We start from the raw sequence: 115343 nt of genomic DNA on the forward strand, positions 1-115343 counted from the left end.
CAGCTTGCGTTCCATTACTTCAAAACGCTGATGGCTGACCGTGTCATCGCTCATGGCGTGGTAAACATAAAGCCGCGGCAGGTAAAACAGCGCTGCAAACCAGCACACCACGGCAATAATATGTAATGCTTTTACCCAGAGGAAAGCATCAGAAGGAGCATCCATCAAGTCACCCTAAAATGGGCGGCTTAGCCTTCCCATTTTTTGAAAATGAGGCAGGCGTTTACGCCGCCAAAACCGAAACTGTTACTCATCACAGTATTCAGTTTTGCGTCGCGTTTTTCAAGTACGATGTCAAAGCCTTTCGCGCCTTCATCCAGCTCGGTCACGTTGATGTTCGGCGCAATAAAGTCATTCTGCATCATCAGAACCGAATAGATGGCTTCCTGCACGCCGGCGGCGCCTAAGCTGTGGCCTGTCATTGACTTGGTTGAGCTGAGCGGCGGCACTTGGCCTTCGCCGAAAGCGCGCTCCATGGCTTTCAGTTCTGTCACGTCGCCCGCAGGGGTCGATGTGCCGTGGGTATTCACATAGTCAATGGTGTCTGCGCCATGCTGCTTGGCTTCTTCCAAAGCCATCAGGATGCAGCGTGTCGCACCTTCGCCCGATGGCGCAACCATGTCCGCGCCGTCAGAGTTGGCTGCGTAGCCCACTACTTCAGCTAAGATGTTCGCGCCGCGCGCCTGCGCATGCTCCAGAGACTCCAGCACCACAAAGCCGCCGCCGCCGGCGATCACAAAGCCGTCGCGGTCAGCAGAGTAAGGGCGTGACGCAGTTTCCGGCGTGTCATTGTATTTAGAGCACAGTGCGCCCATGGCATCAAACAGCAGGCTTTGCGACCAGTGGTCTTCTTCGCCGCCGCCGGCCAGCATTAAGTCCTGCTTGCCCAATTGAATCAGGTTGTAGGCATAGCCGATTGCATCTGCAGACGTTGCGCAGGCGCTGGTGATGGTGTGCGCAATGCCCTGCATTTTAAAGGCAACGCCGACGTTGGCGGTAATGGTGTTGGACATGTTGCGCGGCACAAAAAACGGGCCGACTTTGCGCGCGCCTTTGGTGTCCAGCAGTTCTTTCATTTCCACCACAGAGGCGGTAGAGCCGCCGCCTGAACCGCCGGCAATGCCGTAGCGCGGGTTGCCGCCAATCTGTTCAGCGGTTAAGCCGGCATGCTCAACGGCGGCCAAGGCTGCGTTATAGGCATACATGGCGCATACGCCCATAAAGCGCTTCAGGCGGCGGTCAATGCCGTCAAAGTCCTGTTCAGCGGCTGCGCTGACATGGCTTTTAAAATTCATTTCCGCATAAATGGGGTTAAAACGTGTTCCTGAAATCCCGTTTTGCAAAGAGTGAGTGACATCTTCCAATGTATTACCAATGCATGAGTTAATGCCCATGCCAGTGATTACAACACGTTTCATCTACAGATCCCTTTTATGGCGTGGCTGAGCCGCCCCTGAACATGGTTGCCATGGACAGGCGGCGTGTGGCTCAAGTTTTTGAATTGAGTTCATGATAGCAGAAAGATTTTTGAATTCTTATGGCAAATCCTATGCCTATTTAGGCTGGCGCGCACGGCGGCGCCTCCTGCGCGCGGGTTAACTAAAAGATACACAAAAATATTGAGATAAACGCAGACAGCACCTAGTATTTATCAATAATTTCAAGAATTGGAACAGCGGGGGAAAGAATGGCGGATTCTAATAATAAGCATGCAGCGGGTTTCCTGTCAGATGCCTTTGGAGTGGCTAAAAAGCTCAGCACGGCAGGCGTGTCGCTGCTGAATCACGCTGCGCCGGATTCGGTCAGCAGGATTGCGCCCTCTGCAAATTATGCGCAGGCCATAGAAGGCGCTGCGCAGCCCCAGCGCATTTTTGCATCAAAAAGCTATGAGCACCCGCAGCAGCTCCTGCGCGAGCATCTGCCGAATGTTTCGCGCCAGCTGCTGGGGCGCCACTACAGCAGGGTCAATAATGTGGCGCATTTTGTGTCGCCGCAGCTGTCAGAAAAAATTTCAGATTATTTATTCGAGCAGCTGAATCAGTTCAGCTCCAGCCTCAGCTCGGTGGATGACGTGCTGGATCAGGCCGGCGTGCGCGATCTGGAAGAGCTCACGCAGGATGCCGGCCGCTCCCGGCGCCTCAGCCAGGCTTTGGCGGAACAGAATAAATGGATTGCTTCGCTGCAGGGCGCGCTGACCGGGGCCACCGGCGCAGTGGGGGCGGCCATAGACATTCCGGCCTCGCTGGTCATGGCGCTGCGGGTGATCTATCAGGTTGGGCGCTCTTACGGCTTTGACCTGAGCAAGGAAAGCGATCAGGACATCGTGCAGCATATTTTCAAACAGATTGATTTGGGCCTGATTGCGGAAAAGCAGGCGGTGCTGATGGCTCTGAAAACCCTTTCCAGCACCATTCAGAGCAGCGATCTCAGCCAGCTGCAGCAGATGCTGGGTTCAGGCAATGACACCGAAATGCTGAAAAAGTACTTAATGGATGAAAACGGGCAGTATAAATGGCCGTGGCTGAATCAGCTGCCGAAAGTTTCTGTGCTGGACAAGCTGGCCAAGCTGACGCCGTTCGCCAGCGCAGGTGTAGGCGCTGTGTACAGCTGGCGCCTGGTGGATGAAGCCAATCAGAAGGCGCAGCAGGTGTTTTCGCATGCGCGCGAATATTTAATTCAGCATGCGGATCTGCAGCTGCCGCCGCTGGCTGCCTATGAAAAGTCTTTAGAGCTGCTGGCGCAGGCTGGGCCGAAGCTGCTGGAATCCATCAAGTCCATTGAAAGCAGCCTGAAAGAGCCGGTGCTGGATCAGCCGATTGAAATTTCCGGCAATCAGAATATCAGCCAGGTCAAAGTGCTGAAGAAATCTCATGCGGCTCCGGCCAGCACGGAAGAAAAAACCGCGCAAGTCGCTGATGAGCTGAATGCCTTGGCGAAAAAGGAAGTCGCGCCCAGCGCTGCCGTGCCGCCGCAGCAGCCCGCTTTAGCGGCGGCTGAAGATGGCTTTCCCGATAATGATTTTCTCGAGGAAGGCTTTTCCGATGGCAGTTTTGCCGGCAGCGGGCTTGCGGCGGGTGAGCTTGCAGGCAATGATGCGGCAGCGCTGAATGACGCGCCAGCCGCAGCTGCCGAAGCGGGGCAGGCCGCTGAGCCGCCTAAAAAGCCGGCTAGGAAAAGAGTTACAAAAAAACCGGCGAATGATGCGCAGAAATAAGCTGCTTATTCATGAGAAAAACTCCGGTTAAAACTTGATCCGCTCAAGATTTGGCGCTGTGCTGAATCTTGACCATTTTTGCATCCTGAATTACAATTGCATGCCCTCAAAAAGCAGTATGTTTTTGGGGCTTTTTATTAACGGGAGAATTGCCAAATGGCAACAACAAATCAGTTGATCCGCAAGGGTCGTACGACTTTAGTTGAAAAATCTAAAGTTCCTGCGTTGAAGGCTTGTCCGCAGCGTCGTGGTGTTTGTACACGTGTTTACACAACTACACCTAAAAAACCTAACTCAGCAATGCGTAAAGTTTGCCGTGTGCGCTTAACTTCAGGTTTTGAAGTTTCCAGCTACATCGGCGGTGAAGGCCATAACCTGCAAGAGCACAGTGTTGTTCTTATCCGCGGCGGCCGTGTTAAAGACTTACCGGGTGTACGTTACCACACCGTTCGCGGTTCTTTAGACTGTGCTGGCGTTAAAGACCGTAACCAGTCACGTTCTAAATACGGTACTAAGCGTCCTAAGAAGTAATTTTTAAGAAATAGCTTCTTAAGACTGCATACCGCAATCCTTTATCGTCTCGCTTGTCTGATTTCTGCATTAATTTTGTGAAATTCAAGCGACGTGTAGTAAGGCCAGCGAAAGCGCACGACACTTTGCGCTACTGCTGGATTAACCTGAAGTGTCATATATATAGGTAGTTTAAAATGCCAAGACGTCGCGTAGTTGCTGCTCGTGAAATCCTTCCGGATCCTAAGTTCAGCAGCCAAACAATCGCTAAATTCATGAACCACGTAATGCAAGATGGTAAAAAATCTATTGCTGAAAGTATCGTTTACGGTGCTTTAGACCGCGTTCAAGAAAAAAACAAAGTAGACCCGGTTGAATTTTTTGAAGCTACGCTTGAAAAAGTTCGCCCTATGGTTGAAGTAAAAGCACGCCGTGTCGGCGGTGCTACTTATCAAGTACCTATGGAAGTGCGCCCATCCCGTCGTACTGCCTTAGCTATGCGTTGGTTGGTAGACTCTGCTGCTAAGCGTTCTGAAAAAACTATGGCTTTACGTCTTGCTGGCGAGCTGCTTGATGCAGCTGAAGGCAAAGGCGCAGCGATCAAAAAACGTGAAGACGTGCACCGTATGGCTGAAGCCAACAAAGCCTTCTCTCACTACCGTTTCTAAGCGGATAAAACAGGCCCTATCAGGAGGGTGGCAGTTGGCTTCACTAAACTGTCATCAAAGCGCTTTAAGCTGCCCAGCGGCTTAAAGCGTCCTGTTTTAAACAACAAAATTTAGGAATGCAAGAAATCATGGCTCGTCAAACCCCAATTTCTCGTTATCGTAACATTGGTATTTCTGCGCACATTGATGCTGGTAAAACCACAACTACAGAACGTATTTTGTTCTACACAGGTGTATCTCACAAAATTGGTGAAGTGCATGATGGTGCAGCAACAATGGACTGGATGGAGCAAGAGCAGGAACGTGGTATTACCATTACTTCTGCTGCTACGACTACATTCTGGTCAGGTATGTCTAAACAGTTCCCTGAACACCGTATCAACGTAATTGATACACCGGGACACGTTGACTTCACAATTGAAGTTGAACGTTCTATGCGTGTTCTTGATGGTGCGTGTATGGTTTACTGTGCTGTAGGCGGTGTTCAGCCTCAGTCTGAAACTGTATGGCGTCAAGCGAACAAATACCAAGTGCCTCGTTTAGCATTCGTGAACAAGATGGACCGTACTGGCGCCAACTTCTTCCGTGTTGTTGAACAAATGAAGACACGTTTAGGTGCAGCTCCTGTACCTGTAGTAATCCCTGTTGGCGCTGAAGAAAACTTCCAAGGCGTAATCGACTTGATCGAAATGAAAGCGATCATTTGGGATGAAGCTTCACAAGGCATGCAGTTCGAATACGGTGAAATCCCGGCTGAACTTCAAGCTACTGCTGAAGAATGGCGCACCAACATGGTTGAAGCTGCTGCTGAAGCTTCTGAAGAGCTAATGGACAAATACCTAGAAGAAGGCGAACTATCTAAAGAAGATATCGTTGCTGGTCTACGTGTTCAAACTTTGGCTTGTCAAATTCAACCAATGCTTTGCGGTACAGCGTTCAAAAACAAAGGTGTTCAACGTATGTTGGACGCAGTAATTGAATTCTTACCGTCGCCTACAGAAGTTAAAGCGATTGAAGGTGTTCTTGACGACAAAGCTGAAACTAAAGCGATTCGTGAAGCATCTGACGAAGCTCCGTTCTCTGCGCTTGCGTTCAAAATCATGAACGACAAATTCGTAGGTAACTTAACTTTCGTACGTGTTTACTCTGGTGTTCTTAAGCAAGGTGATTCTGTTTATAACCCAGTTAAATCTAAACGTGAACGTATCGGCCGTATCGTGCAAATGCACGCGAACGATCGTCAAGACGTTGAAGAAATCCGCGCGGGCGACATCGCTGCGTGTGTAGGCCTGAAAGACGTAACTACAGGCGACACGCTGTGTGATGAGAAAAACATCATTACACTTGAGCGTATGGAATTCCCAGAGCCAGTAATTGCATTGGCTGTTGAACCAAAAACTAAAGCTGACCAAGAAAAAATGTCAATTGCTTTAGGCCGTTTGGCTAAGGAAGATCCATCATTCCGCGTTCGTACTGACGAAGAGTCAGGTCAAACAATTATTGCTGGTATGGGTGAACTTCACCTTGACATCATTGTTGACCGTATGAAGCGTGAATTCGGTGTTGAAGCAAACATTGGTAAACCAATGGTTTCTTACCGCGAAACGATTAAAAAATCGGTTGAGCAGGAAGGCAAATTCGTACGTCAAACTGGTGGTAAAGGTAAATTTGGTCACGTATACGTACGTTTAGAGCCAATGGATCCTGAATCAGAAAAAGATTACGAATTCGTTGAAGAAGTTGTTGGCGGTGTAGTTCCTAAGGAATTCTTCGGTGCTGTGGATAAAGGTATCCAAGAGCGTATGAAGAATGGTGTCCTTGCTGGTTACCCAGTTGTTGGCATTAAAGCTACATTGTTTGACGGTTCTTACCACGATGTCGATTCGGACGAATTATCGTTCAAAATGGCAGGTTCTTACGCCTTCCGTGACGGTTTTATGAAAGCAGATCCTATCTTGCTTGAACCGATCATGAAAGTTGAAGTAGAAACTCCAGAAGACTACATGGGCGATATCATGGGTGACTTAAACCGTCGCCGCGGTATGGTTCAAGGTATGGATGACTTGCCTGGCGGTACTAAAGCAATTAAAGCTGAAGTTCCACTTGCAGAGATGTTTGGTTACGCGACTCAAATGCGTTCTATGTCTCAAGGCCGTGCAACATACTCTATGGAATTTGCTAAATATGCTGAAACACCGCGTAACGTGGCTGAAGGCATCATTTCTAAGTTCCAGTCTGGCGGTAAAAAAGGTGACGACGAGTAATCTTTCGATTACTATAATCCCCAACTAATTTATAGTTAAAAACCAAGTGCTCATGCAGCGTTCCTGCATGGGCAGTTTAAAAAGGAAGATCTCATGGCTAAGGCTAAGTTTGAACGTAATAAGCCACACGTTAACGTGGGCACAATCGGTCACGTTGACCATGGTAAAACAACTTTAACAGCTGCTATTGCAACTGTATGTGCTAAAACTTTTGGCGGCGAAGCGAAAGACTACGCTGCAATTGACTCTGCACCTGAAGAAAAAGCGCGCGGTATTACAATTAATACTTCTCACGTAGAATACGATTCTTCAATCCGCCACTACGCTCACGTAGACTGCCCGGGCCACGCCGATTATGTTAAAAACATGATTACTGGTGCTGCTCAGATGGACGGCGCGATCCTTGTATGTGCTGCGACTGACGGTCCTATGCCGCAAACTCGTGAACACATCCTTCTGTCTCGCCAAGTAGGCGTTCCATACATCGTTGTATTCTTAAACAAATGCGACCTTGTAGACGACGAAGAACTGCTTGAACTGGTAGAAATGGAAGTTCGTGAACTTCTTTCTACTTATGATTTCCCAGGCGACGACACTCCAGTAATTCGCGGTTCAGCGCTTCTTGCGCTTAACGGTGACCAAGGTCAATACGGCGAGCCAGCTGTAGTTGCTCTTGTTGAAGCGCTTGATTCTTACATTCCAGAGCCAGAGCGCGCTATCGACAAAGCATTCCTGATGCCAATCGAAGACGTATTCTCTATTTCTGGCCGCGGTACAGTAGTAACTGGCCGTGTTGAATCAGGTATCGTGAAAGTAGGCGAAGAAGTTGAAATCGTTGGTATCAAAGATACAGTTAAAACAACTGTAACTGGCGTAGAAATGTTCCGTAAGCTTCTTGACGAAGGCCGTGCGGGCGAGAACTGTGGTGTTCTTCTTCGCGGTACTAAGCGTGAAGACGTTCAGCGCGGTCAAGTATTGGCTAAGCCGGGCGCAATCAAGCCGCACACTAAATTCGATGCGGAAGTATACGTACTTTCTAAAGAAGAAGGCGGCCGTCACACTCCATTCCTTAACGGCTACCGTCCACAGTTCTACTTCCGTACAACTGACGTAACTGGCGCGATCAAGCTGCAAGACGGCGTTGAAATGGTTATGCCTGGCGACAACGTTGAAATGTCAGTAGAACTGATCCACCCGATCGCAATGGACGCTGGCTTACGCTTCGCGATCCGTGAAGGCGGCCGTACAGTTGGTGCTGGTGTTGTTGCGAAAGTAATTGCATAATCACGAATTGTGTGAAAAAAGCGTCCCTTAGGGGCGCTTTTTTTATGCCTGAATTTTCTTGCGGGAAATTGTCAGACAATATTTCTGCAAGCTGTCCCCGGCTGATAATTTACTGGCCTTAACTGCGCTTAAAGAAAAACGATAAAAACGTAAGATAAAAACATGAAAATAACTATAAGTTTTTAAGTGAATGCTTCACTTGAAAGGAGTAATCGTATGAATGCAAAAGTAAAGATCAGCCGCCGCGCCGGCGCAAGCTTTCCCGTCCGGCGCATGAGCTTCGATTTTGACCGTGTTCCGGAATACTGGATGAACGGCTCTGCAGGGCTGACCCATTTTATGACGGCGCTGTCCGCATTATTTCCGGCAGGCGAAAAATTCTTTATAGACAGTGTGCGGGCAGTGCGCCAGCACCCGCAAATTCAAGGCAATCCAGCGCTGCAGAAGGAAATCAGCGCCTTTATTGGCCAGGAAGCCATGCATACGCAGGAGCACGCAGGCTTTAATGCATCTGCGCAAAAGTACGGCCATGATGTAGAGCGCCTGGACAGAATGACTGAGCGCGTCATTCAAGGCATGCGCAAGGCCTTTGCATTTGCCGGCAGGCCTGCAGGCATTACGCAGGAAATGGTGGATCTGACGGCGACAACGGCGCTGGAGCATTTTACCGCCACAATCGCATCGCAGCTGCTGACGAATCCGCATATCCAGCAGCTCATGGCCGATGAAACCATGAAAACCATGTGGCTGTGGCATGCGGTTGAAGAAAATGAGCACAAAGCGGTGGCTTATGATGTTTTTGAAGCGGTGTTCGGCAAAGGCTTCAAGGCTTATGCGCTGCGCACAGGCTCTTTGGTGACCGCCATGCTGGCGCTGTTTGCCGTGCAGAGTTACTTTGTCCTGCGCCTGCTGCAGGATGACCGGCAGCTGAATTTAGCGGCGCTGAAAGATATTTATACCTACGGCTACAGCCCGTCTAAAGGCATTATTGCCGGCATGGGCAGGGAAATGCTGGCGTATTTCCGCCCGGGCTTTCATCCAAATGATCTGGATACAGCAGGCCTGCTGGATGCATGGAGGGAAAAGCTGGGATTCTAATGTCAGGCTGCCGCTGCATCTGACGCTTTGAGTGGCGTAAGCCGCTCTTTTTTTTGCTCGATTTTTTTCATAAAGTTTTTATAATTCGCTATTCCTGTAACTGAAAAAAGATGAACGGACATGATTCGCTTGATGAATGCCTCCGATGCAGCCGATGCAGCGGAAATTGAAAGCCTGGTGCAGAGCCATCCGTGGACAAAAAAGCAGTTTGAGGAATCTGCGGCTGCGCATCAAAGCACGGTGATTGAACTGCAGGGCAAGGTGGCGGGCTTCTGCATTCTGCAGCCGGTGCTGGATGAGGCCAATCTGCTGCTGATGGCGGTGCATCCAAGCCAGCAAGGCAAAGGGCTGGGCTATCAGCTGCTGGAGCAGTCCATTGCGATGCTGAAAAACAATCCTGTGCAAATTTTTCTGGAAGTGCGGGAAAGCAATAAGCCGGCAATTCAGCTTTACGAAAAATCCGGCTTTCACCAGATTGACCTGCGCAAAAACTATTATCCTAAGGCGGACGGAACGCGCGAGCATGCCATTATTATGGTCAAGGCCTGCAGCGATGACTTTTCCAAACTGTTCAGGTAGCGCGCCTATTTGATGATGGAGTTGTTCCAGCCGGAGGGCAGGGTTGTCATTAAGGAATCGCCCAATTGCGTGATTTCTTCAGCAGTCAGCGTGCGGTTCAGCCTGCGCCATTGCCCGTCCAGCAGAAGCTCCAGCGGAATGTATTCCGATTTGTAATTCATCTTATCGGAATGCGGTACCCAGTAGCCTAAGTAGATATAGTCCAGATTCAGCTTTTTTGCATATTCGATCTGCTTTAAGATCGCGAAAACGCCCAGCGAGCGCCGGTTTTCATCCGGGTCAAAAAACGTATATACCGCAGAAAGCCCGTCATCCAGAGGGTCGCAGGTCGAAACGCTGATCAGGCGGCTGCCCTGCCACAGCTCTAGAAAGAAGCTGTCGGTGCAGCTGTGAATCAGGAATTTTTCAAACTGGTCATGGCTGGGCGGAAACATGTCGCCGTCGGCATGCCGTTCAATAATATAGCGCTCATACAGGGCGTAGTGGATTTCAGAGGCATCCTGCGGGCGGGTTATCTTCAGGCTAAGATCCTGATTGCGCTTCCAGGCTTTTTTCTGCTTGCTGTTCATGGCAAAGTCGCGCACAGGAACGCGCGAGGACAGGCACTGGCGGCAGAGGTGGCATTCCGGCCGGTAGACAAAATCGCCGCTGCGCCTGAAGCCCATGCGGGACAGCTCGGACAGCGTAACTACGTCAATGCGGTGCACTGGATCTAAAAACACCATGCGCGCAGATTTTTTTGCCAGATAGCTGCAGTCATGCGGCGGCGTGATGTAATACTGCAATTCATTCAACAGGGATTTTGGGTGATAAGAGTTCATGTCAAATATCCCTCTCTATTCTTGTGATCTGGCCAGCTGCTAGTCAATCAGCCGGGCATTTTGCGCTATTGTTTTACTTGAAAATACACTGTCCTGATACTTTTTCCAATCGACAGGGGGGTGTTTTATCACATCTTGTAACGAATTAAGGTATGCGTGGCGAGAAAGTGTACAGGCGCCTAAGCTCAGCAGGTGGTCATTCACCAGCTGGCAATCCACCCACGGCAGGCGGTTTTCCAGCCCCAGCAGCATCAGCGCATAAAATGCCATTTTTGAGGCGTCGGTTTGCGTGCTGAACATCGATTCGCCGAAACAGCCATGGCCGATGCAGATGCCGTACAGGCCGCCAACTACCCGGTCATTGTCCCAGACTTCCACGCTGTAGCCATAGCCGGCTGCAAACATTTGGCAGTAGCCCTGAATAATCTCTTCGCTGATCCAGGTTTCGTCGGCATAGCTGCGCGGCAGCGAGCAGGCGCGGATGACGCTTTCAAAGGCATGATTGACTGTAATTTTATAGTCCATTTTTTTCATGCTGCGGACCAGGGATTTGCTGGGATGATAGTCCTGCGGGCGGATGATGCAGCGCGGCTCTGGACTCCACCAGCAAATCGGCTCGCCTTCGGAAAACCATGGAAACAGGCCATGCGTATAGGCTTCAAGCAGGGTGGAAGGGGAGAGGTCGGCGCCAATGCAAATCAGCCCTTGGCCTTCGGGATCCGCTTCAGCCGGATCGGGAAAGATATATTCTGAAGCGGGCAGGGTTTGCATCATCATTGAGTCACTGGCAATAAAATCATGAATCATCATACATAAAAAAACCGCCCTGAGCGGGCGGCCTTTTTAAATGCCGGAGATTACTGGCCCAAAGCATCCAGATATTTTTCTGCATCCAGCGCCGCCATGCAGCCTGAACCGGCAGAGGTGATCGCTTGGCGGTAAACGCTGTCAGCGATGTCGCCGGCTGCAAATACGCCCGGAATTGAGGTTTGAGTGGCGTTGCCGGCCGTGCCGCTCTGCACTTGGATATAGCCGTCACGCAGGTTTAGCTGGCCTTCAAACATGCCGCTGTTCGGCTTATGGCCAATTGCGACAAATAAGCCGGTAACTTCAACATCTTGCTTAGAACTGTCTTGGGTAGACTGCAGGCGGACTGAGGTGACGCCGGACTTGCTGTCGCCCAGGACTTCATCGACCTGATGATTCCAGATGATGCTGATTTTGCCTTCTTTCTCTTTTTCAAAAAGATGGTCCTGCAGGATCTTCTCAGAGCGCAGCGTGTCGCGGCGGTGCACTAGAGTCACATGCGATGCAATATTGGAAAGGTACAGCGCTTCTTCAACAGCGGTATTGCCGCCGCCCACCACCATGACTTTCTGGCCCTTATAGAAGAAGCCGTCACAGGTTGCGCAGGCGCTGACGCCTTGGCCCATAAAGGCTGCTTCTGATTCAAGGCCTAAATACTGCGCGGTTGCGCCTGTGCAGATAATCAGCGCATCGCAGGTGAATTCGTCCATGTCGCCTTTCAGCACAAATGGGCGGACGCTTAAATCCACTTCATTGATATGGTCATAGACAATTTCAGTGCCGAAGCGTTCCGCATGCGCCTGCATGCGCTCCATCAGCGCAGGGCCGGTTAAGCCTTCCGGATCGCCCGGCCAGTTGTCCACGTCAGTGGTGGTGGTGAGCTGGCCGCCCAGCTGCAGGCCAGCAATCAGTGTCGGCTTTAAGTTGGCGCGGGCAGCATAGACTGCTGCGCTGTAGCCGGCAGGGCCTGAACCGAGAATAATCAAACGTGAGTGGCGAGCGCTCATCTGAGGCATCCTTTTTTATATGAAAATTTTCCGAATTATACGTGAAAGATGCCGGCTGTTGTGCGGGATTAAGGCCGATATTACTGATCATGCAAATCGATTTGAGCTATATAGGCTGCAGTTAACAACTTACATCAATAATCATGCATCTTTTTTGTTGCAACAGGTGCATAATAATGAGCTATTGCAACGCTTTTTGAAGCATAACAGCAAACAAAAACATTCATGAAGAATTGGCTACAGGACAGTATATGACAGCGGTGTCGGGTGCTTATGCACAGCGCTTAGTAATGACATTATTTTTAGTCTCGTTTGGGATTTATCTGTTTCTTGCAACAGTAACGTATACGCCATTTGACCCGGGCTGGATGCACATTTCCAGCGATACCCAGCAGGTATCCAATGCCAGCGGCGTTGCCGGCGCCTGGATTGCGGATTTGCTGTTCGGCTTTCTCGGTTGGGCAAGCCTGCTGATTCCTGTCTATTTCTTTGCTGAGGCCGTGCAGGTATGGTGGCCGCACAGTTTCCTCAACCGGCCATTCCGCTATGCGGCGCAGTTTTTTATCCTGCTGGCCAGCGCCAGCCTGCTGTTCCTGTTCTGGCAAGTGCCGGCGGATACGCTGGATAACGCCTCCGGCGGCATTATCGGCTATGAGCTGGGCGGCAGCCTGGAAAGCCTGCTGACCGTGTATGGCGCGGTGCCGCTTTTGCTGGCGTTCTGGATTCTGCTGTTTACTTTGGCTTTCGGCGTCAAGTGGAACCGCACTTGGGCGACCCTGAAAGCCGCGCCGGCTTATCTGCAGGATTTATTTTACCGCAATGTGCCGGAGTCTGAGTCGGCATTTGACCGCACTGCGCCGCCGGCGAAAAAGCCGGCCGCTGCTGCGCCTGCCAAAGCGCCTGCAGACATTGCGCCGGCGCCGGAGCATCGGCCGGTTGAGGTTGACCCGGTGGTGCGCGACCGCGCCGCCGAGCGCCTGTTTGAAGATATTGCGCATAAAGAGTGGTCTTCTGCGCAGGAGCAGGCGCAGCAGCAAGAAGCGGAAGAGCCGGAAGATGCGGAAGAGCCGGAAGATGCGGATCTGGAGCGCACTCTGGAAAAGGCGCACCGCCTAGAGCAGGACAGCCAGCGCGTTGTCGCGACCGGAGAAGTCTGGCGCGCGCTGCATTCCGCTGAAGACCAGCGCCATAAGCAGGATATTGACGCCTTGCTGAAAGCGGCTGAAGAACAGCAGCCTCACAGTCCGGCGGGGCATTTCCAGCAGGTGGTGCATCCGTCAGCGCCCGCTGAAGCGCCGGATCGGGCCAAGCAGCCCAATGTGGACTGGGATGATGACGAAATTTTTGATGAGCTGCTGGCGGCCGTGCCGAACAGTAAAACCGCTACAGATGTGCATACGCCGTTTAATCAGCCTGAAGCTGCGGCGCCACTGCACCTGGTGGATGATGCAGCTTCAACAATTTCAATAGCTCAAGAGATTTCAACAGCTACATCAGCTTCAGCAGTTCCAGAGGTTTCAGCAGTTCCAGAGGTTTCAGCAGCTTCAATTGTTTCGATGGCTGCAGCGGCTTCCGTTGCTCCGCCTGCGCCTCAGTCCGGATTAGACACGGAGCTGGATGATCTGGACGGCTTGCTGGTGAATGATTTGGAGCCGTCGCAGGCGCTGCGCGCTACCAGCAGCTATGCGCAGTCTTCGCCTCTGGTCAGAGCTGAAATTCAAACCAGTTTCAATCCGCCGGCGCAGCAGTCCTATGTTTCAGAAGATGAAAAAGCGCTGATTGCTTCCAGCAAGGACGCCTTCCGCGATGTTTGGCAAGATACGGCAGGCAAGCCGGCCGAGCCTGATTTTGACGAAGAAGACGACTTTGATTTTGATGCGCCGCTGACCGACGCTTCAGGCCGCCCAATGTCGCGCGCCATGCAGGTTGCGCAAAAGCGCCGCGACCTGCCGCCGCTGCCGGGCCTGGACTTACTGGATGATGTCGATCCGGATAAAAAAGTGAACTTCACCGCGGAGCAGCTGGCGCGCCTGTCTGAGCTGCTGGAAATCAAGCTGCAGGAATTCAATGTCAAAGCGCAGGTGGTGGAAGCCCAGCCGGGCCCTGTCGTTACGCGGTTTGAGCTGGATCTGGCGCCGGGGGTCAAAGCCTCTAAAGTCACCAATATTTCCCGCGACTTGGCGCGCTCCATGTCCATGGCCTCTGTGCGTGTGGTGGAAGTCATTCCGGGCAAACCGTATATCGGCATTGAAGTGCCGAACAGCGCGCGCGAAATGGTCCGCTTGATTGAATTGTTGACCATTCCGGCGTTTACTGACCCAAACAGCATACTCTCCATGGCGATGGGCAAGGATATTTCCGGCAATCCGGTGATTGCCGATTTGGGCAAAGCGCCGCATATGCTGGTCGCGGGCACTACAGGTTCAGGCAAATCGGTTGCGGTAAACTCGATGATCCTGTCGATGCTGCTGAAATACACTCCGGATCAGCTGCGCCTGATTCTGATTGACCCGAAACAGCTGGAGCTGGCCAACTATAACGATATTCCGCATTTGCTGACGCCTGTTGTGACCGACATGAAAGATGCGGTCAGCGCATTGAACTGGTGCGTAAATGAAATGGAGCGGCGCTACAAGCTGATGTCGTTCCTGAAAATCCGCAAGCTCAGCGACTATAACCGCAAAGTGGAAGAGGCGATTGCCAGCGGCGAAGACCTGATTGACCCGACATGGAAAGCCAGCGACTCCGTTGCCGGCGAGCGCGCGCCGCGCCTGCAGCCGCTGCCGTCAATTGTGATTGTGGCGGATGAATTCGCCGACATGATTATGCAGGTCGGCAAGAAAGCCGAAGAAATGATTACCCGCCTGGCGCAGAAATCGCGCGCCGCGGGCATTCATTTGCTGCTGGCGACACAGCGCCCGTCGGTGGATGTGATTACCGGCCTGATTAAAGCCAATATTCCAACCCGCGTGGCGCTGCGCGTCAACAGCAAGATTGACTCGCGCACCATTCTGGATGCGGGCGGGGCGGAAGACCTGCTTGGCCACGGCGACATGCTGTTCCTTGGGCCGGGCAAAATTGAGCCGGAACGCGTGCATGGCGCATTCATTGCCGATGATGAAGTCAACCGGATTTGCGACGCCTGGCGCGAGCGCGGTGAGCCGGATTATGTGGATGAAATTTTAACCCCATATGATGAAGAGCCTGCATCGCGCGGCTTTGAAGAGGGCGACGGCGGCTCTGACCGCGATGCCCTGTATGACCAGTGCGTTTCATTTGTGCTGGAAACCCGCAAAGCATCAACCTCTTCGCTGCAGCGAAAATTCAGCCTCGGCTATAACCGCGCAGCGCGGATTATTGATCAGATGGAAGAAAACGGCATTGTCGGCTCCATGGGCGCGAACGGCAAGCGCGATATTCTGGTCTGAACCGGCAGCTGCAGTGAGCCGGACTCACTGCAGCTGATCTGAAAGTATAAAGGCAGCGAAAAGCAGCAGCCAGAAAATAGCGCCGATGATAATTAAAAGGATCTGCGGAATACTGAAGCTCCGCGCTTCAATGATGTTCAGCTCATGGGTATTGCGCTTGGCATGGTTCAGCGCCTGAAATGCCGGAATCAGGAAGATAAAGGCAAACACTGAAACCAGCCAATACGGGTCAGGCAGCCTGGCCAGCAGTGAGAGGATAAGGAAGCCTCCATACAGGAATCCTGTGGAAAAATCACACGCCGCGCCGCGCTGTTCAGCATAATCTTTAATTTCATCCAGCAGGCGGTACAGGAAAATCAGCGCAAATACGGCCCGGGCCGCGGGCATAATATCCAGCCGGTCTTTCTGCATGAAAAAGCGCCAGGCTTCAAACATCCACCAGATCGGATAAAGTCCGAAAGAAATCACCGATAAAAATATGAATTTATTCAGGCTGATGATTTTTTGCGCTTGCATTGCAGCATTCTGTACAGCTGTTTCTTCTAAAGTGCGGCCTGCATCTGGCATAGCAATCTTTTCTTATATAATTCAATAGACTGCAAATATAGAAATAATCTGTTGTGAGATCAAGAGTTTATTAAAAGTTTGCCCTGCATGCAATGATAGAATCTGAATGGCTGGGGAGCAGCTGGAGCAGATGAGGCATGACTGTTTTTGCACAGGCCGGCTTTTTATGCATCGAAATAAAACATCTCCTGCGCCAGCTGAATAAACGCTCTGGCCGCCGGGCTGGCAGACTGGGTATCCTTCACCGCAAGGCCAATTTGGCGCTGGGTGTTGGGCGTCAGCGGGCGCTTCACCACATTGGGATGCAGCTGCAGCAGCTCAGGCGTCATCGACATATCCGCGACAATCGCCACGCCTTCCTGCAGATTCACCATATTTAAAATGGTCAGCAGCTGCGACATCTGATACTGGATTTTCGGCTGCACGCCATGCCGGCGCAGGAGCTGTTCAACATGGGTCTGGCTGCCGGCTTTAGTCAGAATAAAGGGATAATGGGCCAGCTCCTGAATATTCAGCTGCGCGTGCCGGGCAATCGGGTAGGACGCCGGTATCAGCGCAATGAAAATATCCTGCAGCAGCGGAAAAGTGTCCAAATGCGGGCGGGGCAGCACGGCAAAGCCGACATCGACCTGGCGCTGCTGAATCCACTGCGCTACTTCATGATCCGTGCCTTCTTCAACATAAATTTCAATATGCGGATAGCGCTGCCGGTAAGCTTTCAGCAGTTCCGGCAGCAGGTGTATGGACGCCGATGCGCCGAATGAGCCGATGCGCAGCGTGCCTTGCTGAATGCCGAGCGAGGCGCTGACCTCCTGCTGCATGATTTGCGCGGTATTCAGCAGTTCTTTGGCGTGCTGCAGCAGCTGCCGGCCAATATGCGTCAGTTCAATCTGATTCTGCTCGCGGGTCATCAGGCGGACATTCCAATGCTTCTCCAGCGACTTTAAGGCATGGGAAACTGCAGACTGGGTAATGTTCAGCTGCCTGGCTGCTAAAGTAAAACTCTGATATTCCGCAACTAAAACAAAAATTTCCAGCTGGGTAAAGGTCATAGGCATATGAGCATCCGCTCATTTTGGCATGAGGATGAATGAGGATTATATTGTGGGCTGATTAAAAGTGAAAGCGCGCCGCGGGCGCATATGGATGCAGCGATGAACCTGATCATGGCTTTATTTCCGCTGGCAGTTCTGATTGCCATGGGATATCTGCTGAAACGGACGCAGTTTGTGCAGGATGAATTCTGGGGCAATTCCGAAAAGCTGAATTATTTTATTCTGTTTCCCATTCTGCTGTTCAGCAATCTGGCTGATGTGCAGCTGGATTTGAATGCAGTTTTCAGCATGCTGGCAGCGTTAAGCGCGGTGATTTTCAGCATCAGCGCGGTGTTCTGGCTGCTGAAGAAGCTGTACCGCATTCCGCCTGCCCGTTTCGGCGTCTATCTGCAAAGCCATGTGCGCTTTAACACTTATATTGGCCTGTCGCTGATGGGTACGCTGTATGGCGCGCAGGGCATGCAGCTGTTCGCCATGCTGATTGCAGTAGCCATTCCCGCGGTGAATGTGCTGTCTGTGATGTCCTTTGCGCAAGGCCGGCAGGGCCAGTTTGGCAAAACCCTGCTGTCCATTGTTAAAAATCCGCTGATTTTAGGCTGCGCGGCGGGCGTGCTGTTCAACCTTTCAGGCTTCAGCCTGTTTTCCGGCCTGCAGTCCCTGCTGAAAATTTTAGCCGCCGCGAGCCTGCCTTTGGGGCTGCTGTCCGTCGGCGCTGCCTTGCAGTTTAAGCAATTGCGCCATGATTTATTGGCTCTGTCGTGGAATACCGCAGGGCGGCTGATTGCAATGCCGTGCTTTGCCTATGCGGTTTGTCATTGGATTGGGCTGAATTCGCTGGAAAGCGCCATTGTGGTGACCTTCTTTGCGCTGCCGACAGCTTCGGCGGCTTATATTTTAACGCGCTATTTCCGCGGCGACAGCCAGCTGATGGCGGGTGTGATCAGCATGCAGACGCTGTGTTTCGCCGCCAGTTTTCAGCTGCTGGCGCAGCTGCTGTTCTGACTTTTCTTATGCTGTAAAAAAGCCTGCAGATGCATGATGCTGATCAGTTAAGCGTAATTTTATTATTACGGATTGATAAATCTCCCCTAACCCCTCTTTAAAAAAGAGGGGAACATCCTTGAATTCAATACCGTATTGAATTCCGAAACGCTCCCTCCTTTGAAAAAGGTGAGTAGCACTGCTACGCAAGGGGAGGATTAAAAGTGCTTAACTGACGGGCATTGCTGCAGATGCAGGCTTTAATCCGGCTAAGCCGCTTAAGCAAACTTGGCTAAAACGTCCAGAAAGCCTGCGCTTTGGCGCGGATACTGCGCAATCACCTCATGAATGCGCTGGCCTTCAGGGTTCAGCGCATTGACATCGCGGCCGTCAGCAGTGAATTGCGTCAGCAGGCGTTCATAGTCCGCCGGGCGCATATGCTTGAAAGCATGGTAAAGCACGTGAAAGTCGCCGTTTACGCCTTCAGGAGGCAGCTGATTCAGATAGGCAAATACGCGCTCGTCAGACCATTCTTCGTTAAACGTTGCAGGCTGAGACAATGCCATCGCAATCTCCTTGGTATTTTTTTGAAAATAAAAAAAGGCAAAATAACTTGCGGCATGAAACTGGGTAAAGCTGCGCTTTATTCATCCAGTCTCATGCCGCATATTCTGCCTTGATTCAATTTGCTTGACTAATCAGAAATCAGATTATCGCTCTTCAGGCAAATTGATATTCATTTCGAGCATTTCAAGATTCGCTTCAGAGCGCACAGACATTTGAATATGCTGCTCATCTACGCCGCGCACATAGCGGTTCACGACCTGCATGATTTCAGTTTTCATTTGGTCAATTTTTTCCTGGCTTAGGCGCTTGCCCAGGCCCTGTTCAGACGCAACAATGACTTTCAGGCGGTCTTTTGCGGTTTGCGCGCTAGACGGTTTGTCGTCACTGCTGAAAAGTTTGCTCCAGAATCCTGCCATGTTACGCTCCAAATAATCGTGCTAGCCAGCCTTTAGGTTTTACAGTGATATGCCGGTAAGGTCGCTCCTCGCCAAGGAAGCGGGCGACCAGGTCATCATAGGCCTGGCCTGCAGACTCTTCTGTGAACAGAATGACGGGCTTGCCTTCGTTGGACGCCTGCAGCACGCTCTTGCATTCAGGAATCACGCCTAAAGTCGGAACACGCAGAATATCCTTGGAAATGTCATCAATCGTCAGCATTTCCTGCTTGTCGGCGCGTTCAGGGTTGAAGCGCGTAATGCACAGATGCTTGCGGATGCGGCCTTCATTCTGTTCAACTTTTTTGGTTTTGCTGTCCAGCATGCCGATAATGCGGTCAGAGTCGCGCACTGAAGAAATTTCAGGGTTGGTGACAATAATCGCTTCATCCGCATGGTACATGGCCAGAATCGCGCCACGCTCAATGCCTGCAGGCGAGTCGCAGATGATGTAGTCAAATTCTTGCGCAAGCTCATCCATTACGCGCGCCACGCCTTCATCGCTGAGGGCATCTTTGTCGCGGGTTTGCGAAGCCGGCAAAATATACAGGTTTTCTATGTCTTTATCGCGAATCAGCGCTTGCTGCAGCCGGGCTTCGTTATTCAGCACGTTTACAAAATCATAAACCACGCGGCGCTCACAGCCCATGATCAAATCCAGGTTGCGCAAGCCCACGTCAAAGTCGATCACAACAGTTTTGTGGCCGCGCTGGGCTAAACCTGTTGCAAAAGATGCACTTGTTGTAGTTTTACCTACGCCGCCCTTGCCTGATGTTACGACAACAATTTTCGCCACCGAATCCACTCCTGTTATGGTAAATCCCCCTGTATAAACGGGGTTTTTGGTGTTTATTTATACATTAAAACTGCAAAGCTTCAAATACCAGCTCGTGCTGGTCATTTAAATAAATATGCACAGGCTGCTTTGCGACATGCTGCGGGATGTCATCCGCCACGCAATAGGTTCCCGCAATAGACACCAATTCTGCTTCCAGTGAGTGGCAGAAAATGCGCGCTGCGGTGTTGCCTCCAGCACCGGCAATGACTCTACCACGGGCGCTGCCGTAAATATGTATATTTCCTGAAGCAATTGCTTCTGAGCCGCTGTTCATGCCGGCAGTGCTGATAATGTCGCCATGATCCTGTACTAGGCATTGGCCGGTGCGCAGGATTTCATTGTGATAAGATGTGATATGGCGCGCTGCCGGCGCTTCTTCAGCGGCGTCCTGTTCAGCCTTCTGCTCAGCCGGCGCAGGCGCGGCTTCTGCAGCCAGCTCTTTGGTGGCTTTCACCTGCTGCAGCTGGCGGTCAGCCGGAATCACCGGGAACTGGATGGTGCGCGCCTGATCCGCCAGCAGCCCTTCAGTCACAGCCATCGGCTGCAGGTTCAGGCTGATCAGCAATTGAATCAGTTCAATCAGCTCCTGTTCAGCGCTGCTTTCAATCACAGCCAAAGCGCCGGCCGGAAAGCCTTTCTGAAGCATTGGCGTGAGCTGCTGGCGGATCGCATCATGATCATTTGTATCGAGGCTAATGCGAATCGCATTGACCATTCTGCCTTTTATCCGTATGTCAGCCATAATTATTCCTTAGTACTTCTGAGCTATTGGTTTTATGCCGAAGTGATGCCGTAAATACAGCAAATGCTAGAGCAAAACGGCGCAATTCTCTAGCGCGAAAGACAAATATTTTGCCCCGCTGCTTAATCTTTGGCTTGATCCTGCTCCTGCATGATCTGCTGCCACTGCTTGACCTTGACCTGCTTGCGCACCGCATGCAGGCTTTCAAAAACCGCGGAACGCACCAGCGCATCCAGCTGCGCGTTGTTTTCAACCTCTATCTGGCTGATCCGCTTGGAAATATCAGCATAAAGGTTTGGGCTGTCGGCGGTGGATGCCGCTGGGTCCGCGAAAGGGTCGATCAGGCCCTGGGTAATATTTTCCCCCAGGCGCTGCCCGATGCTTTGAATCTGCTGTTCAATGCGCCCGCCGACAATCGGAATCAGCCTGAGCAGCTGGGTCAGTTCCGGCGTGTCTTCTATGGCCCGGTTGACAATCTGCCCGACGTTTTTGGCAATGCGCTCGCGGTCAGCGCGCAGCTCCCTGCTGAGGTTTTCCTGCAGCATTTCGGCCAGCACCTGCGCAAACATCTCGCGGTGGTGCTGCACCAGGCTGCTGATCAGATCCTTATGCGTGGTGCTGGTGCTCAGCTCGTGCTTCAGGCCATCCAGCACGGTTATCACGATGCGGTCAGACAGCTCTTCCATCACCACGCGGTAATAAAACAGGCCTTTTTTCTGCAAAGAGGCGGGGAAAATCTGATAGCCCATTTCATACAGGCGGTAGGCGATGCTGCCGGCGCGGAACAGCCGTAAAAAGCGCAGGTGCGGAATCACCGCCAGCACTTCATACCAGTGAATAAAAGGAAAGAAAAACCAGCGCTGATGGTGCCGGTTAATAATGGCAATACCCCAGCGCACCAGCAGTTCCGCAATCAGGAAAATAATGAACCAGGCTTCGGTGCTGATTACCCATGGGTGCAGATGCTCTCGGTAAAATTCCAGCACGCTGGACAGATGAATGGTGCTGAAGAACCAGCCGCCAATATTGCTCATCAGGAAGAAGTTCATGCCCAGGCAGAACAAATTAAAAATAATGATGAACACCATAAAGATGTCATAGGCCAAATACAGCTTGAAGGGCCAGCTGTCCGGATCTAGATGGTGGTATTTGGATTTTTTAACTGCATCATTCTGCGGCATATGCGTTCACTTCAACCTTATTCGGCAGCAGCGGTATATTCTGCTGTCATCTTTTCAATCAGCTGGTCTTTTTCAGTCCAGAGCTGGTCAAGCCAGTTCTGGAATTTTTCCCGGAATTCGGCATCATCTTCATAGCTGCCGGCCAGCACCCAGGCTGGAATGTCAATTTTACGCAAATTTACCGCAATGCGCGGCACTTCGCCCAGCCAAAATTCGCCGTAGCCCGGCGCGCCATCCGGGTAGACAATGGTCATGTCCACCAAGGCGTCAACCTTGTCGCCTAAAATATCCAAGGCCAGCGCGAGGCCGCCGGCTTTCGGCTTAAGCAGGTGCCGGTACGGCGAGCCTTGGCGCGCTTTTTTCTCCGGGCTGAAGCGCGTGCCTTCCAGATAGTTCAGCAGGGTGAAAGGCTGGCTCAGCAGCTGCTCGCAGGATTTGCGCGCTTCCTCAATATCGCGGTATTTCAGCTCAGGATTGGCGGCGATCTGCTCCTTGCTGTGGCGCCTCATCATCGGGAAGCCAAGGATTTTAAAGGCTTGGCCGACAAAAGGGATAAAAATAAGCTCCCATTTGGTGAAAAACCGCGTCAGCGGCATGCGGCTCAGGCCAAAATACTGATTGACCGTGGTGTCGACCCAGCTTTGGTGGTTGCAGGTCATCAGGTAGCGCCCCTGTAGCTTCAAATCCAGCTGTTCATCTACAGTAATGTCCCACCGGGTATGCGGTAGAATATGGTCAATCAGCCAGTTGTTGACGCCCAGCCAGCTGTTGGTGATTTTGATATTGGTTTCATCCACCTTGCGCGACTGCCGGAACAGCTTGGTCAGGCCCAGCGCCAACACTGGCGGGCCATGAAAAAAAGTGCTGGCTGTAATGACGCAGCCGACTGCAAGCCCGCGTATGATTTTTTTTAATGCTGGTTGCTTCTTAGTTTTAGATGGCATATAAAAAAGTCCTGGGATCAAATTGTTAAAATTTGCCGATTGCCACAAATATAGCTGCAGTTTTGAAAATAAAAAAGCCTTGAAATCCAACTGTGAAGAAATTGTGACGGACTTAACGGAATTTTCTCTGCCAAGTATTACAATATGTAACTAAAGGTTTTATTATTAACAAAAATTCAATGGTCGGGCTATTTTTTTTAATCCATCATTTCAACCATGCAGCAAAACATTCAAAGAAGGAGGCATGCAATGCGTGCACTAGCAATTTCAGCAGCGGCAGCAGGGGCATTGGTATTATCTGGCTGTCAAACAGCCGGCGGTACAGGCGGTATGGAATATGACAAAGCCGCAATTGGGGCATTAGTTGGCGCAGCGGCGGGCTATGGCCTGTCTAAAGGCAATGCCAACACCAGCGCGCAGAATAACCGCGCTGCAGCGATTGGCGCAGTATTGGGCGGCGCGACAGGGGTTTATTTAGACAGCAAAGAGAAAAAGCTGCGTGAACAGATGGCGGGCACTGGCGTTGAAGTTAACCGCAATCCAGACGGTTCTGTCGGCCTGATTATGCCGGGCAGCATCACATTTGATACCAACAAGTCAAACATCAAGCCTAACTTCTATTCTACTTTGAATAAAGTTGCGAAGACGCTGACTGAAGACAACAAGAGCGGCATTCTGGTGACTGGCTATACTGACAGCACCGGCACTGACTCGATCAACATTCCATTGTCTCAGGCGCGCGCGCAGTCTGTAGCCAGCTATTTAGCGGCTCAGGGTGTTTCAACCACACGCATCAATGCGCAGGGCCAAGGTTCAGCCAACCCAATCGCGTCAAACGCAACGCCGGCGGGCCGTGAGCAGAACCGCCGCGTGGAAATCAGCATTTACGCAATTCAGTAATTCAGCTGCTGAATCAGGGAAACCGCCTCCGGGCGGTTTTTTTTATGCGGGTAAAATCATCTTTTAGATTATGCAATGCCGGCGGAGATGACTATAATCGAGGCCGGATCAGGAAAAGGAAACACTATGTCGCTCGCAAGTCAGTTAAACGACAAGCAACTTGAAGCCATGAAATATACTCAAGGGCCCTTGTTGGTGCTTGCAGGCGCAGGTTCAGGCAAGACATCGGTCATTACCCGGAAAATTGCCTATCTAGTCAAGCACTGCGGCATTCCGGCGCACCGCATTACCGCCATGACCTTTACCAATAAGGCGGCGCGGGAAATGAAGGAGCGCGTGACCAAGCTGATGTCGCGCGAAGAAGCCAAAGGCCTTTCTGTTTCAACCTTCCATACCTTCGGGCTGAATTTGCTGCGCCTGGAGCTGAAAAATACCCCTTTAAAGGCCAATTTTTCCATTCTGGATGCCGATGACTGCAAGCGCATCCTGATGGACCTGATGCACCGCGACAACTTATCCGGCGCGGAAAGCAAAGAGCTGATCGCCAAAGCCATGAAGATGATTTCTGACTGGAAAAACGACCTGATTCCGCCGGAGCAGGCGCATACTACCTGCGAAACGCCTGAAGATGTGCAGATGGCGCATTTGTATCAGCTGTATGAGCGCAACCTGCGCGCCTATAATGCGGTGGATTTTGACGACCTGATTGTGATGCCGACCCGCCTGCTGCAGGAAAATCCTGAGGTGCGCGAGCGCTGGCAGAACCGCATCCGCTATCTGCTGGTCGATGAGTATCAGGACACCAACACCGCGCAATATATTCTGGTGAAGCTGCTGGTTGGGGTGATGGGGCAGTTTACCGCGGTAGGCGATGATGACCAGTCGATCTATGCATGGCGCGGCGCGAAGCCTGAAAATATGGCCTTGCTGCAGGAAGATTTCCGCAATTTAAAAGTCATCAAGCTGGAGCAGAATTACCGCTCTACCAGCCGCATCCTGAAAGCCGCCAATACCGTGATTGGTAACAACCCGCATATTTTTGACAAGAAGCTCTGGTCAGACAAGGGCCACGGCGAAGTGATCCGCGTGATTACCTGCCGCAATGACGATGATGAAGCGGAACGCGTGGTGAAGGACCTGATTACGCATAAGCTGATGAACGGCAAAAACTGGAAGGATTACGCAATCCTGTACCGCGGCAACTTTCAGGCCCGCGTGCTGGAAACCCAGCTGCGCCAGATGCAGATTCCCTACAAGCTGTCCGGCGGCCAGTCATTCTTTGCGCGCTCCGAAATCAAAGACATGATGAGCTATCTGCGCCTGATCATTAACCCTGAAGATGACAGCGCCTTCCTGCGCATCATCAATACGCCGAAGCGCGCGATTGGCCCGGTGACGCTGGAAAAGCTCGGGCTGTTTGCGCAGGAGCAGCGCTTATCCCTGCTGGCGGCCGCCGGCGATCAGCGCCTGACCATGGCGATTCCGAAAAAGGCCACCACGCAGCTGGCGGAATTTTCAGATTTTATTGCGCGCTTTACCCGCAATCTGCTGGAAGATGATGAGCCGGTGCCGATCATCCGCCAGATGATGCTGGAAGCAGGCTATATTGACTATGTCAAGGAAACCGCGGCCACGCCGGCGCAGGAAAAAACCAAGCTGGACAATATAGAAGTGCTGTACAGCAGCATTCAGAGCCTGATTAACCGCGCGGAAAATGTCGATGAAAAGAACATTGAAAGCGTGATCCGCAAAATGGTGCTGCTGGACATGCTGGAGCAGCAGCAGGAAGAGGAAGACACCGACAAGGTCAATCTGCTAACCCTGCATGCCTCCAAAGGCCTGGAATTCCCTTATGTCTATCTGATTGGACTGGAAGAAGAGCTGCTGCCGCATAAAAACTCAATCGCCGCCGAAACCGTGGAAGAAGAGCGCCGCCTGATGTATGTAGGCATCACCCGCGCGCGCCAAGGCCTGACCATTACCCTGGCGGAGCAGCGCAAGGCCGGCGGGCAGATGAAGCAGCAGACGCCAAGCCGCTTTTTGGATGAGCTGCCGGAAGACGAGCTGGAATGGCTGGGCCGTAAGAAAAAGCTGGCCGGCAATATCGATCCGAAGCAGCAGGCGCAGCATTATTTAGAAAATTTACGCGCGCTGATCAAGCGCTAATCTCTCCCCATTAGCTGAATAAAACAGGAATGAAGCAATGAAAGTTCAGGTCAAAGTACTCGACGCGCGCCTAGGCGCGGAATGGCCTATGCCGGCCTATGCAACGTCCGGCTCTGCAGGTTTGGATCTGCGCGCCTGCGTAGAGCAGACCACGGTAATTGAGCCGGGCCAAACGGTCTTGGTGAAAACCGGCTTAGCTATTTATATTGAAGATGTGAACTTTGCCGGCATGATTCTGCCGCGCTCTGGCTTGGGCCATAAGCACGGCATTGTATTGGGCAATCTGGTCGGCCTGATTGACTCTGACTATCAGGGCGAGCTGATGGTTTCAGTCTGGAACCGCAGCCAAACTGCATTCAGCCTGGAGCCGGGCGAGCGTCTGGCGCAGTATGTGCTGGTGCCGGTTGTGCAGGCTGAATTTGATCTGGTCGATGAGTTCGCAGCCACCGAACGCGGCGCCGGCGGTTTTGGCCATACCGGCAAAAACTGAGCAGGCCGCTGCTGAAAAGGCAGGCTGCAATATTGAAAGCGGATTGCATGATTATTCAGCAATCCGCTTTTTTATTATAAGCAGGCGGTTTTGAATACTTTATTTTTAAACAATGGATTAAGGATAAGCAGCCGGCGCAGGGTTTGCAGCATTTCAAGTTTCCTGAAGATTCCGGCCCGCGCGTATAATTGCAGGCATTTGCGGATCAGCTTTTGCCTTTATATAACTTAATGGATTTGCAGAAGTTGCTTATTTAAAAAGCGTGAATTGAATAATGATCTGTCACGCAAGTTAATATGCAGCTAATTCTGTATTTTTTTATTTTAAATGCGGAGCGCGTCAGCTTTTTCGGCATTAATGGAGCCATTATCCGGGCAAGGCGCAGGGCGGATTCAGGCTGTCCGGAAAGCCTGCAATGATTGCATTCAGGTTGAATAATAGGCGCTGAAAGTGGATTTTAAACCTTCGCGATTCAAATGGTTAATTTTTTTTAATTGATTATTAAAGGCAAATGATATAAAAAAGATACGCTTTTTAAGGGTGAATATAATTTAATTAATATGATTGGCGGCTGGAAATTATATACCGGCCTCTGCAGGGTTAATGATTAGAAGAACGTATTATGGGGTCACTGTATAATAATTTTCCGATGCATATTTTCCGCGCCTATGATATCCGCGGCAAAGTGTCGCTGCTGAATGCGGAAATGGTGCGCGCAATTGCGCACGGCTTAGCGCAGCAGTATATCCGCGCCGGCCAGCAGCGTCTGGTGATCGGCTATGATGCCCGCCTGAGCAGCCCCGGCTATGCCGGCATTATTCAGGAAGTCTGCGCACAGCATCAATTAAGCGCGCTCATTATCGGCTGCTGTTCCAGCCCAATGCTGTACTGCATAGCGCGCCAGTACGGCGGCAACGGCATTATGGTAACAGCCAGCCATAACCCTAAAACCGACAACGGCATTAAGTGGATTGTGCAGGGGGAGCCGCCGTGCCCTGAAATGATCCAGCAGGTTGCCCATGTGTCAAAAGAATATTTTGTGCCGGAGCATGCGCTGGAACTGGCGCCGGCTCAGGCGGAGCATCAGGTTTTTCCTGAGTACTGCTTGCAGTATCAGCAGTCCCTGCTGGATGACATTCAGCTGAAGCATCCGGTGAAAGCGGTTCTGGATGGGCTGAACGGCTCTGCAGGGCGCTGCGCAGCCTTGGTGCTGAAAAAGCTCGGCTGCGCCGTGACGGCGCTGCGCTGTGAGGCGGACGGCAATTTCCCGGACCATGCGCCGGACCCGTCGCAGGAAATCCATTTGCGCAAGCTGCGTCAGGCGGTGCTTGAGCAGCAGGCGGATATCGGCATTGCCCTGGATGGCGATGGCGACCGGCTGGTGCTGATTGATGAGTGCGGCCAGGTCATTTCAGCAGACCGCCTGCTGTGCCTTTTTGCGGAAATTTGCCTGGCGCAGCATCCAGGGCGGGAGATTGTCTATGACGTGAAATGCTCAACCCTGGTGAAAAATACCGTGCAGGCATTGGGAGGCCAGCCGGTGATGATCCGTACCGGCAGCTCCTTCCTGCGCAAGTATCTGGCTAAATCTCAAGGCCATGCGGTGTTCGGCGGCGAATACGCCGGGCATTATGTGTTCAATGACGGCCGCGGCGGCGGCTATGATGACGGTCTGTATGCGGCGCTGCGCGTCATTGAGCATATGCAGCAGAAAGGCCTGAGCCTGTCGCAGGCGATGCAGGTCTATCCGGAGCGCAGCGGCACGGAAGACCTTTACATCAGCACCTATCAGGCCATCCCGCAAACGGTTTTAAATGCGGTAGAGCAGCAGTCCCAGTATATTGATGCGGAAATCAGCAAAATTGACGGCATACGGCTTGATTTTGATGATGGATTTGGCATCATTCGGGCATCGAATACAGGTGAGTACTTCACGGTACGCTTTGATGCGGACAATGCCGCGCGCTTAGATGAAATACGCACCCTGTTCAGTTCCATGTTATTGGAGCAGTATCCGCATATTGCTCAAGACATTTTAGACGCTCAATAAGGAGAGGCGAATGCCACATCAGCAGACTGGCATCGGCAAAGCGCAAATTTTGACAGAAGCTTTGCCGTATATTCAAAGATTTTCGGGTAAAACGCTGGTTGTGAAGTATGGCGGCAACGCGATGACCGATCCTGAGCTGGAAAGCTCTTTTGCACGCGACATCGTGCTGCTGAAAACTGTGGGCTTAAACCCGATTGTGGTGCATGGCGGCGGGCCGCAGGTTGATTCGTTCCTGAAGCAGCTGGGCCGCGAGTCGGACCGCATTGACGGCATGCGCGTGACGGACCCTGCCACGATGGAAGTGGTGGAAATGGTCCTGGGCGGCAGCGTCAATAAATCCATTGTCAACCTGATTAACCAGCATGGCGGGCGTGCCATCGGCCTTACCGGCAAAGACGGCAATTTGCTCCGCGCGCAAAAGCTGCTGATGCGCAAAACTGCTGAAGACGGCACGGTGGCGGAAATTGACCTTGGCCTGGTCGGCGAAGTGGTGGGCGTCAAAACCGATGTGCTGGAAATGTTTACTCAAGGGGACTTCATTCCGGTGATTGCGCCTTTAGGCGTCGATGATGAGGGCAATACCTACAACATCAATGCCGATCTGGTTGCCGGCAAAGTGGCGGAAGCGCTGGGCGCGGAAAAACTGATTCTGCTGACCAATATCAGCGGCGTGCTGGATGAAAACAAGAACCTGCTGACGGGCCTGACCACGCAGGAAGTTGACCGCCTGATTGAAACCGGCGTGATTTACGGCGGCATGATTCCGAAAGTCGGCTGCGCGCTGGATGCAGTCAAAGGCGGCGTGGTCAGCGCGCATATTGTCGATGGCCGCGTGCCGCATGCCACGCTGCTGGAAATCTTCACCGACCATGGCGTGGGTACGCTGATTACCAACCGCAGCAGCCTGAAAAAAGCCTGATTTGGGATTGAAGCGGAAGCCTCATTGCAATTAATGCCAGTCAGTTAAGAAATTGACTGGCATTTTCTTTTTAAATTCTAGACTTTATTTGATACGCGGAAGCGTCATCCGCAACCTGCCAGGCCTTTGAAAGGGACTGTTTTTGCAACAAAATTATTTAAGTGCAGAAAGTGAACAGGTTTCGCGGATGACAAATGCTTTTGGTTCTTTTGGCGAAACAAAAGAACAAAACGAGCTCCAAAAATCCGATTTAAAAACGGTAAGACTCCGCCGTGCATGGCCCAAAAGTTAAGGAGCTTATTGTAGAACTCCTTAACTGATCAGCATTACTCATTGCAATGAGGCTTTTTTATTGCCTGTTTGCGGCCTGTGCGTCATCAAAATGTCATCGGCATTGCCTAGTGTAGAAAAAAACCCAAGGGCGCATCAGATGTTGGACAAGCTAAATCAGTACCGTCAAAACTTTGCATTTCCATTTCAGAAAAAAGCCGCCGGCGCTGCCTATAAATTTGAATGGATTGAGGATTTGCAGGGGCTGCAGGAGGCGCAGCGTTTCCGGACTGCGCAGTTTTCGCAGCAGTTCGGCATTCAGTTTGAGGCCGGGCTGGATCAGGACCTGTACGATTTCAGCTGCCAGCATGCGGTGCTGCGCGACAAATGGAGCAATGAAATTGTCGCCTATACGCGCTTGAAGCTTTTTCAGGGCCATGAGCTGTACCAGAGCTACAGCCATCAGGAATTTAAAATTGCCGATGAGCTGGGCCATCTGGAAAATATTGTTGAAATCGGCCGCACCTGCGTGCATCCGCGCTGCCGCTCAGGCAAGGCGCTGTCGGTGCTGTGGCTGAACCTGCTGCCGAAAGTCATTTTGGAAATGCGCGCCAAGCATTTGATCGGCTGCGTCAGCATCCGGCTGCAGGGCAATGAAGCGCGGGCCTACTATACCCATCAGCGCATGCAGGCGCTGCCTGAACATGCCCGCTGCGGCATCCAGGCGCAGCAGGCTTTTGAGCCGCCGTATCCGCAGTACAGCCTGCAGCAGGATGAGCGCATTCCTAAGCTTTTTGATGTTTACCTGAAAATGCAGGCGCAGCTGTCGCAGCAGGCCTTTTATGATGAAGCATTCAACTGCCTGGATTATTTTGTCTACCTTGAGGTTGGCCAGCTGGCGAAAAACTTCATTCTGCAGAAAAAAATGATGGCGAATGCGTAAAAATTCATAAAAAATGCGGATTTTCCCGTTTGAAATGGCATAAGGAGTGATGCAGAATAGCTGTGTGGTGGATTAAACAGATGATGAAGGCTTATGTGCCAGCTGCTTGGAATGAATTGCGCGACACCGACGGATATTACCTTTTCTTTCCGGGGCTTCTCGCAGCGCGCGGGAATCACCTCTGACCACTGTGACGGCTTCGGCATCGCTTTTTTTGAAGACAAGGCCTGCCGGCTGTTTGCCGACAACCAGTCTGCCGTCGAATCGCCGATTGCGGAATTCATCCGCAACTATCCGATTAAATCGCGCAATGTGATTGCGCATATCCGCAAGGCGACGCAGGGCAAAATCAATCTGGAAAACTCCCATCCGTTCAGCCGCGAGCTGTGGGGCCGGCAGTGGATTTTTGCCCATAACGGCGATTTGCATGATTTCAAGCCGGAACTGGCGGGGCGCTTTACCCCAGTTGGCAATACCGACAGCGAGCTGGCTTTCTGCTATCTGCTGGAGCAGCTGGTGAAGCGCTTTGGCTATGCCGAACCGTCTTTAGAGCAGATCTTTGATGCGCTGCTGGAAATTGCGCCGGGAATTGCGGAGCATGGCACCTTTAATTTCTGCCTGTCCAACGGCCAGGCGCTGTTTGCCTACGCCATTACCAAGCTGCACTGGCTGGTGCGCGAATATCCGTTCAAGCCGGCGCAGCTGATTGATTTGGATGTTGAGGTGGATTTCAGTGAAGTCACCACGCCGGAAGACCGGGTCGCGGTCATCACCACGGAACCGCTGACGCAGAATGAAGTCTGGACCGCGTTTGCGCCGGGCGAAATGATTTTATTCCGGGACGGGCGTCCGGTGCGCCATGGCCAGACCCGGGTTGCCCGCCTGGAGCGCGAGCTGCTGGACCCGTCTCTTAAGCGCCTGACCAAAGCAGATCAATATTAATTCAAAAAACGTGCTGCAGTGTGCAGATTTTTTAGGCGGATTGGGGCTTTTCAGGAAAATTATTTAGAAATACCTCAATATATAAACTATTGAATTGGTTAAAAAATATCTTAGCTTTATGGTCGGGATTATCCGGTAAATTTCATGTAAAACAGCAGCATGCAAAGAAAATGTGGACTTCCCCTTAAACCCGAGTAATTCACTGCATTTTTATTTGTCCTGTTTAGCGATATCATGAAATTTATGTGATATGTCCTTGATATTATTAGGCGGCCGTAATGAGAATGAAATGGATACCAGAATATAATACTGGCATCGATGTGATTGATGATCAGCACAAACGGATTCTTGACTACATTAATGAAATTGATGGCATTAATGCAAATACAGACCGTGACCGCGTAAAGCAGATTCTTGAAAATATTATTGATTACACGCAGTCGCATTTTACTTTTGAAGAATCCCTTCAGGAAGAAGCCGGCTATAAATACCGCGTGCCGCACAAGCGCGTGCATGATTTATTCATTAAGAAAATTGAATCTTACCGCGACCGCTTTGAAATGGGGCAGGCGATTGAGTCTGAACTGCATGAAGTGCTTTCAAAATGGCTGATTAATCATATTCAGCACGATGACGCGGATTATGTCGGCGCCGTGAAAGAAAATATGATGGGCATTATTAAAGAGAAAGAAAAGAAAAAAGGCAAAAACTGGTTCGCTCGTTTCTTCTCATAAAAAAGAGTAAGCGGGAAAACAAGAATTAAAAGCTCAGCATCAATTAGCGCAGCAAATCACTGTTATGGTGGTTTGCTTTTTGTTTTTGATTTTCAGCTGTGAGCAGGGCAAAATAGCGCTAGATTTTAACAAGGAACGCATCATGCAGGACAATGCGATGTCAAAATGGTTACCGCCGCTGATGGCGTTTTGCCTATCGTTTATTATTATTGCGACGCTCGCGCCAATAACCGGTATTCAGGCTGACCGCCAGCTGGACTTTTGGCTGCTGTGGCTGGCGGCCATGCTGATTGCTGCGCTGCCGCTCTGCTATTTGGAAATTGCGCTGGCGAAGCGCTCAAAAACCACGGCATTGCAGGCCTTGTCCAGCCTAACCCGCGATGCGGATGCATCTTCAAAATGGCGCCTTGCCGGCTGGCTGGCTGCGGTTTTTATTCCATTTCTGGCCGGCGGCATGCTGTCCAATGCTGCGCAGGCTACGCATCAGCTGGCCAATGCGCCGGCTTCAGCCAGCATTTTTTATGCCGGCTTGGCGCTGGCCGCTTTTGCCTTGTCGCTGGCGGCGCGCCCGATTCTGGTAGCGTTAACTGCGGCCGGCGTGCTGGCCTCGCTGATTTTAGCCAATGTGTTTGGAACCGGTTTGCCTGCATGGCATATCACGCCGGTTGAATTCGGCGAATGGGGCAGCGCAGCTGTTTTGGCCTTAGTGGCCAGCGGCTTGGGCATGGGGCTGTACTGGCAGTCCAGCCTGAGCGCGGTGCAGCAGCAGGATAGCGCCAGCAAAATGGCGCTGCCGGTCTGGCTTGCGCAGCTGCTGGCCGTGGCTGCCTTCGGCTTTTTCGCCGTTCAGGCGCAACTGCCTGCCTATGCGCTGGTGTTCGGCGCGGTCATGGCGGCGGCGCTGCTCCTGCAGATGGCGCGCGAGCAGCTGCAGCAGCGCCAGCTGGCGGCGGCTGCGCAGTGGGGAATTCCGCTGGCGGCGGTGGCCGTCTGGGCTATTCCTGAAATCAGCGGGGTATTCAATATTCTGCTGATGCTGTGGGGGCTGACGGTCTGCTTAATCTATGCGCTGTTTGCCGGCTGGATCATGAAAATCAGCCACCTGCGCAAAGCGATGAATTTCAGCAATGAGGCCTTTTATAACATCTGGCGCATTGCGGTGCGCATAGCGCTGCCTATCGCGATTATTGCAGCCATGGCCGCTGTGCTGGGCAAATTATTCTGATGGCTGCGCCAGCGCAGGTTTGGGTGGCCTATGCGGCTGCCGGGCAGCAGTTTCATCTTGCCGTGCCGTTTGCGCCGGGCATGACAGCCTGGGATGCCATTGAGCAAAGCGGCATCCGCCAGCTGGCGGATTTGCCGGAAGCGCTGCAGCTGGGCATTTTCGGCGCGCGCCTGCAGGACCCGCAGCAGCCGCTGGCAGCGGGCGACCGGGTGGAGATATACCGCGCCTTAACGGTCAACCCGAAAGAGATCCGGCGCAAGCGGGCGCAGAATAATCCCGTCGGGCGCTTTAGCAAGGGCAACCGCGCGAAATAATTCAAGCTTTAAGCAAAACCGCAGCGGGAAATGCCGGCCAGTTAAGAATTGGCCGGCATTTCTTTTTTCATTTCCAGCCGGGCTTGATGCGCAAGGCAAAGCGCTAAACTTACATTGCTTGATCTGCAGCGCAAGATAAAAGAATGATATTTGTAATATATTGTTTTTAAATTAAAAATTACTAAGGATAGAAAGCGGGCAGGCCTTGCTGCGCAAGGAATAGGCGGATTGCGGATGCCTGCTTTAAAGCGGCGGGATGCATCATGAATGGCCAAAAAAGTTAAGGAGTTTCATGCAAAACTCCTTAACTGATCAGCATTGCCTCATTGGGGGCTTTCTTTTTATTTTAAACTGACTATAGTGGAGGCGCGTTTAGAATTGCTTCTTTCGAACCCGGCAAGCCTGGCTGAGATTCAGGGATGGTGTCCAAGCCCTCAACTTTTTCCACAATGCCGTTCTGATTGAAGTAGATTTTTAAATGCTGGCCGTGGGCTGCAGGGATCTTGGCTTTTTTAGCATAGGTTCCTGGGGTATACTGGTAAATGTAGTCCCAGCGCAATGGATTCATTGGATCTGCCACCGTTGGGCTGCCGAGCAGGAAGCGGACTTGCTGGTGACTCATGCCAGCCTGGATTTGAGATGCCTGCGCCTTTGTTAAGGGTGTTCCTTGCGGAATATCAACTTTATAAACGCCCAAAGTTGAACAGCCTACGAGCAATGAAGTGACGAATAACGTCAGCATGAGTTTTTGCATTTTGCTACACTATCCCAAATTAATTATGATGCATTTGATCCAGGGATAGATCATACTGCATCTGAAGTTTGTTGCATATTCCAACTTTAATTTTGTTGAGAGACCTTTTTTCATGCCGATATCAAACCAAGATTTACGCAAAGCTGGACTTAAAGTTACACTTCCACGAATTAAAATATTGGAATTACTAGAAAATTCAAAGCAGCACCATTTAAGCGCGGAAGATATTTATAAGACTTTACTGGAACAGGGTGAAGATGTGGGTTTAGCAACTGTGTACCGTGTGTTAACGCAGTTTGAAGCAGCCGGCATTATTCAGCGCCATCATTTTGAAAACAATCATTCTGTTTTTGAGATTATGCAGGAAGATCACCACGACCATATCGTCTGCCAGAACTGCAATAAAGTCGTTGAATTCACCAATGACGTGATTGAGCATGAACAGCATGAGGTTGCGAAAAAATACGGTTTTGCGCTGACAGGCCATTCACTGAATTTATACGGCTACTGCGATACGCCTGAATGCCAGGACGCTTACCGCAAGAAATAAGCTGCGGAAAAATATCCGGCTTCAATCATCAGCTGGATAAAAAAACAGGCTTCATTTGAAGCCTGTTTTTTTTGCCTAAGCATTTATTGGCCGCGGCCTTAAGACTGCCCATCAAAGGTGATATTCGCGCTGGCATGCAGCAGGCGGTCGCCGCCTTCTTCTGACAGTTTAATCTGCAGGCGCAGGTCATTCGGCGAATCGGCATGCTTCAGCGCATCTTTATAGCTGATCTGCTTAGCTTTGTACAAGTCAAATAAGGCCTGGTCAAAGGTCTGCATGCCCAGTTCACGCGAGCGCTTCATCAAGTCTTTAATTTCATGCACTTCGCCTTTGCGGATCAGGTCAGAAATTAAAGGCGAGTTGATCAGGATTTCAATGGCGGCGCGCCGTGAATTGCCGTCAATGGTTGGAATCAGCTGCTGCGCCACCATGGCTTTCAAGTTCAGCGACAAATCCATGAACAGCTGGCTGTGGCGGTCCGCTTCAAAGAAGTGGATGATCCGGTCAATCGCCTGGTTGGCGTTGTTAGCGTGCAGCGTGGCGAAAACCAGATGGCCGGTTTCGGCAAAGGCAATGGCGTAATCCATGGTTTCGCGGGAACGGATCTCGCCAATCAGGATCACATCCGGCGCCTGGCGCAGGGTATTTTTCAGCGCAATTTCAAAGGAGTCTGTATCAATGCCCACTTCGCGCTGGGTAATGATGCAGCCTTTGTGCTCATGAATAAATTCAATCGGGTCTTCAATGGTGATGATATGGCCATGCGAATTTTCATTGCGGAAGCCGATAATTGATGCCAAAGAGGTGGATTTACCGGTGCCGGTTGCGCCGACAAAAATGATGATGCCGCGCTTGGTCATCGCCAGTTCTTTTAAAATCGGCGGCAGCTTCAGCTCGTCCATGGTCGGAATGATGGTTTCAATGCGGCGCAGCACCATGCCCGGCTGGTCGCGCTGCTGAAATGCGCTGACCCGGAAGCGTGAAGACTTGTCTCTGTTGGTAATCGCGAAGTTGCATTCGCGCGTTTCAGCAAATTCCTTGCGCTGCTTGTCCGACATGATGGAATTCAGCAGCTGCCCGACAGTGGCGCCGGGAAGCTTGGTTGAGCCGATCGGCATGATGGTGCCGTTAATTTTAATCGACGGTTCTACATCAGCAGTAATAAATAAGTCAGACGCTTTTTTCTCAACCATGTAGTCGAGCAGGCCGTTAAAGTCCATATATTTTCCCCAGAAGCCGGATTATTTTTTTATAGGAAAGATTCAGGCTGCTTCGCTGCGGTGCGGGCGGCTTGAGGGCTGATAATGCCTTTGGACACTAAGGTTTTCAGGCTTTGATCCAGCGTGGTCATGCCGTAGTTTGCGCCGGTTTGAATCGCGGAATACATCTGCGCGACTTTGTTTTCACGGATCAGGTTGCGGATGGCCGGAATGCCGATCATGATTTCATGGGCAGCTACACGGCCGCCGCCATTTTTCTTCAATAGGGTTTGTGAAATAACCGCCTGCAGGGATTCAGACAGCATGGCGCGCACCATGTCTTTTTCTTCGGCAGGGAATACGTCAATCACACGGTCAATGGTTTTAGCCGCTGAAGTTGTATGCAGCGTGCCGAAGACCAGGTGGCCGGTTTCGGCAGCGGTCAGCGCTAAGCGGATGGTTTCCAGGTCACGCATCTCGCCGACCAGAATGATATCCGGGTCTTCACGCAGCGCGGAACGCAGGGCTTCATTAAAGCCGTGGGTGTCGCGGTGCACTTCACGCTGGTTGATCAGGCATTTTTTAGAAGTATGCACAAATTCAATCGGGTCTTCGACGGTCAGAATATGGTCATAGCGGTTGTCGTTAATGTAGTCCATCATGGCGGCTAAGGTTGTTGATTTACCAGAACCTGTCGGACCGGTGACCAGCACAATGCCGCGCGGATATTCACAGATATCTTTAAAAATCTGCCCCATGCCCAAGTCTTCCATGGACAGCACTTTGGATGGAATGGTACGGAATACTGCGCCAGCGCCGCGGTTCTGGTTGAATGCGTTGACACGGAAACGCGCCACGCCCGGCACTTCAAATGAAAAGTCTGTTTCCAGCTTTTCTTCAAAGTCGCGGCGCTGCTTGTCGTTCATAATGTCATACACCAGCTTGTGCACTTCTTTATGCTCTAAGGCCGGCAAGTTGATGCGGCGCACTTCGCCATCCACACGGATCATCGGCGGCATGCCCGCAGACAGGTGCAGGTCTGATGCGCCGTTTTTAGCGGAAAATGCCAGTAATTCTGTAATGTCCATAATATCCCCGGGAACGTCTAAATCTTAATTATTTTGCTAGAATGATAAGGCTTTCCCTCAGCTTAACCAACTGTTAGTTGCAGGGCAAAGCAAAAAAAGATGAATGAAATGAGAACCCGGTCAATGAATACACTTCAACACGCCAGAGCGCAGGTATTGCGCCAGATTGAGCAGGCCTGCCTGCAGGCAGGGCGCGATGCGCAATCCGTGCAGCTATTGGCGGTGTCAAAAACGCATCCCGGCGAAATGCTGCGCGCGCTGCATGCTGCCGGCCAGCGCGCATTCGGCGAAAATTACCTGCAGGAAGCGCTGGATAAAATTGAAGCGCTGTCTGACCTGGAGATTGAATGGCATTTCATTGGCCATGTGCAGCGCAATAAAACCAAGCATTTGGCTGAAAAATTTGCATGGGTGCACGGGGTTGACCGGCTGATTGTTGCAGAGCGCTTATCCAGCCAGCGCGCCGCTTCGCAAGCGCCTTTGAATATTTGCCTGCAGGTCAATATTGATGGGCAGGAGAGCAAGGACGGCTGCCCGCCTGCCGACGTTCCGGCGCTGGTGCAGCAGATCAGCCGGCTGCCGAATTTACAGCTGCGCGGCCTGATGGTGATTCCTGCGCCGCATAATGTGCAGGCCTTTGCCGACGCCAGAAAGCTGTTTGATCAGGTGAAAGCGCAGCATGCGCATCCTGAACAGTGGGATACCTTAAGCATGGGCATGTCCGGCGATATGGCCGAAGCTGTGGCCGCCGGTTCCACGCTGGTGCGTGTCGGCACCGCCTTATTCGGCGCGCGGGATTATTCCCAGTAGCTGCTGTTCAAGGTTTCGGCGCATTTGCGGGCCGCAGGCCGGCAGAAAACTGAACCATGCGGTTCAGTTTTTGCATTAGCAGTTGAACTTTCCACTAAAGTTGAGTACAAAAAACACACGATATATTGTTAATTCTTATAGCGAAGTGACTCAATTTACGCAAGAAGCAGGAAAGCTCATGACCGCATATTACCAACTGATTCACCGCGAAACGGATGCTGCAGGCGCCATCACCGCGCATTACCGTTCAACGCAATTGGCGCAGGGCGCATGGAATGAGAACGAGCAGCATATGGCGCCGGCGACGGGCATCATCTGTGCCGAGCTGGACCGCTTTGCGCCGCGCAGCGATATGCGCATCGGCCGTATCAGCCTGGATATTCTGGGCCTGATTCCTGCTGGAGAATTCAGCATCAGCACCAAAGTCATCCGGCCCGGCAGAACTATTGAACTGATTGAGTCGGAAATGAAAGCGCAGGGCAAGGCCTGCATTGCTGCCCGCACTTGGCGCATGGCGACGCAAAACAGCCAGCCGGTAAAAGGCCTTGAAGATCCTGCGGTTTTTGGCCCGGAAGATGCGCCGCTGTGGGAAGGCATCCGCCAGTGGCCGGGCGGCTATATTCAGTCGGTTGAAGCCAGAAGCCATCAGCGCCGCGCAGGCAAGGGCATTGTCTGGCTCAGCACAAAGCATGCGATGGTTGCAGGCGAAGGCAGTTCTGATTTTGTGCGCCTGATGGGCTTGGTGGACACTGCAAACGGCATTGCGCCGCGCCAGCCGTGGCCGTTTACATGGGGCTTTCCGAATCTGGATTTGCAGATTCACCTGCACCGCATGCCGCAGGGCAAGTGGCTGGGCTTGGAAACGGTGCAGCAGTATGGCGATGACGGCATAGGCCTGACCAGTTCGGTGCTGCATGATATTTACGGGCCTTTCGGCCGCAGCGAGCAGATTCTGACTTTAAGGCCGGTCAGCTAACGAATGCTGATCAGTTAAGAAGTTTTGTAATAAACTTCTTAACTATCTAGGTCAGTTCACAGCGGAGTCTTACCGGTTTAAATTAGATGTTCGGAGCTCGTTTTGTTCTTTTGTTTCGCCAAAATAACCAAAAGCATTTGTCATCCGCAAAACCTGTTAATTTTCTGCACTTAAACAACAATTTTGCAAAAACAATCCATTTAAAAGACCACGCAGGCTACGGATGACGCTTCCGCGTATCAAATAAAGTCTAGGATTTAAATAAAGAAAAAGCCAGTCAATTGCTTAACTGACTGGCATTCAGCAGCGTTTTTTTGATGCTCGAAACTGGCCCAAAAAGGGAGGTTGGCCTGAATTTCCGTGCTTTGTGGCAGTTATAATAAGTCAACAAATTTTCCCTGCACGGCTGCAGCGACTCTTTTATACTGCCTGTAAAACATTCTAATAATAGGGCACGCAGATGGCGCGATTATATGCAGTTGTATGGACTTTTTTATCAATTCTGGCTGGCAGCCTGCTGGCGGCCTGCAGTTCGACCGCAGTGCAGCAGCCTGAATCCTCAGCGCAGCAGATGGCAGCGGAAGCCGCCGATGCGCAAGCCTCCGCTTCAGGGCAGGCGAAGGCCATCGCGGCTCCAGCGCCGTCACTGAACAGCCGCATCAGTTCAGGAGAACGCCTGGGCACCAAATGGGGCGATGAAATCAGTTCGCATGTCACCGAGGTGGACTTAAAGCGCCTATCCTCTGCGCCGCTGTCAGAAGTACAGGTCCGCTATGCCGGAAAGCAGTTCTCCGGACGCAGCATCAGCAGCATTTCCCTGGCTTCCGGCAAAGTCAGCTTTGCCGTGACCGATGACCGCGGGCGCGCGCTGCCGCTGTACCGTGACGGGCAGAATTATTACCTTTCCGCCAATGACGGGCAAAGCTATCAGCTGAAATACAGCAACAGCAGCGCGCAGACCTTTGAAATTGTCGCCAGCGTAGATGGGCTGGATGTATTGAATGGCCAGAAGGCTTCGCGCTACAGCAGCGGCTATGTGCTGCGCCCTTACAGTTCTTTTGCCATTGAAGGCTTTAGGAAGAGCAATGCAGCCGTGGCGTCCTTTACTTTCAGCAAGCCTAAAGACTCCTATGCAGCCAATTCCGCCCACGGTTCCATTCAGAATACCGGGGTAATTGGAACGGCGGTATATGAGCTGAACGTTCCGCGCGCTGCCAAGCAGCCGGAAGGCAAATATGCGCCTGCGCCGAATGCTTTCCCTGCCGACCGCAATTGACAGCGGCCTGAAACAGCCCGCCGCACCTTGATGCCTTAATGCCTAGGACAGGCTTGACGGCGCTTCAGCACACCACTTCAATCGTGCTGGCGCCGGCGCCCAAAGGCTGCACCTGAATCTGCACAGGAATGCGCTCATGCATTTCCTGTATATGCGAGATCAGCACCACCTTGCGCCCTTGGTTCTGCAGCTGATCCAAGGCATTCATCACCATATGCAGGGAAGATGCATCCAGCGTGCCGAAGCCTTCATCAATAAACAGCGATTCAATTTTCATTGAGCCGGAGGCCATATTGGCAATCGCCAGCGACAGGGCGAGGGCGGTCAGGAAGGATTCGCCGCCGGAAAGCGAAGCGACGGAACGGGTTTCGCCGTCCATGTCGTGGTCAATAATGGCCAGGCTGAGGGAATTCTCCAAACGCTTTAAGGTATAGCGCTGCGACAGCATCGCCAGCTGCTGATTGGCATGCTGTAGCAGAATATCCAGATTATACTGCTGCGCATAATCGCGGAAGTCTTTGCCTTTGGAGTCGCCAATGAGGCCGGAAATTTTTTCCCAGCGGTGTTCCTGCTGCTGCACTTGCTGAATCTGCTCGGCGAACTGCTTCTGTTTGGCTGCATTCTGCTGATGCAGCTCCAGCTTTAGCCTGAGCTGATCCCGGTGCTCAAACTGGGTTTTCAGCGCTTCCGCATTCTGCACAATCAATAACTGCAGCTGCGCCGAATCAATCTCCGGCTGATGCGCCGCATGTTCAGCCAATTGCTCCTGCATGGTTTTGAGTGCAGAGCGCGCTTCACTCAATAGCCGTTCTGCATTTTGCAGCTGCTGCCTGATTTGCTGCTCTTGCGCCGGGCTGACCTGCGCTAAATGCGCTAAATCCTGCAGCTGGAAGTCTGTGTGCTGCGCAAGCCATTGCTGAATATCCTGCTTCACCAGATTTGCGCTGTGCCGGTTTTGCTGCAGCTGCGCTTTCAGCTGCTCCAGCACGCTCTTTTCCTGTTCAAATTGATGATGGCTCAGGTCAAAGCTTTGCTTGAGCTGCTGATAATGCTGCTGGGTCTGCTGGCGCTGTGCATCGTGCTGCATCAGCCATTCATTCGGCTTGGCATCGCTTAGGCCGGTCATCTGCAGAATCAGCTGATTTGCAGTTTCCGTATTCTGCTGCCCGCTGAGCTTAATTTCATTCAGGCTGTGCGCCGAATCCTCAATCTGCTTGGCGGTATTTTCAAGATTCAGTTTGAGGGAGCTGAATTCCTGATGCTTCAGATCCAGCTGCTTATTCAGCTGCTCAAGCTGTTCCAGCTGCTGGGCGCGGCTGTTTAAGCGGCTGTAAGCCTGCTGCGCCGCGGCAGCGCTCTGCTGCTGCCATAGCATTTTTTCGCTTTTAGATAGGCAGTCTGCAATATGCTGCACTTGGCTCTGCTGATGCTTTGCCGTTTGCAGCAGATGTTCAGCCTGCTGAATCTTTTGCATCAGCTGCTGCTGCGCTTTAATGCTCTGAGCCCAAAGGCTGGATTGAGCTTCAAGCTGCTGAATATTCAGAGTAAAGCTTTGCTGGATATGCTCGGCCTGCGCCGCGGCTTCAGGCTGCGCCAGAGTTAAATCAAGCTGAATATCGGCTGTCCGGCACTGTTCGGCTAAAGCCTTTTCAGCGGTGGCGGTTTTGTCCGATGTATTCTGCACCGACACTTTAAGCTGCGCCAATTCAGCATGCAGCTGAGTCAGCTGCTGCTGCGCCCGCTGCCAGGCTTTAAGGGCATCCTGTTCTGTTTGCGCAGCCTGCTGTTCCTGCAGCTGCTGCAGTTCAAACAGCGCTTTGGACACGGCTGCATCATCGGCTTTATAAGGATGCGATGCGCTTCCGCAAACCAAGCAGGGCTCGCCGTCTTTTAATTCGGCGCGCAGATATTCAACGTTTTCCGCATGCAGCAGGCGCTGCTGCTGCAGAATCTCCTGCAGTTTTAAGCGCGCATCTTTGGCGGCCTGAAAATCCTGTTCAGCGCTGAATGCGCTTTGCTCAAGCGGCAGCAGCTGCGCTGAAGACGCCTGCAGCTGCTCTTGCAAGCGCCGCAATTCAGCCTGCCATTCAAAAAACTGCGCCAGCTTCTGCTGAATAGCATCCAGCTGATTGCGCTGACTGATTTTGATGTCGCGCTGCTGGCGCGCCTGTTCAATTTTCGCTTCAAGCTGTTCAATGCCGCCGGCTTGATCCGCAGACTGCTGCAGCTGCGCTTTTTGTTCAATCAGCTGGTATTCCGCCTGAGCAATATTTCCTAATTGATCTTCAATGCTTTGATATTGCTGCATGAATTGGCTCAGCTGCTGCAGATGCGCCGTGATGCCTTTATCCAGAACAGCAAACTGCCGGGTTTCAGCAAGCTGCTGGCTGAACAGCGCCTGCTGCTCAGCCATCCACTGCATCTGCTGCTGCATCTGCTGCTGCTGATCCGCCAAGGGCGCTTTGGCCTGCTCCAAACCGGTCAGTTTCGCCTGGATTTTCTTGAATTCTGCGCCAATGCGGTCACGCTCGGCATTGCAGTGCCGAACCTGATTGATTGCTGCGAAATGCTTGTTTTCAAAATTCTGCAGTTCAGTTAAAGCGTTTTCTGCCCGGCGGAATTGGTCTTTTTCCGCCTCAAACTGCGCAAGGGCTGCATCAAACTGCAGCTGCTGTTTTTGCAGCTGCGGCGCCAGCTGCTGTTCAGCCTTGAGCAATTGCTGCTGCTGGAACACGCTTGGGCGGATTCCTGAAAATATTTCCAAACGCTTTAAGCGCTCACGCTCAGGCATTAAATCCTGCTGCGCCTTGAGCTGAATCTCCGCCAGCTGCTGTTTCAGGACAATCTCGCTGTCCAGTTTCTGCTTCTGCTCAAACCAGCGCTGCTGCTTTTCCAGCTGGGCTTTTTCCGCCTCCAGTTTTCTGCAGCCGGCATTGGCCTGCTGAAATGCAGCGGCTAATTCCGCTGCTTCCTCATCGGATAAAATTTCAATATGGCCCAAAACATTTTCCAGCGCTTTGCGCTGGATGGCGGCCTGCCGGGTTTTTTCAAAGGCCAGCTGGCCAATTTTCCCAAAGATTGATGAATTGGTCAGATATTCCAGAAGCTCGCCGCGCTCATTGTCGCGGGCTTTTAAAAAGGCCGTGACTTCTGACTGCGCCAGCAGCACCGCGCGGGTAAACTGCTCAAAGCTGAGCTGGGTGACTTTCAAAATGCCAGCATCCACCGCCTTGGCTTTGTCGGCAACCACTACGCCGTCGCTCAGGCAGGTTAAATAGCGCTGCACGCCTTGCAGCCGGCCGTCGGCTTTTTCGCGCGCGCGCTTTAATTCCCAGCGCGCCAAATAGCGCTTTTGATCCTGCGCCACAAAGCACAGTTCGGCAAAGCCGTGCGCCGCGCCGCGCCGCAGCACCGTCAGCGGGGAATTGGTCAGCAGCTCTGAGCCGTCGGCATCAGTGAGTTTGCCGTCGCTGTCTTTCAAGCGCGGAATGCGGTTGAACAGCGCGAGGCACATGGCGTCTAAAATGGTGGATTTGCCGGCGCCGGTTTTGCCGACAATCGCAATCAGGCCGGCATTGGCCAAAGGCTCCGCTTCAAAATCAATGAAATGCTCGCCGGAAATTGACGCCAGATTTTTCATGCGGATGGATAGAATTTTCATGGCGCGTCCTTAATGCTGCGGTTCAGATTCAAGCGATTTCTGCGCGTCATGCACCAGGCTCATAAAATCGCTCAGCACCTCATTATCGGCAGCATAGCCCTGCTTTTCCCAAATCTGCTGGAACAGCTTTTCCGGCGTCGGCGGCTCCAAATGCACGGCATCAGCTGCAGCGCCGCTATTTTCAGGCGTCAAATACTGCCGGGTAATCCGCACCAGCCGGTAGCGCCGGGGCGGCAGGGCATCTTCCAGCTGCTGCCTTAAATTCGGCGGCGGCGGCACATCGGTATGGTATTCAATATCGACATATTCGCGCTGGTCAATATTGCAGATTTCACCGCCCGGCAAGGCTTTTAACTGGGTAAAAACTTCATCCAGCCCGCCTTTGATTTTATGCAGCTGCACGCTGCGCGGAATGGCCAGCGCCTGCAGCTGCAGGCGAGATTCCGCGTTTTGCGCCGGATCAATCGTAACTTCAACGACTTGATGCTTATATTTAATTTCACTGAAGGATAAAGGAATCGGCGAGCCGCTGTAGCGGATATGCTCCTGCCCGACTTTCTGCGGCTTATGCAGGTGCCCGAGCGCCACATAATCAATCACTTCATCAAATAAAGCGGTTGAAAGCGCTTCTTCATTGCCGATGATAATCGGGCGTTCCGAGTCGGAAGTTTCCGCGCCCTGCATATGCGCATGCGACATCAGGATCAGCGCCTGACCGGCGGTTTTTCTTTTTTTCGCTTCGGCAATCAGCTGCTGGTGCAGATAGGCGATTGCGCTTTGGCTGCTGGCGGTATGCTCATTGATGCCGGTGATTTCCGCAGGGCGCAGAAAGGGCAGGGTCAGGCACCACGCCGTGATATTTTTATCCGCATCGTAAATAGGCACCAGCAGGCGCTCTAAATCCAGCTGGCCATGCGCATCTTTATGAATTACACCCACGGTTTTGGCATGGTATTTTTCCAGCAGCGGTTCAACCTGCTCAATGCGGTAGCCGGAGTCGTGATTGCCGGCAATCATCAGGGTCTGCATCTGCGGCGCAAGGCTATGGGCATCGGCTAAAAACTGGTACAGCTGCTTTTGCGCGCTGGATGCGGGATTGATCACATCAAAAATATCGCCGGCGATCAGCAGGGCATCCGGCTGTCTGGCTTGGATCTGTTCAAGCAGCCAGGCTAAAAACTGTTCATGTTCATACTGGCGCGAATGGTTGTAAAAGAATTGCCCTAAATGCCAGTCGGAAGTATGAAAAAAGCGTACAGTCATGTGAACCTGAATATTGGAAATGCCCTGCACAACTTAGCATATTTTGCTGCCGTGAATAAGCAGCCTGTTTAGAAGGCGTGTCCGGCCGTTCAGCGCTCTTTATTTATTTTGCATTTTCATCTATTTGCACCAAGCCAAAGGTGTTGTGGTCGGCATCGGTGAAATAGCCTTGCCAGCATTTGCCCGGAATGGCGAATTTCGGCATTGCGGTTTGCCCGCCTAAGGCCAGAATTTTCTCCGCCGCCGCATCAAAATCTGCCACTTCAATGGAGCAGGTAAAGGCATTGGTGCCGCAGTGTGCTTCTGGAGTAGGCGCAGGCCTTTGCAGCAGGCCGCCATGCATATTGGCGCTTTCAATGTACCAATACTCAACTGGCAAGCCTGCGGCCTTGCTGAACTTCCAGCCGAAAATCTCCTGATAGAATTTAATTTCGCGTTCGGGGTTTGAGGACTGGATTTCAAAATAGATGATGCCGTTCATTGCTGTTCCTGGGCTGCTGTTCAGCCAGCTTTTATTTTTTATTATGCTGGCGCTAAATTAAAAGCGCCTGCTGCAGTCCTGTCCCGCATTTTTTACCTGCATTCCAATCGTATGATTTTTAAATAGTTATTGAAAATAGTTATGCAGATTTTATTTTGGTGCAAAAAGACAGCCGATGTATGCGCTCTTAGGTTTTAGCAGTTTGCACTGCCGCATTTTTTCGTTAAACCTTGAAACGCCTTTGCGTAGGCAAGGCTCTACTTTGGAAAGACCCAAAGATACCGTCTCAGAGGTCAAGAGGATTATTGAGAATTGGCGCAATAATTCTCCTGATAAGGCCGCTGGTGCTTGAGTACGCCATAACAAAGATGAATCAGCTTCCTCATTGCAGCGCCAACCGCCATCATCTTGGTTTTGCCATTGGCCAGCAGCCTGTCATTCATCCCCTTTATGTGGGGATTATGCCGGGTTGCGACAATCGCCGCCATATATAAGCCGGCCCGTATTTTCGACGGGCCGGCTTTGGATAGGCGGCTCCTGCCGTGAATGGAGCTGCCCGACTGCCTTTGAATGGGCACCAGGCCGGCAAAGGCCGCCGCCTGGCTCGCCCTTTCAAAAGCATGGCTGCGCAAGAAGCTGAGCATTAATAAACTGGTCCGGTCTGCAATGGCCGGAATGCTGCTGAGCAGCGCCTTGTCATTTTTTAAATCAGGATGCTGATCAATGTGGTCATCAATCTGCCGGTCGAGATCCTGAATATGCCTGCTTAACTGCTTAATATTCTTATGGATCGACTGAAGTACCGGTTCTATCGTGAAGGTAGACTCCGCTTTTTCCAAACGGTTTTCTTCACGCTGCAGATCTTCACCAAGCACAGCCCTTCGATCCAGCAAAGCATTCAGCAGTTGAATATGTCCAGGCAGAGGCTGCCAAAAATGCAGATCCGCAGTCATCGCAAACCGGGCCAGAACTTCACTGTCAGCCTTGTCTGTCTTATTCAGCCTGGACATGCTCTGAGCAAAATACCGGGCTCTGGCGGGATTCGCCACACAGACTTGAAAGCCTGCATCAAATAAATATCCAGCTAGGCGTTCATGATAGACAGAAGTGGCTTCCATTAAGGCAATGGCCTGCGCAGGGCCTGCAGCATGATGATTCAGCCAGGCCTGAAGCTGTTCAAAGCCTTTGGGCGTATTCGGAAAGGTTTTGGTTTTCTTTTTGCCTGCAGAATCTTCTAAAATCAGACAGCAGTCAATTTTAGCTTTTGCAATATCAATACCGAGATAAAACATAATCTTACCTGCCTTATTTATTCAATTATTTTTTTCAGCATAACCGCCGTCTTTTCTTGCGAATCCAGCATCGAGGTGCTTAGTTACCGTCCAGAGTTGTGCAGGCAGTCAGGGCAAACAGCAGGTTTTATCTTTGGGCCAAACTTTAAGTTTTAGTAAACAACCAAACTCTGCTGTTTGCGTATAGTGAGAGCTAATCACTATGTGAATTAAGATACAAGTAGACAAAAGTCTTTCGTTGCCCATACACGGCGTCCTTGCCGTGATGGGCAACGTGCGGCATCCCTGCCGCACTCGCGTATCTGAATTTTATTTTACTCAACTATGGGACAGCAATGGCGCCTGCTGCGTTTTTATGTAAATCATTTTTTTAGGCGGTTTTTGAGGCCGCGCGGTTTCAGTTTTGCATGGCTTTTAAAAGCCGCCGGATTTGCAATACAGGCGCTGTTAAGAATTTTTGCTGCGTGATGCATTGGAGGGGGGATGAAAATGAATTGGCCGGCTTGCCGGGCCATCCGGTCAAGCCGGATATTCTATTGCTTAAAAAAACAGCTTAGAATGGATATTAGAAAATAAAAGACCGGCGATTCGAGTGATGATAAATCGCCGGTCAAAAAATCTATTCCAAGTTGAGGTTTTGGCTGCTGTTCAAAACCTAAGCTTGAAATGAAGCTTATTGCTTTAAGAAAAGGTCACCGAAACATTGCGGATGCCAGTACAAATCATCGGTTGCTACAGACCTTGTACCCTATATAACGCAGCGCGTTTCAGATTGGTTGACAATAAAATGAAAAAAAACTCATTTTTTTTTATACTGGCTGCATTCTTTTTTTCCGGTCATCGTGCTGATGTCTCTAAAGCGCTATTTTATAATATTTTTTCTGATCTGCTTTGCCATAACTTGCCTGTGCGGCGTACTGGCGGCTTTTCTGCCTTTAGGCGTCGGCGGCGTGCTGACGGCTGTGCCGTATATTGCAGCCATGATCTGGGTGCTGTTTATCTTCCTGAAGCGCAACCGGCGCGCGCCGGCGCAGGCTGAGCGCAAAAAGCTCACCCTGGGCTTCAGCCTGATTTTCTGGGGCTACAATATCGCCTTTCAGATTCTGGGCATTGCGGTTTTTGCCTATAAAGACCCTGAAATCTGGCAGAATTTCCTGCTGTACCTGCAGCAGCCGCAATTTCTCAGCATTGTGCTGATTATGGCCTTGCTGATCGCCATTCCGCTGTATCTGCTGACCTACTGGTTCTACGGCCCGCAAGCGCGCCGCATGGCGCAGAAAATGTTCGGCGCAGAATAAGGCTTGAACAAAAGCTGATCTTATTCTATAGATAACTGCAGCCAGCCAGTTTAAAAATGAGAGCGCTTTATGCATAAAGAACGGGTGTTGATTACAGGGGCCAGCGGCTTTATCGGTTCGCATTTAATTAAATACTTGCTGTCCAAGGATTATGCCGTCATCGGCCTAAGCCGGCAAAGCGGCAGAACCTCAAGCCATCCTGACCTGACGTGGGTGCAGCAGCTGGATGAGCTGAAAACCGATCAGATTGACTATGTGATTAATTTGGCCGGCGAAAGCATTGGCAAAGGGCGCTGGACAGCGCAGCGCAAGCAGCAGCTGATTCAGAGCCGGGTGCAGACTACGCAGAATCTTTACCGCTATCTGGAACGGCGCCGGATTGCGCCGAAGTGCATCATCTCCGGTTCCGCTATGGGCTATTACGGCATAGACCCGGAGGAAAAATGGCAGCAGCCCTGCACTGAGGATTCGCCGCCGCAGCCGATCTTTCAGTCCGAACTGTGCCAGCAGTGGGAGCAGGCGGCGCGGCAGTTTCCGCAGCAGAACACGAAAATCATCCGCCTGGGCATCGTGTTTGCGGCTAAAGGCGGCATTTTGCCGCAGATGCTGATGCCGATCCGCATGAATTTAATCGGCAGGATCGGCCATGGCCGGCAGCCTGTGGTTTGGGTGCATATCCGCGACGTGCTGCGGGGCATTGAATTTCTAATGACCCGGCCGATGCAGGCGAAGGTTTTCAATCTGACCGCGCCGGGAAGCGTTCCTCAGGCGCAGTTTGCTGAACTGGCTGCGCGCCAGCTGAAAAAGCATCCTCTGCTGTGCATGCCGGCATTTGTTTTCAAGTGCCTGCTGGGCGAACAGTCGCAGCTGCTGCTGAACGGGCAGTATGTCAAGCCGCAGGCGCTGACTGAGGAGGGATTCAGCTTTGAATTTCCGACAGTCAAAGAAGCGCTGGCGGATGTGCTGGGCTGATTAGGGTATTTCAGGCATCTTCCATTTGGAGGATTCAGGCGCTTGAAGATTGAACACTGCGCCATTTCTGGCGCAGTGTTCAGCCCGCGCATTCTCAGCATGTCAGCGGATGGCAGAATGCGCTTGAGCCGGTTACACCGCTTGCGCGCCTGCTCCGGCATGCAGCTGCGCCGGGTCATAGGCGTCCGGGCAGGCCAGCAGCGGCTGCTGCAGCATCAGCTGGCGCAGCAGCTGCGCAGAGGCCGGCCCCATGCACAAGCCATTGCGGTAATGGCCGAAATTGGCCCAGAGGTTTTCCAGATCCGGCATTTTTCCGATATAAGGCACGCCCGCCGGTGAGCCGGGCCTTAAGCCCGCCCACTGCTGCACAATCGGAAATTGTTCCAGCTCAGGCACCATTTCAAAACAGGCCTGCAGAATGCTGCGCTGCACGGCAGCATCCGGCGCGGTGTTAAAGCCGGCCTGCAAGGTGCTGGAGCCGCAGACAATATGGCCGTCTTCGCGCGGAATCAAGTACATGACTTTATTCATGCACATGGTCGGCAGCCAGTGCGCCGGGGCCTTGAACAGCACCATCTGGCCCTGAATCGGCTGAACCGGAATATCCAGCTGCAGCTGCGCCGCCCAATGCGCCGACCATGCGCCGGTGGCCAGCACATACTGATCTGCGCTGTGCTGGGCGCCGTCCGCAGTTTGAATCGACTGAATGCGCCGATGCTGAATCTGCAGCTGCGCAACCGGGCAATGCTCAATAAACTGCACCAGCGGATGCTGCTTTAAATAGGCGGTAAGCGACTGCAGCAGGCGGGGGTTGCGCACATTGGCAATCTGCGGAAAATAAATGGCGTGCCGGAACTGCGCAGCAATCTGCGGATTGACCTGCTCCAGCTGTTCCCGCTGCAGGTATTCGCACTGCTGCATCGGCTCCTGATGCCGGGATGCGTAGTTCAGGCCGGTTTCAAAATCATCTTCATCAAAAATCAGCATGCCGCTTTCATGAATTTCAAAGTCAATGCCGCTGACTGGCCTTAATTTTTCATTCCAGGCCTGATACAGCGCTTTGCCGTGCTGGGCGAGCTCATTGACGGCCTGAGGATAGCGCCAGGGATACATGGGCGAGAGGATGCCGCCGCCGGCCCATGAAGCGGCTTTGCCGGCCTGCTGCTGATCAAAAATCGTGACGGAACAGCCCTGTTCAATCAGTTCGAGCGCAGACAGCAAGCCGCTGATGCCTGCGCCAATAATGGCAACTTTCATTTTTAAATGGCTAAAGTCCGTTTATTTCATGTCTTTGAGTTTCAGCGCCGCTTCTTCAGCAAAATAAGTCCAGATGCCGTCAGCGCCGGCGCGGCGGCAGCTCATCAGGGATTCAATAATCACGCTGTCAGACAGCCAGCCGTTCTGAATCGCGCCGGCCAGCATGGCGTATTCGCCGCTGACCTGATACACGAAGGTCGGCACGCCAAAGGTGTCTTTCGCTTCGCGCACAATGTCCAGATAGGGCATGCCCGGCTTGACAATCACCATGTCTGCGCCTTCCTGAATGTCCAGCGCAATTTCATGCAGCGCTTCTGCGCGGTTGCCGACATCCATCTGGTAATTGTATTTGTTGCCGCCTTTCAGGTTGCCGGATGAGCCGACCGCATCGCGGAAGGGGCCGTAGAAGCTGGAAGCGTACTTTGCCGAATAGGCCATGATGCTGGTGTAAATATGGCCATTGGCTTCCAAAGCCTGGCGGATGGCGCCGATGCGCCCGTCCATCATGTCGCTGGGCGCGACCACGTCAGCGCCGGCTTCGGCATGGCTTAAAGCCTGCTTGATCAGGCATTCAACCGTTTCATCATTCAGCACATAGCCGGTGTCATCAATAATGCCGTCTTGGCCGTGCGTGGTATAGGGGTCGAGCGCGCCGTCGGTAATCAGCACCATTTCCGGCAGCTCTTTTTTCAGCAGGCGCACGGTGCTTTGCACCAAGCCGTCTTCACGCCAGGCGGCTTCTGCAGTCAGGCTTTTGTCTTGCTGCGGGGTAACCGGGAACAGCGCCAGCTTTGACACGCCCAATTCAAGCAGGCGCTCTGATTTTTTCAGCAGCAGATCTGCCGACAGGCGCTGAATGCCAGGCATGCTGGGAATATCCTGCGTCTGGTTCTGGCCCGGCAGGACAAATACTGGATAAATGAGATGATCGGCCGTCAGCTGGGTTTCACGCACCATGGCGCGGAGCTGGTCATTTTTGCGGATGCGGCGCATGCGGGTGGCAGGAAATGCCGGGCGATTGAACGTATAAGTCATAACAATCCCATTGATCAGTATTAAACTGGCGCTATTGTAGCCCCAGAATCCGTTTTTGGGGCATAAGTTAAGTGCTATTTCTCAAATTAAGGTATCCGGGCAGATGACGAGCGATTCAGATAAAAAGTGGACAGGGAGTATTCATTTGGGCTCAAAAGTGGATATAGATGTTGTCCTCAAGCAGCTGTGTCATGCATTTAACAGCTCTCCTTACTTTAAGCATAACGATATGCTAATGCGCGTTGCCGATGGGCAAATTGAAGCCTACATTGAAATGCAGCCTTTCATGATCGGCAATGTGGCCTTTCAGATTCTGCATGGCGGCGTGGCTGCGACTATTCTGGACAGCATCGGCGGCATTGCGGCGATGGGAGAGCTGTATAAAAAGGCGGAAGCCGATGAGCTTCCCGATACGATTAAAAAGGTGACCCGCCTGGCGACAGTTGATATGCGGGTGGACTATCTGGCGCCGGGCCGCGGCAAGTACTTTATTGCGCGCGCTGAAACCCTGCGCTTAGGCCGCAAGGGCTGCACCATGCGCATGACGCTGGTCAATGATGAAGACAAGCCGATTGCGACGGCTATCGCCTCGTATGCCTACTGAGTTCGGCTTAAGCTAAATCAATAATAATTAACTATAATTTGAAGCGCCAGATGAAAATCTGGCGCTTCAGGATGAAAAAAGACTGATCAGTTACATTTTATATTCTCAAAATATGATTATTTCGCTTTAAAATGCGTCAAATTTAAAAAATGACTTTTTCATCGACAGCATTTGGGACAAAAATGTCCGCATCCTGAATGAAGCGCAGGGATGATGCCGCGTGACCAAGTCTGCTGGATTTAGGAAAAATCGATGACAGATGCTCAAAATACCCTGCCGGAGTCGCCCGCAGCGGATCAGCCCAGCGATCAGCAGCTTAAAGCCAAGCGCAGGAAAGCTTTAGGCCTGGTCGGCATTATTTTAGTTCTTGCGCTGGCGCTGTACCTGGTTTGGAAAGCTTTTTTCAACAGCTCCGTCAGCACTGACAATGCCTATGTCGGCGCGGAAACCGCGTCGGTGACTTCCATGGTGACCGGCCAAGTGGCGCAGGTGCTGGTCAGCGATACCCGGCAAGTGAAAAAGGGCGATGTGCTGGTGCAGATTGATCCGCGCGATGCTGAAATTGCGCTGGCGCAGGCGCAGGCCGAACTGATGAAGGCGCAGCGCCAGTACAGGCAGACTCAGGCCAACAGCAGCGCGCTGAATTCGCAGGTCTTTGTCAGCGATGACGGCATTCACAGCGCAGAAGCGCAAGTGGCGAAGGCCAAAGCCGAGCTGGACAAGGCAAAGGACGAGTTCAGCCGGCGCCGGCAGCTGAGCGCTTCGGGGGCAATTTCCAAAGAAGAGCTGAGTTCAGCGCAAAGCGCATTGAATAACGCGCAGGCCGGCTATGACTTGGCGCAAGCCGGTCTGGCGCAGGCCAAATCCAGCCAGAAGGCTGCCCAAAGCACTTTGGCTGCCAATGAGGCATTGATCCGCGGCAGCAATGAAAACTCGGCGCCGGATGTGCTGATTGCGCAGGCGCGCCTGAAACAGGCTATTCTGGATTTAGAGCGCACGGAAATTAAAGCGCCGTTTGACGGCGTGGTGACGCGGCGCAGTATTCAGGCCGGCCAGCGGGTGGCGCCGGGCGCGGTGCTGATGATGCTGGTTCCTGTATCGCAGCTGTATGTCGATGCCAACTTCAAGGAAAGCCAGCTGGAAAAAGTCCGCCCGGGTCAAAAGGCGGTGCTGACCTCAGACCTGTACGGTGACGCCGTGGAATATCACGGCACGGTAGCCGGCTTTTCCGGCGGCACAGGCGCAGCCTTTGCCTTGATTCCTGCGCAAAATGCCACAGGCAACTGGATTAAAGTGGTGCAGCGCCTGCCGGTGCGCATTCAGCTGGATCCGAAGCAGCTGGCTGAGCATCCGCTGCGCGTCGGCTTATCAATGGAAGCGAAAATCGACCTGTCATCGAAGTAAGCGCCTATGAATAACTATGTACCCTATGGCGACCTGAAAGGCGGGCGGCTGATGCTGGCGGCCTTTGTTCTGGCGCTGGCCAACTTTATGGTCGTGCTGGACATGACCATCGCCAATGTTTCTGTGCCGCACATTACCGGCAGCCTTGCGGTTTCCAGCTCGCAGGGCACTTGGGTCATTACCTCCTATGCGGTTGCCGAAGCGATCTGCGTGCCGCTGACCGGCTGGCTGGCCGGGCGCTTTGGCGGGGTGAGGGTTTTTATCATCAGCCTGATCGGCTTTACGGTTTTTTCGGTCTTATGCGGCTTATCTTCCAGCCTGGAGATGCTGGTATTCTGCCGGATTGGCCAGGGCCTGTTCGGCGGCCCGATTATGCCGCTGAGCCAAATGCTGCTGATGCGGATTTTTCCGCCGGAAAAGCAGTCGCAGGCGATGGGCATGTGGGCCATGACTACCGTGGTGGGGCCAATTTTAGGGCCGATTCTAGGCGGAACAATCAGCGACAACCTGTCCTGGCACTGGATTTTCTTCATCAATATTCCTGTCGGCATTGCCTGCGCGCTGGCGGCCATGCGTTTATTGAAACCGGCTGAAACCGCAACCGCGCAGCTGAAAATTGATAAAGGCGGCCTGCTGCTGCTGGTGCTGTGGATTGGCGCGCTGCAGCTGATGCTGGATTTGGGCCATGAGCGCGACTGGTTCAGCAGCCCGTCTATTGTGATTTTGGCGCTGACTGCGCTTGTCGGCCTGATTGTTTTCACCATTTGGGAGCTGACAGAGCGCCATCCAATCGTCAATATTCAGATTTTCAGGTACCGCGGCTTTACGGTTTCAGTGCTGGCGCTGGCCTTTGGCTTTGGCGCATTCTTCGGCAGCATTGTGCTGATTCCGCAGTGGCTGCAGATTAATCTGGGCTATACCGCAACATGGGCCGGTTACCTCACGGCAACCATGGGCTTTGGCAGCCTGACCATGTCGCCGGTGGTCGCCAAGCTGGCCACCAAATATGACCAGCGCGCCTTGGCCAGCTTCGGCCTGAGCATTTTAGGCGGGGTGACGTTGATGCGGGCTTTCTGGACGACGGATGCCGACTTTATGGCTTTGGCCTTGCCGCAGATGCTGCAGGGTTTCGCCGTGCCGTTTTTCTTTATTCCGCTGTCGAATATGGCCTTGGCCTCGGTGCTGCCGCAGGAAATGGCTTCGGCGGCCGGCCTAATGAACTTTTTGCGCACCATGGCGGGCGCAATTGGCGCATCGCTGGCAGTCACTATTTGGGATGACCACACCAAAGTGGCCAGAAGCGAGATGGCGGGCGCGCTGCATGCGGATGAAGTAAAAAACACTTTAATGCAGAGCGGCATGAGTTCAGAGCGCGCATTAGGCTATATTTCCAGCCTGGTGGATAAAGAGGCGCTGACGCTGTCGGCGAATCATGTGTTTTTAATTTTGGCGATGGTGTTCATCTTCGCGGCCCTGATCATTTGGCTGTGCCCGAAGCCGAAAGCGGGCGCCAGCGGCGGCGGGCACGCGCATTAAAGCGGCATAAGCCATGCCGATGGAAAACCGCGTTTTGCAATAAAGCCGGCCAGCTGGAAAATTGGCTGGCTTTATTTATTTTCCGGAGCGGTTTTTTTGGATGCTTCCTAAGCCCTCAGCTTTTAAAAAAAGCCGGGGCAGGGCAGGCTGAAATCCTCAGCCCATCCGCGCGGGATGAGCAAAGCTATTTAAAAGGATGATGCTTTTATAAATCAGACTTGGCGCGCTTCAGCGCAGACTGCCACAGATCCAGATGATAGCCGCGCTGGTCTGCATTCATCTTCGGTTCAAAAGCGCGCTCCAGCTGCCAAGAGGCGGCGATTTCATCTAGGCTGGAAAACACCCCGGATTTGAGGCCGGCCATGGCGGCCGCGCCCCATGCGGTAGACTCCAAAAGCTTAGGGCGCAGCACCGGCACATTTAAAATGTCGGCTTGGAACTGCATCAGCATGTCATTGCTGCTGGCGCCGCCGTCAACCCGCAATTCCTTCAGCGGACTGGAAATATCGGACTGCATGGCGGTCAGGACATCGGAAACCTGAAAAGCGATGGATTCCAGCGCGGCCCGGGCAATATGCGCTTTATTGGTTCCGCGCGACATGCCGCAGAGCAGGGCGCGCGCTTCGCTGTCCCAGTGCGGCGCGCCAAGCCCGGTAAATGCCGGAACGAGAACCACGCCATCGGTATGCTGGACTTGGCAGGCCAGCTTTTCCACTTCGCTGCTTTTTTGAATGATGCCAAGGCCGTCGCGCAGCCACTGCACAATCGCGCCGGCCATAAATACGCTGCCTTCAAGCGCGTAAACGGTTTGCTCCTGCGCCTGCCAAGCCAGCGTAGACAGCAGCTCATTGGCGCTGAACTGCACCTGATTACCTGTGTTGAACAGCAGAAAGCAGCCGGTGCCGTAGGTATTTTTGGCTGTGCCGGCTTCGAAGCAGGACTGGCCAAACAGGGCAGACTGCTGGTCGCCTAAAATTCCGGCAATGGGGATATTCGCGCCCAGCAGGCCGGTTGCCGTATCCGCTACATAGCTGTCTGAACTGATGATTTTGGGCAGCATCGCCGGCGGAATATTGAACAGCTTCAGCAGCTCTTCATCCCACTGCTGCGCCTGCAGGTTCATCAGCATGGTGCGGGAAGCATTGCTGGCCTCTATGACGTGCTCAGCGCCTTGGGTCAGATTCCAGATCAGCCAGCTGTCAATAGTGCCGAATGCGGCATGGCCTTGCAGCGCCAGTTCCCGCAGGCCTGCGGTATTTTCCAGCAGCCAGACCAGCTTGCCTGCGCTGAAATAAGGGTCGATGCGCAGGCCGGTTTTTTTATGGATGCTGCTGTGCAGGCCCTGCTGTATCAGCTGATTGCACCAGTCGGCGGCGCGGCGGTCTTGCCAGATAATGGCCGGCGCCAGCGGCTTGCCCGTGCGCTTGTCCCAAACCACGGTGGTTTCCCGCTGGTTGGTCAGGCCAATCGCTTTGATGTCTTTGGCGAGAATCCGCGCTGTGGCCAAAGCCTGCTGCACCACGGCAATCTGCGAGCTCCAGATTTCCTGAGCATCCTGCTCCACCCAGCCGGAATGCGGGGTTTTGATATAGGTTTCACGCTGAGCCGCTGCCTGAACCTGTCCGTGTTCATTGAAAATAATTGCGCGGCTGGATGTCGTTCCCTGATCGAGTGCCAATAAATAGCTCATATTTTTTCTGTATGTGGGCTTGAAAAACAAAATATTAGCGCAATTATGTAATTAAGCGCATCTGATTGTGCAAATGTTTAAAAAAAACACCGCGTGTTTAGACATTTGTGCTATGATTGCGCTGTACTTTGGGGGTGTTTCTGGCTTCGACGCTGGTGATGAAACTCATAGATGCATGCCGAGAGCGCATTTTCTCTCGTAAATCAAATTTGCATTTTATAGTCGCAAACGACGAAACTTACGCTCTAGCTGCCTAAGGGCAGCTTGTCCGCCTCTCCGAATACTTGTGGTTAGAGAGTCCGACTGAAGCGCACGCACACAAGTCCGTATAAAGCCAAGCCTCGGGGCTTTGTACTAAACTTAGAGGATCGCGATTTGCGCCCTGTTCGTCGGGCCGCAAAGAGTTAAAATAGTAGACGATATCTAAGCATGTAGTATTCTCGAGCGTAGTGCTGGCGGACGCGGGTTCAACTCCCGCCACCTCCACCAAAATTCTTTCCGAAGTAATCCATCGGAATCTAAAAAAGCCTTTAAACTCAATGTTTAAGGGCTTTTTTATTGGCTGTATTGTCCGATGCTGTCCTAAGCGATTTGACCCTATTTTTGCTTTGTGTGGGTAAAAATTGGCAAAATTTACCCAGAAATTAACACAACAAATTCTGGTTAAAGATATGTCACTCACAGATGCAGAATGTAGAAAAGCCCAACCGAAAGACAAGCAATATCGTCTATCAGATTCGCATGGTTTATCGCTGATTATTACGACTAAAGGTCAGAAGTATTGGAATGTTCGCTATACCGTTCATGGGCAGCGTCAATCTGAGTCACTAGGACCATACCCAGAACTTAGTTTGAAAAAAGCAAGAGAAATGGCTTATGAACTTAAATATAGACATTCAAAGTCAATACTTCATGAGGATATAAAGCCTTTCTTTAAAGAAGTAGCTGAAGATTGGTTTGATAATCAGAAGGAAACGTGGTCGCCAAAACACATTAGTAATGTACGAGCCTCTTTAGATGAACTTTATATTGCTCTAGGCAATAAACGCATCAATCAAATTCAGGCGCCCGAAATATTGCAAATTATTAAAAAGATAGAGGCTAGAGGATCGCTTGAAGTGGCAAAACGGACTTTATCCCGCTGTGGTATGGTCATGAAGTACGCTATTGCACACGGCTATCGCTACGATAATCCTGCAGGCGATTTGGTCTATGCATTAAAAAATAAGCGTGTGAAAAATTTAGCATCATTACCTGCTTCAGATATGCCCGAATTTCTAAGAAAAGTTAGAGCTTATCCAAGTGATGCTCAGACACATCATGCCATCATTTTAATTATGCTGACTGGTGTCCGGATCAATGAGTTACTACAAGCACGTTGGGATGAATTTGATTTGCAAGGGCGTAAGTGGGATATCCCTGAAGAACGTATGAAGAATCGTCTTCCGCATCGTGTACCCTTAACAGACATGATGATCGATGAGCTTCAGGCACTACGCTTGACACATAACCAAGACTTGCTATTTCCACATCGTTTAAATAACAAAGAGCCTATGCGTAGTGAATCGATCTTAGCAGTGATTAAGCGGTCAGGCTATGCAGGTCGAATGACGACACATGGTTTTAGATCGCTATTCAGTACAGTCGTGAATGAATCAAATCTGTTTAATCCTGATGCTATTGAACGTCAGCTTGCCCATGTACCACAAAACCGTATTCGATCAGCTTATAACCGAGCTCAATACTGGGGTGAGCGTGTAAAAATCATGGAGTGGTATGGGGAGCAGGTGAGGACATGGATGGAATTTTAAAATTATTAGCAAAAGTTTGAATAGACCGAAATCCCCCTTAAACCAATATGGTTTAAGGGGGATTTTTTTATTTAAGTGTCATTAAACTGTTGGAATAGATGTACTTGTCCAAAGTGTTGTAAATAGTTAAAACGACAGTTGTAATTTATAAAATTTGCTGTTGTATTAATTAAAAAATGCAGTAGTAAAAGTTAAAATTTGCTGTAGTAAAAAATTAGTAAATGAGTCATTATAAATGTATAAAACAATAGCTTACGTTGATGTTGTATGTCTAATACTACCTATTTTCCCAATGCTGCTTTGGTACAAAGTGGTGATTTATTTAAAATAATGGAACTGCGTTATTCGCATTCAATTTATGATGAAGATGGTTGCTACAACATAAAACGGCCAGTTTCTAATTCTTTGGAATTGATTCGGTGGTATCGAAATTGTGAGGATTTTTTTTACCAATTGTCCGTCGAAGGTACACCTCCTTCTGAAAATGATTTTGAGTCATTTCAAGCGGAGTTGGACAAGTTAATAGTCAAAGATGAAGTGCTTGGGAATTTTGGAATAGCAGAATATTCCCAAGATTGTAGGCAGCTATACTCTGATTTGAGGCTACGTGAATATCGAAATTTGGTACTAAAAAAATATGGTGACAATGAGCTGACTAATTGGTTAAAAGAAGTTTACCCTGTCCGAGAACAGCTAAAATTATTAGCAAAACATGAAGCACGATTTGATTTAGATGTTGAGTACCAATCGCAAATTGAAGGCTTACAGCTATTGTTAAAAAATACAGAGGCTGCATATTTTTTAGCATTTGATATTGAAATTGAAGCGGATCAGTTCAAAGGGGATATGATTGCAAATTGGCGAGAAAATGCTGTTTTGCTAAAACCTATATTGGAAAATGCACTGAATGATATTTTGAAAGAACAATCGGATACTTTACGCATTTGTGTGAAGTTTGAAGATGATGGTATCTATGGCTTTCGATTTCATATAGTCATTTTCTTGCAATTTTTGACCTTAACTGAATCAGCGTGGCTAGCAGAGTTTAATGAAAAATTGCAACATAGATTGTCTGATAAAGTATTGTTAAGTGAGTGGTTGAAGCCACTTTACACAAAAAAAATAAACGTATGGCGTAATCATAGGGATTTAAATGAATTAGCTCATTCCAAGGAAAATTTGGATAAAGCTGAGCAAAGTATCTATTCAAATTTTCAAGACTATCAGCACGATATTACCTTTAAAATTATCAATTGGAATGAGCAGTTAAGAAAGCTGCAACCTGTATTAAAGTTTGAAATAGATGATTCTTTTAGTAATGAAGACAGGCAAAAATTAGAGTATTGGGGGATTAAATACCTATTCATTTCTAGTAAGTATATATATCTCCAGCAACATCATGAGGATTTACATCCATCTATAGTAAGTTTTGTTTATCGATCCCCAACCCCAAAACAAAAAATTGTCTCTAAATTAGCAGCACCTGAAATACAGGAAAAAGATAGTCGTCCTAGGGGTGAGCAGAAGACAGAAAATCCAAATCAGTCAAGAAGAAAAAAAAATCAAGTGAATGAAAAGCCTGTAACACAGCAAAGAAGGACTGATGTAAACCAAACTTCTTTCTACAATGAAAAACTCGATTTTACCAAAAATATGCCTTTGGCTGATGTTGCTGAATCAAAAGCCAAACCAAAATTTCAAAGCAAAACAATTACCAAAATAGAAAAGCTTCATATTGGCGCACCAAAAGATGAAGATGTGATAAACCCATCAAAAATACCAACTTTGCAAGATTTTATTGATTACATCTTGGATGAGAAAAATGGCATATGGAAAACTGAAATCAAAAATAAGCAGCGAGTCAGTTGGGCTGAAATATTTTTTAAAAATAAGATTCGTGATGCGGAACTATTAGCTTTTCTGATCAGATTTGAACATTTTAGTGACACTTTGTTCCATTCAGCAAATTCATTTTTTTCAGTAGTACCAAAACAGAATTGTAGTCCTAAAGGTTTATCTTTTGTTGGAGGGCAATACCTTTTTTTATTCTATAATTTTCATACACAACAAATTAAAAATAAGTTAGATGAGTTGAATATTCAATCAGAATATTGGAATTTGATTACCATGATGTTTGAATCTCGTCCTGATGAAGAATATCAGTTCGATGGTTTACAATTAAAGATGCATCATCAGCAAGTTCAAAAATTTAATGACTTGATGAAAAAGGCGCGAGTATTGGTAAAAGAGTATCAAAAGAAAATGCAGCAACCTTTAACATATCTAAAGTATGCAGATGCTAAGTTGTGGCAAAAGACTTTTGATCAAGAATGCATTCTTATGCGTTGGCAATTTAATCTGCCGAGTGACTCCAATATAAAAGAAAGATTAATGTCACTTTTTAATAAATTTAAAACGAGGTTATCGGGTAAAGAACGTCACTTTAAGAATGTTCAACATATTTTGTTGGAATGTAAAAGGCATCAAAGTGTTTCTTTAGATGTTGTATTGATATTTGATAGTGCTGAATTAGCGGAAGATCAAAATAAGCTAAGTGAACATGTTGAAGAGTGATGTGTGCTTAAAAAACAGGAGGGTTTAACTTGGTAAACTATACATACTCATTAGGAGTTTACCATGAGCAAGAAACAGAAGACTTACACCGCAGAATTTAAAGCTGAAGCCATAAAAGCCATTGAAGAGAACCAAGGTAATGTATCGGAATCCGCTAGACAACTTGGCATTTCAATGCAAACCCTTTCGAACTGGAATAACAAAGCAAAGGCTGGAACTTTAGCAGGCACAAAACAGTATTCGCCCGATCTAAACGCCTTACTCGAAGAAAATAAGAAGCTTAAACAACAGCTCAAAACAGCTGAAATGGAACGTGAATTTTTAAAAAAGGCAGCAGCGTACTTTGCCAAAGAAAGTCAGTGAGGTACGCCTATATGAAATCGCAAAGCCACTTATTTCCGATTATTTTAATGGCTCGATTACTTCGTGTATCCGTTTCTCGCTTTTATGATTGGCTAAAGCGAGGCATGAGTAAAAGATCAATTCAGCGAAATCAGCAGACAATTTTGGTCAAAATAGCCCATGAAGAAACCAAACAAAGCTATGGCTATGTTCGATTAACCAAGCATTTACAAGCGCAAGGTATCAAAATAAGTACGTATGCTGTGCGCCAAATAAAAAAATCAAATCAGTTGTATTGTAAGCGCCATAAGCGTTTCAAAAGAACCACGAACAGTGATCACAACCGTTCTATTTATGACAATTTACTCAAGCAACAGTTTTCAATGACGAAGCCTAATCTTGCGTGGTCGAGTGACATTACCTACATTTGGACGGCTGAGGGCTGGTTGTACTTGGCAGCTGTCAAAGATCTTTACACGAAACAGGTTGTTGGCTATAGCTTAAATGAGCGCATGACAGCCAAGCTTGTTTGTGATGCATTGAATATGGCTATTCGCAATCAGAAACCTGCTAAAGATCTCATTGTACATTCAGATAGAGGCAGCCAATATTGCAGTAATGAATATCGAAACTTACTTGAGAAATTTGATTTTCAGGGTTCAATGAGCAAAAAAGGCGACTGCTTTGATAATGCACCGATAGAGAGTTGATGTGTGCTTAAAAAACAGGAGGGTTTAACTTGGTAAACTATACATACTCATTAGGAGTTTACCATGAGCAAGAAACAGAAGACTTACACCGCAGAATTTAAAGCTGAAGCCATAAAAGCCATTGAAGAGAACCAAGGTAATGTATCGGAATCCGCTAGACAACTTGGCATTTCAATGCAAACCCTTTCGAACTGGAATAACAAAGCAAAGGCTGGAACTTTAGCAGGCACAAAACAGTATTCGCCCGATCTAAACGCCTTACTCGAAGAAAATAAGAAGCTTAAACAACAGCTCAAAACAGCTGAAATGGAACGTGAATTTTTAAAAAAGGCAGCAGCGTACTTTGCCAAAGAAAGTCAGTGAGGTACGCCTATATGAAATCGCAAAGCCACTTATTTCCGATTATTTTAATGGCTCGATTACTTCGTGTATCCGTTTCTCGCTTTTATGATTGGCTAAAGCGAGGCATGAGTAAAAGATCAATTCAGCGAAATCAGCAGACAATTTTGGTCAAAATAGCCCATGAAGAAACCAAACAAAGCTATGGCTATGTTCGATTAACCAAGCATTTACAAGCGCAAGGTATCAAAATAAGTACGTATGCTGTGCGCCAAATAAAAAAATCAAATCAGTTGTATTGTAAGCGCCATAAGCGTTTCAAAAGAACCACGAACAGTGATCACAACCGTTCTATTTATGACAATTTACTCAAGCAACAGTTTTCAATGACGAAGCCTAATCTTGCGTGGTCGAGTGACATTACCTACATTTGGACGGCTGAGGGCTGGTTGTACTTGGCAGCTGTCAAAGATCTTTACACGAAACAGGTTGTTGGCTATAGCTTAAATGAGCGCATGACAGCCAAGCTTGTTTGTGATGCATTGAATATGGCTATTCGCAATCAGAAACCTGCTAAAGATCTCATTGTACATTCAGATAGAGGCAGCCAATATTGCAGTAATGAATATCGAAACTTACTTGAGAAATTTGATTTTCAGGGTTCAATGAGCAAAAAAGGCGACTGCTTTGATAATGCACCGATAGAGAGTTTCTGGGGCATACTCAAAAATGAACTAGTCCATCATCGCAACTACAAAACAAGGGAAGAAGCCAAAGCGGATATTACAAAATATATAGAGTTATTTTATAATCAGCGAAGAATTCAAAAAGGCTTGGATTTTAAGACACCAAATCAAATGGCAGAAGACTTTTATCGGTTAGCTGCCTAGAATCTCCCAAGTGAAAGTCTCCTGCTAATTCAGCACACATCAAACCTCTTAAAAAAATACAGAGGTGACTCATGACATGGTTATAAACACTTTAGAGGACTAACCATGTCAATCACTACACTGAATACCAAGCTTTATTCTGAAACTGAAATCCTATTTGCAGTTGAAAACTTTGTTATTAACATCCATCTGGCTGGTTTCAATCACGCTCAAAAACAAGAGTTTAAAGAGCTGCTTGAGCTATTCGATGCCATTTACAATATCGACTATTGCTATGGTGACTATATCTCAGCCTTCATATTGTTGAAATTGTATATTGACCAAATCCGTTTTGATCCACTTGTAAAGCAAACTGATAGTTATGATTTCGTTTTAGAACTCAATGATGAGCAATTAGCATTTTATGAAAAGATGCTCAAGATGCTAAAGGGGGAAATTGAACGAGACCTACATCAGTTTAGGCTACAAGAAAAGGACAATACAGAAAGCTTGAAGGAATATGTTGAACAGATATTCAATCACCATACGAAGGTGCTTATGGTTCGTGTAGATTTAGGATATTTAAAGGATTCGAAACAGCAAATCACAGTAGAGCAATTCTATCGGCATTTTGAAATCATGCGTAATCGCCTATCTAACCAAGATACCTTCTTTAGTAATCTTCATGGATATTCATGGGCAATTGAACAAGGGAAGGAACGGGGTTATCACGTACACCTATTGCTTATGTATGATGGAACCAAAGTACAGAATGGTTCTTATTATGCGCAGCGAGTAGGGGAAAAATGGCAAGAGATTACCCAAGGGCATGGCAGCTATTTTAATCTGCATGACAAAGAGTATATTCATAAGTTACGCATGGCAGGCTGTGATATTGGATTGGGAATGGTGTCGAGAAACAATGAAGGTGATTGGGAAAAAGTGGTTACTGTAATTGAATATCTTACAGACCCCGCTAAGGACGAACAGCGTCTCAGAGTAAAATGTTTTAGGAACATGCAAACTTTTGGGAAAGGTCAGTTCGAGAATAGCAAGCGTAGAGGGATCAAAAAATAACTTAAGTCAAAATTCTTGACTTATACATTATTAGCTAAAAAAGCTGTTTTGCTATTCTAAGGAATTGAGCCATTATAGTGGCTCAATTCTCATAGGTAGTATTTGGATACTATGCCATTGAATAACAATAACTTATATTTGTGATTTTTATCAATATTTAGTTGAATCTGTTCTGGGCTTTGGAATACTGGAACTGTTTTTTAATTGATTATTTGTCATGTTGTGTGGCTACTATTTAATCAATATTCCACTTTTGTGGATAGAATTTAGAAATAATGAAGTCATGCTGTCTTTTTTGTAATCAATAAATATATAAATATAAAACAAGCAGTATTCCTAACCATCTGAATTGACTTCAATCCTCCTCACCTTTATTCTTAGCGTGCTGGCCTACATTGCCAGTGGGTTTTAGCAGACCCTATACACAAGAATACTAAAAAGTCAGATTTTTAGTATTGGATCCTCACGTCCCCCTTTTTTCTATGGTAGGACGGAGGGGGACGCGCTTGCGCGTGCTGGATCCTTGTGTACCAGTCTGCTAACCCTCTTCGTTCTGCCACCATTATTTAGCAGTGATGTGGTAGTTCTTCTTTTACACAAGGAGTCCATCATGGTCATTCAAATCTTCCCCTTACTGTACTGAATTCTATTTCAAACAGCTGACTTTTTACCAAGCAGTTGATGGGATTTATTCGTCTCATTTTATTCATATCCGCATATCTTCCTCACTAGGGAGCATGCGTTGCTGTGTCTTAAATTTTGATTTCAATACAGAACAATATTAAAGGGGTGCTTTATGAGAATTCAAACATTCAGCCTGCTGGCTGTACTGCTTTTACCTGTTTTATCTGCCTGTTCATCTACGGATGCCAAAGACCGTAAAGCCTACATCGAACAATGCATGTATCCAAACGCCGCTATTAAAACTGCAGTCGAAAGCGAAGAATCCTGCACCTGCCGTTATGACAGCATTCGTGAACAATATGGCAAGCCTTTCTTTACTGTACCCATTACCAGTGATGAAGATAAACGCCGTCTGGACTTTGCCAGAGGCTATACCGTGGGCAAATGCAGAGGCTAAGGGGCAGCACATGAAAAACAATATATTACTTCTCATCATTGCAGTTGCTTTGCTTGCTGGCTGTACGTCCAAACAAGAAAAGGCCTGTCAGGAAGAAGCGGATGTCGCTGAAACCGTGATGCAGGCTCGATTGAACTATGGCGGCTTTGCCGAAGCGACTTATATGCTTGCTGGCGATAACCTTGAACTGCGTGAGCAGCTCAGACCGATGATTCATGATGCCTTTGAATACGGCCGAGGTGGTACAGCAACCTATGAGAAAACCAAGCAGATATTTAAAGACAAATATTACCAACAGTGCATGGAACGACCAGCACCTTGATGTGAATGCCTGAGCATACAGGCGATGGGGGAAAGATGAAAAAGATCATAATGTTGGCAACAATTACCATGTTAACAGTCGGCTGTGAAAAGCAACCAGAAGCAGCACAAGCACAGAATACCGTAGCTAAAACTGAAAAAGCCAAACCAGCGGTCAAAGCTGAAAAACTGACTGAGAAAGAAATACAGGATTTGGAGTCCTTAGAAAAATCACCCAGTGAAGAAACAGCCAGTACTGCAGGCTATTATCTCAGCAATCTAGAAGTGACTCCGGCACAGGAAATACGCGAGTTTATCGCTAAAGGCTGGGATGAGTGGGAAACACTGAACCGGCAGGAAGCTGAAAATGCAGATCAAGCCGAATCTGCTCAAGGTAATGCATCCATGCAGTACCGCATCGAAATCAAGAATCAGGTCTTTGGCGGGAAGCATGTGGTTGAAACGGCTTATCTGCATTTAATTTCATTGTCCGACAGCATTAATCTCGATCGGGTTGTGGTGAACCGCGGCAATTGCAAAGCGGATTACCGTGACGGCGCCAACCCGATTCTATACGGCCAATCGATGCGTTTCTTCCTGAATTGTGATCCGCGCAATGTCCGTGAGGTGGTTGCGGTACTCAAGGATGGACGTGAAATTGTGATGACAGCACAATAGGGTCAGGACTGTATCTTCTATGTGCGCGGGCCACAGGCTATACGCTTAAGGCGTTTGCGTGAATTGAAAGAAATTTCACTTATATAACATAAAGATGAATCTACACACAGAATGAATTTATTGAGTTCAATCACACGTAAGATTTAATAAATACATTCATAAGACCAATCTTAATCAGGCTGCTGGACTTCATTCCAATTAAGGGATGGGATTCAGCAGCCTTTTTTGTTTATAAGGAAAAATCTCATGGCACATCAACTTGAACAAATGGCGTATGTTGGCGAAACCCCTTGGCATGGACTAGGTAATCAACTCAGCCAAAACCAGCCGATCGAAGTCTGGGCACAGCAGGCCGGTATGGACTGGCGCATTGAATCCTCCAATGTCAGTTACATGGCGCAGAATGAACGCGGGCAAAGCATCATCATGCCTTATGAAGAGCAACGGGTGCTGTACCGCTCTGATACCCATGCTCCGCTGTCTGTGGTTAGTCAGCGCTTTCAGGAAGTCCAGCCCCGTGAAATTCTGGAATTCTACCGTGACCTGACGGAGCAATCTGGCTTTGAACTGGAAACAGCAGGGGTACTGAAAGGCGGCAAGAAGTTCTGGGCCTTAGCTAAAACTGGACAGACCTCTGCCTTAAAAGGCAAGGATGTCAGCAATGGCTATATGCTGCTGGCAACGGCTTGTGACGGTACCTTGGCGACCACGGCGCAATTTACCTCCATCCGTGTGGTGTGCAACAACACTTTAGCGATTGCCCTGAAAGGACAGAACAGCAATGCCGGTGTGGTCAAAGTCCCGCACAGCACCCGCTTTGATGCAGATAAGGTCAAGCAGCAGTTGGGCATCTCTGTGCGTGCATGGGAGGAGCACATGTATGAAATGAAACAGCTGACTCAGCGTAAAGTGACCCAGCAGGAAGCTGCCGCCTATTTCGATGCGGTGTTTAACAACAGCAGCATGAGCATGGCAGATCAGGAGGACAATATCATTCAGTTCTACCGTGATGTGGCGGCTCAGGCCGCGCAAGCCAATGCAAAGGAAAAGTCGGAACCGAATGCCAAATCCATGAATAAGACCATGCAGATGTTTAACGGTCAGGGGCGAGGAGCAACGCTGTCCTCTGCTAAAGACACGGCCTACGGTTTGCTGTGCGCGATTACCGAGTTCACAGACCATGAACGCCGCGCCATGAGTCAGGATCACCGTCTGGATTCAGCATGGTTCGGTGCAGGCGCTGGACTCAAGCAGCGCGGGCTGGAACAGGCCTTGCGCATGATTGCCTGATCTCAATCAGTTCACCTGAATCAGCCCAGAAAATCCGTTCACCAACACACCTTCAATACTTCACAGCCGCATCTGCAGATGCGGCTTTTTTATGCCCGAAATTGAACAGAATAGGAAAATAAACATGAACTCAGCAATATTCGTTTATCAAAACCAAACGCAGCCGCAACACCGTATGCCTAAGTTATTTATGGCAAAACGCTTTGTCGATACTCGAAAACTCAGTCAGGCCGAATGGCTGGAAGTACGGCGTCAGGGCATCGGCAGTAGTGACTGCGCTGCAGCCTGCGGCCTTAATCCCTATATGTCGATGCTGGAACTGTGGATGATCAAGACTGGACGGATCAAACAATCCATCGAAGATGAAAGTGAAGGCCATGCGCCTTTGTACTGGGGTAAGCAGCTAGAGCCTCTGGTTGCCGAATACTACAGCATGCATACCAACCGAAAAGTCCGCCGCGTGAATGCTGTACTTCAGCATCCTGATCCAGACAAGTCCTTCATGCTGGCGAACTTGGATTATTCAGTGGTAGGCAGTGAAGACGTTCAGGTGCTTGAATGTAAAACTGCAGGAGAATATGGCGCGAAACTTTGGCGAGATGGGGTGCCTTTATACGTACTCTGTCAGGTACAACACCAATTGGCTGTTACAGGTAAGAAAGCCGCACATATCTGCGTGCTGATCTGCGGGCATGAAACCCGTATTTTTAAAGTGACCCGAAGTGAATCTGTCATTCAGCATATCGTGAATGCAGAACGCTACTTCTGGGAGTGTGTGGAAAAGGATACACCGCCTGATGCAGATGCCAGTGCATCGGCAGCCAAAGCATTACAGCAGCTGTATCCCGAATATGTACCGCTGAGCACTGCGGATTTATCTGGGGATGAGCAAGCCAACCAGCAGTTTGAACAGCTGATTCAAGCGCGCAATCACATTGAAAAGCACCAAGAGCAGTTTGACTTGCTGAAGCACCAGCTGCAGGCCAAGATGCAGCAGGCTGAACGAGCGACCTTTAAAGCCGGTTCGGTGACATGGAAAAAGGCCAAAGACTCGATCAGCTTGGATACGAAGGCTTTGCTCAAATCACACCCTGAATATCTCAGCCTATTCCCGCAAAGCAAACAAGGTTCACGGCGCTTCAATATCTATACCGATTAGCCTAAGCAGAACATTTAACAATGACCGAAAAATCCCATGCCTGAGCGCATGGGATTTTTTATGCCCAATTCATTTTTACTCAACACAGCAGCGCATTTAAAGCATAGAGGAAAACACCATGATTAAAGGTTTAGTAATCACACCGCCTATTTTAGGACGCATCAGTATTGGCAAGGTTGTTGAAAAGAACGGCAAGCGTCTGCCTGAAAAGGATGACCAGTTTACCATTACCAGCCAAATCCAAAGCAAAGACGGTTGGATCAAGCATCCATTGGATGAACGGCTGCGTGCCAGAGCACAGAACCAGAAACTCCGAAGCATTCCAGTCCGTATGATCTTCAATGATCCTGAGCTGAATCTGAGGGCGGAATACAACCTGTTTGACCGGCAAACTGGTCGGCCTGTTTGTATCGGCAATGGAGAAACCTGCCAGCGATTGACCAATCAAGGTATAGAGCAGCATCCATGTCCATCACCTGACCTTTGCCCATTGGCACAAGGTGGCAACTGCAGACCCTATGGACGTTTGCATGTCAATTTAGATGAGTCGGATGAACTGGGTACATTTATTTTCAGAACCACAGGCTTTAACAGCATACGAACGTTGACCGCACGGCTGAACTATTACCATGCCGCATCGAATGGCTTGCTGTCATGTCTACCGTTACAACTCACCCTTCGAGGTAAATCCACCACACAAAGCTATCGTAAGCCCGTGTATTACGTGGATCTAACTTTAAGGGATGGTGTCAACCTTCAACAAGCCATTCAAACAGCGAAAGAGATTGATCAACAAAGTAAAGCTTCAGGCTTTAATCAACATGCTTTAGATCAGATGGCACGGCAAGGTTATGGTAATGCGAGGTTTGAGATGAATTCAGAAGAAGGATTGGACTTGGTAGAGGAGTTGTATACGGATGAGGCTGTTGAGTCTGAGCAAATACAGCCTGAGTCGAAAACCAAGGTAAAGCCTAAGCTGCATCAGGCAGATAGCTTTGTACAGAATCTTCAGCAAGGCTTACAGCAGAATGTATGGGCTGTGAATTAGAGGGAGTGGACGCGATTGGACTCCGTAAAATTTTATTGGACTGCCCTATGATCTGAGCGAATACGCGCTCGCATCAATGATTAGGAGTAAACATCATGAATGCGTTCACAGGTCAAACCTTTCAGATGAATCAACTTATTAGTATTAAAGAAGTCATTAAAATTATAGGTGTAGGGAGATCGACTATTTACGAAATGATGGATGAGTTTTCACCGTATTACGATCCTACTTTTCCAAAGAAAGTTAAAATCACGCAAAACCGTATCGGCTGGTCAGCTTATGAAATTCATCAATGGATTGAAAGCAAGTTGGCGGAACGTGCATAAAACTGGGAGCTTTGGCTCCCTTATTTTTATTAGCTCGTAGTTTGATAGGGAGAAATTATACTTACAAAATTCGATGCTTTTCATAATTAAAATTACATTTTAGATATATTTTTTTTCGATGAATTTTAATGAATTAGATCAAAAGTTTAGAGTGTTTTTTTTCTAAGATATATTAATTTTTTTTTTTAGATATTTGATTTATTTTAGTATTTTTTAATTTTGTATTGGGTGAAATTTGTTCTGTAGTTTTGTCGAGGTTAATAACATGTTTGGAGTCGAAAATGTCTGGACAACCTGTACCATTAGAGAAGCTATTTAAACAAATGGCTGAAACCATGCAAGCTGAACAAAATAAATTTGATCAAGCGGTTTATCAATCTGCATCACCAACCCAAAAAAAGAGAATGCTTCAAAATTGTTATGATAATGGTATAAAAGTGCCAGATATCTCAAAAAAGACAGGAGTGCCAGAAAGTACTATTTATTCAAAAATCAAAACAAGAGGTAAAAAATAGCAATAATGAATTTTGAATTCATGCAATTAACAAAATAAAGGCGACAAATATTTGTCGCCTTTATTTATTGGTCTTTTAGTTAGCATATACCAGCTAGAAGATGAACTTCTCGATTGCTCAGTATGGCAGGTGGAATTTGAATTTTTGTTTAAAAAATAGACAGATATCATTCCTTATTTTCGCTATGATTCATTTCAATATTTAAACAAATGTATTTGGTCAGTCATGGCGATTAAAAAAACAGAACTCTATTCTTCTCTTTGGGCAAGTTGTGATGAACTGCGTGGTGGTATGGATGCGAGTCAATATAAAGACTATGTACTTACCATGCTGTTTTTAAAATACATTTCTGATAAATATAGCAATGATGACTTTGCCATTATTGAAATTCCTGAAGATGCAACTTTCGATAAAATCAGTGAGCTAAAAGGCAATAAAGAAATTGGTGATAAGCTCAATATCATCATCCGAAAAATTGCTGAAGCCAATAACCTGCGTGGCGTGATTGACGTTGCCGACTTTAATGACGAAGACAAGTTGGGTAAAGGCAAGGATATGATCGACCGATTGACCAAGTTAATCGGTCTTTTCGAAGGCTTAAACTTAGCTGATAATCGTGCAGACGGGGATGACTTACTTGGTGATGCGTATGAGTATTTGATGCGCCACTTTGCAACGGAGTCCGGTAAATCAAAAGGTCAATTCTATACTCCGGCGGAAGTGTCACGTGTTGTGGCAAAAGTTGTAGGAATTAAAAAAGAAACACCAAAAAATGCGACTGTTTATGACCCGACTTGTGGGTCTGGTTCTTTGCTGTTAAAAGCCTCGGATGAAGCCGAGAAAGGCTTAACCATCTACGGTCAAGAGATGGACAATGCGACCTCTGCATTGGCACGTATGAACATGATTCTGCATGGCGATGTCGGTGAAGGTGCCAAAATTACCCAAGGTAATACGCTTTCGTCCCCTGAATATAAAGATGAAGCAGGTCAGCTCATGACCTTTGATTTTGCTGTTGCCAACCCGCCATTCTCTAGTAAGAACTGGACCAATGGTTTAACACCAGATAATGATGAATTTGACCGTTTTGGGTGGGGTGTACCGCCTGAAAAAAATGGTGACTTTGCCTTTTTACTGCATATTTTAAAAAGTCTAAAAAGTAAAGGTAAAGCAGCAGTTATTTTGCCGCATGGTGTTTTATTCCGTGGCAATGCAGAAGCACGTATTCGTGAAAACCTGATTAAGCAAGGCTATATCAAAGGCATTATCGGTCTACCTGCAAACTTGTTCTATGGCACTGGTATTCCAGCATCGATTATTGTGATTGATAAAGCTGTGGCTAAGCCAATTCAGTTTAATGAAGATGATGAAGTGATCGATGGTCAAAGCATCTTTATGATTGATGCGAGTAAAGGCTTTATTAAAGATGGCAATAAAAACCGCTTACGCCATCAGGATATTCACAAAATTGTCGATGTCTTTACTAAAGAGCTAGTGCTTGAGGGCTATAGCCGTAAAGTTGATATCAAATTTATTGTTCAGAACGAATATAACTTAAATATTCCACGTTATATCGATTCAAGCGAAGCTGAAGATTTGCATGATCTAAGTGCACATTTAAAAGGTGGTATTCCAAAGTGTGATATTGATGCTCTGCAAAATTATTGGGACGTTTTACCAAGCATTCGTGCCAGCTTGTTTGAAAAAGACCGTGAAGGTTATGGTCGCTGTTTAGTCGCTGCCAATGAAGTGAAGAAAACTATTCTAGAGCATGCTGAATTTAAAACTTTTGCTGTTGAAAGTTTAAAGCCGTTTACAGAGTGGTTTAAGCGTAGTGCATTTAAGGCAATTGAGAAAGATCAAAAGCCAAAGGACATCATGCTGCGTGTCAGTGAAGACTTATTGCAAAGCTATGAAAAAGTTGCCTTGCTAGATAAGTATGATATTTATCAAATCTTTATGGAATATTGGGATGAAGTGTTGCAGGACGATGTATCTGTCATTACCCAAGACAGCTGGGCAGGTGCAAAGCTCATTCGCAATTTAACGGCTGAAAAGGACAATAAATTAAAAGAAGTTCCTGACTTAGTGATTGGGAAAATTAAGTATAAGGCTGAGGTGATTCCACCACATTTGATTGTGGCGAAGTATTTTGCCACTGAGCAAGCGACTTTAGATGCAAATCAAGCAGAGCTTGATATTGCAACACAACAGTTAGAAAGCTTTATTGAAGAGCATACTGCTGATGAAGGTTTATTGCTTGAAGCCCTAAATGATAAAGACAAAGTGACTTTGGCAACAGTTAAAGCTCGCTTAAAACTTGCGATTGATGCTGAAGAAAAGCAAGTGTTGAAAAATGTTCAAAAGTTATTTGAAGCTGAAACGGCTTTAAAGAAAACAGTAAAAGAGCTACAAGAAGCTTTGGATCTGAAAGTATTCACCAAGTACCCGAACTTAACTGAAAATGAAGTGAAAGATTTGGTGGTGCAAGATAAGTGGTTTGCTACGTTAAATAGCAGTATTGAAGCTGAGATTGAGCGTGTGACGCAACAATTAGCAAACCGTGTGAAAGAGCTTAATGAGCGTTATGCAGAACCATTACCGCAAATTACCCAAAATGTTGAAGCTTTAGGTTTAAAAGTGACTGAGCATTTAAAAGCAATGGGTTTGGAGTGGTAATGATGGCTCAAAGTAATTTAACTTTTACAGAAAAGCATGATGTTCCTGAAGGTTATAAAAAAACTGAAGTTGGCGTAATTCCTAATGATTGGAATGTAGAGAGTCTTCAAAATTTATGCCGTAGTTCTATCACATACGGCATAGTTCAATGTGGACCACATATTCCAAATGGTGTTCCATATATCCGTGTATCTGATATGAATTCATCGGAACTCAATGTAGATGAAATGCTAAGAACCTCTCCAGAAATAGCTTCATCATTTGGTAGGTCTAAAGTTGAAGAAGGAGATATTGTCTATGCTTTACGAGGAAAATTAGGTGAAGTAAAAATGGTTGGCACTGCGGTCTCAGGTGCGAACCTCACACAGGGTACAGCTAGGATTGCCCCGAAAAATAATATAGACAATCGTTATTTATTATGGACTTTACGTAGCCCTCAGGCTTTAAAGCAAGCTGTAAAAGAAGCTAAAGGAAGTACATTTGTAGAAATTACTTTAGGTAATTTAAAAGGCATTGGTGTGCCATTACCTTCTTCAAGAGAAGAACAAGAAAAAATCGCCACAGCTTTATCCGATACCGATGCTTTAATTTCTGAATTTGAAAAACTCATTGAGAAAAAACAAGCCATTAAAACTGCAACCATGCAACAGCTTTTAACAGGTAAAACTCGTTTGCCTGAATTTGCTTTGCGTGAAGATGGCACGCCTAAAGGTTATAAAGGGAGTGAGCTAGGGCAGATTCCTGAGGATTGGGAAGTTGATAAAATTAGAAATACTTTATCGATAACAACAGGTAGCCGAAATACACAAGATAAAGTAAATGATGGGGCTTATCCATTCTTTGTAAGATCACAAAATGTTGAACGAATTAATACATATTCCTTTGATGGTGAAGGTGTTCTAACTGCTGGTGATGGCGTGGGTACGGGTAAAATTTTCCATTATATAAATGGTAAATGTGACATTCATCAACGTGTATATCTTATGTCTGACTTTAAGCAAACTTTAGATGGATATTACTTTTATATATTTTTTAGTAATTATTTCTACGACCGTATTATGTCTATGACAGCAAAATCGTCGGTTGATTCAGTTAGACGAGAGATGATCGCAGACATGCTAATTTTTTTACCATCGATCAATGAGCAAAAGAAAATTGCTTCTGTGATAAAAAATTTATTTGAAGAAATTGAAGTATTAAATATCAAGTTGAATAAATTGTTAAAAATTAAACAAGGCATGATGCAAGAACTTTTAACGGGTAAAACTCGTTTAGTTTAAGTACGGTTAAAAATATTTGGGGGTAAATATGAAAATTGATGCACAAGTAAAATCGATTGAAAAATTAAAGGACTATTTTTTTCTCGTACCTGACTATCAACGTGAATACGTATGGAAAGCCGATGATCAGGTCGAGCAGTTTTTAACAGATATCGATAATGAATACGATGAAAATGCTGAGCGACAAGAAAGCTACTTTATTGGTTCAATTATCATTGTTAAAAACAAGAATAAATACGATGTGATAGATGGTCAGCAACGTCTGACCACAATTACACTCACCTTGTGCGCAATTCGAGATTTACTCTCAAATCAAGAATTAACCGAACTGCAAAAGAACCACTTAAGTACAGTCAATAACTTACTGTATAGCTTTGACTTGGACACTGAAAAGCATTTACTTCGTCTTGAACTGCAATATGAAGAAAGCAAGAATTTTCTAGATACGCTGATCCTGAAAGAAAAATATGAAGGTGAAAATACCGCATCCATTCAAAAAATGCGTGCTGCATATCATCAAATTTATAATTATCTTGAAAATATTTTGCAAAAAGGTGTGCCTGCCTTAACTAAATTTGCACGCTATTTCATGAGTAAAATTGATTTGGTGCTCATTGAATCTGAAGATATTGGTAGCGCACTTAAAATTTTTGAAACCATCAACCAGCGTGGTGCAAGTTTAAATGCCATGGATTTGGTCAAAAACCTGCTGTTTAGACAAGCCAATGAAAGTCAATTTAGTACCATTAAGGAAACATGGAAAAAAATTAATGAGGCTTTACTGCGCTGTGGAGAAGATGAAAATCCACTACGTTTCTTACGTTACTTCATGATGGCACGTTATCACAACGGTATTTTACGTGAAGATGATATCTACAATTGGATTATCACAAAATCAGGTAAAGCTATTCTGAAGTACGAGACTCACCCCATTGAGTTGGTCAAAGAAATTGAGTTTATGGCGCAACGCTATGCGGATTTAGTCAATGCAACCAAACGATTGAGTGATGGCAGTGACTACCCACATGTGACTCATATTGGCTTTATTAACAAATATAAAGCGCGACAACATTTGATTATGCTATTGGCATTGTCTAAACAGGCGGATAAAGCAGCAATTGATTATTTGGCTCAGCAAATTGAAAGTTTCTACTTTGTCACCAATACAGTGGGGATCTTAGGTAAAAGTAATGAACACTCATTTGCCAATTGGGTGGTCTCATTCCGTGGCAAAACAACGATAGAAGAGATTCAACAGGCTGTTGAAAAAACGATTGTGCCGTATGTATTAGAACGCTTAGATACGTTGAAATTTAAATTCTTAAATATCCGTCACGATGGCTATAACCCACAATATCGTCAGCGTTTTATTTTAGGCCAGTTAGAAAATCAGGCACGTACTCAAGCCGGTCTAACGGAGTTTAATTTTAAACAAATTGGCCAATTAGAAATTGAGCACATTTTCCCACAAACACCAAAAGACGATGTGTTACCAGAAGAGTTTTTGGATAAAGCGGAATACAACAATACCATCTATAAGTTAGGTAACGTCACTTTACTCGAAAGTGTCATTAACCAAGCGATTAATAAGATGAATGATCTCACAATCAATTGGTTTGAACAGAAGCAACAAGAGTATAAAAAATCGATTTTGCTGACGGTGAATCTGCTTGATCACCAATATAACATTGGTAAAAACACAGCAATTAATAGATTCAAAGAAGATAAAAACTATATTTTTGAAAATTGGTCAAAACAAGCTATTACGGATCGTCAACAAATCATGTTGGATCTTGCGCTAGATGCGTGGCGTTTCAATGATCAGCGACTCGATCAATATCAATTTTCAATTGAACACAAAGACACAGTGAACGCATAAGTATTAAAGATTAGGGTAAGGGTAATGAGTGAAGTCGGACAGCGTGAACGTGTCACACAAGACCGTGTCGTTCAATTATTTAAAAATGATTTGGATTATCGTTATTTAGGAAACTTACATGACCTAAATAATAAAAATATTCGTGAGCAAGATTTAAAAGCATGGCTGAAAAAACGTGGTATCAGTGATGTGCTTATTCAAAAAGCATTTCGCCAATTAGATATAGCCTCAGCATTGGGTGAAGGTAGAAAGCTCTACTATGCTAATAAAGATGTTTATGAATTATTGCGCTACGGTGTTAAAGACAAAGAAGGGCAAGGTGAGCAGAAACAGACGGTATGGTTGATTGATTGGCAAAACCCAGAAGAAAATGATTTTGCCGTAGCAGAAGAAGTGTCTGTACAGGGCGAATATAAAAAACGTCCCGATGTCGTGTTATACGTTAATGGCATTGCTTTAGGTGTGATTGAGCTTAAACGCTCTACAGTAGGGTTAACCGAGGGCATTCGACAAAACTTAGATAACCAGAAAAAAGACTTCATTCGTGATTTCTTCACGACGATGCAGTTGGTGATGGCGGGCAATGACACGCAAGGTTTACGTTACGGCACGATCGAGACGACAGAGAAGTACTATCTTGAGTGGAAAGAAGAACTAGAAAATCCTTATTCAAATAAGCTCGATTTTCATCTGAGTCGCATCTGCAATAAAGAACGCTTTTTACAGCTGATTCATGATTTTATTGTCTACGATGCAGGCATTAAGAAGACCTGTCGTCATAATCAGTTCTTCGGTATTGAAGCAGCAAAACAAAGAATTGCAACAAGAGAAGGCGGTATCATCTGGCATACACAAGGCTCTGGTAAAAGCTTAACCATGGTCTGGTTAGCCAAATGGATTCGAGAGAATGTACCTGATAGCCGTGTATTAATTATTACTGACCGTACTGAACTTGATGAACAGATTGAAAAAGTTTTTGGTGGGGTGGAGGAAGCGATTTATCGTACACGTAGTGGTGCTGATCTGATCCATACTTTAAACACAACCAATCCTTGGTTGATTTGTTCTTTAGTACATAAGTTTGGTCGCCAGGTTGACGATGAAGAGGATGATGAAGCATCTTCAGCAGATTTCATCGAAGAAATGAAAAAAGCCGTACCACATGATTTTAAAGCTAAAGGCGATTTATTTGTGTTCGTGGATGAATGTCATAGAACGCAATCAGGCAAACTGCATGAGGCCATGAAAGTGATTTTACCGGAAGCCATGTTTATTGGCTTTACAGGTACGCCACTGATGAAAAAGGATAAGAAAAAATCCATTGAGGTATTTGGCTCTTATATTCATACCTATAAATTTAATGAAGCGGTTGAAGATGGTGTGGTGCTCGATATTCGTTATGAAGCACGTGATATTGACCAACGTATTACATCACAGAAGAAAGTTGATGAATGGTTTGAAGCCAAGACCAGACAATTATCCCCTTTAGGCAAAACCTTACTTAAACAGAAGTGGGGGACGATGCAGAAGGTGCTTTCAAGCCGTTCGAGACAGGAGCAGATTGTTGCTGATATTTTGATGGATATGGATACTCGTCCTAGGCTTATGGATGGACGAGGAAATGCCATGCTTGTCTGTTCAAGTGTTTATCAAGCATGTACTGCCTATAAACTATTTAATGACACAGACTTAAAAGGTAAAGTCGCAATTGTGACCAGCTACCAACCTACAGCTGCGAGTATTAAAGGCGAAGAATCAGGGGCTGGACTAACAGAAAAACTAGCCAAGTATGATATTTATCGCCAAATGTTGGCAGACTACTTTGAAAAGCCAGCAGATCAAGTGGGGAATTTAGTTGAAGAGTTCGAAAAACAGGTAAAGAAAAAATTCATTGAAGAACCTGGTCAAATGCGTCTGCTCATTGTAGTTGATAAATTACTCACAGGGTTTGATGCACCGTCAGCAACATATCTATATATTGATAAATCGATGGCAGATCACAACTTATTCCAAGCGATCTGTCGTGTGAATCGTCTGGATTCTGATGATAAAGAGTATGGTTATATCATTGACTATAAAGACCTTTTTAAATCCATTGATAAGACCATTAAAGATTATACGTCTGAAGCCTTAGATGGATATGACAAAGAAGATGTAGATGGATTACTGAAAGATCGTATTCAGTCTGCACGTTTAGATTTGGATACGGCTCTCGAAGTAGTCAAAGCATTATGTGAACCTGTGCCTGCACCTCGGTTGAGTCAAGACTATCAACATTATTTCTGCGGTAAATCTGGATTGAATTCTGAAGAAATAAAGGAAAAAGAGTCGTTGCGCTTAGCTTTATATAAGGCGGTGAATAAACTATTGCGCAGCTATGCTAGCATTGCCAATGAGTTACCAGAAGCGGGATATACATCACAGGAAATTACCGATCTAGAAGCGGATGTAAAGTTCTTTGAAAATGTAAGCAAAGAAATAAAAGCACATAGCGGTGATGCTGTTGACATGAAGGTCTATGAGCCTGCGATGCGTCAGTTACTGGATATGTATATTCAGGCAGAAAGTAGCGAAGAAGTCATTAAGTTTGAAGAGTTTGGGTTAATTGATCTAATTCTAAGAAGCGATGATGATTTTAAAGGTGTACCTGAAAACATCAGAAGAAATCCTGAATCAATGGCTGAGGCAATTGAAAATAACGTCCGTAAAAAGATCGTAGAAGAGAATCCTGTAAATCCAATTTACTACGACCAAATGTCTGTTTTACTTAATGAAATTATAGAGCTCAGACGTAAAAATGCGATTGCTTATAAAGAGTATCTTGAGAAAATACGTGATCTCACACGAAAAGTGGCTCAGCCAGCTGGACGGAATGATTATCCTGAGGGAATCAACACTCCAGGTAAACAAGCATTATTTGATAACTTTGGCAAAGATATCGAATTAACGCAAAAGATTGATAAAGCTATCCAATCTAACAAATTGGCTGCATGGGTGGGTGATGATGCAAAAGAGAAAATTTTGCTCAGAGGTCTAAGCCAAGAATTGGGTATTAAGGATAAAAATGTTCTAATAGCCTATTTAACGCTTGCGCAAAAGCATCAGGAATATCATTGATCTCAACTTTAAAGATTGGTTCAATTCATATTGAAGTGCATCGTAAAGATGTTAAAAATCTGAATATTACTGTACATCCTCCTTTGGGGGATGTACGAGTTTCTGCACCTTTAAATATGTCTGAAACAGCAGTGCGAATGGCAGTCATTGGGCGATTAGCCTGGATCAAAAAGCAACAGGCAGATTTTAATGAGCAGAGACGACAATCTAAGCGTGAAATGATGAGTGGAGAAAGTCATTATTTATGGGGTAAGCATTATAGATTAAATGTTATCGAGCGACCTGGTAAGCATTGCATAAAGAAGCATGGTCAATGGTTGGATCTATATGTAAGTCCGAGTTCTTCGATAGATAATCGTCGTAAAGTAATTGATGATTTTTACCGAATAGAGCTAAAGACAGCTTTAGATGAATTGTTGCTTGAGTGGCAAAAAAAAATGCAGGTTAAAATTTCAGCCTATGGTATTCGAAAGATGAAAACAAAATGGGGAAGTTGTAATACTGATACGGCTCGAACATTATTTAATCTTGAGTTAGCTAAAAAACCTTATGAATGCTTGGAATATATTGTAGTGCATGAATTGGTGCATTTATTCGTCCGTACTCACAATGATGAGTTTTTAGCTTACATGAACCAATATTTACCCGATTGGAAGCAAAGAAAAGCTCTTCTGCGTGATCAACCATTAACTGACCTATAGTTTTATTTTATTGATGTTAGAAAATGAAATATTTGAGCTGTAAAGAAATATATGATGCAATAAAGGCATTGGGTATCCAACAAACGAATACTAGAGAATATGCTTATGAATTTCAATTGAAAAATGGGCAGTACATCTATGTGAAACGTTTATTAGATACTCAAAAACGAAATGCAGAACCATCGCGGTTAATGATACATCCATGTTTTATTGCTCTTAAAGAAGATCTACTTTCGTTCGAAAATATTGAGTTTAGTTTTGAAGAAAAGGGTAATATGAATGCAGCCTTTGCTAAGTTTCCACAATGTGCTTTGTCTCAATGTGATGATAATCCCACTGAATATGGTATTGGAGTAAATTTTCAAGATAAACAGAGCTTATTAAAATTAATTGTCTTTATTGAAAGTTTATAAAATCAAGAAGGTGCTCATTTGAGCACCTTCTTGATTTGGGTTTTTAAGGGTTAATAAATAATGTAAATTTATAAATTTTTCAATAGCTTAAATGGTGAGTTCAATTGCCACCATCTCAGTTATTTATGGGAATTACAATCTAAGGCCTATTCATTAGAAAGTTATATCTCTGAATAAGCCTTTAGATGGATTCATACAAGAAAGTTTGTAAAAATTACAACTAAACAGAGGATCACTCTTTAACTTCAATGTTTCCTAACATTAAATAATTCTCATGATGAGATGGTGAGTGTAGTGCCAGTAATTTTGTATCATTTAATGAAAATTTTTCCCAACTACCATCTTTTAAAATCATTTCATGGAATTCATTTATATTTGTAGAGAAATATAAACTATTAGAAGATGTAAAAATATTAAAATTTGATAGTTTAAATATTTGATCCACCGAAAAATTCATATCTTTTTTATGCCATTCAAAACCATTTTGTGATGTAAAGGATTCACAATAACCTGTTTGGCAATAATAGAAGTTATTTACTTCTTCAAAAAAAGAATTACTTTGAATAGTATCAATTTTCCAAGAGCATGTTCGCCATTTTTGGTTGTCGCTAAAGTAAAGGGCTTGTGGCTTTGCATCTACTTTCTTCTTATTAGATTTATAACTCCAACAATATTCAGCTAAGAATATAGGTAGATTAGCTTCAGGTAATATAAATAGATTCTGTATTTCTAAACCTTCATCTAAATGTGGAGAACATTCCCACTCTGTCCAACCTCCATCCAAAGTTGATGAGCACATGATAATAGATTTATTATAATCCGATTTTTTTACAGAGTCAGAAAAGAAGCCTTTTTCTGTATAATTATACTCAGTTTTTTTGGTAAATCTCCATAACCATATATCTTTAAATTTAGTTAAGTTTTCTGTAGGATAAATCCCGTTAAAATAATCAATCCCATTGGGAATGTTTGATTTTTTCCAATTAATACCATCAGATGAATAGATGAATCCTTTTTCTTCGTAATTATTTTGAAAGATAATAAGCAAGTTATCAATAACTTTAATTTCCTTAATGTATGAAAAATCGTCTAGACATTCAATAGCTACAGAATTCCATTTTTTTAAATCTTGGCTTATGTAAATTTTATTTTCATTGTTTGTAATTAACCAATTGTTGTTAAATGACTTAATAATGGAAATGTCTTCTGGGTGGCATGGAGGGTTCTCTAGCTTTTGCCAGTCGATTATAATGCTTTCACCATTACTTAATGATATGGATTCTTTATTTTTTCTTTCTATCTCTTTTTGTTTTTCTTCTTCTAACTTAGCTTGTCTTTTTATTTGGACAATTGATTTTTTATATTCATTATTTTTAAAAAGTTCTAACTGCTGTACAGTATATTCACAAGCTTGCAAAAATGAATTAAGCGTATTTTCTATATTATCATTGATATAAGTAAATTGATTATGCCAATTTTCATTGGTAGCTGATGTATCTAGATCGATATCAGAATAATCAATACTATCCTTAAATTCAATTTTTTCAAGTTTATACCTTTCTATAATTTGATTCGCTTCAAATAAATTATTTCTATGATTTGAAATAAATTCGCGAACTTCTTTTTTATAATTATTTAGATCAGATGTACATGATGATCTTCCAAAAGAGGTTGCTGATCCGCTAACAGAGGAACGAACCTTACTAAAAAAACCTGTATCAAAATCTGAGTCATCGTAGTAATAAGCGTAATCATTTGATTTCATTACTATGTTAAAATTTTTAAGCAGTAATGTTGTACTACCTACTGATGTGGAATTCAGCTTGCTAATAAGTTCGTCAAAGCTATTATTTAGTTCTATCTCACTAATTTCAGCTGAGTCATATTGATCATTAGGTTGTTCAACTTCTTCATCTAAGAAACCATTTATTTCTTTGTATATATTTACAGCAAATACGCTATTATCAACAAGCTCTTCAATAATTTGCCTAAATGTGTATGAGGAGTCCAAAAAGTTAAATTCTTTTCCAAAAAATTTAGAAACTATTTTTTCAAATTTTTCATCTGAATCACAAATATTTTCGTCTGAAACCAGATCATAAATTTTATTGTATTCACCTGACAGGAAATATAAAGCATTAAAGAATTGACTAGAAATATTTTCATCAATAAATTTATTATCAATATGGTATTCATCGTAAGATAGATTTATTAAATTTTGGTAACTATCTAGCTTGATAACATCGATATCATTTATTAATTCTACAATAAAGTCAATAAAGCGTAGTTCTTCGTCACAATTTACCTTCATTTCTTCTAATAAAACGATAATATGATTGATATCTTTACGACTAAAATCAAATCCTCTATTGTTTTTAACAAAATCATATATTAGGTATAAAACTAATATAGTCTTTGGATGAGACTTAAATTTTCTTTTATTAGCTTTAATATTTAAAGACCATTCACTTAAGCCTAATCGAATCTCAATATTCTCGATTTTATTAACTGCTTGTTCTAAGAAATCTCTAGTTTCATAAAGTAGTTCATTTGTCGTACTAAGATTATTTCTAATAGTAGCAATACTCTGAGCTTTTATTAGATTTTGTTCTTGTAGCTCTTTTAAGTAATGCCATGCAAAATGCTGTATTATTATTAAGTCTGAGCTATTTTGGTTAATTACTTCCTGATTTTTACCAGTAAAAGAATACCAACAACGTTTAAAAAAGCCTGTGTCTTTTATTTTATCTAGACGATCTTTTGACGTAGTTAGTAATTTAGAAGCATCAAGAGCTAGTTGTTGTGAAAAAGCTTTTTTCGTTTTTGATCTCTCTATCAGAGAACTTAATCTTGAATTTTCTTCGTCACTAAGAGGTTGATGGAAGATCTGGTCAACGGTACTGTGGTCTAAAACTGTCATGATGGATTCCTAAAATTTTCCTAACTTTGCTTTTAATCTTGAACTTTGTTTTTTCATTTCATGAACTTGGGTGTTAAAATGTCTTTCTGACAAAAACAATCCTTTTTGGAAATCTGCATAAACGTCTTGTGATATTGATAAATACATTAAAGAATCATTCATTACATTTTCAAGAGAAACTAGATTTTGAGTTTGTGCTAGAGTTTCTTTAAAAGGCTTTTCTATACCATTATCTATAGCGATTGTTGTTGCGATAGAAGTAATCATCCCGCCTAAAATACTTCCAATAATCATTCCAGGTGGGCCGCCAATAATTCCAATACTTGTACCTATTGCAGATCCGACCACGCCAGAGCCAGTTTGAAAAATATTTTTTCCTGTGCGTTCTTCTAACTCTTTTCCTGACATTTTTCCTAAAGCGAACATTACAGTGCATTGAACTAAGTCCACCGCACAAACCGCTGCTCCCCCCACACTACCTGCGGCTAAACTTTGCTGAAATACTGTACCTGTAAATAAATTTGGTAAATATTGTGCTGCCGTGCCTACACTTGCTGTAGCTATACCAGCCTTTAAAGCGCTGTCTCCAGCTGCAATAACAGTATTTTTTAGAATAGCTTGTACTGCTTCTTCACTAGATATTTGACCATTTTGCGCTTTCTGAATATATTCAATACAATTAATTGTTCCTGCTATAACTGTTGTAATAACAGCCGCATTTTTTGCTGCTTTTATACTTTGTTGAACAGTAGATTTATTTAGATACCCCTGTTGCATCTCTTTATGCATTTCTTGACCAGTTTTACCACCTCGTCCAAGATGCTCAGCCTCTTTTTTACTTAGTGCTGTAGACTCTACGCCATCTATTGTCAATTTATCTGCCGATTTATTTTTAACGTGTGTTGCTCCTTCTACAACAGTTGGACGATGCTGTTGGGTATCAATGTCTCTTTGAGCATTTCTTTTAATATCATTGAGTTGATCTGAAGGGCCTAAAAAAATATCATTTTCTTCATATTTAAAACTTTGTGTTTCTACATTACGCTCACGAAAAGCATTAGCTGTTTTTTCAGGCGTACCACAATATTTTGATTGAGCAGTTAATACACGCTTATCTCCATCCATAATAACTATATCGTGGATAGGATCATTTTTTCTTAAGTTGTGGTTACCTTGAAAGTTATCTGTAAATGCACGTACATTTTTACTTTTAAGAATAGCATCTAAATTAAAAGATTCAGCATGCCATGTTTCTGCTGCAAATCCTGCTTTTACCGCTATATGTTGTTGTGTTGATGATACTTTATTGATCAAATTATTTGCTTGATTAATCTGTTCTATCATTTCCCCAACTTTATTTGCTGCTTCCATAGACCAAATAGGGCACACATCTATAGACCTTTTTAAAGTATCTTTACGATTTCGTTCCATAATTTTCTCCTAACTTCCCCAATATTCTTTCAATTCTTTTTCCAACTCACCTTGTAGATATCCAGGATCAGTAATTTTTACATGTGGGATCCAATATCTAACTAAAGGTAAAAGCTGCATGGTATGGCTAATTCTGCTTGATACTAGCAAACTGCCATCTTTTAACTCTTCAATAATTTCTTGTTCTGGAAAAAGTAAACGTTGTTTAAAATGCAAAGCAATTTCTGGAGAAACAATTAAAACTACTTTGGTCTTTTCTCTGCCAAACCAAATACTATTTTCATTATTTAGCTGCTGTATGATTTGAGGATCAGGTATAAAACTTTGAAGTTCATGTTGTTGATAAGATATCGCCATTCGACTTATCCGATATACACGGATTAATCCTTCTTTTACAGCTGCTAGATACCAACTTCCATGATGATGTATCAATCTATATGGTTCAACAATACGTATCTCATTGTTATATAAAAATGCGACCTGTTGATTTTTTTCAATTGCAGTTGAAAACATTTCAAAAAATACTGTAAATAGTGTTGCATCTTCAGAGGAAGAACCTTTAGCACTATATATAGAACTGGCACGACTATCTAAAATTTCACGTAGAAATGAGATATCTAAACTTGGGTAAAGTTGAGCAATTCCGGAAAGTTGAGCAAAATTTTTAATATCTTGTGGTTTTAATTGCCCCAAATAATGACGTTCTAAATAGAATTTTTTAGTTTGACTATTCTGTTGCAAAGGTAAACAGCTTGATAAACGTTCAATATCCCGATCCAATGTACGTTTACTAACACCAAATTCACCAGCCAGACTTTTTAGGTCCAAATGTATCCCATTGTTTAACATTACAATAATCTTTGTTAAGCGTTCGGCCAATTGTGACGCTACAGAGCTTTTTGCCATTACCAACCTAATTTTTAGTTATAGACTATGATCTTTTATTCTCAATAGTACTTTGACAGGGTATGTCATTTTGAGAAAAACTTTATTACTGTAACAAAACAATATTACTATTGAAATATAAGAAAATTATATTTTTTTGTTTAAAAATATGATGATTAAAGATTAATTCAAGACTATTGGTTCTTAAATGCCAATTTAAAAACATGTCATAGATTATCGATTTAAATAAAGTGAAGTCTCTCTTACATCCAAAATACTAAAAATTAAATGCAAGCAGAGTTCCCTTTTCTTCGTAAAATAGAGTTCTAATTTGACTTGGCCTACCTTAATATTAGAGTTAAGTTTGTTTTTAAAATCTAGCTAAGATTTCAAATACTAATCTGTGTAATGGACCCCAAAATTACAATAAAAGTAATTACGAAAGAAAATGATAAATTAAAGTATGAGAGTCACTAGCTCATATGCCTAGAACCACTTGATAAGGTTTAAACCCTTCTATAACAGCATCAGCAACTAATTTGAGAAAACCTTCTGTCTTCCTGTAAGCCATCCATTGATCTAGAGCTTCATAATAAGCTAAGCGATTTTCAACCTTAATCACACAAGGTGGATAGCCCGCTTTTAATAGTTCTAGATTCATCAAAAGTCGTGATGTACGTCCATTCCCATCAATAAAAGGATGTATGCTTATGAAGTCTGCATGTACTTTGGCTGCACGTTCAATTGGATGCAGCTTATGTGCTTCACTATTATACCAGTCTACGAATTGAGCCATCTTGTCATTTAATAATGTGTAATCAGGCGGGGTAGACGTAGCACCCGAGATCAATACATTTTGCTGGCGATAGCGTCCTGTATTGTCATCATCGATGTTTTTTAGAATGGGCTGATGGATATTACGAATTTGCCATTCAGAAAAAGGCTCCTCTTTCCGAATGATATCTTCAACATAGTAAATTGCATTTCTATGGTTGATCGCTTCGAAGTGTTCACTTAATGCCTTTCCACCAACAGTAATACCTTCCAGTACTACTTTTGTTTCTAGCAGGGTGAGTGTATTACCTTCAATTGCATTCGAATGATACGTCCAACGCAGAATAAGATCTTCTTGTAAATTTTTGACAATTGATGGAGAGAGAGGGCGATGTTGATCTAATTTTTTCTTTAAATCATCAATAGTTTCAAACATAACCTTATCCCTGAATTTGTCTTAGTCGATAACACATGAAAAAAGAAATATCAGAAATGTAGTGATATATCATTACATTTTGTATTGATTGTAAAAGTGGTAACTGGACTGCTCTCAGTATCCTAGACACGAGGCAGCCTCATTTTGAAGACACATTATTGTTCATTTCACCCATACATCTATGGCATGTTGTAGATGACCAGTTTTGACATAAAGCGTTGCACCTGATGGGCCTGCCTGAAATTTAGCAGCACTATTGATGGGAAAACGGACCCACGAACCTGCTGGATATATTTCAGTGCCGCAAAATAATTGACCTTTGATAATTAGTAATTCAATCCCTTGTTTTGATTTCTCTACGAAAATTTGATCAGGTTTTAGCTTTTCTAAATAGGTCTGCTCATGTTCCGATTGAAATAACGGGCATATCATCCGATGTTCGGTAAGCGTCCAATTCGCTGGATCATTGGTATTAATCCGGGTGGGCTCTATCTCATGTTCAGTCATTTGCATCAGTTTCACAAAGATTAAACAACCTGCTTTACTGGAAACCCGATGAGTTGAATGATGGGGGTTACGTAAATACCAGCCTGCCGGATAATCATCTTCAGCATTCTCGGTAAAAATGCCTGACAAGATGAGGACTTCTTCACCCAAAGGATGTTGATGTTCAGGAAAGGCAGATTCTGGTGCGTATTTCACCAGACTAGTTGCACGTGCTTTCTCATCGCCAATACGATCAAACATCATTCTATCAACTTCACCTCCTGGAGATTTCACCCAATGGTAATCCTCTGGCTTGATGATGACGGGTTGTGAGAAGTCGGCATGAATAAACATAATGCTGTCCTGTAATGAAGAAACCTAAGTATTTTAACGAGAATGCATAGGTTTATTTTAAAAGAAATAACGATTAGTTAGCTCACTGTTTCAGAAAAGATAAGCATGTTGATAGCAGATATTACTCACTAAGCTATGAAATATTAATATTTTAGAGTTTAATCAACTGTGCTTTGTTTTTACATCAATTAGGAATGGCATGAAATATCAACCGCCTTATACGATCACCTCTAAAATTATTCACTTGATTGCACAAATTAGTGAATCAATAGGGCGTTTGACTGCATTAACCCAAATCCAAGATAGCCTTAAATTGCGAAAAGCCAATCGTATTCGAACGATTCAAGGGTCTTTAGCAATTGAAGGGAATACCTTGAGTACAGAGCAAATCACAGCGATCCTGAATGGCAAGACCATTATCGCTCCACCTAAAGAAGTTCAAGAGGTACGTAATGCCCTAAAGGCATATGAAGAAATTCAAGATTGGAATCCTGATCAAGAATCTCATTTGCTGAAAGCACATCAAATATTGATGACAGGACTGATTGATGAGGTTGGACAGTACCGCCATGGTGGGGTTGGTGTGATGTCAGGGGATCGAGTCGTGCATATGGCTCCGCCTGCAAATCAAGTCCACCGTTTAATGGGAGAGTTATTGCAGTGGTTGGATGAAGGCAATGAGCACCCATTAATTCAGAGTTCAGTATTTCATTATGAGTTTGAGTTTATACACCCATTTGCTGATGGCAATGGGCGTATGGGGCGTTTATGGCAAACTTTAATCTTAAGCCAGTGGAATCCAATTTTTCTCAATATCCCTGTAGAAAGCTTGATTTATCAAAACCAAAAAGCTTATTACGATGCATTGCAAGCGAGCACAGATCGTTCAGATTCTGCACCTTTTATTGAGTTTATTTTGCAGATGATTCTAGATGCAATTCTCAGTTCCGATGCCAGCGATCAAGATACCGCTCAAGCTAGCGTACAAGTTAGCGATCAAGTTAAACGTCTCATCCAGAATATGGAGCAGAAGGAATATAGTTTAACTGAGCTGATGGCTCTTTTAGACTTGTCCCACCGAGCAACATTCCAAAAAAATTATTTAACTCCAGCATTAGAAGCAGGTGTGGTTGAACGCACCCTTCCTGATAAACCTAAGAGTCCTAAGCAAAAATACAAATTAAAAATTGAGTCATAATGAGGTTAAGGTGATTATTAATATCACAAGGAAATGATTATAATGTTATAACATTGCAATTATTTTTCAGTATAATGTTCTGCTATAATGCTGTACGCCATTTTCAAATCCTTAATTCGGATTTGAACAAGATTTTAAAGTGATTCAATGCACTAAATCTAATTTGGGTCAAAATTGGGTCAATGAATATTTATATTTATAAAATTGTGTTTAAAATGAATGGGTTGGTTTTTGAGTTCAATTGACGCCACCTCCACCAAATACCTCTCAAAACATGGCAGAATATGCCAAGTTTTAGAACTGAAAGGCTTGATTCTAAAGGGATCAAGCCTTTTTTTATGCCTGAACATGACCAAACATAACTAGCCACAGTGTACATGCGCCGTGTACACTGCCATGTACATTGCACGTTTTATTGAACTGACGGGTGTACACGGTTATGAAAAGAGCAGATATCAAACGAAGACCATTGGCCGACACTGTGTTAGCCACGTTAGAACCCGAATTAAAAGAATACCGGGAGCTGGACGGTGATGGCCTATATTTCCGTGTGAAGCCTGATGGGAAGAAGGCATGGCTATTCAGATATAAAAAAGCGGATGGAAAATGGTCATGGTTAGGTATTGGCACCTATCCTGAATTGTCAGGCAAAGGTGCCAGAAAAAAAGCATCCGAGATAATTAAAGATATTTCACACGGCGATAATCCAATCATTACCAAGCAGGAACGCAAGCGGAAAGAGTTAGAGCAGAATAATGCCACCTTTGAGGTGTTGGCGCGTGAATGGCTGGATACTAAGGTCGATGCGTGGGTACAGGACACAATGACCCGAAATAAGGGCGCACTAGAAAAGCATATATTCCCTGTTTTTGGTAAACGCCTGTACACCACGATTAAGCCGATTGAGTGGATGAATCATTTAAAGGGAATACAGCAGGAGCAGGGCATCTATGAACAGGTAAACCGCGTTCGCGCAATGTGCCGCGATATTTATGATTTTGCCAAGGTGACTGGGCGTATGGACTATAACCCGGTAGAAGGCATCCAAAAATACTTGCAGCAGGGTAAAAAAGAAAATATGGCTCATGTGAGTGAGCAGGAGCTGCCGGCATTATTAAGAGCAATTAATAATTATCCCTCTTTTGATGTGCGCATGGGCCTGCAGCTTTTGGTTATGCTGTTTTGCCGGCCGACTGAATTAAGGGAAGCAAAATGGGATGAATTCGATTTAGAGCAAGGGCTATGGAATATTCCTGAATACCGCATGAAGAAGCGCCGTGAGCATGTTGTTCCTTTATCAACACAAGCAATTGCTATCTTAAAAGAATTGCAGACTTACCAAACCAATTCAGAGTATTTATTTCCAAGCAGATCGGACAAGAACAAGCCGAAATCAGACACGGTTTTTATTATGGCCTTGCGCCGTATGGGATATGAGGGCAGACAGACGCCACACGGATTCCGACATATTGCCAGTACCTTGTTAAACAATCGTGGTTTTGATGAGCGTCATATTGAAGCAGCATTGGCCCATGTAAAGGACGGCGTGGCAGGGGTGTATAACAAGGCCCAGTACCTGCAAGATAGGGCAAACATGATGCAATGGTATGCCAGCCATTTAGAGGAAATAGCGGATCAGAGCATTATTCAATTTAAAAAGGCGAAGTGACGACCCTTGTCGCACTGCTTACCCAAATATACACAATTATAATTAAATATCGTTTATATTCAGTTTGCTAAGTCTAGGTTGATCCCCGAAAGTCGAATACCCAATTCGATTGGCTTAGCTATTTTTTTGGGATTGCTGTGGGAGGCATGATGAATTTACCACTAAAAATATTTTACACATTAAAAGAAGCATCTGCGGTTTTAAATGAGAGACTAGATTGTACGGAAATAAACGAAGATTATTTTTTTCATTTAGGCATTAAAGGCAACATCCGCTTAGGAATTTTTGCAGACCCTAGTCTTTCTGATGGTGGCAGTGGTGTTTTAAACTTTGATAGTTTTGATGATTTTAATGATTTAAATAAATTAAATTATCTCAAGGCCGTTGACGCAATAGTTAGAAGCCTTGGAGAGGCTGGGTCGATTCTAATTTTAAATAGTGGCTCAGTGAAAGATATTTGTTTTAATTCACTTATTAAACTTAATGAAGCTTATTTTGATAATGTTTATTCTATTGATGCACTTGAATTTGCAGTAAATGGAGAACTAGAAAAAGATTTTAATTGCTGTGAATTTTTTGATAAGTTATCAACCTTAGAAGTTTATGATATTGTTTTTTATTCAGATAAGCACAATGCAATTCATAATGCCGATATACGTGAAAAATATCTTTCACTTCCTGAGTATGAAGATGAAGATGACTGGAAATTAGCCTTTTGGTTTAATGATGATTTTTCTTTAAGTGGTCAGGATATGAGTTCCTTTCAATCAGAAAGAGAGATTCACAAGGATAATTGCCTTATATTAGGTGAAGATTTACAGTTATTGATTAATGGCAAGTGTAGAGAGCCAATAATTAAACACCCACGCAAACGTTTAAATAAAGCAGATTTCCCAGAACATGAACTTAAGTTGCACCCTAAACGTGAAAATTCAATAAATAAAATAATATTAGCTCTCTCTGAAAAGGCGGGTTTGGATTTATCTAATCACATGACTGCTTATGAGAAACTGGATACATTTGCCAAGAATAATAAACTACCACTACCTAATAAAGATACTTGTGGAGGATTGTTTAAAAATGCATTTGAATCGAAACAATCTAATTAGAATCTAAATTGCCTATATAGAATTAATTGACTTCTAAATAGAGTCTATTTAGAACAAAGCAATTAAATTTAAAAACATACTAAGCCCATATTCTTTCATGTATGGGCTTTTTTATGTCAATCAAACCAATTCGTGTCCAATTCAAAACAGTTTGTGAGCTACTGGATATAAGCCGTGAAGCACTGCGCCATAAAGTGCGTACAGATGCCTCATTCCCCCGCCCGATCAAAGAGGGTGATACCAAGCAAGCCCCAGTCTATTTCGACTATGCCGAGCTTGTAGCGTGGCATAACAGCCAAAAGCAAAGCCTTGCTGTGCTGGAGGCTTAATCATGAATCAATTAACAGCACCAGCATTAACCATGTCCAGCCGTGAAATTGCAGATCTGACAGGCAAGGAGCACAAGCATGTAAAACGTGACTGTGAAACGATGTTCCTTGAGCTTGATCTTAATGCAGAGGGGTATGCCCAAAATTGGACACACCCCCAAAATGGCCAAATTTATATTGAATACTCACTGCCTAAAGATCTTGTGGAAACGCTTATCACAGGCTACAGCATTAAATTGCGCTATCAGGTCATTCAGCGGCTGCATGATCTTGAAAGCAAGCTAAAACCCAAATTGACGCTGCCGGAAGATTTGCCAAGTGCATTAAGGGCCTTAGCAGATACCCACGAACAGCTCCAGCAGGCGCAATTTGAGCGTGAAATTGCAATCAAGACCAAAGCACATATCAGTGATAAAAAGACCGCCACAGCAATGGCAACCGCCAGTAACGCCGTACAGGAAAACTCACGCTTAAAAGATCAAATCGGGCAAAGCAAGCGTAATGCTACCGTCTTGGCAGTCGAGCGATTGACAGGGAAAAGTTATACATGGCCACCCTTAAATAAATGGTGTAAATCCCACGGCGTAAAGCCATCAAAAGTACATGATGACCGTTATGGCAAGGTGAATACCTACCCTGCTCAAGCATGGATGGGGGTTTATAGAGTTGATTTATCTGCGCTGTTTGGGAGGTAAGCATTATGAAAAACCTCTCGACAAACCTCCTAAAACTGTTTTCAGCCTGGGCAATAACTGTTTTTCCTGTTGCAAGCTGCAGACGTTTTGCTTATGCTAACGGCGTTCACCCACATGGTGAATTAGCTTTGGTCGGCTATAAACTTTCAAACGGCGCACGGTCCGCAAGGGCTTTTTTTGTGCGTGAAATCTCTATGCGTTCGCATGTTATGGCGGAGCTGGAGAGGGACACTTTCGAGTGTGCAGGTAACCGTTTGAGCCTGTCGACCAACCCTTTTCAGCTTCGCCACCCTCACTTGGTCGTGAATGGTGAAGCTCCTTTAAATTCAAACGGAGCGCATTAACCGTGCCTGCACAAATCAATTCTAAAAATACGCCTGAAACTTATATGCCTGATGTCTTTGATATTATTCCAGAGATGCAGGAGCGTGCTGATTCAATTCACTACATGCTTGATTCATTGCGCCAGGAATTAAATTTATTGCCGCAAATTACAGGTCAAGAAGAAACATTCTTTCGCTCAATCAAGAAATGCTTAGGCGTACTTGAACAGCTTAGCTTCGACAATCTGCATAATTTAAGCTGCATCGACAGCCAATTAAAATCAAATTTGGAAGCTGATAAAAAGGCGGTTGCGCCATGAATCATCAAATCAATTCCAAAAAACTGCCTAAAGCTTATGACGCCGGCGATATGCTCGAGGCATACACTCTTGCCTATGAGCAAATGGCGGATACAAGTGCAATGCTAAACGCCGTTTCAAATGAATTTAAGAGTCTAAAAGACTATCTCAGCAAAGCGTATGGCATTCCAGACAGCTGCTTCAGCGACTTGAGGCGCATTATTGCCATCACGAATACCATGCTTCAGGATTCTGCAGAACTGAGCCAAGATCTTAAACAGAAGCACCAGGCTGAATGCCGGGAGTCACAAGCATGATTTCTCAAAATTCACTGACTGACTCTCCTTTAGATATTCTCGCGCAATGTATCCAGCTATTACCGAATGACGCAGCGCATTTAGAGCATGAATTAATACAGCGCTTTGGCAGTCCCCGGATGCCGGTACATATTGACCAGAGCAATGCAGAGATTAACGGCAGCCGGTACGAAAGCCCTTTAATTCTGCCTATCGTCAATGGGCAGCTGGAGCTTGTTCAATGCGCCGTACTGCAGGATAAAAAGCCGGTTCAAGTCATCCCTGACGGCTTGGCCAAAGGCTTTGCATATTATGGAAGCCTGCAGAAAGACCAGCCTGTCATTATCACCTGCAGCCTGGAGGCATTCTTTAAGATTGCCCAGACAGGCTGCGCCGCGGCATTGGTGATATTGCCCGCCCTATGCAATGCCCGGCAGGCCGCACTCAAGCCGTTTGATTTTGAGCAGATTCAATTTGCCATTAATCAGCTGTCACAGGCCGGCTACCGGCAGCTGTATATGCCGGTGCGGCCCGAGCATATCCAGCTGGAGCCTTTTCAAAAGCTGGCGCAGAATACGGCTGTCAGATTGCTGAACCAGTACACTGAATACGGCGGAAGCGCATTTTTAACCGAGCTGTATAAAGATGATGATGCCGAGGATGTTGCGGCTTTCATTCAGCTGGCTATTGAGCAATTGCCTGCAGACAAGGCATTGCCTAAAGGTCATTTGGCCAAGCCTTTCAGGATGGATGACGGCGCATTCCTGCATATTCTGGACAATGGCCTCTATCTGATCAAAGAAAAAAGGGATGAAGATGGGGAGCTTAAACAGACCCGTACTTTTATCTGCCATTCCGCCATTATCTTAGGCGAAGCGCGCAGCCTGAATAATGACAACTGGAAGCGCGTTATTCAGTTCCACGACAAGGACAATACCCTGCACCGGCTGCTGATCCCCTATGAGCATTTCATGGGGGAAGCGCAGGAAGCCTTAAAGATTATTGCCAATCATGGCCTGATGCCTCCGCGCCAAGCCTATAAGAAAAACGTATTCATCAACTACATTCAGGATTACCCGATAGAGCAGCGCTTCCGCTGTGTAGACCGCGCCGGATGGCATGGCTGCTGTTTCGCTACGCCCAATAAAACCTATGGCGCCAGCGAAGATGAAGAGCTGCTTTTTCACAGTGACAGCAAAAGCCCTTATACCGTATCCGGGAGCTTTGAAGAATGGCGGGAGCTGAGCCGGCTGATTGAGCCGCACGCTTTAGCGGTGCTGGCATTTTCATGCGCCTTTTCAGGACAGCTGGTTTTGCCTTTAGGCGCGGAAAGCGGCGGCTTTCATATCTACGGCTCATCAACGGACGGCAAAAGCACCATCACCAAAGCATCATGCAGCGTGTGGGGCAATCCCAAGCATATCTCCAAGTCATGGCGGACCACGGATAACGCTTTAGAGAATGAAGCGGAATTGAGAAATGACAGCTTTTTAAACCTTGATGAGCTGCGCCAGGCGGTGCCGAAAGCCGTATCTGATATTGTCTATATGCTCACTGGCGGACAGGGCAAAGCCCGAAGCACCAAGGCCGGCAAAAACCGCGATGCCAAGCAATTCAGCCTGATGTACACCTCAACCGGCGAAGTCACACTTGAAGAGCATTTGCGCCGCGGCAATATCGAACTGGATGCCGGGCTGCTGCTGCGCTTCGCGCATATCCCCAGTGATGCCGGCAAAGGATACGGCGTATTTGACTGCATCAACTATGGCACAGCGCCGCAGGATATCGGCGGCCGCATAAATGAGCTGGCATCAAAGCACTACGGCCACGCAGGCATCAAATGGCTGGAGTATCTGACCCAGGATAAAGGTGCCGTGATGCAGAACGCCCAAGCCCTGATGGCCAGCTTTATTGAACAGCACAGCCAGACAAAGAATGGGCAGGCCAGCCGTGTTTTGCGCCGTTTCGCGCTGGTGGCGGCTGCCGGTGAACTGGCGGCGCAGGCAGGCATCACAGGATGGGCGCAGGGCCGCGCATTTGAAGCTGTGGCGCAATGCTTCAATACTTGGCTGGGTAATCTGGGCAATGGCGAAAACATGGAGGAAACGAAAGTTCTTGAGCATATCAAGGCATTCTTTGAGGCCAACGGAACAAGCCGCTTTGAAAACCTGACCGTAATCCGGCATGCCGATGGCGAGGTGATACGCCCGCGCATCCATAACCGTGTCGGCTACTATGACCCAGATACAGGGCATTACCTTGTATCAACAGTCATGTTTAAAAAGGAAATATGCATTGGGATGAATGAAGCCAGTGCTAAAAAGGTTTTAAAGGCAAGCGGATGGCTTGATTGTGAAGATGGCCGCTACACCAAGCGGATGGGCGGCAAGCTCCCTGATGGTTCACGTCCAACTATGATGCATTTTAAGGTTGATGCTATACAGAACTTTAATAATGAAATCTAAAAATAATGATTACCCACTGTGACGAGTGTGACGCAATGCTTTATTTTATTAATAAGACACTGTTATATATAATATTTATTGTGTCACACTTTTTATTTAAAGCTTTATTTAATAGTGTGACGTGACTGTGACGAGTGCGACGCATATTTTAGCTCAAGAAGAAACGTCACACTTTCATGTCACAGTGTCACAATTTAAATGAGTTGGATTATTCAATGAATGTGACGTGTTTTTACTATATAAAACATAATCTTAAATAAATTCGTCACAGACGTCGCACTTGTCACAGTAAAAAAGGCATATATAAGGGAAAGAGAAGCTATGCAAAACCTAGATAACCTGAGTTCGATATAAAAAAGAAACAAAGAAAAAGCCTTTGAAGTTGTAAGATTTTGGTTCTCAAGACAAAAAATCACAAAATAAAGGCTTTCCTATGGATTATATTACTGAAATCTTCTGTGCAATAGATGATTTCTGCAAAGATTTTGAATCCGCGCTAAATACAGCCCTCATTTCAGACCGCCAGCCAAGGCGGCGCAGAGCCAAGGCCCTCTGCCTGTCCGAGATCATGACAATCGCTGTGCTGTTTCATCAGTCCGGTTTCAGGTTCTTCAAGTATTATTACAGCCATATGATTCAGCCTTTCTGGAAATCAGCTTTTCCTGCACTGCCCAGCTATAACAGAATGATTGAGTTGCTGCCTCAATGCCTCACAGCGTTAACTTGCTTCTTTCATCAAATTAAAGGCCAATGTACCGGGATCAGCTTAATTGATTCAACTAAACTGCCCGTTTGCCATAACCGCCGCATTGCAAGGCATAAAGTTTTTAAAGGCCTGGCAGAGCGGGGAAAAAGCAGTATGGGCTGGTTCTACGGATTTAAATTGCATATGGTTATCAATCAATTAGGTGAAATTATCAATATTGCATTTACATCAGGAAATGTTCACGATGTCAAAATGCTGGATGTGTTAAGCAAAGGCTTAAGTGGAATTTTACTCGCAGATAAGGGATATATAAGTAAAGCCAAGGCTGAAAGCTTATCTCAGCAAGGCATTAAGATCTTAACCATGGGGCGTAAGAATATGAAGAATCCGCCTGAATATAACGAGGAAGAAAAACAGCTTCTCTCAAAGCGGGGATTGATTGAAACAGTGAATGATCAGCTGAAAAACCTGCATCAGATTGACCATACCCGGCATCGTTCGGTTAATAATTTTATGGTCAATCTGATGGCTGCAATAGTTTCTTACTGTTTATCACCGAATAAGCCGGCCTTTAGAAATATGCTTAATTAGTAAGCATATTAAGTCGAACTCAGGTTAGATAGTGAAATCAGAAGGGATTTGTTGGATAAATATTTTGTAAGATACTGATTTTTAAATTTTTGTGTAAATTTCACTCTAAAAATAAATTTAATAAAAACAATATCTTATATTTTTATACAACAAAGCCGTCCATTACTATCGTAACCAATCTGGTTTCTCATCAAGAAGCCCCTGGATCTGTGAGTCAGGTAGCTTCATTCGTAATTTAACACTACCAGTACGCTTATAGGACAAATGACCTTGAAGCACCCCATTCAAATCTAGGTCAGCTGCGGAAATAGGCGCTAATGTAGTAATCGCACTTGCTAAGTTTTCTATCCATTCTGATGCAGGCTTCAATGGGTCTATGATTCTAAGTAGTTCAACTAATAATTGGTAAACCTGCTGTGTGCAACCTTTAATAACCATATTTATCAATAATTTATTATGAAACCAACTGATAGGAACTGCTATTCTTTGTAATCCATTATGCTCAATATCGTAAAGTAGAGAATTAGAAAATCCCGAAATAAAATCTTGCATCTCAGTAGGAAGATTACTCGTAGTTCCGAAAGTTACTTTTGCCAGATTTAATATTCCGTCATCAATCGCAATTGAGGTTAAATTTGTCATGTCAAATTTACTACGAATGAACTCATCAATAGCGCCGCCCCCAGTTTCTATTGTTCGTAAGCGTCGCTCATCAGGTAATACTATAGTCGACGGCTCAATATAAGATTCATGAGGAGAATCACCGTGTGTAAGGCTAATAAATACAGCTAATTCACTTTCTACTACAGGCTCTTCAATATCAGTAGTTGATACATCTTCATTTGTAGCCTCTTTCGATTGTATTTTTATATCATCTTGAACAACACCAAGATATTCAGGAATTAATGGATTCCCTTTAAAATAATCACTTAATAATTTCTTCCAAAGATCCACAGTCATAGACCCATCGAATCTGAACAATTTCGTATAGTCAGAGTGCTTTCCAGCTTGGTCAATTGCTAAACCAATTCTTTCTAAATACTCATCTTGTGGATAAGCTCGTATAGCACCATCAAAATGAGTAATAGCTGAGGTACCGATAGAATATTCTGCATGCGCATAACGACATCCATACTGCTCATCTGGAAGTCCGCCAGATGAATTCTCAATTAACTCTTCAATTTCAAAACTACGATATCTATCCTTTATAATTGAATTTAAGCGTGTTTCAGGTGATTTCCACCAAATTTGAGTCCTATCAACACCCTCGAAATACCTTGTTTTCTCCGATGCCTTATGTTCAGTTACACCATTCGGTATCGATGAAATATCATCGTTAAAATGTGGTCCCCACCAATACTCCAACTCTAATAGATTGGTGACAGTGTCAGGATGACCAATGAGATCTGGATCAAGACGTAGTCGAGGAGTGAGATGGGGACTCTCTGCTACGGTTTTATCAAAACTTGAAAGAAAATATTCATTAAATTTATTTCTATGTGACAGACTACGTCTGAAGAATCTATGTGCAAATATCAACAAATTATGTTTCTTATCAAGAAAAACACCTGGTTGAATTTGCTTCATGCTCTGGCACAGTGTTTTGTAATCTGTTAAGCCATCTTTATCTACAGAATTGCTTGAGATATTAAACAGTTCAGGATAAAGCGATGATGCAACATTTTTACGGGATAATACATATGCCTCCATCTTAAGAAACTTATCAAACTCATCAAGCTTCGATAAGTTAGCTCTTTCTAATAAATCGCTTTTTAAAGTATCGCTCCCTTTATTATGATGTGATTCCCAAAAATGAGAAGCTAACTGTGCTAACTGAATTTTTTCTTGCTCAGTTTCGGCTTCCTTGATTACTCCAACTACACGAACCATTTTACTATCAATAAGAAGACCAAGAACTTGGCTCCATCCAACAGGGCGGTGCATATCATGTTGTATGAAAGCTGGCAATCCAGCTGGAAGACCTGTAGTAAGCCGTTCAAAATGGTGACTTTCCTCTGCATTCATTAATGCACTTGCGAGAATTCGGAAGCCTGATTTGTTTATTTGATTTGTAGTAAAAACACCAAGTTGCTGCTTCATATATATACCCATTATTTAAATAGAATTTTTTTAAACTAAGCAATTACCTGTTAATTGTTTAACATATTTCATCACTTTTTCTACCAAATTAAATAAATGGTAATCTCCCCGAAAAAAAACAACTAAATTGTTCTGACATTTTCACTGACAAAAACGCCGTAAATTTTTAGATAGATAAGGCATTCGGATTTAGGTGAATGGCGTATAGCGTACTGTTTTTACAGGTGAATCCAAAAATGGATTTAATAGCAAGAAATTGATTTCAAAGCAAAACGCAAAATGGCGCTTCGCGAATTGATTGCGGAGTTTAGCGCAGCTGGGAGCCAGGCAAGTTAAGCATCCCGCTGATTTCTCCCCATGCCTAAACCGCTATTTTCTGGTTCAGTCATTGCACTATCACCCTGTTTTTAAAGCAAAACTCAAAATTGAGATTTATTTATTTTTCTTCCGCAAATCACTAATAAGCTGGGCTGAGGCTGCAAATTTTCTCAATCCTGGATTTTCATCATCAGCCCATTCTGCAGGGATTAAATCAGCTATCTCCAGCAGTTTATCCATTGCCCGGGGGTGAGTCTCTCCAAACTTGTTTTTGTAGTATTTGTAGTTGGAAATTTCAGTTTTAATCTTTTCCGCAATATTCATTCCAATGGCCCTTAATCTGCCGCATGCAGGGCCGGCCGCCGCATGCGGGTGAGGAGTTGATTCAATTAAGCATTTGAAGCTGCGTTACTGCGTATAGAGGACTGTTTCTTTAACGGTGCGGGCTTCTTCATAAATCGCATCAAGGCGTTTATTCAGCTGAATTTCCGCTTCATTCTTTTGCTTGATTTCCTCCAGGGTCTTTTGCTCATCCAGCGCTTCGCCCATATCCAATACAGCTTGAATCTGCTGCTCTGTAAAGTTTTCCGCCCTTAATCTTTTTTCCTGCTGCCCGTAAATCTCTTTTTTACGCTGCAGGCCTTTTTGCAATGCAGCAGCGTCTGCCTTAATGCTCTCGATATCCAGGCGGATTTGATTCAATTCCTCCTGATGCTGAGCAATATGGCTGTCGTAGGCTTCCACTGCTTTTATTTTCCGCTGTTTCTGCTGCGCTTCCAGGCGCTCATATTCTTCGCACAGCATGGCATATGCGCTTTCTACACTGATCTGATGATCGCTGGCGGTGGACAGCAGCAGTTTTGCTGCATCCGTGATAATGCCTTCATGCGCGAGGCCCGCCTGTTTCAGCGCAAGGTCTGCGCTCAGAATTACAGCAGCAGCTTTGGATTGATTGCTGGAAGTCATCTTTAATTACTCTTGAATGAATGATGCAGGCATTATTTATTAGTTTGTTTTATTTAATTCCGCGCTGTTCCAGACTCCAAAATCGTTTTGATTCCGGCGATTTCATTTTCAAGATCCTGTTTTTCCTGTTCAAAGTCCAGCTTTGAAAGCTTCCTTAAAACCTTATCCTGTTTTTTCATCAATTGATCCAGCTCCGCACATGAGAACTTTATAAAGCTGGAGCGCGCGTTCTGGCTTGAAGCCTTTTTTCCATCGTCTGTTATTGGGCCGGTGGATTTAAGCCAGGGCTTATTTTGCATAATCCGTTCACGCTGCTTTTTCCTGCGTTCAAGTGTCCAGCTGTTTTTATAGTTGGGAGAGGTGGTCATTCTGTGTCAAATCCATAGCCAAACGAACTGAATAATAGGCCTGAAATCTGACGTTAAATTTGACTAGTTCCAGTGTCTTTAAATTAATGAATTATATATAAATATTTTTGCAGGGCCGGCCGTCAAAAAAACGCAGTTTTGACAGCCGGATTCAGCTGCTTATTTCCGTCAGGCTGAAAGTGGCCTTTTGCATGGGAATGCGAGTTTTAAATGCTCTATTTCCATGAAAATAACCCTGTCCGTGTTCATCCATTCATTGAAGCTGATCCGGTAATCCTCCTTCAGGTTCAATTCTTCGCCGTTTGCTTCCATTGCGCTGATCAGGCATTGCTGCCCGCCATGCAGGGAGAGGATTAACTTTCCGCTCTGAATTAAGCGGTTTTCAATTTTATTCAGATGCCCGGGATCAGCAGCGATTTCCTTTAAAATGCAATTGCGCCATTCATCTAAAGTGACTTTTGCCTCACTGACGGGAATATCCAGAATTCTGTATTTCTGGCGCTTCATTTCCAGCAGGTACAAATAAGCATTGAATGCGCATGCCTGGCTATCCGCTTCATGCAAAAACGCGAAGTATTTTCCGAGATTCTTTAAGCCATAATTAAGCTGTGTTTGGATCGGCTCAGGCATTCTGCTGCAGCTGATCTTATCTATGCTTATACCATGATTGGGAATATACCTGATCATCCCGCCATGCTCCCGGACAAGGGCCGCCAGGCGCTTAGCATGGGAGAGCGAGAAAATATAAGACTCCTCTCTAACAGCTTCCAGGCGCTTTATTTTCCGCAGCTCTTTTTCGATTTGCTCAGGTGTTTTTATCTTCGTTTCTTCATCTGGACTTTCCGCGTTAATGGCCTTATCTGTGTTGCACATAGAATATTGTCCTTATGGTTAACATTAGCTCCGGTGTAAGTTTGCAGAATTTTAACGCAGCTTCAGCGCCGTACTTTTAGAGAAAGCCAATCCATTGGCAGGCCCCGGCTGCGCTGAATCCCGCAATGCATTTAGTCAACGCAACTTTGCATTCACCGTAATTATTAATGAATGGCTTCCGCCGGCGCGGGCCGGCACAAATGATGTTCAGAATGTCGCGCTGTACCAGGTGCGCATTTTAATATGCTGCTCTGCCGCGAACCTGAGTGCGAACCGCGTACTGCGAAATAGTAGGGAAGAGCCACGGCAATAAAACACAGCAGGCTGATGTGCGCCTATATGGATACTTAAATAAAGTGCATGTGCTTGAGGGAGGGGACTATTTTTCTATATGAATTTGACTCCTGATATGGGAGCCAAACCCGAAGGAAATAGCCCAGCAACAAGTAATTTGTACACTGTTATGTACACTGTGTTTTTGTGATAAATATTAATTGTTATTAAACATCGACTTATAAATATTGTTCAATTGACGCCACCCCACCAAAATTCTCGATTAAGTATGATCACTGTTCATCATATTTAATCAAAAAACTGAATAAAAGCCTTGGTTTAGACGTAAATCAGGGCTTTTTTTCTGCCTGATGTTAATCACTGATGATTAATGTAAGTCATTGATAATTGCTTTCTATCAAATATACTTGTGACACATTAGTGACACGCGTGTAACACAGCCAATGCTCACAGATATACAAGTAAAGAATCTGAAACCAAAAGAAAAACGTTATTCAATCGCCGATGGGGAAGGTCTTTCTATCGAGGTGTTTCCAACAGGGAAAAAGAAATGGGTTCTTTCATACCGTATTGCAGGTAAACAGACCAGGAAACAATTAGGTGAATATCCTGATGTCAGCTGCAAAGAGATCCGCAGGATTGCCCGGGAATATAAAGCTGAAATTGCAGGAAAATCTAAAGCAGCACCCAGTTTAAAAAAAGTATGCGATGAATGGCTGGAGCTGATGAGTCCGCAATGGTCCAGCGAAAAATATATCAGCACTGTAAAATACCGGGTGGTGTATCAAAAAGTATGCTAAAAAAAAGCAGGTTGAATTTTGATAAAATAGAGAAATGCAAATAACTCTAGAAATCAAATGTCCAACCTGCCTCAGTGACAGTATAAAGAAAAATGGCATCAAAGTAGATGGGAAACAAAACTACCAATGCAAAGACTGCAAACGTCAGTTTATTGGTGACCATGCTCTGAGCTATCTAGGATGTAATTCTGGCATTACTCGTAAAATATTACAGTTAATGGTCAGAGGCAGCGGTATACGAGATATCGCTGAAGTTGAGCGCATTAGTATCGGTAAAGTCTTACGGACTTTAACTGAATCGGCCTATCAAATTCAGCCTAAACAAAGTCATTATGAATCTCTCGAAGTAGATGAATTCTGGACTTTTGTTGGAAATAAAAATAATAAACAATGGCTTATTTACGCCTACCATCGAGAAACAGGTGAGATTGTTGCTTATGTTTGGGGTAAGAGAGATTTAGCTACAGTCCAAAGGTTGAAGACAAAGCTTAAACAATTAGGTATTCACTACACCCGAATTGCAAGTGATCATTGGGACAGTTTCATCACTGCTTTTAAAAACTGCAAGCAAAGTATTGGTAAGTTGTTTACTGTAGGAATTGAAGGTAATAATTGCAAAATAAGGCATCGAATAAGGCGTGGTTTTAGAAGAAGTTGCAATTTCTCCAAAAAGCTTGAAAACCATTTTAAAGCCTTCGACTTAACCTTCTTTTACATCAATAATGGCTTCATTTAATGTCAGCATACTTTTTAAAACACCACCAAATACCGTTTGGATTACATTACAGAAGATTTTTTAAATCAGTCTTTAGATGAAATAACTCGAATGCAGGTTTCATCTAAGGTTAAAGAAATTGTGGCCAAGGGAACGCTGGAGACAGCTACAAGATCTTTAAGGCTATTGAATGCAGTGTTCAATTTTGCGATTGCTTCAGGTTATACAGAAAAAAATCCTTGCATCTTGGTGAGTGAATTAATTCCTGAGCATGAAGCGCAAAGCTATCCATGTTTGCCAGTAAGTGAAATGCCAGAGTTCTTCAGGCGTTTAGAGCGATGCAATGCTTTCCCAATTACTAAAATTGTTTTAAAGCTGGCATGTTACACAGGGACACGAATCAGTGAGCTTTTGAAAGCCCGCTGGGATACAGGTGAAATTGATTTTGAAAACAAAGTTTGGATTATTCCTGCATATCGGATGAAGCGCCGAAAAGAATTAATGGTGCCGCTAGTTCCCCAAGTTTATGAGCTGTTTTTAGGTCTATTTAATTCCCGGTCGGATGACGGATTTATTTTTAAGCATACACGTGAGCCTTGGAAGCATATGACTTCTGAAACTCCTTTAGCCGTTATAAAAAGAAATGGGTATGCAAATGAGATGGTGACGCATGGTTTTAGGACTTTGTTTTCTACTCATGCAAATGAAAGTAAATTATTCAGATCGGAAGTAATTGATTACCAGATCGCCCATGTCAATAAATCCACAAGAGCCGATAAAACCAGCAAAATTTATAATAGGGCAGAGTACTGGCCAGAACGGATCGAGTTGATGACTTGGTATGCTAATGAAGTTGATCAATGGATTTTTTTATAGTCAGGATTTCTTGAATTATCTCGGCTCTACCCCTTAACTGAGAGCTTAAACAAGCAATGCAATTTATATTGCAATCTTTTCCACGAACTTCGGAAGTTGGTGATCGTTTTGATGCACGTAAGGTAAGTTTTTTAAATGAAGGATTAAGTTATGGCAAGGTAATTTTACAAGATGCAATATCTGAGTTAGTCAAGGAGGGTTTCTTGACACCAGATAATCGCTTGACAGAAAAAGGATTATCGGATTTATTCTTGCCAAGTATTGAAAGAATTAAAGTCGATTTTTATGACTATTTAGATAGTTGTAATTTAAGTAAAGGTGATTATATAGATGCTAAGCGACTTGGATTTGATTTTTTAATATCTTTAAGTAGTAGTGATAACGAGCTTTTCATGAGTAAAGTGTTACCAGATTTAATATCAGAAGGTTTTATCGAAAGAAAGAATGGCATGCTATACGTTGCATAGTTAGATTATAATATAAAACCATAAAATAGAAAAAAGCTCTCTTAATGAGAGCTTTTTTAACATATTTCTTAAACTAATTATTTCTTATATTTACTATTTCTATATTTTTCACGTGGTGATTTCAAATTTAGATAAAACTTGTATAAATAGGCAAAAGAATATTTCTTAATCCCACCAGGAATTAAAGTTACAAATATTATTCCATTTAAAACAAGCATTTCTTCAAAAGTATTAGTTGTTTCATTAATAAGTTCAGGATGATTCTCTTTAACAATTTCAACTAATCTTTCAAAATCTTTCTGAAGTAAAGAAGATACCCTTAGATCATCTGGTACCTCGCTGGTTTGGATATCTTCAATGAAGTATCTAATAACTTCATTTCCTGCTTCATTTGCCATATCTTTAAAGTAACTTTCAACCGCTTTGGCACGGACTGATCGTAATAAGCAATAATCTATACCAAGTACAGAGTCTCCTCTTCTTGCAGCATGATCTCTACGTTGTTCATCAATAGCAAACTTTAGCATATCTAGGAATGGGCGTAGACTAATAGTTTGGTTTGCATTTCTAATATTTCTATACAAACCTTCATACGCATCTACAGAATCTAATTTTGGCTCTCCGAAGAATTTATTTACTAGAGGCCTTAATATATGACCATCATCAGGAAGTTGATTAAAACTATTTTGCTTTCTGAGTTTTTTAATTACACTATTTTGGATAAATATTTTTTCAAAGTTTTGATTTAAGAAATCATAGAATGGAATTTCAGAGTTGGCATATATAATTTTAAAGAAAAAAGCGTACATTTCATCCTGTGACCATTCAAGATCTATTGTTAAAGAATATAGAGAGCGCTTATTTGTAAGATTACCAATTTTCTCGAAAAGATCTTTTCTTAAAAATAATTTCGGTTGAATTCTATCCCAAGAATTTGATTGGCAAATCTTGATCAATGGTGAAATACCTTTATCCCAAGAAATAGGCTTTACGACAGAATCTAATTGATCAAATGTGGCAATTAATGTTTGATCTTCAGATCTTAAATAAGAATCAATATTTGAAAGTTCTAGTTCAACTTTAAAGTAGAGATTCTCTTCATGAATTATTTTTTTAATGTAGGAGTATGTTAATGCACTGTTGTCAATGATGAAGTCACAAGATGTTAGGTGCTTAAAGTAATCCATTTGCGCGAGTGCTGCCCATATATAGGCTATCCAAAACTTTCTGACTATAATCTCATTGTTTAATTCTTCTTCCTGTAGATGCGCAGTAAATTCAAAAAATCCATTTCTACTGTCACTTTCCGAAATAATATTTTTTATCAAAATTTTATTAGGGTTTTTTTCAGCTCTTTGCAGTAATCCTTTGACAAAATTTTCATTTTGTAATGCTTTATAAAAATGTGTTTTTCCTGTACCTTTACCACCAATTAAAAATTTAAATTCTGGTAAGAAAATATCTTGCATACATTTTCTTAAATAAAACTTTTTCTGTAAATAAATACTATCGAAAAGTATATTTTCTGAATATGAGTCAGGCAAGTTATTATATAAATCATCTACAATTATATTCTTGTACTCATTTAATTTCTCACTATCGTCGTATTGATTTTCAAGTTCATTCAGATCATCTAATAAACGTATAGTTTTTTCTAATTCGATATCATTAATATTCAGGTAATCAATACCTTGAAGTTTTTCTAAAACATCACTCATATGAGTTAAGAATGGTGAATATGATGTTGGTGTATTATTTGATGAGAAATATATGAAATCTTCAAAACTTTCATCTTCTGTCCCAATTAGTTCTAATGCAGATTCACGAGGGAAGAAAAAGGTTGGAATAACAAATTCATCGTCATAATCTGACATATACTTTGCTATTTGATTAGTAATAGCATTGTGGCGTTTTCTCATATTTGTAGAAACAATTGATAAAACTATCGTTATTTTAGTATGGAGTGATTCGTCAGAATATTTATCAAGTAAAAATTCAATACCGGGCTTATTCTGAATATCATCTCCAAATAGAGCGACTACATGATCTGAAAGTTTCGATAGTACACCAAATACGTTGTTAAAACCTGTCCGCGAATCAATAAGAATTACATCAGGTTCTACTTTATCCTGAATATCCTTAATTAGAGATTTCATATCTTGTAGAAAAACTGACGGACCATATGTATCTAATCTTGAAAGTCCCTCTAAGTAGCTATTTTTTTCATCAGAAAATACATTACCTGCAGGCATCATATATATTGTGCCTTCACCTGAATATTGATTAGCGACTTGGTAATAATAATCCTCATTTATTATTGTATTATCATCAAATTTTTTATCGTTAAGATATTCGACTACACCATTTTTTGGATTGCTAAATTGAGAAATTGAAAAGAAATTTAATAAGCCTGGTGCTTCGAAGTCACAGTCAATTATGAATACTTTTTTGCCAGCTTCTGAATAAAATCTTGCCAATAATGCGAGTGATGTTGTTCGACCAACTCCACCTTTATAGCTATAGAATGTGATTACATTTGAGTTTTCTGTGCCAGTTTCTGTTGGTTTATTGATTAAATTATCAAGAGATCTTCTCAAACCATAGTTTACATTTTGATCTTCAAGATATTGAAACTCCTCTTCAGCTTCTGAAGTATTATAAAAGGTGAAATATACAGAGTTATTTTCTATTTTAAAATTTGTAGTTTCATCTCTGTTTTCTAATAACTCCTTTAGTTCATCTAAACTACTAATTTTGTCACTAGAAATAAAAATATCTATTTGCTGATTGATTCCAAGTTTAATATGAAACTTTTCTATAGTTTCATTGTTTTTAAGCTGTATTAGAGATTTTTCCATATCTCTAATATAATTGAATGATTTAAGCATTTTCACAACCTTTGAATTTCTTGCATTATCTCATTAGCAAGTTTATAAAATGTTTCAACATTTTTAAGAGTAATCTTACCTTCTACATGCATGTTTGATTGATTAAACCAATAGCGAACCTCAGCATCCCAATTTTTGTAAATTTGGATTACTTCGGGAGAAATATCTTTAGTATTGTCTATTAGTTTATATCCGCCCTGAAGTTTATTAAATGCATCGGTATATCGTTCAAATTTATGAACTTTGATATGTCTGTCAAACGTTAAATCATTCTGATTTAGCTCTTTTACTGGTTTATTTCTATCATAAGAAATTAAATGATAAATTCCGTATTTAACTGAGCACTCAATAATGTATCCACTTAAATAGAATAAGTTAAATATTAGCTGTTTCTGCTTTACCTTCTCTTGAGAGGTGGTTGCACTATTACTTTTGATACATTTAAGGATTTCCTCACAAGTGTACTGGTGCTTCCGCGCAGAGTTCAAGTATTCTTTATATTGCAAATCAAAAACCTCTTACGTTTTTTCACTCATCATAGTCTATATATTTATTTTTGAAACATTTTTTTTAATTTTCATGAACGTATAAATACTTCTTCCTACTCAGTTGAGTAGTCAGCAAACTTTCTTTGCTAATTCATTTTCCAGAGTTCTTTTTTGCTACCAACCAGTACAAGTACCTCCCTGATGTGTGATACTGACGGCATCAGATAGCTTAGCTCTCTTAATTTGTAGCCAATAATCTGTTAATAGGTTAGGCTAGAGTTCTGCTCTCAGTATAATCTCAATCAGCACAGTCCCAGCTTTTTTAATTTTTTCGGAAAGAGCTTGCGTAAAAGCTAAATCTTTTGGTTGAATAGAAGCCATGTTTTTTAGATTTTGGACACAAAAAATCCCCATTTTTTAGAGGGGGAAATCGGCAATAATTGATCAAAATTAAAGTTTTAATGTGAGTTATGCTGAGATTTCATTTTGAAAGTCTTCAGATTGTATTATATGCAAGAGTATCTGTTGAACTACCTTTTGATTTCCTTGGACATGAAAAAGTAATAACGAAAGAGTAGTGTAGTAAAAATTAATATTTTGTAATAATTCAACTTTTGTGTCAGTACTAAACCCAGTTTTAGGCTTATTGAAATAGGCTTTTATAAGTTCACCTTTGCCGTGTGTAAACAAAGAAAGCTTACTATATGACCCTAGATGTTTTTGAGTGAACTGACCAAACGTTTCACCAAAATTTTTGCTATCTTCAGTTTGAAAAGCATCTAAAGTTTTGGCCATCTTAGCGAAATCTGGAAAAGGTTTTACACCTTCAATTAAGTCAGATACATTTGTATTTGTAGACTTTTCAATGAATTCCACATAAAAACTTTTTATATACAGTTCGAGCATTGTTCTTGTTAAAGCAGCGACACATACAAATCTACCGTTTTTAATTAAAGCATCAATAGACTCAACTATTTGTCCAACAATACAGTAATAAGCTAGATTGATTTTTTTATAATCATCACTTAAGTCGAAGCTATCAATATCGATTTGATTTTGAATGAAGTTGTAACTTTGACGTAATTCGTTGAGTTTTTTTTCAACTTTAATATGCATTTTAGATCGCTCCCATTTATCAAATTTTAATCAATATAGTTAGTTTTCAGCACAACCAAATATATACACTTTAGTGGAAAATTCATCGGTAATAACAAAATACTAGGTCTAATAGACAATTATCGTTATTTAATATTCGCTTCTAAATCCAATTGCGTTATTAATCCTCCACTCTTAGTATAGCTATGAGTGGCTTTTTCAACGATCCACTTCAGCTTATCCACCTCTGCTTTAAAGCCCTGTAGCTTGATTGGAGACTCTGTACTGATCTCAGATAGTCCATAAGCTAAATTGATGCTGAATTTCGCCATTTGGCGCTTAATCTCAGCCATCTTTGCAGCACTGGCACGTTCTGCCTCTTCTTTATTGGCAAAGGTTCCCTTCAGATGTTTCACTTTGCCTTTCTCTCCAGACACTGCTTTTTCTCGCTTGGCTTTGCCTGTGTCCTGGTAACTGGCAGAAACGCCAGTATGATCCGATTCTCGGTCTTGCTCACTGTAGCGGAACTGATCACCGCTGTTCCTGATCAAAGTAATGGTAGGCAAATCCTTGCCTGAAGCTGTTTTTGCGCTGCCGGCAGCAAAAATTAAAAGCCGGTCTTTTTTTACGGCCATCTCTGCGCCATTCTGTTTGGCCAAACGCGTCAGCAGGTTCAGATCAGATTCATTGGTCTGATCAACATGGCTTAAATCAATATTTTTTAAATTGCTGGTCATGACCAAAGTGAGGCTGTGATTTTTGGCAATTTCCGCAGCAATCTCGCCAAATTTTTTGCGGTGGTACGATTTAGATTTGGCCTCTTTGATATTGCTTTTAAAATTGGCGCTGGAGGCTTTTACCGTGATCTGATCTGGTGTGCCTGACCATTCCGTTTCATCTACAATAAAATCGCCTTTGTCATGCAGGCTGTCGCCTAAATAGCCCATTCGGCAATTCAGGCGGACACCACGCTTAGGCAGCTCCAAAGCGCCATCATGATCATCCAGCACGATGCTGAGTTCATCCGCTTCATTGGCGCGGTTATCCGTCACCGTAACGCTGAGGATTCGGCTGTAAATCAGCGCATTCAAAGGCTTGCTGTTGGCGGTAACAATGCAGACAGGGGTTTTAATCATGCTGCACCTTTTCTGCGCTTAGGCGCAGACTGAGTTTCTACCCGGTCATCATCTGCGCGGTTCAGCTTCAGCGTGTAGCCCACTTTGCGCGGTGTGCCATTGTCTAGCAAAATAGACTTGGTTTCATCAATACTGTCAATCACATAAACGCCATACACATAGCCGGCGCCATCCATCAGCACAAAGCCTTGGCCAGTATCGGCCATGCTGGCCAGCTCATCCAGCGCGAAGCGCGTGCCAAAGCCGTATTCCTCATAGATGAGGCCCGGCAGGCTCACGGTGTCTTCACCGGCGCCCATGAACTGTTTCTTTGGGCGGCCGAATGCAACTGCATTATCGGCATAATTCCATGAGCGCTGGCGCTGGATTTCCTGAAAGGCCAGTGTGCCGGTCACAAATACAAATTGTCCGAGGCTCATTAACATTGTAATTCTCCTGCTCAGTTCTGGTCGCTGTAGCTGCGGTTCGAAGATGGCGCAGCAAAACTGCTTTGCCAGTTCTTCATCTTCTGGTCGACCACAGCGCCAACGGCTTTCGGATCGGTTACGCCGGTGATGCTGATTTGCGGTGCGCCGAAGTGATTAACTGTTTGGCCGGACTGTGGCGCCCGCAGCGGAATAATCGCTTTGGTCTGCACAGGCTTGGCCGGCACAGCACCGGGGGTTGATGCATTGAGCTGAGGCACTTGGGGGATTTTAGGAATATTCACATTTGGAATTTTATTCATGCCTGTAATCAGCAAATTAACTGCGCCTATGACTTGCCTTAAAGGGGTCAGCAGGTAATTGATGAATGCAGCGCCGGCGTCCATTACGCTGGCTTTAACCGAATTGAACGCTGCGCTCACCTGTTCCGGGAGCATGGATATCCGCCCGGCAAACTCACCAATGGCCGTGCCGAAAACAGTAAAAATGACACTGGCTGCTCTGATTAAAGTCGCAATGACTTCGCCCAGCACGCCTAAAACAATTCCTAGCGCTTGGCCAAAGCTTTGCCCGTATGAAGCGGCGTTGGCCAGCTGTGCATTGGTTGCCTGAAATGGGGTCAGTGCCTCAGCTATGACGCCTTTAAAAATATTCCAGACATTGACTAAAGCGTCCCAAATAGGCTTTAAAGGTGAAAGTGTTGTTTTCAAGCTGCTGAATGATGCGCGCAGCGTGTCAATAAAAGGGGCTAAGCCAATTTTCAAGCCATCCCAGAAGCCTTTGAAAAACGCTTTGATTGGCCCCCAATACCTGTAAATGGCCACTGCGACCAAGCCAATTAATACAATGATCCAGGTTAATGGATTGGCCAGCAGGCTTGCTGACATGGCAATCAGGCCGCGGATAACCATAGGGATAGCTTGCCGGGCTAAGAATATAAATGCCTGCCCAAGTAAGCGGATGCCTTTGGCGATCACCGATAGGCGCGTTGGCAGCCTGATGCCAAAACGGTCTGCAACTTTGTTAATGAGCCAAAGCATAATGGTCAATTTTGTAATGCCGGCCAGCAGCCCCACAATTGCGCTGAAGAAGAGGTTTGTTGTGAGCCTTAGTCCGAGCATGGCCACTTTGAACATGATCAGGTGCAGGGCGATTTTGGCGATTGTGCGGACAAGTTCTGGATTGGCTTTTGCCCATGCGCTGAGCTTTTCTGCTATTTCACTGATCCGGTTCACAAAGGATTTCAAATCTGGAGCAATGGCAGCAACAAAGTCGACCATGACATTTGTCATGGCGCCCTGAGCCTGCTCCCAAATGTTTTTTAAGGTTCCGAGCTGCGCATTAATGCGCGTTTGCAGATCAGCCTGGCGTTCCATTTTGGCAATGGTTTCTTCATAGCCGGCTTTGCCTTTATTGATGAGCAAATTCAGGACTTGCATATTCTCAGCATCATTGCCAAAAATATCTGAAATAATTCCGTCCCGCTGCTGTGTCGTTAGCCCTTTGAGTTTTTCCAGCTGCTTAAACATGCGGTCTAAGCCTCCAAACTCGCCTTTACCGTCACTGAAATCAAATGAAAGCTTCGTTCCTTTCAAAGCTTTGTTGATTTTTCCTTGATCAAGCATGGCTTTAAAAGTTTTGCTGTAGGCATTGCCCGCACTGCTTAAATCTGTCATCCCGCTCTGATCAGCCATAACCAGCAGGGGAGCCATTGCGTTGGCGCCATCCAGCCCAATCTGTTTAATGGTTTTCATGCCTGCGCCCAGCTTCGCAAAACCGCCCAGCATGTTGGTCGGATCTACACCGAGGTAAGCAGTACGCTGAATGGTATCCATTAAGCTCAGCATGTCGCCCTCAGCAGTTTGCGTTGCATCCTGCATTTTGGCTGCAAAGTTCGCAGCTTCATCAAATGGCATTTTCAGCAGTACCGCTAAATTGCCTGCAGCTTCACCGGTGCCGCCTAAAATGGATTTAAAGGAAATAGGTTGGTCATCATGTTCTGGAAGTCAGCATTTGAACCCGGCAATTGAGCGCCGAGCTTGGTGGCCAGCTGATTGATTTTTTCAAACTCCGGAGCGACTTTTCCTGTGCTGTCCATCATTGAAACTTTCAGCTTTGTGCTGGCTTCTTCGGCATCAGCAAAGGCCTTAATGGGTACTGAAGCGGCAAAGCCGACAGCCGTCAGCTGCATTGCTGTACTGCAGACATCTTTAAAGATATTTTGACGGTTCTGCTTAAGCTGGGCGTTCCATTGATCTGTTTTATTTAATAAGGATGTCAGCCCGCGGTCGACATGGCCATATTCCGCAGCGAGCAGGCGGGTGACGGCCTGCAGTTTGCTGGTGGATTGGCTGGCCTGCTGCAGAGATTGATTGTATTTCCTGGCATTTGAACCGCCGAATGTTTGATTCAGGCGGTCAATGCTGCGTGTCAGGTCTTCAATTGAATTTGAACTGGAATCCGACATTTGCTGGATCATTTTCAAAGGGCGGGTTGCCTCATCTACGATCGTTAAAATTGCGCTTAGACTTAGGCTCATACTTCAATTGAATCCTGTTTTATCAGTCAGTTTGCGAACGGACGCGCGCGCGTTCGTTCCATTGCATCAGCTCTTCAATTTCCCAAGCTTCACATTCCCTAGGCGTCCAGTGAAAAACCACGGCTAGGTTGGCAATTACATCGTCAACGCTGCTTGGGATTTCTGCTTGGCACTGACTAAAAAACTTGTGAGTTCCACGGCCAGTGAGGTGTAGTCGGATACATTCATCTGGTTCAAGTCATTGATGCTCAGCGCTGGCGCTGTTACGCGGCTGAGCAGCACGTTTGTTGCCTGAACTTCCCACTTCAAAACGTCCTGCAGGCTTAAGTTCCGCAGAGTGCCGACGTTGGGTTTCCGGATTTGAATCTCGGTAATGGAGGCTGCGCCGCGCTGGATAGGTGTTTCCAGCGTAACGGTACGGACATTTTGGTCTTCCGGCAAAGCTGAAGTGTTGTCCTGGTTCTTTTCTGTAGTCATGATTGCGCTCATTTAAAAAGTGAATAAAAAGAGGGGGGAATTGCTAGACCCTATAGGCCAAGCAGCTTTTTGATTTCTGCTGCCAAATCGCTGCCGCCGAATTTTTCGGTGCCATTGATAAAGTCGAGTTCGACTTCAATCACACCATCGACTTCCAGACGGTAATAGCTGTAGTTGTAAGTGATTTTGGTTTCAGTTTTTTCGCCATTCTTGGAGCTGCCGGGATCAAGTTCAGTGGCTTGGCCGCGGGTATAAATTTCGACATTCTGAATGCTG

Annotated in this window: 102 protein-coding genes, 1 other RNA gene and 3 pseudogenes (2 of these 106 only partly in view); 63 read left to right on the forward strand and 43 right to left on the reverse strand. The window is 45.5% G+C overall.

What is annotated here, in order from left to right; genetic code table 11:
* Together hemJ and BEN74_RS14545 are read right to left on the reverse strand one after the other, a co-directional pair.
* Nucleotides 1-165, reverse strand: the beginning of a protein-coding gene (hemJ, locus tag BEN74_RS14540) for a protoporphyrinogen oxidase HemJ (protein WP_068908389.1). Its footprint begins 288 nt before the window's first position; only the first 165 of its 453 coding nucleotides appear in the window; it begins with the start codon at nt 163-165; its stop codon lies off the left edge, out of view.
* 23 nt (nt 166-188) lie between these two features.
* Complete coding sequence (locus BEN74_RS14545) at nt 189-1418, reverse strand: beta-ketoacyl synthase N-terminal-like domain-containing protein (RefSeq protein ID WP_068908386.1); 1230 nt, start codon at nt 1416-1418, stop codon at nt 189-191.
* A 269-nt stretch (nt 1419-1687) separates the two neighbouring features.
* On the opposite strand from BEN74_RS14545, the gene BEN74_RS14550 reads away from it, so the two are divergent.
* The 7 genes from BEN74_RS14550 (at nt 1688) to rimI (ending at nt 9617) form a co-directional block, all read left to right on the forward strand.
* A complete protein-coding gene (locus tag BEN74_RS14550; RefSeq protein ID WP_068908384.1) occupies nt 1688-3214 on the forward strand; it encodes an EcsC family protein in 1527 nt (508 codons plus the stop codon).
* Nucleotides 3215-3370: 156 nt separating this feature from the next.
* Entirely contained in the window at nt 3371-3745 is a 375-nt protein-coding gene (gene rpsL, locus BEN74_RS14555) for a 30S ribosomal protein S12 (protein WP_002050319.1), read from the forward strand.
* A 176-nt stretch (nt 3746-3921) separates the two neighbouring features.
* Nucleotides 3922-4392, forward strand: a complete 471-nt coding sequence (gene rpsG / locus BEN74_RS14560; RefSeq protein WP_068908382.1) for a 30S ribosomal protein S7 — start codon at nt 3922-3924, stop codon at nt 4390-4392.
* Between the two features lie 128 nt (nt 4393-4520).
* On the forward strand, nt 4521-6656 hold the full coding sequence (gene fusA, locus BEN74_RS14565) for an elongation factor G (RefSeq protein ID WP_068908553.1): 2136 nt from the start codon (nt 4521-4523) through the stop codon (nt 6654-6656).
* Between the two features lie 93 nt (nt 6657-6749).
* Entirely contained in the window at nt 6750-7940 is a 1191-nt protein-coding gene (tuf, locus tag BEN74_RS14570; RefSeq protein WP_119285052.1) for an elongation factor Tu, read from the forward strand.
* Nucleotides 7941-8156: 216 nt separating this feature from the next.
* The gene (locus tag BEN74_RS14575; protein ID WP_068910665.1) at nt 8157-9038 is read left to right on the forward strand and encodes a metal-dependent hydrolase; all 882 of its coding nucleotides are present in this window, start codon (nt 8157-8159) and stop codon (nt 9036-9038) included.
* 120 nt (nt 9039-9158) lie between these two features.
* Nucleotides 9159-9617, forward strand: a complete 459-nt coding sequence (rimI, locus tag BEN74_RS14580; RefSeq protein WP_068910664.1) for a ribosomal protein S18-alanine N-acetyltransferase — start codon at nt 9159-9161, stop codon at nt 9615-9617.
* A gap of 5 nt (nt 9618-9622) precedes the next feature.
* Here the strand turns inward: rimI and BEN74_RS14585 are convergent, their stop codons facing one another.
* The 3 genes from BEN74_RS14585 to trxB form a co-directional block, all read right to left on the reverse strand.
* Nucleotides 9623-10438, reverse strand: coding sequence for an arginyltransferase (locus tag BEN74_RS14585; protein WP_068910663.1), 816 nt, complete (start codon nt 10436-10438; stop codon nt 9623-9625).
* A gap of 39 nt (nt 10439-10477) precedes the next feature.
* Nucleotides 10478-11209 carry a leucyl/phenylalanyl-tRNA--protein transferase gene (aat, locus tag BEN74_RS14590; RefSeq protein WP_068910670.1) on the reverse strand — a complete coding sequence of 244 codons (732 nt, stop codon included), beginning with the start codon at nt 11207-11209 and terminating at the stop codon, nt 10478-10480.
* Nucleotides 11210-11295: 86 nt separating this feature from the next.
* Complete coding sequence (trxB, locus tag BEN74_RS14595) at nt 11296-12252, reverse strand: thioredoxin-disulfide reductase (protein ID WP_068910662.1); 957 nt, start codon at nt 12250-12252, stop codon at nt 11296-11298.
* A 251-nt stretch (nt 12253-12503) separates the two neighbouring features.
* Here trxB and BEN74_RS14600 point away from each other — a divergent pair, with 251 nt between their 5' ends.
* Complete coding sequence (locus BEN74_RS14600) at nt 12504-15680, forward strand: DNA translocase FtsK (RefSeq protein ID WP_068910661.1); 3177 nt, start codon at nt 12504-12506, stop codon at nt 15678-15680.
* 24 nt (nt 15681-15704) lie between these two features.
* Here BEN74_RS14600 and BEN74_RS14605 read toward each other — a convergent pair whose 3' ends face one another.
* Both BEN74_RS14605 and BEN74_RS14610 read right to left on the reverse strand, forming a co-directional pair.
* Entirely contained in the window at nt 15705-16247 is a 543-nt protein-coding gene (locus BEN74_RS14605; RefSeq protein WP_068910660.1) for a hypothetical protein, read from the reverse strand.
* Nucleotides 16248-16411: 164 nt separating this feature from the next.
* Nucleotides 16412-17299: a LysR family transcriptional regulator gene (locus BEN74_RS14610; RefSeq protein ID WP_068910659.1), complete on the reverse strand. Its 888-nt coding sequence runs from the start codon at nt 17297-17299 to the stop codon at nt 16412-16414.
* A 102-nt stretch (nt 17300-17401) separates the two neighbouring features.
* Between BEN74_RS14610 and BEN74_RS14615 the strand changes: the two genes are divergently transcribed.
* Nucleotides 17402-18304 carry an AEC family transporter gene (locus tag BEN74_RS14615; RefSeq protein ID WP_068910669.1) on the forward strand — a complete coding sequence of 301 codons (903 nt, stop codon included), beginning with the start codon at nt 17402-17404 and terminating at the stop codon, nt 18302-18304.
* A 257-nt stretch (nt 18305-18561) separates the two neighbouring features.
* Here BEN74_RS14615 and BEN74_RS14620 read toward each other — a convergent pair whose 3' ends face one another.
* The 6 genes from BEN74_RS14620 to BEN74_RS14645 form a co-directional block, all read right to left on the reverse strand.
* Entirely contained in the window at nt 18562-18849 is a 288-nt protein-coding gene (locus tag BEN74_RS14620) for a PA4642 family protein (protein WP_068910658.1), read from the reverse strand.
* A gap of 144 nt (nt 18850-18993) precedes the next feature.
* The gene (gene minE / locus BEN74_RS14625) at nt 18994-19266 is read right to left on the reverse strand and encodes a cell division topological specificity factor MinE (RefSeq protein ID WP_068910657.1); all 273 of its coding nucleotides are present in this window, start codon (nt 19264-19266) and stop codon (nt 18994-18996) included.
* 1 nt (nt 19267) lies between these two features.
* The gene (gene minD / locus BEN74_RS14630; RefSeq protein WP_068910668.1) at nt 19268-20080 is read right to left on the reverse strand and encodes a septum site-determining protein MinD; all 813 of its coding nucleotides are present in this window, start codon (nt 20078-20080) and stop codon (nt 19268-19270) included.
* A gap of 64 nt (nt 20081-20144) precedes the next feature.
* Nucleotides 20145-20864 carry a septum site-determining protein MinC gene (minC, locus tag BEN74_RS14635; protein WP_068910656.1) on the reverse strand — a complete coding sequence of 240 codons (720 nt, stop codon included), beginning with the start codon at nt 20862-20864 and terminating at the stop codon, nt 20145-20147.
* Nucleotides 20865-20986: 122 nt separating this feature from the next.
* Entirely contained in the window at nt 20987-22045 is a 1059-nt protein-coding gene (locus BEN74_RS14640; RefSeq protein WP_068910655.1) for a hypothetical protein, read from the reverse strand.
* 17 nt (nt 22046-22062) lie between these two features.
* The gene (locus tag BEN74_RS14645) at nt 22063-22989 is read right to left on the reverse strand and encodes an acyltransferase (protein ID WP_068910654.1); all 927 of its coding nucleotides are present in this window, start codon (nt 22987-22989) and stop codon (nt 22063-22065) included.
* Between the two features lie 249 nt (nt 22990-23238).
* Between BEN74_RS14645 and BEN74_RS14650 the strand changes: the two genes are divergently transcribed.
* The 11 genes from BEN74_RS14650 (at nt 23239) to BEN74_RS14700 (ending at nt 33942) form a co-directional block, all read left to right on the forward strand.
* On the forward strand, nt 23239-23889 hold the full coding sequence (locus BEN74_RS14650; RefSeq protein ID WP_068910653.1) for an OmpA family protein: 651 nt from the start codon (nt 23239-23241) through the stop codon (nt 23887-23889).
* Between the two features lie 126 nt (nt 23890-24015).
* The gene (locus BEN74_RS14655; RefSeq protein ID WP_068910652.1) at nt 24016-26055 is read left to right on the forward strand and encodes a UvrD-helicase domain-containing protein; all 2040 of its coding nucleotides are present in this window, start codon (nt 24016-24018) and stop codon (nt 26053-26055) included.
* Nucleotides 26056-26092: 37 nt separating this feature from the next.
* Nucleotides 26093-26545 (forward strand): dUTP diphosphatase, encoded by a 453-nt coding sequence (dut, locus tag BEN74_RS14660; RefSeq protein ID WP_068910651.1) that lies wholly within the window; start codon nt 26093-26095, stop codon nt 26543-26545.
* Nucleotides 26546-27167: 622 nt separating this feature from the next.
* Nucleotides 27168-28595, forward strand: a complete 1428-nt coding sequence (locus BEN74_RS14665) for a phosphomannomutase/phosphoglucomutase (RefSeq protein ID WP_068910650.1) — start codon at nt 27168-27170, stop codon at nt 28593-28595.
* A gap of 10 nt (nt 28596-28605) precedes the next feature.
* Nucleotides 28606-29514 carry an acetylglutamate kinase gene (gene argB / locus BEN74_RS14670; RefSeq protein WP_068910649.1) on the forward strand — a complete coding sequence of 303 codons (909 nt, stop codon included), beginning with the start codon at nt 28606-28608 and terminating at the stop codon, nt 29512-29514.
* A gap of 142 nt (nt 29515-29656) precedes the next feature.
* Complete coding sequence (locus BEN74_RS19505; RefSeq protein ID WP_162898197.1) at nt 29657-29806, forward strand: hypothetical protein; 150 nt, start codon at nt 29657-29659, stop codon at nt 29804-29806.
* Nucleotides 29807-29944: 138 nt separating this feature from the next.
* On the forward strand, nt 29945-30727 hold the full coding sequence (locus tag BEN74_RS14675) for a GNAT family N-acetyltransferase (RefSeq protein WP_068910648.1): 783 nt from the start codon (nt 29945-29947) through the stop codon (nt 30725-30727).
* A 93-nt stretch (nt 30728-30820) separates the two neighbouring features.
* Nucleotides 30821-31669: a class II glutamine amidotransferase gene (locus tag BEN74_RS14680; RefSeq protein WP_068910647.1), complete on the forward strand. Its 849-nt coding sequence runs from the start codon at nt 30821-30823 to the stop codon at nt 31667-31669.
* 278 nt (nt 31670-31947) lie between these two features.
* Nucleotides 31948-32403, forward strand: coding sequence for a bacteriohemerythrin (locus BEN74_RS14685; protein WP_068910646.1), 456 nt, complete (start codon nt 31948-31950; stop codon nt 32401-32403).
* Nucleotides 32404-32545: 142 nt separating this feature from the next.
* The gene (locus BEN74_RS14695; RefSeq protein WP_068910667.1) at nt 32546-33628 is read left to right on the forward strand and encodes a hypothetical protein; all 1083 of its coding nucleotides are present in this window, start codon (nt 32546-32548) and stop codon (nt 33626-33628) included.
* Nucleotides 33628-33942: an RnfH family protein gene (locus BEN74_RS14700; protein ID WP_068910645.1), complete on the forward strand. Its 315-nt coding sequence runs from the start codon at nt 33628-33630 to the stop codon at nt 33940-33942. The genes BEN74_RS14695 and BEN74_RS14700 overlap by 1 nt, the downstream gene beginning before the upstream one ends.
* A 355-nt stretch (nt 33943-34297) precedes the next feature.
* Here the strand turns inward: BEN74_RS14700 and BEN74_RS14710 are convergent, their stop codons facing one another.
* On the reverse strand, nt 34298-34696 hold the full coding sequence (locus tag BEN74_RS14710) for an outer membrane protein assembly factor BamE (RefSeq protein WP_068910643.1): 399 nt from the start codon (nt 34694-34696) through the stop codon (nt 34298-34300).
* Between the two features lie 112 nt (nt 34697-34808).
* On the opposite strand from BEN74_RS14710, the gene fur reads away from it, so the two are divergent.
* Complete coding sequence (gene fur, locus BEN74_RS14715) at nt 34809-35246, forward strand: ferric iron uptake transcriptional regulator (RefSeq protein ID WP_068910642.1); 438 nt, start codon at nt 34809-34811, stop codon at nt 35244-35246.
* 98 nt (nt 35247-35344) lie between these two features.
* On the opposite strand, the gene BEN74_RS14720 is transcribed toward fur, so the two are convergent.
* Nucleotides 35345-36466: a PilT/PilU family type 4a pilus ATPase gene (locus BEN74_RS14720; RefSeq protein ID WP_068910641.1), complete on the reverse strand. Its 1122-nt coding sequence runs from the start codon at nt 36464-36466 to the stop codon at nt 35345-35347.
* A 29-nt stretch (nt 36467-36495) separates the two neighbouring features.
* On the reverse strand, nt 36496-37533 hold the full coding sequence (locus BEN74_RS14725; RefSeq protein WP_068910640.1) for a type IV pilus twitching motility protein PilT: 1038 nt from the start codon (nt 37531-37533) through the stop codon (nt 36496-36498).
* A gap of 123 nt (nt 37534-37656) precedes the next feature.
* On the opposite strand from BEN74_RS14725, the gene BEN74_RS14730 reads away from it, so the two are divergent.
* The 3 genes from BEN74_RS14730 (at nt 37657) to BEN74_RS14740 (ending at nt 40595) form a co-directional block, all read left to right on the forward strand.
* On the forward strand, nt 37657-38343 hold the full coding sequence (locus BEN74_RS14730; RefSeq protein WP_068910639.1) for a YggS family pyridoxal phosphate-dependent enzyme: 687 nt from the start codon (nt 37657-37659) through the stop codon (nt 38341-38343).
* Nucleotides 38344-38521: 178 nt separating this feature from the next.
* Nucleotides 38522-39319 carry a thioesterase family protein gene (locus BEN74_RS14735; protein WP_068910638.1) on the forward strand — a complete coding sequence of 266 codons (798 nt, stop codon included), beginning with the start codon at nt 38522-38524 and terminating at the stop codon, nt 39317-39319.
* Nucleotides 39320-39779: 460 nt separating this feature from the next.
* Nucleotides 39780-40595, forward strand: coding sequence for a hypothetical protein (locus tag BEN74_RS14740; RefSeq protein WP_068910637.1), 816 nt, complete (start codon nt 39780-39782; stop codon nt 40593-40595).
* Between the two features lie 64 nt (nt 40596-40659).
* On the opposite strand, the gene BEN74_RS14745 is transcribed toward BEN74_RS14740, so the two are convergent.
* The 4 genes from BEN74_RS14745 to BEN74_RS14760 form a co-directional block, all read right to left on the reverse strand.
* A complete protein-coding gene (locus BEN74_RS14745) occupies nt 40660-44256 on the reverse strand; it encodes an AAA family ATPase (protein WP_068910636.1) in 3597 nt (1198 codons plus the stop codon).
* Between the two features lie 9 nt (nt 44257-44265).
* On the reverse strand, nt 44266-45519 hold the full coding sequence (locus tag BEN74_RS14750) for an exonuclease SbcCD subunit D C-terminal domain-containing protein (RefSeq protein ID WP_068910666.1): 1254 nt from the start codon (nt 45517-45519) through the stop codon (nt 44266-44268).
* 103 nt (nt 45520-45622) lie between these two features.
* Entirely contained in the window at nt 45623-46000 is a 378-nt protein-coding gene (locus BEN74_RS14755; protein ID WP_068910635.1) for a VOC family protein, read from the reverse strand.
* Nucleotides 46001-46302: 302 nt separating this feature from the next.
* The gene (locus BEN74_RS14760) at nt 46303-47292 is read right to left on the reverse strand and encodes an IS110 family transposase (RefSeq protein WP_119285020.1); all 990 of its coding nucleotides are present in this window, start codon (nt 47290-47292) and stop codon (nt 46303-46305) included.
* Between the two features lie 845 nt (nt 47293-48137).
* Between BEN74_RS14760 and BEN74_RS14765 the strand changes: the two genes are divergently transcribed.
* Together BEN74_RS14765 and BEN74_RS14770 are read left to right on the forward strand one after the other, a co-directional pair.
* Nucleotides 48138-48590 (forward strand): ABZJ_00895 family protein, encoded by a 453-nt coding sequence (locus BEN74_RS14765; protein ID WP_171404939.1) that lies wholly within the window; start codon nt 48138-48140, stop codon nt 48588-48590.
* Nucleotides 48591-48659: 69 nt separating this feature from the next.
* Nucleotides 48660-49562 carry a TIGR01777 family oxidoreductase gene (locus tag BEN74_RS14770; protein WP_068911714.1) on the forward strand — a complete coding sequence of 301 codons (903 nt, stop codon included), beginning with the start codon at nt 48660-48662 and terminating at the stop codon, nt 49560-49562.
* Between the two features lie 132 nt (nt 49563-49694).
* Here the strand turns inward: BEN74_RS14770 and thiO are convergent, their stop codons facing one another.
* Complete coding sequence (thiO, locus tag BEN74_RS14775) at nt 49695-50819, reverse strand: glycine oxidase ThiO (RefSeq protein ID WP_068911712.1); 1125 nt, start codon at nt 50817-50819, stop codon at nt 49695-49697.
* A gap of 21 nt (nt 50820-50840) precedes the next feature.
* Nucleotides 50841-51854: a porphobilinogen synthase gene (gene hemB / locus BEN74_RS14780; protein ID WP_068911710.1), complete on the reverse strand. Its 1014-nt coding sequence runs from the start codon at nt 51852-51854 to the stop codon at nt 50841-50843.
* A 103-nt stretch (nt 51855-51957) separates the two neighbouring features.
* On the opposite strand from hemB, the gene BEN74_RS14785 reads away from it, so the two are divergent.
* From BEN74_RS14785 to BEN74_RS14795, 3 genes are all read left to right on the forward strand, one after another.
* On the forward strand, nt 51958-52458 hold the full coding sequence (locus BEN74_RS14785) for a thioesterase family protein (protein ID WP_068911708.1): 501 nt from the start codon (nt 51958-51960) through the stop codon (nt 52456-52458).
* Nucleotides 52459-52710: 252 nt separating this feature from the next.
* The gene (locus BEN74_RS14790) at nt 52711-53862 is read left to right on the forward strand and encodes an HlyD family efflux transporter periplasmic adaptor subunit (RefSeq protein WP_068911705.1); all 1152 of its coding nucleotides are present in this window, start codon (nt 52711-52713) and stop codon (nt 53860-53862) included.
* A gap of 6 nt (nt 53863-53868) precedes the next feature.
* Nucleotides 53869-55398 (forward strand): DHA2 family efflux MFS transporter permease subunit, encoded by a 1530-nt coding sequence (locus BEN74_RS14795; protein WP_068911702.1) that lies wholly within the window; start codon nt 53869-53871, stop codon nt 55396-55398.
* A 205-nt stretch (nt 55399-55603) separates the two neighbouring features.
* Here the strand turns inward: BEN74_RS14795 and glpK are convergent, their stop codons facing one another.
* Nucleotides 55604-57088 (reverse strand): glycerol kinase GlpK, encoded by a 1485-nt coding sequence (gene glpK, locus BEN74_RS14800; RefSeq protein WP_068911700.1) that lies wholly within the window; start codon nt 57086-57088, stop codon nt 55604-55606.
* A 130-nt stretch (nt 57089-57218) separates the two neighbouring features.
* Between glpK and ssrA the strand changes: the two genes are divergently transcribed.
* The 20 genes and pseudogenes from ssrA (at nt 57219) to BEN74_RS14905 (ending at nt 81276) form a co-directional block, all read left to right on the forward strand.
* Nucleotides 57219-57577: a transfer-messenger RNA gene (gene ssrA / locus BEN74_RS14805) on the forward strand.
* A gap of 182 nt (nt 57578-57759) precedes the next feature.
* On the forward strand, nt 57760-58899 hold the full coding sequence (locus BEN74_RS14810; RefSeq protein WP_068911719.1) for a tyrosine-type recombinase/integrase: 1140 nt from the start codon (nt 57760-57762) through the stop codon (nt 58897-58899).
* A 267-nt stretch (nt 58900-59166) separates the two neighbouring features.
* Nucleotides 59167-61473, forward strand: a complete 2307-nt coding sequence (locus BEN74_RS14815; protein WP_068911698.1) for a hypothetical protein — start codon at nt 59167-59169, stop codon at nt 61471-61473.
* Nucleotides 61474-61536: 63 nt separating this feature from the next.
* Nucleotides 61537-62522 (forward strand): annotated as a pseudogene (locus BEN74_RS14825) (IS3 family transposase); the annotation flags it as partial.
* Between the two features lie 66 nt (nt 62523-62588).
* Nucleotides 62589-63754, forward strand: a protein-coding gene (locus BEN74_RS14830) for an IS3 family transposase (protein WP_119285041.1) whose coding sequence is annotated in 2 segments (ribosomal slippage) — nt 62589-62847 and nt 62847-63754 — 1167 coding nt in all. Because the reading frame shifts where the segments join, the coding sequence is not laid out codon by codon here.
* A 105-nt stretch (nt 63755-63859) separates the two neighbouring features.
* Complete coding sequence (locus tag BEN74_RS14835) at nt 63860-64810, forward strand: YagK/YfjJ domain-containing protein (protein ID WP_068911025.1); 951 nt, start codon at nt 63860-63862, stop codon at nt 64808-64810.
* 796 nt (nt 64811-65606) lie between these two features.
* The gene (locus BEN74_RS14840) at nt 65607-65891 is read left to right on the forward strand and encodes a hypothetical protein (RefSeq protein ID WP_086374383.1); all 285 of its coding nucleotides are present in this window, start codon (nt 65607-65609) and stop codon (nt 65889-65891) included.
* A 10-nt stretch (nt 65892-65901) separates the two neighbouring features.
* Nucleotides 65902-66213 (forward strand): hypothetical protein, encoded by a 312-nt coding sequence (locus BEN74_RS14845; RefSeq protein WP_068911048.1) that lies wholly within the window; start codon nt 65902-65904, stop codon nt 66211-66213.
* Nucleotides 66214-66248: 35 nt separating this feature from the next.
* Nucleotides 66249-66869 (forward strand): hypothetical protein, encoded by a 621-nt coding sequence (locus tag BEN74_RS14850; protein ID WP_068911049.1) that lies wholly within the window; start codon nt 66249-66251, stop codon nt 66867-66869.
* Nucleotides 66870-67115: 246 nt separating this feature from the next.
* Nucleotides 67116-68159: a DUF932 domain-containing protein gene (locus BEN74_RS14855; RefSeq protein WP_068911026.1), complete on the forward strand. Its 1044-nt coding sequence runs from the start codon at nt 67116-67118 to the stop codon at nt 68157-68159.
* Between the two features lie 124 nt (nt 68160-68283).
* Nucleotides 68284-69318: a YqaJ viral recombinase family protein gene (locus tag BEN74_RS14860; protein WP_068911050.1), complete on the forward strand. Its 1035-nt coding sequence runs from the start codon at nt 68284-68286 to the stop codon at nt 69316-69318.
* 118 nt (nt 69319-69436) lie between these two features.
* Nucleotides 69437-70366 carry a hydrolase or metal-binding protein gene (locus tag BEN74_RS14865; RefSeq protein WP_068911027.1) on the forward strand — a complete coding sequence of 310 codons (930 nt, stop codon included), beginning with the start codon at nt 69437-69439 and terminating at the stop codon, nt 70364-70366.
* 95 nt (nt 70367-70461) lie between these two features.
* Nucleotides 70462-70692, forward strand: a complete 231-nt coding sequence (locus tag BEN74_RS14870) for a helix-turn-helix transcriptional regulator (protein WP_068911028.1) — start codon at nt 70462-70464, stop codon at nt 70690-70692.
* 281 nt (nt 70693-70973) lie between these two features.
* Nucleotides 70974-71207, forward strand: a complete 234-nt coding sequence (locus BEN74_RS14875) for a hypothetical protein (RefSeq protein WP_068911029.1) — start codon at nt 70974-70976, stop codon at nt 71205-71207.
* Nucleotides 71208-71432: 225 nt separating this feature from the next.
* Complete coding sequence (locus tag BEN74_RS14880) at nt 71433-73886, forward strand: type I restriction-modification system subunit M (protein WP_068911030.1); 2454 nt, start codon at nt 71433-71435, stop codon at nt 73884-73886.
* Nucleotides 73886-75166, forward strand: a complete 1281-nt coding sequence (locus BEN74_RS14885) for a restriction endonuclease subunit S (RefSeq protein WP_068911031.1) — start codon at nt 73886-73888, stop codon at nt 75164-75166. Before BEN74_RS14880 ends, BEN74_RS14885 begins: the two co-directional genes overlap by 1 nt.
* A 28-nt stretch (nt 75167-75194) precedes the next feature.
* Nucleotides 75195-77045 carry a DUF262 domain-containing protein gene (locus tag BEN74_RS14890; RefSeq protein ID WP_068911032.1) on the forward strand — a complete coding sequence of 617 codons (1851 nt, stop codon included), beginning with the start codon at nt 75195-75197 and terminating at the stop codon, nt 77043-77045.
* A gap of 24 nt (nt 77046-77069) precedes the next feature.
* Nucleotides 77070-80162: a type I restriction endonuclease subunit R gene (locus BEN74_RS14895; protein WP_068911033.1), complete on the forward strand. Its 3093-nt coding sequence runs from the start codon at nt 77070-77072 to the stop codon at nt 80160-80162.
* A complete protein-coding gene (locus tag BEN74_RS14900; RefSeq protein ID WP_068911034.1) occupies nt 80159-80863 on the forward strand; it encodes a M48 family metallopeptidase in 705 nt (234 codons plus the stop codon). The genes BEN74_RS14895 and BEN74_RS14900 overlap by 4 nt, the downstream gene beginning before the upstream one ends.
* A gap of 23 nt (nt 80864-80886) precedes the next feature.
* Nucleotides 80887-81276: a hypothetical protein gene (locus tag BEN74_RS14905; RefSeq protein ID WP_068911035.1), complete on the forward strand. Its 390-nt coding sequence runs from the start codon at nt 80887-80889 to the stop codon at nt 81274-81276.
* Between the two features lie 232 nt (nt 81277-81508).
* On the opposite strand, the gene BEN74_RS14910 is transcribed toward BEN74_RS14905, so the two are convergent.
* The 5 genes from BEN74_RS14910 to BEN74_RS14930 all read right to left on the reverse strand — a co-directional run bounded on the left by BEN74_RS14910 (nt 81509) and on the right by BEN74_RS14930 (nt 88562).
* Entirely contained in the window at nt 81509-84196 is a 2688-nt protein-coding gene (locus tag BEN74_RS14910) for a hypothetical protein (RefSeq protein WP_068911036.1), read from the reverse strand.
* Between the two features lie 9 nt (nt 84197-84205).
* The gene (locus tag BEN74_RS14915) at nt 84206-85627 is read right to left on the reverse strand and encodes a hypothetical protein (RefSeq protein WP_068911037.1); all 1422 of its coding nucleotides are present in this window, start codon (nt 85625-85627) and stop codon (nt 84206-84208) included.
* Nucleotides 85628-85636: 9 nt separating this feature from the next.
* Nucleotides 85637-86533, reverse strand: a complete 897-nt coding sequence (locus BEN74_RS14920; protein ID WP_068911038.1) for a helix-turn-helix transcriptional regulator — start codon at nt 86531-86533, stop codon at nt 85637-85639.
* 457 nt (nt 86534-86990) lie between these two features.
* Nucleotides 86991-87722, reverse strand: coding sequence for a Fic family protein (locus BEN74_RS14925; protein WP_068911039.1), 732 nt, complete (start codon nt 87720-87722; stop codon nt 86991-86993).
* Between the two features lie 162 nt (nt 87723-87884).
* The gene (locus BEN74_RS14930; RefSeq protein WP_068911040.1) at nt 87885-88562 is read right to left on the reverse strand and encodes a cupin domain-containing protein; all 678 of its coding nucleotides are present in this window, start codon (nt 88560-88562) and stop codon (nt 87885-87887) included.
* Between the two features lie 199 nt (nt 88563-88761).
* On the opposite strand from BEN74_RS14930, the gene BEN74_RS14935 reads away from it, so the two are divergent.
* The 10 genes from BEN74_RS14935 to BEN74_RS14980 all read left to right on the forward strand — a co-directional run bounded on the left by BEN74_RS14935 (nt 88762) and on the right by BEN74_RS14980 (nt 98242).
* Nucleotides 88762-89760 (forward strand): Fic family protein, encoded by a 999-nt coding sequence (locus BEN74_RS14935; protein ID WP_068911041.1) that lies wholly within the window; start codon nt 88762-88764, stop codon nt 89758-89760.
* Between the two features lie 439 nt (nt 89761-90199).
* Nucleotides 90200-91429, forward strand: coding sequence for a tyrosine-type recombinase/integrase (locus tag BEN74_RS14940; RefSeq protein ID WP_068911042.1), 1230 nt, complete (start codon nt 90200-90202; stop codon nt 91427-91429).
* Between the two features lie 146 nt (nt 91430-91575).
* Nucleotides 91576-92538: a hypothetical protein gene (locus tag BEN74_RS19720; RefSeq protein ID WP_228200356.1), complete on the forward strand. Its 963-nt coding sequence runs from the start codon at nt 91576-91578 to the stop codon at nt 92536-92538.
* Between the two features lie 113 nt (nt 92539-92651).
* Nucleotides 92652-92867 (forward strand): transcriptional regulator, encoded by a 216-nt coding sequence (locus tag BEN74_RS14950; RefSeq protein ID WP_068911052.1) that lies wholly within the window; start codon nt 92652-92654, stop codon nt 92865-92867.
* 2 nt (nt 92868-92869) lie between these two features.
* Nucleotides 92870-93562, forward strand: a complete 693-nt coding sequence (locus BEN74_RS14955; RefSeq protein WP_068911043.1) for a Rha family transcriptional regulator — start codon at nt 92870-92872, stop codon at nt 93560-93562.
* Nucleotides 93563-93567: 5 nt separating this feature from the next.
* Nucleotides 93568-93906 carry a hypothetical protein gene (locus tag BEN74_RS14960; RefSeq protein WP_068911044.1) on the forward strand — a complete coding sequence of 113 codons (339 nt, stop codon included), beginning with the start codon at nt 93568-93570 and terminating at the stop codon, nt 93904-93906.
* A gap of 2 nt (nt 93907-93908) precedes the next feature.
* Nucleotides 93909-94205, forward strand: a complete 297-nt coding sequence (locus BEN74_RS19600; protein ID WP_068911045.1) for a hypothetical protein — start codon at nt 93909-93911, stop codon at nt 94203-94205.
* The gene (locus BEN74_RS14970) at nt 94202-94501 is read left to right on the forward strand and encodes a hypothetical protein (protein ID WP_068911046.1); all 300 of its coding nucleotides are present in this window, start codon (nt 94202-94204) and stop codon (nt 94499-94501) included. Before BEN74_RS19600 ends, BEN74_RS14970 begins: the two co-directional genes overlap by 4 nt.
* Nucleotides 94498-96945: a DUF927 domain-containing protein gene (locus BEN74_RS14975; protein ID WP_068911047.1), complete on the forward strand. Its 2448-nt coding sequence runs from the start codon at nt 94498-94500 to the stop codon at nt 96943-96945. Before BEN74_RS14970 ends, BEN74_RS14975 begins: the two co-directional genes overlap by 4 nt.
* Nucleotides 96946-97378: 433 nt before the next feature.
* Entirely contained in the window at nt 97379-98242 is an 864-nt protein-coding gene (locus BEN74_RS14980; protein ID WP_068907692.1) for an IS982 family transposase, read from the forward strand.
* Between the two features lie 165 nt (nt 98243-98407).
* Here BEN74_RS14980 and BEN74_RS14985 read toward each other — a convergent pair whose 3' ends face one another.
* From BEN74_RS14985 to BEN74_RS15005, 5 genes are all read right to left on the reverse strand, one after another.
* Nucleotides 98408-100342, reverse strand: a complete 1935-nt coding sequence (locus BEN74_RS14985; RefSeq protein ID WP_162898199.1) for a hypothetical protein — start codon at nt 100340-100342, stop codon at nt 98408-98410.
* A 432-nt stretch (nt 100343-100774) separates the two neighbouring features.
* Entirely contained in the window at nt 100775-100984 is a 210-nt protein-coding gene (locus tag BEN74_RS14990; RefSeq protein ID WP_068912729.1) for a hypothetical protein, read from the reverse strand.
* Nucleotides 100985-101068: 84 nt separating this feature from the next.
* On the reverse strand, nt 101069-101626 hold the full coding sequence (locus BEN74_RS14995) for a hypothetical protein (RefSeq protein WP_068912733.1): 558 nt from the start codon (nt 101624-101626) through the stop codon (nt 101069-101071).
* Between the two features lie 53 nt (nt 101627-101679).
* A complete protein-coding gene (locus BEN74_RS15000) occupies nt 101680-101994 on the reverse strand; it encodes a hypothetical protein (protein ID WP_068912736.1) in 315 nt (104 codons plus the stop codon).
* A 168-nt stretch (nt 101995-102162) separates the two neighbouring features.
* Entirely contained in the window at nt 102163-102867 is a 705-nt protein-coding gene (locus BEN74_RS15005) for a hypothetical protein (RefSeq protein ID WP_119285056.1), read from the reverse strand.
* A 737-nt stretch (nt 102868-103604) separates the two neighbouring features.
* Between BEN74_RS15005 and BEN74_RS15010 the strand changes: the two are divergent.
* The 4 genes and pseudogenes from BEN74_RS15010 to BEN74_RS15030 all read left to right on the forward strand — a co-directional run.
* A pseudogene (locus BEN74_RS15010) lies at nt 103605-103946 on the forward strand (Arm DNA-binding domain-containing protein); the annotation flags it as partial.
* A gap of 49 nt (nt 103947-103995) precedes the next feature.
* Nucleotides 103996-104697, forward strand: a complete 702-nt coding sequence (locus BEN74_RS15020) for an IS1 family transposase (protein WP_005005861.1) — start codon at nt 103996-103998, stop codon at nt 104695-104697.
* 18 nt (nt 104698-104715) lie between these two features.
* Nucleotides 104716-105552 (forward strand): annotated as a pseudogene (locus BEN74_RS15025) (tyrosine-type recombinase/integrase); the annotation flags it as partial.
* 68 nt (nt 105553-105620) lie between these two features.
* On the forward strand, nt 105621-106019 hold the full coding sequence (locus tag BEN74_RS15030; RefSeq protein WP_162898200.1) for a hypothetical protein: 399 nt from the start codon (nt 105621-105623) through the stop codon (nt 106017-106019).
* A gap of 77 nt (nt 106020-106096) precedes the next feature.
* Here the strand turns inward: BEN74_RS15030 and BEN74_RS15035 are convergent, their stop codons facing one another.
* From BEN74_RS15035 to BEN74_RS15080, 10 genes are all read right to left on the reverse strand, one after another.
* Complete coding sequence (locus BEN74_RS15035; RefSeq protein ID WP_068911727.1) at nt 106097-108907, reverse strand: tyrosine-protein kinase family protein; 2811 nt, start codon at nt 108905-108907, stop codon at nt 106097-106099.
* A 2-nt stretch (nt 108908-108909) separates the two neighbouring features.
* The gene (locus tag BEN74_RS19725; protein WP_228200357.1) at nt 108910-109413 is read right to left on the reverse strand and encodes a hypothetical protein; all 504 of its coding nucleotides are present in this window, start codon (nt 109411-109413) and stop codon (nt 108910-108912) included.
* Nucleotides 109414-109863: 450 nt separating this feature from the next.
* Nucleotides 109864-110511 carry a hypothetical protein gene (locus BEN74_RS15045; protein WP_068911729.1) on the reverse strand — a complete coding sequence of 216 codons (648 nt, stop codon included), beginning with the start codon at nt 110509-110511 and terminating at the stop codon, nt 109864-109866.
* Between the two features lie 125 nt (nt 110512-110636).
* Nucleotides 110637-111626 (reverse strand): contractile injection system protein, VgrG/Pvc8 family, encoded by a 990-nt coding sequence (locus BEN74_RS15050; RefSeq protein ID WP_068911731.1) that lies wholly within the window; start codon nt 111624-111626, stop codon nt 110637-110639.
* Nucleotides 111623-112051 (reverse strand): phage tail protein, encoded by a 429-nt coding sequence (locus BEN74_RS15055; RefSeq protein ID WP_068911734.1) that lies wholly within the window; start codon nt 112049-112051, stop codon nt 111623-111625. Before BEN74_RS15055 ends, BEN74_RS15050 begins: the two co-directional genes overlap by 4 nt.
* Nucleotides 112052-112065: 14 nt before the next feature.
* A complete protein-coding gene (locus tag BEN74_RS15060; RefSeq protein ID WP_086374283.1) occupies nt 112066-114033 on the reverse strand; it encodes a phage tail tape measure protein in 1968 nt (655 codons plus the stop codon).
* Complete coding sequence (locus BEN74_RS19835; protein ID WP_068911738.1) at nt 114012-114590, reverse strand: phage tail tape measure protein; 579 nt, start codon at nt 114588-114590, stop codon at nt 114012-114014. Before BEN74_RS19835 ends, BEN74_RS15060 begins: the two co-directional genes overlap by 22 nt.
* 22 nt (nt 114591-114612) lie before the next feature.
* On the reverse strand, nt 114613-114711 hold the full coding sequence (locus tag BEN74_RS15070; protein ID WP_228200358.1) for a GpE family phage tail protein: 99 nt from the start codon (nt 114709-114711) through the stop codon (nt 114613-114615).
* 14 nt (nt 114712-114725) lie between these two features.
* Nucleotides 114726-115067 carry a phage tail assembly protein gene (locus BEN74_RS15075; protein WP_068911998.1) on the reverse strand — a complete coding sequence of 114 codons (342 nt, stop codon included), beginning with the start codon at nt 115065-115067 and terminating at the stop codon, nt 114726-114728.
* A 50-nt stretch (nt 115068-115117) separates the two neighbouring features.
* Nucleotides 115118-115343 carry the 3' portion of a phage major tail tube protein gene (locus BEN74_RS15080; protein WP_068911740.1) on the reverse strand. It continues 281 nt past the right edge of the window, so only the last 226 of its 507 coding nucleotides appear in the window; its start codon lies beyond the right edge, outside the window; the stop codon is at nt 115118-115120.

Source organism: Acinetobacter sp. WCHAc010034 (assembly GCF_001696615.3).
Classification (GTDB): Bacteria; Pseudomonadota; Gammaproteobacteria; order Pseudomonadales; family Moraxellaceae; genus Acinetobacter.

Coding starts and splice junctions, on each gene's coding strand:
- BEN74_RS14850 (WP_068911049.1), top strand. CDS start 66,249: ATGAAAAAGATCATAATGTTGGCAACAATTACCATGTTAACAGTCGGC.
- BEN74_RS14695 (WP_068910667.1), top strand. CDS start 32,546: ATGCAGGACAATGCGATGTCAAAATGGTTACCGCCGCTGATGGCGTTT.
- fusA (WP_068908553.1), top strand. CDS start 4,521: ATGGCTCGTCAAACCCCAATTTCTCGTTATCGTAACATTGGTATTTCT.
- aat (WP_068910670.1), bottom strand. CDS start 11,209: ATGCAAACCCTGCCCGCTTCAGAATATATCTTTCCCGATCCGGCTGAA.
- BEN74_RS14925 (WP_068911039.1), bottom strand. CDS start 87,722: ATGTTTGAAACTATTGATGATTTAAAGAAAAAATTAGATCAACATCGC.
- rpsL (WP_002050319.1), top strand. CDS start 3,371: ATGGCAACAACAAATCAGTTGATCCGCAAGGGTCGTACGACTTTAGTT.
- BEN74_RS14665 (WP_068910650.1), top strand. CDS start 27,168: ATGGGGTCACTGTATAATAATTTTCCGATGCATATTTTCCGCGCCTAT.
- minC (WP_068910656.1), bottom strand. CDS start 20,864: ATGGCTGACATACGGATAAAAGGCAGAATGGTCAATGCGATTCGCATT.
- BEN74_RS14720 (WP_068910641.1), bottom strand. CDS start 36,466: ATGGACTTTAACGGCCTGCTCGACTACATGGTTGAGAAAAAAGCGTCT.
- BEN74_RS14730 (WP_068910639.1), top strand. CDS start 37,657: ATGAATACACTTCAACACGCCAGAGCGCAGGTATTGCGCCAGATTGAG.
- BEN74_RS14745 (WP_068910636.1), bottom strand. CDS start 44,256: ATGAAAATTCTATCCATCCGCATGAAAAATCTGGCGTCAATTTCCGGC.
- trxB (WP_068910662.1), bottom strand. CDS start 12,252: ATGAGCGCTCGCCACTCACGTTTGATTATTCTCGGTTCAGGCCCTGCC.
- BEN74_RS14940 (WP_068911042.1), top strand. CDS start 90,200: ATGAAAAGAGCAGATATCAAACGAAGACCATTGGCCGACACTGTGTTA.
- BEN74_RS14770 (WP_068911714.1), top strand. CDS start 48,660: ATGCATAAAGAACGGGTGTTGATTACAGGGGCCAGCGGCTTTATCGGT.
- hemB (WP_068911710.1), bottom strand. CDS start 51,854: ATGACTTATACGTTCAATCGCCCGGCATTTCCTGCCACCCGCATGCGC.
- BEN74_RS14810 (WP_068911719.1), top strand. CDS start 57,760: ATGTCACTCACAGATGCAGAATGTAGAAAAGCCCAACCGAAAGACAAG.
- BEN74_RS14885 (WP_068911031.1), top strand. CDS start 73,886: ATGATGGCTCAAAGTAATTTAACTTTTACAGAAAAGCATGATGTTCCT.
- BEN74_RS19835 (WP_068911738.1), bottom strand. CDS start 114,590: ATGAGCCTAAGTCTAAGCGCAATTTTAACGATCGTAGATGAGGCAACC.
- thiO (WP_068911712.1), bottom strand. CDS start 50,819: ATGAAAGTTGCCATTATTGGCGCAGGCATCAGCGGCTTGCTGTCTGCG.
- BEN74_RS14985 (WP_162898199.1), bottom strand. CDS start 100,342: ATGAAGCAGCAACTTGGTGTTTTTACTACAAATCAAATAAACAAATCA.
- BEN74_RS14910 (WP_068911036.1), bottom strand. CDS start 84,196: ATGACAGTTTTAGACCACAGTACCGTTGACCAGATCTTCCATCAACCT.
- argB (WP_068910649.1), top strand. CDS start 28,606: ATGCCACATCAGCAGACTGGCATCGGCAAAGCGCAAATTTTGACAGAA.
- BEN74_RS14915 (WP_068911037.1), bottom strand. CDS start 85,627: ATGGAACGAAATCGTAAAGATACTTTAAAAAGGTCTATAGATGTGTGC.
- BEN74_RS14760 (WP_119285020.1), bottom strand. CDS start 47,292: ATGTTTTATCTCGGTATTGATATTGCAAAAGCTAAAATTGACTGCTGT.
- BEN74_RS14650 (WP_068910653.1), top strand. CDS start 23,239: ATGCGTGCACTAGCAATTTCAGCAGCGGCAGCAGGGGCATTGGTATTA.
- BEN74_RS14815 (WP_068911698.1), top strand. CDS start 59,167: ATGTCTAATACTACCTATTTTCCCAATGCTGCTTTGGTACAAAGTGGT.
- BEN74_RS14865 (WP_068911027.1), top strand. CDS start 69,437: ATGATTAAAGGTTTAGTAATCACACCGCCTATTTTAGGACGCATCAGT.
- BEN74_RS14735 (WP_068910638.1), top strand. CDS start 38,522: ATGACCGCATATTACCAACTGATTCACCGCGAAACGGATGCTGCAGGC.
- BEN74_RS14710 (WP_068910643.1), bottom strand. CDS start 34,696: ATGCAAAAACTCATGCTGACGTTATTCGTCACTTCATTGCTCGTAGGC.
- rpsG (WP_068908382.1), top strand. CDS start 3,922: ATGCCAAGACGTCGCGTAGTTGCTGCTCGTGAAATCCTTCCGGATCCT.
- BEN74_RS14685 (WP_068910646.1), top strand. CDS start 31,948: ATGAGAATGAAATGGATACCAGAATATAATACTGGCATCGATGTGATT.
- BEN74_RS15075 (WP_068911998.1), bottom strand. CDS start 115,067: ATGACTACAGAAAAGAACCAGGACAACACTTCAGCTTTGCCGGAAGAC.
- BEN74_RS14920 (WP_068911038.1), bottom strand. CDS start 86,533: ATGGCAAAAAGCTCTGTAGCGTCACAATTGGCCGAACGCTTAACAAAG.
- BEN74_RS14785 (WP_068911708.1), top strand. CDS start 51,958: ATGACGAGCGATTCAGATAAAAAGTGGACAGGGAGTATTCATTTGGGC.
- BEN74_RS14795 (WP_068911702.1), top strand. CDS start 53,869: ATGAATAACTATGTACCCTATGGCGACCTGAAAGGCGGGCGGCTGATG.
- BEN74_RS15005 (WP_119285056.1), bottom strand. CDS start 102,867: ATGTGCAACACAGATAAGGCCATTAACGCGGAAAGTCCAGATGAAGAA.
- BEN74_RS14870 (WP_068911028.1), top strand. CDS start 70,462: ATGAATGCGTTCACAGGTCAAACCTTTCAGATGAATCAACTTATTAGT.
- BEN74_RS15020 (WP_005005861.1), top strand. CDS start 103,996: ATGCAAATAACTCTAGAAATCAAATGTCCAACCTGCCTCAGTGACAGT.
- BEN74_RS19720 (WP_228200356.1), top strand. CDS start 91,576: ATGATGAATTTACCACTAAAAATATTTTACACATTAAAAGAAGCATCT.
- tuf (WP_119285052.1), top strand. CDS start 6,750: ATGGCTAAGGCTAAGTTTGAACGTAATAAGCCACACGTTAACGTGGGC.
- BEN74_RS14895 (WP_068911033.1), top strand. CDS start 77,070: ATGAGTGAAGTCGGACAGCGTGAACGTGTCACACAAGACCGTGTCGTT.
- rimI (WP_068910664.1), top strand. CDS start 9,159: ATGATTCGCTTGATGAATGCCTCCGATGCAGCCGATGCAGCGGAAATT.
- BEN74_RS14610 (WP_068910659.1), bottom strand. CDS start 17,299: ATGACCTTTACCCAGCTGGAAATTTTTGTTTTAGTTGCGGAATATCAG.
- BEN74_RS14950 (WP_068911052.1), top strand. CDS start 92,652: ATGTCAATCAAACCAATTCGTGTCCAATTCAAAACAGTTTGTGAGCTA.
- BEN74_RS15055 (WP_068911734.1), bottom strand. CDS start 112,051: ATGTTAATGAGCCTCGGACAATTTGTATTTGTGACCGGCACACTGGCC.
- BEN74_RS14575 (WP_068910665.1), top strand. CDS start 8,157: ATGAATGCAAAAGTAAAGATCAGCCGCCGCGCCGGCGCAAGCTTTCCC.
- BEN74_RS14655 (WP_068910652.1), top strand. CDS start 24,016: ATGTCGCTCGCAAGTCAGTTAAACGACAAGCAACTTGAAGCCATGAAA.
- BEN74_RS14905 (WP_068911035.1), top strand. CDS start 80,887: ATGAAATATTTGAGCTGTAAAGAAATATATGATGCAATAAAGGCATTG.
- BEN74_RS14835 (WP_068911025.1), top strand. CDS start 63,860: ATGTCAATCACTACACTGAATACCAAGCTTTATTCTGAAACTGAAATC.
- BEN74_RS14640 (WP_068910655.1), bottom strand. CDS start 22,045: ATGCCGCAGAATGATGCAGTTAAAAAATCCAAATACCACCATCTAGAT.
- BEN74_RS14615 (WP_068910669.1), top strand. CDS start 17,402: ATGAACCTGATCATGGCTTTATTTCCGCTGGCAGTTCTGATTGCCATG.
- BEN74_RS14750 (WP_068910666.1), bottom strand. CDS start 45,519: ATGACTGTACGCTTTTTTCATACTTCCGACTGGCATTTAGGGCAATTC.
- BEN74_RS14995 (WP_068912733.1), bottom strand. CDS start 101,626: ATGACTTCCAGCAATCAATCCAAAGCTGCTGCTGTAATTCTGAGCGCA.
- BEN74_RS14585 (WP_068910663.1), bottom strand. CDS start 10,438: ATGAACTCTTATCACCCAAAATCCCTGTTGAATGAATTGCAGTATTAC.
- BEN74_RS14880 (WP_068911030.1), top strand. CDS start 71,433: ATGGCGATTAAAAAAACAGAACTCTATTCTTCTCTTTGGGCAAGTTGT.
- BEN74_RS14790 (WP_068911705.1), top strand. CDS start 52,711: ATGACAGATGCTCAAAATACCCTGCCGGAGTCGCCCGCAGCGGATCAG.
- BEN74_RS14990 (WP_068912729.1), bottom strand. CDS start 100,984: ATGAATATTGCGGAAAAGATTAAAACTGAAATTTCCAACTACAAATAC.
- glpK (WP_068911700.1), bottom strand. CDS start 57,088: ATGAGCTATTTATTGGCACTCGATCAGGGAACGACATCCAGCCGCGCA.
- BEN74_RS14675 (WP_068910648.1), top strand. CDS start 29,945: ATGTTGGACAAGCTAAATCAGTACCGTCAAAACTTTGCATTTCCATTT.
- BEN74_RS14875 (WP_068911029.1), top strand. CDS start 70,974: ATGTCTGGACAACCTGTACCATTAGAGAAGCTATTTAAACAAATGGCT.
- BEN74_RS14930 (WP_068911040.1), bottom strand. CDS start 88,562: ATGTTTATTCATGCCGACTTCTCACAACCCGTCATCATCAAGCCAGAG.
- BEN74_RS15035 (WP_068911727.1), bottom strand. CDS start 108,907: ATGCTTAAATCATTCAATTATATTAGAGATATGGAAAAATCTCTAATA.
- BEN74_RS14700 (WP_068910645.1), top strand. CDS start 33,628: ATGGCTGCGCCAGCGCAGGTTTGGGTGGCCTATGCGGCTGCCGGGCAG.
- BEN74_RS14620 (WP_068910658.1), bottom strand. CDS start 18,849: ATGGCATTGTCTCAGCCTGCAACGTTTAACGAAGAATGGTCTGACGAG.
- BEN74_RS14890 (WP_068911032.1), top strand. CDS start 75,195: ATGAAAATTGATGCACAAGTAAAATCGATTGAAAAATTAAAGGACTAT.
- BEN74_RS14645 (WP_068910654.1), bottom strand. CDS start 22,989: ATGCCATCTAAAACTAAGAAGCAACCAGCATTAAAAAAAATCATACGC.
- BEN74_RS15000 (WP_068912736.1), bottom strand. CDS start 101,994: ATGACCACCTCTCCCAACTATAAAAACAGCTGGACACTTGAACGCAGG.
- BEN74_RS14680 (WP_068910647.1), top strand. CDS start 30,821: ATGTGCCAGCTGCTTGGAATGAATTGCGCGACACCGACGGATATTACC.
- BEN74_RS14740 (WP_068910637.1), top strand. CDS start 39,780: ATGGCGCGATTATATGCAGTTGTATGGACTTTTTTATCAATTCTGGCT.
- BEN74_RS14600 (WP_068910661.1), top strand. CDS start 12,504: ATGACAGCGGTGTCGGGTGCTTATGCACAGCGCTTAGTAATGACATTA.
- BEN74_RS14855 (WP_068911026.1), top strand. CDS start 67,116: ATGGCACATCAACTTGAACAAATGGCGTATGTTGGCGAAACCCCTTGG.
- BEN74_RS14755 (WP_068910635.1), bottom strand. CDS start 46,000: ATGAACGGCATCATCTATTTTGAAATCCAGTCCTCAAACCCCGAACGC.
- BEN74_RS14845 (WP_068911048.1), top strand. CDS start 65,902: ATGAAAAACAATATATTACTTCTCATCATTGCAGTTGCTTTGCTTGCT.
- BEN74_RS14605 (WP_068910660.1), bottom strand. CDS start 16,247: ATGCCAGATGCAGGCCGCACTTTAGAAGAAACAGCTGTACAGAATGCT.
- BEN74_RS15050 (WP_068911731.1), bottom strand. CDS start 111,626: ATGATTAAAACCCCTGTCTGCATTGTTACCGCCAACAGCAAGCCTTTG.
- BEN74_RS14980 (WP_068907692.1), top strand. CDS start 97,379: ATGGATTATATTACTGAAATCTTCTGTGCAATAGATGATTTCTGCAAA.
- BEN74_RS15045 (WP_068911729.1), bottom strand. CDS start 110,511: ATGCATATTAAAGTTGAAAAAAAACTCAACGAATTACGTCAAAGTTAC.
- minE (WP_068910657.1), bottom strand. CDS start 19,266: ATGGCAGGATTCTGGAGCAAACTTTTCAGCAGTGACGACAAACCGTCT.
- dut (WP_068910651.1), top strand. CDS start 26,093: ATGAAAGTTCAGGTCAAAGTACTCGACGCGCGCCTAGGCGCGGAATGG.
- BEN74_RS14960 (WP_068911044.1), top strand. CDS start 93,568: ATGAAAAACCTCTCGACAAACCTCCTAAAACTGTTTTCAGCCTGGGCA.
- fur (WP_068910642.1), top strand. CDS start 34,809: ATGCCGATATCAAACCAAGATTTACGCAAAGCTGGACTTAAAGTTACA.
- BEN74_RS14860 (WP_068911050.1), top strand. CDS start 68,284: ATGAACTCAGCAATATTCGTTTATCAAAACCAAACGCAGCCGCAACAC.
- BEN74_RS14725 (WP_068910640.1), bottom strand. CDS start 37,533: ATGGACATTACAGAATTACTGGCATTTTCCGCTAAAAACGGCGCATCA.
- BEN74_RS14840 (WP_086374383.1), top strand. CDS start 65,607: ATGAGAATTCAAACATTCAGCCTGCTGGCTGTACTGCTTTTACCTGTT.
- BEN74_RS14935 (WP_068911041.1), top strand. CDS start 88,762: ATGAAATATCAACCGCCTTATACGATCACCTCTAAAATTATTCACTTG.
- BEN74_RS14975 (WP_068911047.1), top strand. CDS start 94,498: ATGATTTCTCAAAATTCACTGACTGACTCTCCTTTAGATATTCTCGCG.
- BEN74_RS14955 (WP_068911043.1), top strand. CDS start 92,870: ATGAATCAATTAACAGCACCAGCATTAACCATGTCCAGCCGTGAAATT.
- BEN74_RS14545 (WP_068908386.1), bottom strand. CDS start 1,418: ATGAAACGTGTTGTAATCACTGGCATGGGCATTAACTCATGCATTGGT.
- BEN74_RS14550 (WP_068908384.1), top strand. CDS start 1,688: ATGGCGGATTCTAATAATAAGCATGCAGCGGGTTTCCTGTCAGATGCC.
- BEN74_RS14970 (WP_068911046.1), top strand. CDS start 94,202: ATGAATCATCAAATCAATTCCAAAAAACTGCCTAAAGCTTATGACGCC.